Below are 112,159 nucleotides of genomic sequence, written 5' to 3' on the forward strand. Positions count from 1 at the left end.
CGGCACCAACGCCAGCGCCCTCATCTGGGAGGCTATCGAGCGCCAGCGCGCCTGACGCTCAGGTCGCCGCGACCAGCCGATAGGACAATGCCTCGGCGACATGCGGACGCCGTACCTCCTCGCTCGCATCAAGGTCGGCGATGGTGCGTGCGACCTTGAGGATGCGGTGGTAGCCGCGCGCCGACAGGCCGAACCGCTCCACCGCGCGCATCAGGATATCGCGCCCTTCGGCATCGGGCGTGGCGATTTCCATCAGGTGATCTCCGGCCACATCGGCGTTGACCGTGACGTCCGGGCGCGCGGCGTAGCGCCGCGCCTGCACGTCCCGCGCCGCGGCGACGCGGGCGGCGACCGTCTCGGAGGTCTCGCCCGTGGGCGCGCGCGAGAGGTCGGAGACTTCGACGGCCGGCACCTCGAGACGCAGGTCGAAGCGGTCCATCAGCGGCCCCGAGATCTTGCCCATGTAGTCCGCGCCGCAGCCCGGCGCGCGGGTGCAGGCCTTCTCGGGATCGAAGAGCATCCCGCAGCGGCAGGGGTTGGCGGCTGCCACCAAGAGGAACCGGCAGGGGTAGCGGACATGCGCGTTGGCGCGGGCAATCGTGACCTCCCCGGTCTCGATCGGCTGGCGCAGGGTTTCGAGCACCGCGCGGGGAAATTCCGGGAATTCGTCCATGAAAAGCACGCCGTGGTGGGCGAGACTGATCTGCCCCGGCCCGGCACGCTTGCCGCCCCCGGCGATGGCGGCGACGGAGGCCGTGTGATGCGGCTCCTGAAAGGGGCGGCGATGGAGGATCCCGCTCGTGTCGAGCGTGCCGGCGAGCGAATGGATCATCGAGGTTTCGAGCGACTCGTGCGGGGTGAGCGGCGGCAGCAGACCCGGGAGTCGCGCGGCCAGCATGGATTTGCCCGCGCCGGGTGGGCCGACCATGAAAACGTGATGGCGCCCGGCGGCCGCGATCTCGAGCGCCCGCTTGGCGCGCGCCTGGCCCCGCACGTCGCGCAGGCAGAGGCCGCTGCCCTCCGCCGCGATCCGCCCCGCGCGGGCGGGGGCGAGCGGGGCCGCGCCGGTCAGATGGTCCATCAGCGCCTTGAGCGAGGTCGCGCCGGTGACGGTCGCGTCGCCGACCCAGGCCGCCTCGGGGCCGCACCCCTCTGGGCAGAGCAGTTCCGCGTCGAGTTGCGCGGCAGTGACTGCCGCGGGCAGCGCCCCCGTCACGGGGACGAGCGCGCCGTCGAGCGACATCTCCCCGATGCCGAGCGCGCCGGCCACGCGTTCGGGCGGCACGATTTCGAGCGCGGCGAGAAGCGAGAGCGCGATGGGTAGGTCGAAATGCGCGCCCTCCTTCGGCAGATCGGCGGGCGAGAGGTTCACCGTCAGCTTCTTCGACGGCAGCGCGATGCCGAGCTCGGCCAGCGCCGTGCGTATGCGATCCTTCGCCTCGGAGACGGCCTTGTCGGGCAGGCCGACGACGGCGAAGCCGGGCAGGCCGGGCGTGACCGCGCATTGCACGTCGACCGGGCGGGCGTCGAGGCCTTCGAAGGCGACGGTCGTGGTGCGTGCGAGCATGGGTATCTCCCTGACCCGTGTTGGTTAACCGGCCGGGAGTTGCGGAAGGGTTAACGCGTCAGGACATCGGGAAGGGGGCCGTCGGCAGGCCCATGTCGTAGACTTCGAGCGTCCGGTCGCGGGCTTCGCCCTCCGCCCGCCATGCACGCAGCGGCGCGTGGGCCAGATGGGCCTCGACGTAGCGTTGTGCCCCGGCTCCGACGGATAGGCCATAGCCCGCGATGCGCATGGCGACGGGCGCGTAGAAGGCGTCGGCGACCGTGTAGGCCCCGAAGAGCCACGGCCCGTCACCGGCCAAGCGTCGGGCTGCAGCCCAGAGCGTCTCGATCCGGGCGAGGTCGGCGAGGACAGCGTCGTCGGGGGCAAACCCCTCCCATTTGACGCGGAGGTTCATCGGGCAGGCGCTGCGCAGGGCCGTGTGGCCCGAGTGCATTTCGGCCGTGATTGAGCGGGCCAGGGCGCGGGCCGCCGGATCTTTCGGCCAGAAGGCGATGTCCGGGTGGCGCTCGGCCAGGCCTTCGGCGATGGCGAGGCTGTCGGACCAGAGCGCGCCGTCCCCGGCGCGGGCGACGGGGACGGTCCGGGCGGGGGCCCAGTCGTCGAGCGTCGCGCGAAAGCTGTCGCGGTACATCTCGTTCACTACGACCCGGACGGGAAGGTCGAAGGCCGCGAAGAGGAGCCAGCCACGCAGGCTCCAGGAGGAATAGGATCGGTCGCCGATCAGAAGCTCGTAACTCATGGCGTAGCCGTAGCAGCGTCGATGTCCCGCGCCCAACGACGAATGCTGATCCGCCACATCACGGGACGCGATTGGCGAAGATTGCCGTCGGGCCGTTTGCCGTCAGGTCGATTCGCGTCAGGCTCAGGTTGTCGATCTTCTGCGCGAGCGCGTCGAAGGGCGGAAGGCCCGTCGCCCTTGCCCAAAGGGTCAGGATCACGCCCATATGTGCCACGACGATCAGGTCCGGCCCCCGCGCAAGCCGGGCGATGGCGGCCTGAACCCGGGCGTCGACGTCGTCCCAGCTTTCGCCGTTCGGGGCGCGCTGCGCCCCCGGTGCGTCGAAGTAGAAGCGCAGCGCCGGACTGTCGATGGAGTCGAAGGCCTGATCCTCCCAGTCGCCGTAGTGGAACTCCCGCAGGTCGCGTCTGTGTGGCAGGCGCCGGCGGGTGCTCTGGACCGCATCGGCCGTTGCGACGGCCCGGCGCAGGTCGCTGCTGACGATCGGCGCGTTTGGCAGCGTCGCGTCGAGCCGCGCCAGCGCCGCCCGATCCGAGAGATCGGCGGGCAGATCCGTCCAGCCGACCATCCGCTTCGCATGGGTCGGCCCGTGCCGGATGAGCCAGAGCCGCGTCACTTCAGCCTGAGCGGCAATCCGGCCGTCACGAGGAAGACACGGTCGGCCGCGGCCGCAAGGCGTTGGTTGAGCGCACCCTGCATCCGCTGGAAGCGCCGGGCCATGGTATTGTCGGGCGTAACGCCGCCGCCCACATCGTTGGAGACGACCACGAAGCGCGCCGTAGAGGCGTGCATGGCCGCGAGCCATGCCTCGGCCCGCGGCTCCCAATCGACGTCGTCCATCATCAGGTTCGTGAGCCACATGGTCGCGCAGTCCACGAGCACGGCGTCGCCGGTGCCGAAAGTGGCGCAGACCGCGGCGAGGTCCACGGACTCCTCGTGCACCCGCCAGTCGTCACCGCGCCGCGCGGCATGGAGCGCCGCTTTCTTGTGCATCTCGCTGTCGAGTAGGCGTGACGTTGCCACATATTTTTTCCGGCCGCGCATGAGGGCGATTTCTTCCTCGGCCCACAACGACTTACCGGATGCGGTATGTCCCAGAACAAGGGTGATGTCTGAGATTTCTGACATATTAGGGAACTCTCGGTGATCCGGCCGGGTAGTATCCCCGTAGTTGTATTCAGAAGGCCGACGAAACGGCCCCTTGGACTGCAGCCTAGGGAGACTGAAATGGCACTGGATTTCAACAGCGATACGTCCTTGTCCCGTCGCGCCATGAAGGCCGAGCTTCTCGATGCCGAAACCGAACTGAAACTGGCCTACGCATGGCGCGACGAGCGCTGCGAGGCCAGCCTGCACCGCCTCATCAACGCGTACATGCGGCTCGCCATCTCCATGGCGTCGAAATTCCGCCGCTACGGTGCGCCGATGAACGACCTGATCCAGGAGGCTGGGCTTGGGCTCATGAAGGCCGCCGAGAAATTCGACCCCGATCGCGGCGTCCGCTTCTCGACCTACGCTGTCTGGTGGATCAAGGCTTCGATCCAGGACTACGTGATGCGCAACTGGTCGATGGTGCGCACCGGCTCGACCAGCAGCCAGAAGTCGCTCTTCTTCAACCTGCGTCGTGTCCAGGCCCGTCTCGAGCGGGAGGCCGCCTCCGCCGGCGTCGTCCTTGACCGGCAGGAGATGCGCGAGAAGATCGCGACCGAGGTCGGCGTGCCCCTGCGCGACGTGGAGATGATGGAGGGCCGCCTCGGCGGCTCGGATTTCAGCCTGAACGCCACGCAATCTTCCGAAGACGAGGGGCGCGAGTGGATCGACGCCCTTGAGGATGAGAGCGCGCAGGCCGAGGAGACCGTCGAACTCAAGCACGACAACGCCATGCTGCGCGAGTGGCTCCTGATGGCGCTGTCGGCTCTCAACGAGCGGGAGCGGTTCATCGTGCGCGAGCGCAAGCTTCGGGAAGACCCCCGCACGCTCGAGTCGCTCGGAAACGAGTTGAAGCTGTCCAAGGAACGCGTTCGTCAGCTGGAGGCCGCGGCCTTCGCCAAGATGCGGAAATCGCTTGAAGCCGAGAGCAAGGAGGTTCTTGGCTTCCTCGCGTGAAGATTTCGATTCGAGTTTTGGCGGCCGCGTGCTGCCTGTCCTTCCCGGCCGGAGCGCAGACGCTGCCTCCGGCCGACATCTACGTACTTGGCGAAATCCACGACAATCCGGCGCACCATGCGACGCAGACGCGACTGGTCGCGGAACTCGATCCGACCGCCGTGGTCTTCGAGCAGCTGACCGACGAGCAGGCCGACCGCATCACCCCCGAAACACCACGCGATGCGCATGTACTTGGACGGATCCTCGATTGGGAGGAGAGCGGCTGGCCCGATATCGCGTTCTACGCGCCGATCATGGCGGCGAGCGATGCGGTCATCCTCGGCGCGGCGGGCGCACCGGGCGATCTATCGGCCTATGGCCTCGAAGAGCCGCTCCCGGCGGAGGAACAGACCGCCCGAGAAGCGTTGCAGGCGGAGGCACATTGCGGGGCCCTGCCCGAACGGATGCTGCCTGATTTCGTTGTCCGGCAGAGGGCGGCAGACGCGCTCTTTGCGTCCCGCACGATCGCGGCCTTCGATGCCCACGGCGGCCCCGTCGTCCTCATCACCGGGAACGGACATGCGCGCACCGACTGGAGTGTGCCCGCCTCCATCGCCCGGGTCCGGCCCGAGCTGCGTGTCTTCTCCCTGATCCAGGGGGAGGGCGGCGCGACGCTGCCGGGCGATGCGGTGGTGCAGGCGGAGGCCCCCGAGCGGCCGGATCCCTGCGCGGCCTTCCGCTAGGCCCGGGCCTGCCCTAGGAGTGAGGGACGGAGGGCCCATGCTGACGGACAAGACCATCCTTCTCATCATCGGCGGCGGTATCGCGGCGTTCCGGTCGCTCGAGCTGATGCGCCGCCTGCGCGAACGGGGGGCCCGGGTCACGCCCGTCCTGACACCGGCCGCGGAGCAGTTCGTTACCCCGCTCTCAGTCTCCGCCCTCGCGGCGAGCAAGGTCTACCGCGATCTGTTCGACCTGACGGACGAGGCCGAGATGGGACATATCGAGCTCAGTCGCGCGTCGGACCTCGTGCTCGTCTGTCCGGCGACGGCGAACCTCATGGCCCGTATGGCACAGGGACAAGCCGACGATCTCGCCACCACGCTCCTGCTGGCGACGGACACTCCGGTGATGATCGTCCCGGCGATGAACGTCCGCATGTGGGAGCATCCGGCCACGCAGCGCAACCTCGCCACCCTGCGCGGCGACGGCATCAAGGTCGTCGGGCCTGTCGACGGGGCCATGGCCTGCGGCGAATTCGGGCCCGGCCGCCTGTCGGAGGTGCCCGATATCCTTGCCGCGGTGGAGGCGCATTTCGCCGATGGGCCGCTCAAGGGGCGGCATATCCTCGTCACGTCCGGCCCCACCCATGAGCCGATCGACCCCGTCCGCTACATCGCGAACCGGTCTTCCGGGGCGCAGGGCACCGCGGTCGCCGCAGCGCTCCGCGATCTCGGCGCGCGCGTGACCTTCGTGACCGGGCCGGCCGAGGTGCCCCCGCCCGAGGGCGTGGAGGTCGTCGCGGTCGAGACGGCCGGGCAGATGCGCGATGCGGTCGAGGCCGCGCTTCCGGCGGATGCGGCGGTGATGGCCGCCGCCGTCGCCGACTGGCGGGTCGCGAATGCGAGCGGCTCGAAGATGAAGAAGGACGGAAGCGGAAACGCCCCGGCGCTCGAGTTCGCCGAGAATCCGGACATCCTCGCCATGGTTTCGCAGGGCGACCGGCGACCGCATCTCGTCGTGGGCTTCGCTGCCGAGACCGACGACGTGACCGCCCATGCGACGGCCAAGCGCGCGCGCAAGGGGTGCGACTGGATCGTCGCGAACGATGTCTCCCCGGACACCGGCATCATGGGAGGGCAGGAGAACGCCGTGACGCTCATCACTGCCGAGGGGGCCGAGGACTGGCCCCGTCTGTCGAAGGCCGAGACCGCGCGCAGACTGGCCGAGCGGATCGCGGAGGCACTGGCATGAGCGTCGAGATCGAGGTCGTCCGGCTGGAAGGTGCGGACCCCGACCTGCCGCTCCCGTCCTACGAGACGCTGGGCGCGGCGGGGGCCGACCTCTACGCCGACACCGGCGGCGAGGTCGTGACGCTCGCCCCCGGGGCGCGGGTGCTGGTCGGCACCGGACTCTCGGTGGCGATCCCGAAGGGGTACGAGATGCAGATCCGCCCGCGCTCGGGCCTCGCCCTGAAGCACGGGATCACGCTCGCCAACGCGCCCGGCACCATCGACAGCGACTATCGCGGGCCGCTCGGCGTGATCCTCCTGAACCTCGGGCAGGAACCCTTCGAGATCACCCACGGGATGCGCATCGCCCAGGCCGTGGTCGCGCCCGTGGTTCAGGCCCGCTACCGCATCGTCGAGGCGCTTGCGCACAGCGAGCGCGGGGCCGGCGGCTTCGGCTCCACCGGCGTCGGGAGCCGGCGGCCATGATGATCGTCCTGATCCTGGCTGCCGCGATCTGGGGGCTGGGTGTGGTGATGAAGACCCCGACGCAGGCGCGATTCCTGATGCTCGCGCTGCTCTACGTCGCCGTGCTCTTCGTGCAGTTCGCCCTGCCGGACGGCCACCCGCTGCGCGAGAGCCTCGGCGGCTCGCCCGGGCAATGGCTCGTCTTCGGGGGCATGGTGGCTGCGATCCTCGCCTATCGTCAGGTGCTCGGAAAGGTGCGGGCCCGGGCGCAGGCCGTCGAGGCCGCGCGCGCGGCGGAGACGCCTGCCACGCCGGAGGGCCCTTTCTCGGACGTGGAGCTGGAACGTTACGCGCGCCACATCGTCCTGCGCGAGGTCGGCGGGCCCGGGCAGAAGCGGCTGAAGGATGCCCGCGTTCTGGTCGTGGGGGCAGGCGGGCTCGGCGCGCCGGTGCTGCTCTATCTCGGGGCGGCCGGGGTTGGCACGATCGGCGTGATCGACGACGATACGGTCAGCCTGTCGAACCTTCAGCGCCAGATCGTCCATACCGACGCCCGCAGCGGTCAGCCCAAGGTCTTCTCGGCCGAAGCCGGGGTGCGTGCGATCAATCCACATGTCACCCTGCGCCCCTACCATCGCCGCCTGACGGAGGCGATCGCGCCAGAGCTCTTCGCGGACTATGATCTTATCGTCGACGGCTCCGACAGTTTCGAGACGCGACAGATCGTGAATGCCGCCGCGGTGGCCACGGGCACCCCCCTGATCGCCGGGGCGATCACCCAATGGGAGGGGCAGGTTACGCTCTATGATCCGGCGCGCGGTGCCCCTTGCCTGACCTGCCTCTTCCCCGAGGCTCCGGCGGCGGGCCTTGCCCCCTCCTGCGCCGAGGCGGGGGTGATCGGGGCCTTGCCCGGCGTCGTGGGTGCGATCATGGCGCTGGAAACGATCAAGGAGATCACCGGTGCGGGCACGGGATTGCGCGGCACGATGCTCCTCTGGGACGGCCTCGACGCCGATGCGCGGCGCATTCGGATCGCGCGCCGCCCGGACTGCCCGACCTGCGGTCTCGCCTGAACCCTTGCGCGGGGCGGCGGGGCCTGCATCATGGCCCGGTCCCAACCCCGGAGGATCGCCCCGATGAAAGCCCTTGCCGTTCTCGCAGCCCTCGTTCTCGTCACCCCCGCCCTTGCCGACGGCCACCTGCCGGATCTCGGCGGTCAGACCGTCAGCATCGCCACCGAAGACGCCTATCCCCCGCTCCAGTTCAAGGATCCGGCGAGCGGCGAGGCCATCGGCTGGGAATACGATGCGATGGCCGAGATCGCCGATCGCATCAATATCACGCCCGACTACGTCAAGATCAGCTGGGACGCGATGATCCCGGCCGTCTCCGAAGGCCAGATGGACATGGGCATGACCGGCATCACCATTCGCGACGACCGGAAGGAGGCGGTGGATTTCTCCGACCCCTACATGCGCTCGGAGATGGTGATGATGGTGCGCGGCGACGAGGACCGGTTCTCGGATGCTGCCGGCTTCGCCGCCGCCGAAGATCTGTTGATGGCCGCGCAGCCGGGCACGACGCCGTTCTACGTGGGCGTCTACGATGTGCTCGACGGGAACGAGGCGAACCCGCGCATCAAGCTCTTCGAGACCTTCGGCGCGGGCGTCCAGGCCCTGCGCGCCGGCGACGTGGATCTCGTGCTGACCGACGGGACGGCGGGCAACGGCTACGTCGAGGCCTCCGACGGGGCGCTCAAGATCGTGGGCGAGACGCTCGGCACGGAGGATTTCGGCTTCATCTTCCCGAAAGGGTCGGATGAACTGGTGGCGGCGATGAACGCGGCCATTGCCGACATGAAGGACGACGGCACCATCGACGCGCTGAACAAGAAGTGGTTCCTCGACTACAAGCTGGGCGGCTAAGGGTTTTGGGACAAAACCCTTCGGAAAAGCCTTCCTAGAAGGCTTTTGTCCGCGCCGTCCAAACCCGACCGCGAGTTTCCGTGGTGGCTGCTGGCCCTGGCCGTCCTCCTGGGGACGGCCTACGCGGTCATCCTGCTCGATGACGGCGCGCGTCAGGTTCTGGTCACGCTGAGACGCGGGGTCTGGATCACGATCCTCGTGACGGTGACCGGCTTCGCCGCGGCCTCCCTCGTGGGGCTCGGGCTCGCCCTGATGTCGCTATCGCGCTCCGTTCTCGCCCGTCAGATCGCGCGGTTCTACATCGAGATCATCCGCGGCATACCGATCCTCGTTCTGCTGCTCTACGTTGCTTTCGTCCTGGCTCCGGCGCTCATCGCGCTCTGGAACTGGGTGGGCCTGCCGGAGGCACGGACCCGCGATTTCCCGCTTTTGTGGCGGGCCGTGCTGGCGCTCGTCATCGCCTATTCGTCCTTCATCGCAGAAGTGTTCCGCGCCGGCCTGCAATCGGTCGACACGGGGCAGATCGAGGCGGCCAAGGCGCTGGGCTTGAAGCGGAGGCACGTATTCCGCTTCATCGTCCTGCCACAGGCGATCCGGACGATCCTGCCGCCGCTCGGCAACGATTTCATCGCCATGGTGAAAGACAGCTCCCTGGTGTCGGTCGTGGGTGTGCTCGACATCGCGCAACTCGGCAAGCTGACGGCTGCGGGCAACTTCCGCTATTTCGAGACCTACAACGTCGTCGCGCTCCTCTACCTGACGATGACCGTCCTGCTGTCGCTCGGGCTGCGCCGGATGGAACGGGCACTCGAACGTCGGCGCGACCGGGGATAATTGTCGCACCCCCTTTCTTGCCGTATCTCATGTGATACATCGATTTCAGAAATTTCTGAAATGATAGATATGACACTGACACCCTTGCAGCAGGACTTCATCCTGCATTTTGGAGAAATGGGCAGCCGGTGGGGCATGAACCGCACCGTGGGGCAGATCTATGCCCTTCTGTTCCTGTCCGAGGATCCGCTCAACGCCGAGACCATCACCGACAAGCTGCGCGTCAGCCGGTCGAATACGTCGATGGGATTGAAGGAGCTTCAGGCCTGGAACCTTGTGCGCTTGCGCCATATTCCGGGCGATCGGCGCGACTATTTCACGACGCCGGACGATCTCTGGGAGATCGTGCGCACCCTCGTCGCCGAGCGGCGCAAGCGGGAAGTGGACCCGACGCTGACCAAGCTGCGCGAGCTGGAGCTCGCCGGGCCGCAGGGCGACGCCTATGCCGAGGCCCGCATCGCCGAACTGCGCGAAATGATCGAGATGATGACCCAGTTTCATGACGAGATGAACCGGCTGGAGACTGAACGGTTGGTTCAACTGATGACCATGGGTCGCAAACTTGGCGGGATGCTGGAGAAAGCGCCCCGCCTCAACCCGTTTCGGAGAGCAGCCAAATGATGGACACCCTTATCCTGAGCCGCATCCAGTTCGCGGCCAACATTTCCTTCCACATCCTCTTTCCGACGATCACGATCGCGCTCGGGTGGTTCCTTCTGTTCTTCAAGCTGCGCTTTCAGTGGACGGGCGACCTCAAGTGGATGGAGGCCTATCGCTTCTGGGTGAAGGTCTTCGCGCTGTCGTTCGCGATGGGCGTCGTTTCGGGCATCACCATGTCGTTCCAATTCGGCACCAACTGGCCGGGCTTCATGGAGACGGTGGGCAACATCGCCGGTCCGCTCCTCGCCTATGAGGTGATGACGGCTTTCTTCCTCGAAGCGGTCTTCATCGGCATCATGCTCTTCGGCTTCAGCCGCGTGCCGTCGTGGCTGCATACGCTTGCGACCTTCCTCGTGGCCTTCGGAACGACGATGTCGACCTTCTGGATCATAGTGCTGAACTCCTGGATGCACACGCCGCAGGGGTTCGAGATGATCGACGGCGTGGCCCATGCGACGAGCTGGTGGGAGATCGTCTTCAACCCGTCGATGCCCTACCGTCTCGTGCACATGCTTCTGGCCTCGGGGCTCACGGTTGCCTTCCTGATCGCAGGGATCGCGGCCTTCCGCTACATCCTCGGCGACCGCAAGGAGACGGTGCGCAGCCAGATCCGCGTCGGTCTGACGTTCGCGGCTCTGCTCATCCCCGTGCAGATCTTCGCGGGCGACATGCATGGTCTCAACACGCTCGAGCATCAGCCGGCGAAGGTCGCGGCGATGGAAGGCAACTGGGAGACGCGGTCCAACGTGCCGCTCGTCCTCTTCGGGATGCCGAACGAGGAGACGCGGACGAACGACTACGCGATCGAGGTGCCGAACATGGCCTCGATCATCCTGAAGCATTCGCCCGATGGTGTCGTGCCTGGGCTCAACGACTTCGTGGCCGAGGACGGCACGATCGAACACCCGCCGGTAGCCAAAGTCTTCTGGTCGTTCCGCGTGATGGTCGCGACGGGCATGGCGATGCTCCTCTTGAGCTGGGGGTCGCTCGTCTTCCTGTGGAGACGCGCGGACGACGGGCGCCGGTTTGCGATCCGGCGGTTGCCGAAACCGCTTCTCTGGGCGCTGGTGCCTATGGCCCTCTCGGGCTGGGTGGCGACGCTCGCCGGCTGGTACACGACCGAGATCGGGCGGCAGCCCTGGCTCGTGCAGGGCGTGATGACGACCGAGATGGCCGTGGCCGATGTGCCCGCGCCGATGGTTCTCTCGACGCTCCTTGGCTATCTCGCGATCTATGCGGCGCTGCTCTTGGCCTACTGTGGCGTGATCGTCTACCTGGCCGTGAAGGCGCGGCATGACGATGCACTCGAAAGCCTGACGCCCGCGTCCGGTGAAGCGGTCGTGGACGTTATCGCACGGGAGGACCGCGGCGGCGCGGTCCCGGCGGAGTAGGGCGCATGGAACTCTTCGGATACGCCGATACCATCTGGCTGCCATTCGTCTTCGCCGCGCTCATGGGCGTGTCGATCCTGCTCTACGTCGTTCTCGACGGATACGACCTTGGGGTCGGTATCCTGACACCCTTCGCGAGCGATGCGGAGAAGGACATGATGGTCGCCTCCATCGGGCCTTTCTGGGATGCCAACGAGACCTGGCTCGTGCTTGCCATCGGCCTCCTTCTCGTGGCCTTCCCCGCGGCCCACGGGCTGATCCTCTCGACGCTCTATCTGCCGGTGTTCTTCCTGCTGATCGGGCTCATCCTGCGAGGGGTCAGCTTCGAATTCCGCGTCAAGGCGCGGGCGAAGTACAAAGAGTTCTGGAATTGGATGTTCTTTGCCGGCTCGCTCCTTGCGACGCTGAGCCAGGGCTTCATGCTTGGGCTCTATGTGATGGGCCTGCAGTTCACGGCCGGCACCTTCCTCTTCGCGGCGCTCTGTGCGCTGGCCCTGACGGTGGGCTATGCCTTCATCGGGGCGACGTGGCTCATCCTCAAGTCGGAGGGCGATCTTCAACTTCGCGCGATCCGCTGGGCGAAGGAATGTATCTGGGGCCTCGTGATCGGGATCGGGGCGATCTCGCTTGCCACGCCACTCGTCAGCCCGCGGATCTGGGACAAGTGGTTTTCCTTTCCGTCGATGCTCTACCTTTCGCCGCTGCCGATCCTGTCGCTCCTCGGGCTCTGGCTGCTCTGGCGGTCCTTCCGGCATCTGCCGGGCGATGGCGACCGCTGGGCCTGGGTGCCCTTCGTAACGGCTCTAGGGCTCTTCACGCTGGCGTTCCTCGGGCTGGCCTACAGCTTCTACCCCTTCGTGGTGCCCGAGCAGCTCACGATCTACGAGGCGGCCTCCGCGCCCGAGAGCCTGTTCATCATTCTGATCGGGGCCTGTTTCGTCGTGCCCACGATCCTTGGCTATACGGCGCTGGCGTATTGGGTCTTTCGCGGCAAGACGAAGGCGTTGCGCTACGATTGAACGAAAAGGCCCGGTCGCATGACCGGGCCTTTTGCCTTCTGGTGCGATGCTCAGGCGGCAGAGGCCGCGCGGCGGGCCGGGTCGGCCGCTTCGACGGGCACGAGGGCCTTCACCAGATCGCGCATGTGCAGAAGACCGATCTGCTTGCCGTCCTCCATGACGCGGTAGTGCAAGTTCGTGTCGCCGCCCGAAATCGCGATGACCGACTCGAGGTTCTGGTTCGGGCTCACCTCGCCCACCACGCCTTCACCGGCGTGGTCGGTCTTCTCCATGATCGAGCGGACCCGCAGCACGCGCGCCCGATTGATGTCGGAGATGAAGTCGATGATGTAGTCGTCGTTCGGATGCAGCAGGATCTCCTGCGGCTCCCCCTGCTGCACGACGGCACCGTCCTTCAGGATGACGAGGTGGTCGGCCAGTTTCAGCGCCTCGTCGAGGTCGTGGGTGATGAAGACGATCGTCTTGTGCAGCTCCCGCTGCAGTTCCAGCAGCAGGTCCTGCATGTCGGTCCGGATGAGCGGATCGAGGGCTGAGAAGGCCTCGTCCATCAGCATGATTTCCGAGTCGGAGGCAAGCGCACGGGCGATGCCCACCCGCTGCTGCATCCCGCCCGAGAGCTGACCCGGATAATGACCGCCGTAGCCGGAGAGACCCACGCGATCGAGCCATTTCTGCCCCTCGGTGTCGGCGATGTCGCCGGACTCGCCGCGCACCCGGCGGGACATGCCCGCGTTCGACAGCACCGTCTGATGCGGGAAGAGCGCGAACTTCTGGAACACCATCGACATAGTGTTCTGACGCAGCTTGGCGAGCTTCGCTTGCCCGTAGGCCAGCACATCCTCGCCGTTGACGATCACCTCGCCGGCCGTCGGGTCGATCAGACGGTTCAGGTGCCGGATCAACGTCGACTTCCCTGAGCCGGACAGACCCATGATGACCGTGATCTCGCCTTGCCGGATGTCGACGTTGATGTCCTGCAGGCCGAGCACATGGTTGTACTGCTCCAGAAGCTCCGGCTTGCCCATCCCGTCGCGGACATGCTGCATCATCGCCTTCGGGTTCGGACCGAAGATCTTGTAGAGGTTGCGGATCGAAACTTTGACCTCGTTACTCATCAGCGCGCACTCGTGTCGATACGGCCAAGGGCGGCCTTGGTGGAGCGGTCGAGCAGGACCGCGAGAAGGACGATGCAGAACCCCGCGACCAGGCCCACGCCCAGTTCGAGGTTCCGGATGCCGGCGAGCACCTTCACGCCGAGCCCCGGTGCCGAGACCAGCGAGGCGATCACGACCATGGCGAGCGACATCATGATGGTCTGGTTGATGCCGGCCATGATGTTCGGAAGCGCGAGCGGCACCTGGACACCCCAGAGCTTCTGGCGCGAGGACATGCCGAAGGCGTCGGCCGCCTCGATCACGTCCTTGTCGACGAGCCGGATACCGAGGTCCGTGAGGCGGATCACCGGCACGATGGCGTAGAGGATAATCGCGATCCCATAAAGCTTCGACTCGGTCACCGAGAACAGGAAGATCAGCGGGACGAGGTAAACGAAGGTCGGCAGCGTCTGAAGCATGTCGAGGATGGGGATGATCATCCGCTGCAACACGTTCGAGCGCGACATGGCGATCCCGATCGGGACGCCGAGAAGAACGGCGATCACGGTGCAGACGAAGATGATCGAGAGCGTCTTGATGGCGTCGTCGTAGTAGTCGATGAACGCCATGAAGATGAAGGAGAAGGCCACGAGGGCGGTGACGCCGAGCTTCTTGGTGGCGAACCACGTGATCGCGATCAGGGCCGGGATCATGATGAACCACGGCACCGCCTGAAAGCCCACGAGGGCCCAGTCGAGCATCCACGACAGCGGCTGCGTGACCGGGTCGAGGACGACCTTGAGCGGATCCTTGATGTTGAGGAAACCCTGCTCCACCGCCTCGGTCATGTCGCGCGACCGCGGGATCGCGGCGCAGGACTTGTTGAGCGCGTCGAGCGAGGGGAAGGGCGTCTGCATCAGCGGTGTGCTGGGGCCCGATGCCCCCTCGGCAGCCGCGGCACCGCCGCCGTTGTTGGCGCGGGCCATCAGCTCCGCCATGGTCATGGGGCCGTCCGTCTTGCCCCCGCCGCACCAGTCCCCGAGGCCCAGAGCCTCGATCAATCCATCGTATGTCGCCATGGAACTCCCCGTCGTTCTTTTTCTTGGGGGCGTCAGGTTGGCCTGCTTCTCGACCCCCGGATGCGAAGGCGGGCCCCGGAGGGCCCGCCTTGCGTATTCTGGTTACTGAAGAAGTGCGGCGAGCTTCTCGCGCGCTTCGTCGCTGACCCACTCCTGCCAGACGTCCTGATAGTTCGTCAGGAAGTAGACCGCGGCCTCGTCACCGGAGGCGTTGTTCTCCTCCTGCCAGGCCAGCACCTCGCCCATCTGCGCGTTGGTGAAGCTGACGTTGGTCATCAGCTCGGCGATGGCGGGCTGACGCTCTTGGAAGTCGGCGGTCACGACCGTCTTGACGGGGCCGACCGGGTAGGACGACACGCCCACTTCCTCGCAATCCGGGTCGGCGTTGCAGAGGTGGATTTCCTCGTTGTACTCGCCGAGGTCGACCGAAACCATCTCGTACTTGCCGAGAACGCTCGTCGGGGCCCAGTAGTAGCCGAGCCACGGCTCTTCCGCCTCGAAGGCGGCCGCGATGGAGGTGGCCATCGTCTCGCCGGAGCCGTGCTGGAACACCTCGAAGCCGTTGCCCTCAAGGTCGACCGCATCGGCCAGCGCCCGGTTCACGTTCTTGCAGCCCCAACCCTCTGGGCACTGGTGGAAGCGGCCGCCGACGAGGTCGGGATTCGCCAGCAGGCCTTCGAGCGTTGCCAGCTCGGGATGCTCGTCGACAACGTACTTCGGGATCCACCAACCTTCGATGCCGCCGTCGGACAGGACGTCGGTCAGGGTGACGATCTTCCCCTCTTCCGAGAGCTTCTGGTAGGCGGGCGTGCCGTTGATCCAGAGCTCGGTCACGATGTCGGGCTTGCCGGTCTCGGAGACCGACGCGAGCGACGGCGTGGTCGAGGACGGCACCACCGTCACGTCGCAGCCATACCCTTGCGTCATCAGGAACTGCGACACCTTGGTCACGACCGCGGCCGACGCCCAGTTCATCTCGGTGATCGACACCTCGCCGCAGGCGGCATGGCCATCGGCCATCGCGGCCCCTGCGAACCCGGTCGCGGCGGTCGCGGCAAATGCCGTCGAAATAAGAAGTTTTTTCATGTTCCACGTCTCCCTGTGTGGACCTTTGATTGACGCCGACCTCCCGATCGGCGCGGCCGCCTGTTCTGGCGGCACAATGCAAACCCGAGTTTTCGTTGATCGGGTTTGGATCAAAGGTTGCAATACAGCGGACGGAGGTCAACCGGATAGTCCGAAGGCGACACGACCCTGTCGCAAAGGGGCCATGCGGCCCTGCGGACGCCTAGATCGCGACCTCGATCGACGGAAGGTTGAGCGACCGGATAAGGTCGCGCACTTCCTGTCGTGCGGCGATGTTCGACAGGTTGAGGTTGGCGATGCCGATGTCCTTCAGGTCGAGGAGGGTCATCCCGCGGGGGAAGAGTTCCCGGAAGATGACGCGCTCGGTAAAGCCGGGGGCCACGCGGAAGCCGATCCGCTTCGACAGATCCTCCAGCGCCTGACCCATCTTACGTTTGTTGTGCATCTCCTGCGCGCCGAGGCGGTTGCGCAGCACGATCCAGTCGATCGGCTTCAGCCCCGCCTTGGCCCGCAACTGCCGCGCATGCCAGACCATCTCGGAATAGACCGAAGGCCCGAGGATCTTGCCCGAATCCGGGTCGATGCGGGCCAGCAGGTCGAAATCGACGAAACTGTCGTTCAAGGGCGTGACCAGCGTGTCGGCCAGGCTGTGCGCCACCTGGCTCAGCCGCGTGTGGCTGCCGGGGCAGTCGATGACGATGAAGTCGACCTTCTCCTCGAGCGCGGCGACGGCGCGCGAGAGCGACTTGTCGAAGGGGTTCTCGCCCTCGGCCAACTCGCTGCGGTCGACCTTCGGCAGACCCATGACCTCGGGCGTGGGCAACTCGACTCCGTGGCGGTTGCCATAGTCGATCCGGTTCTCGAGGTAGCGGGTGAAGGTCCGCTGTCGCAGGTCCAGATCCAACACGCCGACCCGCTGCCCGCTGCGTACGAGCGCAGTCGCGGTGTGCATGCAGGTCGTCGACTTGCCGGAGCCGCCCTTCTCGTTCCCGAAGACGATGATATGCGCCATCTGCCCCGATACCCCCTATATCTGGGGTGGGACCATAGGGACTGCCGCCGGCGATGGGAAGCGGATTAGCGTCGGTCGCGAAAGACGTCGGGCCAGCTTTCTTCGAGCTCGGCAAGGTCGGAAAGCACCTTGCGGAAGGCGAGGCCGAAAGGCGTGAAGGCGTACTCCACGCGCGGCGGCACCTCCGGGTAGCTGTGCCGTTCGATGATACCGAATTCGACGTTGCGCCGTAGACAGTCGTTCAGAACCTTGGTCGAGAGACCCTCCACCGCGCGGACCATCGCCCCCGGCCGCGTGATCCCGTCGTCGAGCAGGCGATAGACGGTGAGCGACCATTTGCAGCCGCAGATCTCCTGCACCAACCGTTCCGCCGCGGGGCGGGCGACGCGGGCGCGCGGCAAAGATCTCCGTGTTGTCATCAAGATGTACCTTCCGGTGCGTGGGGAACCGATTTATACCCGCTTTTCATAAGCTTGCGCCATTTTCATATGTCCTCCACCTCAATTGCAAGGATGGATGACATGACCCGGAATACTCTCATCATCGGCGGCAGCACCGGCATTGGCCGCGCCACCGCGGCGCAGCTCGTCAAGGACGGTGGCGCGGTCACGGTCGTCGGGCGCTCGGAGGAGAAGCTTGCCGAGGCGGCTGCCGACATCAAGGGTTTGCACACGCTGGCCGCCGATATCACGACCGAAGCTGGTCGCACACGCGTGGAAGCGGAGATCGCATCGGGCTCCTTCGACGGGCTCGTGAATGCCGCCGGGCATTTCGCGCCGAAGCCGTTCCTCGACCACGATGCCGCGGACTTCGACCTTTACCACGATCTGAACCGGGGACTTTTCCTGCTGACACAGGCCGTGGCTGCGCGCATGGCCGAAACGGGCGGCGGGGCGATCGTCAACGTGGGCTCGATGTGGGCGCATCAGGCGATCAAGGCGACGCCGTCCTCCGCCTATTCCATGGCCAAGGCGGGGCTGCACGCGCTGACGCAGCACCTCGCCATGGAACTGGCCGAGGCGGGCATCCGCGTGAACGCCGTGGCCCCGGCGGTGGTCGAGACACCGATCTACGAGATCTTCCTGCCGAAGGGCGAGGTGGCGGAGACGCTGCGGGGCTTCGACTCCTTCCACCCGATCGGTCGCATCGGGCAGCCGGCGGATGTCGCCGAGGCGATCGTGTTCCTCCTGTCAGAGAGGGCGGAATGGGTGACCGGCGCGATCTGGGATGTCGATGGCGGTGTCATGGCCGGGCGCAACGCCTGAGGCGTCGATCCAACGGAAAAGGGCCGCCCGATGGGGCGGCCCGTTGCGTTCATGCCAGGCGGGATCAGAAGCCCAGGCCGGCGTATTTGTTCTTGAACTTAGACACGCGGCCGCCGGTGTCCATCAGGCGCGAGGTGCCGCCCGTCCAGGCCGGGTGCACGGAGGGGTCGATGTCGAGCGACAGCTGATCGCCCTCGGCCCCCCAGGTGGAGCGCATCTGCACGACGGTGCCATCAACCAGCTTGACGTCGATGGCGTGGTAGTCGGGGTGAATGTCCTTCTTCATCACGTCTCTCCTTAGCTGGCCTTCGGGGCGCGGTAGTTGGTCTGTTCGACGATGCGCGCCGACTTCCCGCGACGCGAGCGCAGGTAGTAGAGCTTCGAGCGGCGAACGCGGCCGCGGCGCACGACGGTGATGCTGTCGATGTTGGTCGAGTGCAGCGGGAAGACACGCTCCACGCCCTCGCCGAAGGAGATCTTGCGCACGGTGAACGACCCGGCGATGCCGGCCCCGTTCTTGCGGCTGATGCAGACGCCTTCGTAGTTCTGCACGCGGGTGCGCGTGCCTTCGGTGACCTTGAAGCCGACGCGGATCGTGTCGCCGGCCTTGAAGTCCGGAATGTCCTGGCCGAGCGCGGAAACCTGTTCCGCCTCCAGCTGAGCGATGAGGTCCATCGGACCCTCCTATGATACGGCGCGGTTTGCCCGCGGATGATGTCCTGCACCTTTGCGGCGCGGCTTTTCTTTGTTGCAACGCAGAGCGCCCCGGCAGGCCGGGGCGATACATCTGGCGCGGCTCTACATCGGTCGACGGCGGCGCGCAAGGGTGGCGAGGGTCGGGATTTGCGTATTTCGGGACAGGGGAACGTTCAGTCGCCCTGCCTGCGATACCGCTCCCAGAGGTCGGGGCGGCGGGCACGGGTCAGCGCCTCGGCCTCGGCCCTGCGCCAGGCGGCGACGCGGCCATGATCGCCGGAGGTCAAGACCTCTGGGATGGTGCGGCCCTGCCACTCCGCGGGTCGGGTGTATTGCGGATGCTCGAGCAGCCCGTCGGAAAAGCTCTCCTCCTCGGTGGACGCCATGTTGCCGATGACGCCGGGGATGAGCCGCACCGTCGCATCGAGCAGCGCCTGCGCCGCGATCTCGCCGCCCGTGAGGACGAAGTCGCCGAGCGAGACCTCCTGCATGTCGAAGTGGTCGAGCACCCGCTGATCGACGCCTTCGAACCGCCCGCAGAGCAGCGTGACGCCCGGCCCGGCGGCCAGGTCGCGTGCCATCGCCTGATCGAAGGGGCGACCGCGGGGACTGAGGTAGAGCATCGGGCCCGGACCGCGTGCCGCCTCAAGCGCGGCCCCGACAACGTCGGGCCGCAGGACGAGACCCGCGCCGCCACCGGCCGGCGTATCGTCGACCTTGCGGTGCTTCCCCTCGCCGAATTGCCGCAGGTCCACCGTCTCGAGCGCCCAGAGCCCCTCTTTGAGAGCGGTGCCCGTGAGGCTGTGGCCGAGCACGCCGGGGAAGGTCTCCGGAAAGAGCGTGACGACGCGCGCCCACCAGGCGCGCGCGCGGACGGGTGTCTCCGCCATCAGATCGCGCGGCTGTAGGGTCGCGCGGATGGATTTCTGTCCGTGAGATCTGTTGGGTGGGGCCATGCTCGCCCCTCTAGCGGAGCGGCGGGCAGGGGGGAAGCCGTCAGGCACTCGCGGCGAAGACCCCGAGCAGCGATAGGAGCGCGAGGGCGAGCGCCAGCACCACGAGGATCTTCGCGCCGGAGAGCGCGGCCCCAGAGAGACGGCCGAGACCGAGGAAGGCGGCGATCGCGGCGACGACGATGAGGATGATGATCCATTCGAGCATGGGGATGGTCCTTGCAGGTTGCTGTGGCGGGGAAACGACTGTCCGCCGAGATTGGTTCCCCGGCGTCAGGCATGGATGACAGTGCGACGTCGGCGTGGCAGGTCGGAGGTGTGGCGGATGCGGTGCAAGAGACGGAAGCGGCGGCACGAGCGGCCTGGCCCGATCTGGCGCGGGCAGCCGGCTTGCCCGAGTGCGACTATCGGCTGGACGTCCTGCGGACGCGGGTGCAGCGCGGCGAGGTGCGCACCCTCCTGACGGTCGAAGCCGAGGGGCGCGCGCCGCTCGTTCTCAAGCTCGCGCGCGGCGAGGCGGAGGGCTGGTTCGAGAGCCAGGTGACGGCCCATCGCCGCGCGGAGGAGATCCTTGCCGGGGCTGACGGTCTCGGAGTGCCGCGCCTGCTGGCCAGCGATGCGGCGCGACGGGCGATGCTGATGACGCGGGTGCCGGGGGTGCAGGCTCACGATGCGATGGTGATGGCCCGGGACGAGACTACGCGGCTCGACCTGCTGCGCGCCTGCGCGCGGTGGGCCGGGCACCTCCATCGGGGCGGCACGGTCCAGTTCGGTCGCGTGAGGCCCGACCCGCTTCTGCGGCAGCTCGCGGCCTGGCGGACGGGCGTGGAAAACGGCTCTCTCGCCCTTCCGCAGCCGGTGGCGTTCCTGGAGGCGCTGACAGAGGTGGGCGCACGTCTCGAGACGGCGCGCGGGCGCAAGACGACGCGGGTGGTCGTGCACGGCGACCTGAGCCTGCGAAACCTGCTGATCGACGGGGCCGACGTCCATGGCATCGACTTCGGAACGGTCGCGCTGCGCAGCCCTTCGGTCGATCTCGCGCGGCTCCTTGTGATGTACGGCACCTTCTTCGCCGCCGAAGGAGACGCGCGTGCCATTCTGACAAACGCGCGGGAGGCTGCTTTGGAGGCACACGCCGGCCGCTGGCGCGACGGCGTCGAACTCGACCCGTTGCTCGGAGTGGAGCTGCTGCGTCTCTGGCAGACGATCCCGAAAGGGCGTTGGTCGCGGGGCGCGATGAAGACCCATCGCTGGCGGGGCATCCGACGGATGATGGCGGCAGTACTGGCCTAGGGCGCGTCGTCTTCGCCGTCACCGGGCATCAGGCCGTGGGGTGGGTCGACGATCAGCCGACCAGCCGAGAGGTCGACGGTCGGCACCACGGCGCGGGTGAACGGCACGAGCACGGGCTTGCCCTTAACGCGCACCTCCAGCAGATCGCCGGCCCCGTGGTCATGGACGGCGTGCACCCGGCCCAACGTGGCACCGCCGGTGTCGATGGCGGTGAGGCCGATCAGGTCGGAATGGTAGAATTCGTCGTCGGGCAGGGCGGGCAAGGCATCGCGATGCGCCCAGATCCGCTGCCCGCGCAGGGCGTCGGCGGCTTCCTTGTGGGGCACGCCGGCGAGGCGGACGGCATAGCCGCCCTTCACCGGGCGCACGACAGTCAGTTTTGCGCGGGTTCCGTCGTCGAGCGTGACAGAGCCGTAGTCGCCGATGGCGCTCGGCTCGGCACAGAAGCTCTTCACGCGCAGCTCGCCCCGCACGCCATAGCTGCCCATGACGGCCCCGAGGCAGACGTGATCTTTCACAGCGGCACTCCGAACAAGACGACGGTCAGGCCCATGACCAGGGAACTGATCAGGATGCCCGCCCCGAGGAACCGCAACCAGCGCAGACGCGGCTGCAAAACGGCGACCACCGCGAAGGTCAGCACGAGGCTGCCGGCGGCCAGAAGCGGAATGGCGACGTGGGCGGACATCGAGCGAGATCGGGAGGAGCGGGCCGCGAGGGCCCGCCCCATCCGCATCGTTACTCGGCGCTCTCTTCGGCAGCGGCTTCCTCGGCGGGGGCCTCGTCCGCCGGGGCGGCGGCGGCTTCCGCGGCAGCGGCCTTGGCGGCTTCGGCCTTCTCGGCCTTCTCCTTGGCGCGCTCCTGCGCGGCCTTGCCGGGCTCGCCCTTCTTCAGGTTGGCGCGCTCCTTCTTGGGCAGCACGTCGGCGGCCTCGAGGAAGCGGGAGACGCGGTCGGTGGGCTGCGCGCCCTCGCCGAGCCAGTACTGCACGCGCTCCATGTTCATCTTCACGCGCTCTTCCGAGTCCTTCGGCAGGAGCGGGTTGTAGGTGCCCAGCTTCTCGATGAAGCGGCCATCGCGGGCCATGCGGCTGTCGGCGGCGACGATGGAGTAGTGGGGACGCTTCTTGGAGCCGCCGCGGGCGAGGCGAATTTTCATAGCCATGGGTATAGTCCTTCGGTTTGAGTATCTTACGACTGATGTTGCTTATGGTGGTGGATGACTTCCTCGATGATGAAGGCGAGGAATTTCTTGGCGAAGACGGGATCGAGCCCGGCTTCTTCGGCGAGCTTTTCAAGCCGCGCGATCTGAATGGCCTCCCGGTTCGGGTCGGAGGGCGGAAGGTCGTGGTCTGCCTTGAGCGCGCCCACCGCCTGGGTGTGCGAGAACCGTTCGGCCAGCGTGTAGACGAGGATGGCGTCGAGCCGGTCGATGCTGGCGCGATGGCCGGCGAGCACCTCGGCGGCGCGGGTCACGGCGTCGGTCACAGGCCCAGCTCCTCTGCGGTGGCACCCTCGAGCAGGGGGCGGGTGAACGACCGGTCGTAGCGGCGGATGCAGTGCGACCTTCTGGCGAAGTCGTAGGCGCGCAAGCACTCGGCATCCTCCCACATCGCCGCGCGATAGGCCTCGTAGGCGGCGAGCGACGGGAAGGAGAAGTGGCAATAGGCCACGTCGTTCGGCCCCTCGTGCGGCAGGTGGTAGCCGTGATGGGTGCCACCCATGGCAGGCACCTTGGCAAGCCAGAAGCGCGCGTAGGTCTCGAACTCCGCGAGCTTGTCGGGCTCTATCTCGTAACGGACGGTGCAGGTAATCATGCGGTGACCTCGTGAACCCAGATGGTGCAGTCGGGGTCGTGCGCGGCGGCCTCGCCGCTGTCGACGGCCCCCAGACGCCGGGCCACCCCGATCGAGCCGGTGTTCCTCCGGTCGATATAGCTGACGATGCGCTGCCAATGGCCGGCGTGCCCTTCGGCGACAGCCCAGTCGAGCGCGGCGCGGGCGGCTTCGGTCGCGTAACCCTTGCCTGTGGCAGAAAACAGCGACCAGCCCAGCTCTACGTCGTTACGTCCGCCGGGCAGGTGAAACCCGCAGGACCCGACGCAGCCGGTCCCGTCGTCGATCGTCCACCAGCCGAAACCGCGCAGGGGCCAATGCCCCCTGTCGTTGGCCAGCACCTGCCATGCGGCAGTCGCGTCGAGCGGGCCGCCGATGATGTGACTGCGCTCGGAGGCGTAGAAAGCGGCATAGGCAGCATGGTCCTCTGCACAGGGCGCGCGGAGGATCAGGCGCTCAGTCGTGAGCGTGGGGATATGGGCGAGTTTGTCGGTCATGCGCCCGCCCGATGCAGCCAGGCGATGGCATCCGCATTGTGGGTTGGCGCGCGACCGGGCGTGGCCCCAAGCCGCCGTGCCACCGCCTCGGAGGCAGTATTACCGTACAGAATGTTCGAAGTCAGCCGGTCATTGTCCGAAAGCCACCAGTCGCGGGCACAGCGCGCCGCCTCCGTCGCAAATCCTTGTCCGCGCCCGCGGGCGAAGAGCAGCCAACCGAGTTCCGGTTCTTCGTGGGAGGGAGGCGCATGTATCCCGCATGTTCCGACCGGGCCGGTCCTGTCGTCGATCGTCCACCAGCCAAAGCCGCGCAAGGCCCAGTGACCCAGATCGGCACAGAACCGTTGCCACGCATCCCGCATCGACAATGGACCACCGACCGGGACGGACCCATCTCCGGCGTAGAATTCGGCATAGGCCTGGAAATCCTCGATGAGCGGCGCGCGGAGGATCAGGCGCTCGGTCGTGAGCGTGGGGATATGGGCGAGGCTGTCGGTCATGCCGCCGCGCTCCTGTAGCGCCAGACGTGGACCGGTTCGGCCAGGGCGGCCTCTGCCGCCGCGTCGCGCGTGGCTCCGAGGCGGGCCGCGAGGGCGTTCGAGGCGACGTTCGCCGGATCGACGTAGCTGACGAGCGTGCCGAGGAGCTGCATTCCGTGGTCGCGTGCGGCGGCGGCGGCCTCGGTCGCATAGCCCTGTCCGCGCGCTTCGGGGCGGAACATGTAACCCAGTTCCGGCTCGGCGTCGCCCCATTCGAGACCGACCATGACGAAACCCAGCACCTCGCCCGCGCGGGTCGTCACCGTCCAGAGGCCGTGGCCGTGCAGGAGCCAGGCGGCGGTGTAGACGGCGAAGTCCGCCCATGCGTCCTCGGGCGAGACGGGGCCGTCGGGCCAGTCCGCCAGGATCGCCGTCCAGACCGGAAGGTCCCCCATTTCGGGCGCGCGCAGCCGCAGGCGCGGCGTCTCCAGCACCGGCAGCGCGGCGGCATGGCGCGCTGCGACGCGGGCGGCCTGCCCGGTCGGGGGTTGGGTGCAGCGCATTGTCACTTCTTGCCGCCGAAGCCCTTGGGCAGTGTCATGCCGCCGGGAATGCCGCCCATGCCGGGCATCCCTTTCATCGAGCCGAGCTGCTTGGAGGCCGCTTCCAGAGCCGCAGGGTCCATCTGCGATGGGTCGGGCATACCCTTGCCGCCCATCATGGCCATGGCCTTCTTTAGCATCCCGCCCTTGCCCATCTTCTTCATCATGTCGGCCATCTGCCGGTGCATCTTGAGAAGCTGGTTCAGTTCCTGCACCTGAAGGCCTGCGCCGGCGGCGATGCGCTTCTTGCGGCTGGCCTGCAGGATCGCGGGCTGGGCGCGCTCGCGCTTCGTCATGGAGTCGATCAGGGCGATCTGGCGGCGCAGGATACTGTCATCGAGACCGGCCTTGTCCATCTGCTTGGCCATCTTCCCCATGCCGGGCATCATGCCCATCATCCCTTCCATGCCGCCCATCTTCTGCATCTGCAGAAGCTGCCCCTTGAGGTCGTTCATGTTGAAGAGCCCCTTCTGGAAGCGCTTCATCATGCGCTCCTGGGCCTCGACCTCCATGACCTCTTGGGCCTTCTCGACCAGGGCAACGATATCGCCCATGCCGAGGATGCGGCCGGCGATGCGCTCGGGCTCGAAGGTTTCGAGCGCGTCCATCTTCTCGCCGAGGCCCACGTAGCGGATCGGCTTGCCGGTGACGGCGCGCATCGACAGCGCGGCACCGCCGCGGCCATCGCCGTCCATCCGGGTGAGAACCACGCCTGTGACGCCGACCTTGGCGTCGAACTCCTCAGCCACCTCGACGGCGACCTGACCGGTGAGCCCGTCGACCACCAGAAGCGTCTCGCGCGGCTCGACGGCGGCGTGGACCTGCTGGACTTCGTCCATCAGGACCTGGTCGATCTGGAGGCGTCCGGCGGTGTCGAGCATGTAGACGTCGTAGCCGCCCAGGGACGCCTGCTGCTTGGCGCGCTTGGCGATGTCGACGGGGGCCTGGCCGGGCACGATGGGCAGGGTGTCGACGCCGATCTGGCCACCCAGGATCGCCAGCTGCTCCATGGCGGCCGGGCGGTTCACGTCGAGCGACGCCATCAGCACGCGTTTGCCGTCCTTTTCCTTCAGGCGCTTGGCCAGCTTGCCGGTCGTGGTCGTCTTGCCCGAGCCCTGCAGGCCGACCATCAGGATCGGCGCGGGCGGATTGTCGATCTTGAGGGGCGCGATGCCGTCCTCGCCGGCGAGGACCAGCTTCAGCTCGTCATGGACGATCTTGATGACCTGCTGGCCCGGGGTGATCGACTTGGTGACGGCGGCCCCGGTGGCCTTCTGCGTGACGCGCTTGACGAAGTCGCGCGCCACCGGGAGCGAGACATCGGCCTCCAGCAGGGCCACGCGGACCTCGCGCATGGCGGTGCGGACGTCGTCCTCGGACAGCGCGCCCTGCTTGGTCAGGCGGTCGAAAACGCCGCCCAGGCGGTCTGACAGGCTCTCGAACATCCCAACTCTCCTTCTCTGGCGGACCCCCGATGTGGGCACCCGCGGCGAAATGCACAAACGCCCCCGCGGGCGTATAACGCTGGCGGAGGGCGATCCCGACACGATTGCCGGGACCGGAAGTCTGTCGCTTCCGGATCGTTGGGGCGGCGATACGGCGCGGGCCCCGCGGAGTCAACCCACGGTGCGTTGCGGCCGCGATGCCTGCGGAGTAGCCGGACACAAAAGGAGCGCGCCATGGAAACGATCTACGACAACCTGCAGCAGCTCGGGGGCAAGACCGAACTGCCCGAGAGCCCGGAGGCGGCCGTTCTGGAGCGGGTGCAGAACCCTCAGGCGGAGGTCGACTACTGCGTGCGCTTCACCGCGCCCGAGTTCACCTCGCTTTGCCCGATGACGGGCCAGCCCGACTTCGCCCATCTGGTCATCGACTACGTGCCCGGCGACTGGCTCGTGGAGTCGAAATCGCTCAAGCTGTTCCTCGGGGCCTTCCGCAATCACGGGGCCTTCCACGAGGATTGCACCGTCTCGATCGCGCGACGGCTCGTCGCGGAGCTCGACCCCCGATGGCTGCGCATCGGGGGCTATTGGTATCCGCGCGGAGGCATCCCGATCGACGTCTTCTGGCAGACCGGCGCGGTGCCCGAGGGCGTCTGGATCCCCGACCAGGGCGTTCCGCCCTATCGCGGTCGGGGCTAGGATCAGGCGGCGAGGCGGGCGATCTCGGCCCGCGCCTCGGCCACGGCGGCCTCGCCCTTCTGGGCCTGCGCGTCCGCGGCGACGAAGGTGACGTCGTCGATCCCGATGAAGCCCAGCACATGGCGCAGGTAGCCGGTCGCGAAGTCGATGTCCGAGCCCATGGGCGTGCCGCCGGACGCCACGGCCACGATGGCGCGCTTGCCGGAGAGAAGACCGACCGGTCCGGTATCGGTGTATTTGAACGTCAGCCCGGCGCGGGCGACGAGGTCGATCCAGGCCTTGAGCGCGCCGGGGACGGAGAAGTTGTAGATCGGGAGGCCGATCAGAAGCGTGTCGGCGGCCGTCACCTCGCCGACGAGCGCGTCGGAGAGCGCAAGGGTCTGCTTCTGTTCGTCGCTGCGGGCGTCGGCCGGCGTGAAATTCGCTGCGACCCAATCTCCGTCGATCAGCGGCAGCGGGTCGCGGGCGAGATCGCGGCGTGTCGTCTCGCCGCCGAGGTGGGCCTCGATCTCGTCGAGCAGGCCGCGGGTCACGGAGCCCTCGGTGCGTGCGGAGGCGTCGATGCGGAGGATGCGGGGCATGGGCTGTCCTTTCGGTTGCATTCGACCGAGACGATAAGCATCGGATCCGCGTGCGACATTCCGCGAAATCACAACAGGCCTGTGCGTTAGGGAACGATCGGCGGCCGGTCGCCGACACCGCCCGGAAAGCCGAGCCAGTGGCGGGTTTTAGACCGGTTTGCGCTCCGAAGGCTTGATACTGGCGGGAGGTCTGTGCGGATGATAACCAGTGCGCACAGAAAGCGTGGAGAGGTGCACAGATGGCCTTCAACGATTGGGACGAGGTCCGCACGGCGTTCCAGGTCGCGCGGCTGGGCACGGTCTCAGGTGCGGCGCAGGCGCTCGGCGTCCACCATGCGACCGTCATCCGTCACATCGACAGCCTCGAGGGAAAGCTCGGCACGAAGCTCTTCCAGCGCCACGCGCGGGGCTATACGCCGACCGAGGCCGGACAGGACCTGCTGAAGGTGGCGCAATCGACCGACGACCAACTCGCGCAGCTCGCCAATCGCATCAAGGGCCGCGGCAACGAGGTGACGGGCGACCTCATCATCACCTCCATCGCCGTGCTTGCCCCCCTACTGTCGCCGGCGCTCGCCGCCTTCCGGGAAGAGCATCCGGAGCTGACGATCAAGTTCCTGACCGACGAGCGGCTCTTCCGGCTGGAATACGGCGAGGCCCATGTGGCCGTGCGCGCCGGCAACCCGCCGGATCAGCCCGACAACGTGGTGCAGAAGTTCTATCATCAGGACTTCGCGCTCTTCGCGTCCAAGGCTTACATCGCCAAGCACGGCCGGCCCGAGAACCTCGAGGACGTGGGCGACCATGTTTTCATCGGCTCCGCCGACGACGTGCCGCGCGCGCCCTTCTTCGCCTGGATGAAGAAGCACATTCCGGCCGAGAACATCGGCTATCAGGTCAACCAGATCACCGCGGCCCGCCCGGCGATGCTGGCCGGGCTCGGCATCGGGTTCTCCACCACCTGGGCGGAGAAGGATTGCGACGAGACCGAGATGATCTTCGGTCCGCGCCCGGAGTGGAACAGCCAGCTCTGGCTCGTCACCCATGTCGACCTGCACCGGACGGCCAAGGTTCAGACGTTCCTGTCCTTCCTCAAGGAGTGGTCGAGCCGCTGGCCCGAGCCCGAGAGCTGACGCAGTGACACCGGCGACGCAGGGGCATCTGGCGATGCTCCTGTTTTCGGCATTGGTGGCGGGATCGTTCCCGCTCGGCGCGGCTGCGGCGAACGACATCTCGCCGCTCGCGCTCAACGCCGTGCGCTTCGTGCTGGCGGCGGCGATCATCGGGGCGGCGGTGGCCGTGACCGGTGGCGTGTCTCGCGATGCCTGGCGGGCCCCGTGGCGCTACGGCGTCCTCGGCGGGGTCTTCGCGGTCTACTTCGTCCTGATGTTCGAAGGGTTGAAGACGGCGGTGCCGGTGTCCGCCGCAGCGGTCTTCACGCTGACGCCGGTCATGGCTGCGGGCTTCGGGTGGCTCCTGCTGCGGCAGGTCACGACCCCACGTATCGCCCTGGCCCTCGCGCTCGGGGCTTTCGGGGCGCTCTGGGTGATCTTTCGCGGCGACCTTGCGGCGCTCCGGGCCTTCGACGTGGGCCGGGGCGAATGGATCTATCTGCTCGGCTGCGCGGCCCACGCCGTCTATACGCCGCTCGTACGCCGGCTGAATCGGGGCGAGAGCGCACTCGTCTTCACGTTCGGCACGCTTTGCGCCGGGGCGTTTGCCCTCGTCGCCGTGGGGCTGCCGGCACTGCTGGCCACCGACTGGACGGCGCTGCCGGCGCGGGTCTGGGTCGCGATCGGCTACACCGCTGTGTTCGCCTCGGCGGCGACGTTCACTCTCTTGCAGTTCGCCTCACTGCGCCTGCCAGCATCGAAGGTAATGGCCTATACATACCTCGTCCCGGCCTGGGTCGCGCTCTGGTCGGTGGCGCTCGGTGGCGCGCTTCCCCCGGCGGGTATCGCCCTCGGTGTCCTGGTGACGGTGCTCGCGCTCCTCCTGTTGCTCCGGGACGACGACGCGCGCAATTCGATCTGATTTCGCCATTCCCGCGCCCAATTGCGCGACGAAGGTCCACATCCGTCAATCGCACCGGAGATGGACCTATGAGTGGATGCATGAAGCTGCCCTTCCTCGGGCAATACTGCTTGGGCGACCTGACCGTGAGGATCGGGGGGTACTCGCTGGACCTGCTGCATCCGGGCGTGATCGTCACGCTGCTGCTGGGCTCAACGCTCTACGTCTATGTCTTCAAGTGAAAAGACACTGGAAAATCTTGTTCGTCGTTTTCCGCAGCCCTGAGGTTGCCCCTGTTTCAGGGGCAGGTTTCGGGTTTTTGTCCTGTCCGCCGAGATAGGTTTGGTTTGATGGGCGGCGTCGAACCCGGCGCGCGATAGCTCCTCGAGCGTGCGCCCGCGCGAACGAGGGCGGCCATCTTGCACCAGAACTCCTGTGGAGAAGCAGGGCGGGAGCGGAGCATCGCGGAGGTCTCCGGCTGAACTCTCGGGGTGTCCGGGAAAGCGGGGGAAACCCAAATCCACTACTGCGAGGCGACTTCCGTTTCGCAACTCGGGACGCCGGCAGTGAAGAAGTCTTCGGGTACGTGTCGTGCTTCGGTGACGATCAGGTTGCTTTCGGCATCCCAGACCATGTCGTGCGTCCAGATCACCTCTCCGGCGGGCGAGACCTCCAGCAGTCGGCCGTGCTCCGCCTCCGTCAGGAGCATGTTCCCGTTGGGAAGGGTTTGATGCTTGCCGCGACGCCAGGTGTAGAAGGGCTCCTCTGCGGACCCCGTGAAATCCATCGTCACGCTGTCGTCTTGCGGATCGGTTCTCAGGATCCGGGATCGCTTCGGTCCGGTGGCATGGTCGAACACCGTGGCATTGTCGAACACCGTGATCGTGCCATCGGGCTCGAAGTCCGGGTCATGCTGCTTGAACCACGGCCCGTGACGCCACCACTTCAGCACGCCCGTCTCCGGATCGACCACCGCGACGAGGTTGGGTTCGCGCAGGCTGAACATGAGGTCGCCCGCCTCGAACATCGGAAAGGCGTCGGCCATAGAGGGGCGCAACATCTCCACGTCGTTCGGATGGAACGGGTCGTTGAGGTAGCTGATGTTGCCGTCCGCTTCGTCCGGCATACGCACGCGAATATCGAAGATCGCGCGTTGGTCGCCATCATCGGCGGCGATGACGTCCTCACGCAGGTTCATTCCGAAGGTCTGCTCGCCCGTGGCGGCGTCGAGACGCACCATGTCCTCGCCAAGCCAGGTCCAGATGCCACCGGCTCCGTCGCGACTGATGGAATGGTGAAAGCCGCCACGGACGCTCCACATGGTTTCGCCGCATTGGTCGACCCGGGCGATCGCGTTGCCCACGTCGAAGGTGACGACCAGCGAGCCGTCCTCGAACACCTCCATCCCGTGCAGCATCACGTTCTGCGGCGGGGTGTCGGGGTCGAAGTTCTCGTAATTTATCGGCCAGCGGTGGACTTCGTTGCCCTCGGCGTCCATCAGGCGCACGGCGAAGACGGACGTGTCCTGATCGTCGCTCAGCCCGGCGATCAGGATGTATCCCGGGGCCCGTTCCGTTCCCGTCCGGCGCTCGTAACCGCGATCGGGGTTGCCCGCGCTCGGACCGTTCGGCGGGACCAGATGGCGCGTCGGCTCGAGACCGATGTCGTTTCGCCAGTTTTGCCGCAGGTCGACGAAGGTGCGGTGTGCCTCGCCGATCTGGGGGGCCGGGAACCATCCCCACCAGGATGAGACGACGCCATAGACCGAGGCGATGACGACGAGCGAGGCGATGAAGGCACCACGGGCGAGACGGTCCAGGGTTTGCGATTTCATTTCAGTGATTTTCCGGTAGCGGCCAGAGCACGGCCAATGGCTTGGTTGCAAAGTTCGTTGTGCAGATCATCGGCCTGTTGCATGAGGCTGGCCGAAGCCCCGGCGAGATCCGGCGCGGGCGTCGGAGCGCGCAGGATTCCGGCCACGGGTGTCAAATCCCCGGGGTGTTCCAGTCCCATCGCCGCCCCGAGATCGGGCAGGACGTCCCCCGGCTCGGAGCAGAGCGCGTCGTAGTCGACGAGGACCGTCTGCGGACCCGCGGTCGAGAGAACGTGCCGATAGGCGGCGATCCAGTAGCGCAGCCAGAAATCCACATTGTCGGACCCATTCGCATCCTCGGGCGCGTCCTCGAAGGCGATCGGCCGCAGGGCTGCTCCGAATTCATAGTGCCCGAGCCCTTCCATGTAGCGACGGGCAAAGGGTTCGCGCGCGTGAAGCTCGGCGAAGTGGAGGTTCTGCCGCAGCAGGGACCGCACCTGCGCGCGCGGGTTGCGGACAGGTACGATGATCGACGCGTCGGGGAACATCCGCTGCAGAAGGCCGAGGCGGGCGATATTGGCGTTGTTCTTCGAAATGTAGCGGCCGGCATCCGGTTTGGTGGCGACGATCTTGGCCATGTGCGTGCGGAAGAACGCTTCGAACTCGGGGTTGCGGTCCTCGGCCGTCCAGGGCGCGATATGGTCGGTCTTGTAATGGTTGGGCCAGAACGCCATCCAGAGCATTTCCTCGAACGCCTCCGGGCTTTCCAGACCGACCTCGATCCCGTCCCCGTGTGCTCGCTCCGCCTTGTCGGTTTCCTTGCGGAAGGCGCGGGAGAATCCGCCCCAGAGCAGAGGGGACAGGGTGAACGGCATGTGCCGGTAGGTTGCCGACGCGAAGAACGGCAGGTCGGCGAGCCCCTCGAGCATGATCGTCGTGCCGGCACGCGGCAGCGACGTGATGAACACCGGCCGTGCCGCAGCGTCCGCGTTGATCCGGCGTCGGTAGAGCCTGGTCTCCAGATTTCCCAGCCGGATCTGCCTGTCCGGGGCGGCGAAGGCGAAGTCGTGCAGCGCCTTGTCGACGGGACTGTAGGGCACCTCGGCCCGTGCATCGTCTCCGGTCGTCTCGTCGCGCAATCTGTCGAGCCCGATCCAGATCGCGACCATGACCGCCGTGGAGCCAAGGATGAAGGGCCAGCCGAGGGCCACCGCCATCGCCTGATCCACCGAATAGAAGCCCAGGGCAGAGCCACCCCACACGATCAGGGCCGGAGCCGCGAAGGCCGCGACGCCAATCGTCGCGATCCGGAAGAATCCCCCGAGTAGCTTGATGGAGGCGCGCCGGACCTCGACTTCCTTGTCGTCGTCGGGAAGGTCGCTGTTGGCCATCACCGAGAGGGCCTGCTGGGTGGTGCCGATGATTCCGCCCGCCACCCTCTGCGCGTCCAGAACCCGTAGAACGGCAACGAAGGCGACGATGCCGAGCAGAAGAGCTGCGACGCTCAACTCTTGGTCTCGTGGGACGCTTGAACGGTCATCTTTTCCTTACGGGCCCGCCGCATCCGCTTGATCGGGTACCAGACGAAACCCACCAGCGCGAGCACCAGCGCCGCAAGGAGCGCGATCATCGTGCCGATCGCCGTCAGCCCGGCCCCGGGCCCGACGTAGGCGTGCGCCGCCACGGGCATCAGGACGACTGCGAGGGCGGGCAGGACGACAGCCCCGGGCCCACCGATACCCCACTTTCCACTTTTCATGACGAGATCCTCGACTCAGACGATGAAGACAACTTTTGCGCTCAGGCGCACTGAAAATGGTCACCACACTTATCAGCAAGGAAGTCGGGGGTTACGGATGCCGCAGCAAGGGCTGACGCCCAAAGCGGCGAATGCCTGCCAGATCGCACGATTGGAACGGAAGATTTTTGCCCGTCGGGCGTCTGGTGCCCTTGGAACGGCAGGAAATCGTTCAACTCTGGCGGGTGGTGTCGGCGCGCGCGATCAAACGCCGGACAAAAGAGAATCGTCCTGTAGGGTTGTCAGTCGCCCGACGGCTCGAGTGCGACCGGCTCGGCCTCCGCACGATCCGCGGCAAGGGCCTGCACCCTGCCCTTCATCAGAAAGACATTATAGACCGGCTTCCAGCGCGACATCGTGAAATAGATGGCGTCGTCGGCCGCCGATGTCGGAACGATATAGGGCGCATAGAGGCCGGGGTAGCTGTCGGCATGTGCGACAACCTGGGGGTCGCTCCAGGGGCCGGTCAGAGATGCGGCGCTCCGCAGGACGATGGCCCGCTTGACCGGGTCGAGGTACATCATCAACCAGGCGCGATGCTGTGCGTTCCACGCAACCGACAGCTCGCCGGCGGGGGCCGCGACCACGTCCCGCGCCGCACGAATGTCGGTCGACCAGCGCTGGCCGTCCCAGTAAGTATAGGCCCCAGGGTCGAAGACGTCCTGCGGCACCACACGGCCCAGCCGGACCCCGCCGAAGCGCCCCTGAGGGATGCCGAAGATGTAAATCATATCGTCGTGTTTGACATAGGCGACCTGCTCGAAGCCGGAACCTGCGGGCCAGACCGCCGTGTCCGACCTCGTCCAGTTCTGTCCGTCGTCATCGGAATAGGCGAGGCCGGAGCGCCGGACGTACCACTTGTCGTCGGCACCCCACATGCGAACGGACATGTAGTGGAGGACCATCCGCTCGCCCAGCGATACGCCATTCGTCGGGATCACCGTCCACTCGACGCCCGGTATCTTCGCCGAGCGGATGACTTCCTTTGCGGTGCCGTCCGCGCCTTCGATCATGTTGGCGATCGCGAAACCGCCGGCCGGATCCGGATCGGCCATGCGGGCGATCGTGTTGCTGCGCCAGTCGCCGCCATCCGGCCCGTAGGTGTCGCCGAACACCATGTAGAGATCGTCCTTGTGGCGGAACATGTGACCCAGATCCGTGCCGTGGACATTCCAGCGTCTGTCCGTCGCATTGGGCGAGGCGGCACCCGTGAGCTGACGGACGGTGTCGAGGTCGACGATGGTCAAGGGAGCCGCTTCGGGGGCGTCCACCTGTTGGTCTGCGGACAAGGCCACCACGTCGATCATATCCGTGTCCTCCACTTCCGCGATGGCCGTCGGCGGACTGCCGCAGCCTGTGACGATCAGCGCCGAGAGCAACGCGGCGGATACAGCGGAAGATAGACGCACGGCACGCACCCATTTTTCAAGCGGAAGACCCGTGGATGCGGCCATCCCCGAGCGCTGTCATTGGTCGGCAAGACAAGCCACAGAAGATGGTTTGGGCCGCTCTCGCGTCCGGATCAAGCGGATTTTCGCCGATATGACGTGCTGTAAGAAAAGTTGAAGGCCGCGCTCGTAAAGCGGGCGTTCCGCGATTCGAAACCGATCGGCTCAGTCGGTCGTCGGCCCGCTCGGAGTGTCTGTCGTGTCGCAGACGAAGCCGTAGGCGGGCCATATAATCGGCTCGGGCTGTGCGATCGGAATCGTTCGGCAGAGAAGGCCCGGATCGCGGTGCTGGATCCAGCGCAGCATCTGCTCTCCGTCGGTCGGAATGACGACGCCTCCGACGCTGTCCTGTTCCGCGATCGCCTCCAGCGTGCGCCAGGTCACGCGATAGGTTGCGGGCCCGGGCGCTTCGCCCAGGAGCTCATGATAGAGCGTCGCCATCCTCACTCCGTAGGACATGGAGACGACGGGGTTTTCGACAGGCGCGGCGGCGACCACGACGTCCAGCGTATCGATCAGATCGGCAAAGTCCGGCTCGCGGGCGCTCAGGAAGAGAGCCGTTTCGCCGGCCCGGAACAGCGCGACCGTCAGGATCAGGGCACCCACCCAGGGCCTCGGTCCCGGCCAGCGGATCAGCCACCAGCCGATGGCCGCCGTCGCGCCCACCAGAAGAGGGCCGAGAACCGGGAGATGGAACGCCTGGATGTCGTAGGCACCGTACCAGATCATGAAGGGCAGAAACGCCAGTGCGGTCCCGAAGACGAGGGCTAGACCCGTCCAGGCGCGGTCGCGGCGGCGCCAACCCGTAACGAAGGCCAGCAGGCCGAGCCCGATGATCGGCAGCGACACCATAGGATGCGCCTGACTGAGCGTTCCGAGCAGGACCGAGGCCGTCTGGAGGGATTGCAGTCCCGAGCCGTAGAGATCGCCGAAATACGTCCCTGCGATGTAGTCGATCAGCTCCGATGCCGTCGGGGGCAGCGGCATGTACTCGGAATAGGCCGTCGACGGCGCATGCGTCACCCACGCGAGATAGAGATACTGGCTCGCGCCGAGGGCCAGCAGGCCCAGGACGGCAAGCAGGATGCCGGGACGCAGCAGAAGCCGGTGATGCGTCGCCATCACCAGAAGGCCGACCGGCGCCAGCATAACCATCATGAGGTGGTTTCCGAACGACAGCGCATAGATCCCGCAAGCGATGAGGAAATACAGGGGACGCTTGGTCTCCACGAAGACGATCAGTGCGAAAACGACGGAAAGGATGAAGGCGAGGGCGAGCGGATAGACCTCGGCTTCGGTCGCCTGCACGGCCATCAGGCTGGCGCTGCCGAGAAGCATGGCCGCCGCCACGCCGAAGAGCACGCTGTGCGTCAGTCGCCCGACGATGAGGAACGCCATGGTGTTCGCGATCGCACCCGGCACCGAGGCGAGGGCGATGGTCATCACGCGCCAGGGTTCGAACGGCAGGTCGAGCGCGCGCACGATCGCCCCGATCATCAGGACGAACGGATACCCGGGCCCGTGAACGAGGATCGAGGTATGGCCGAGCGTCTGGAACTTGGCCGAGTCGCCTGCATTCAGAACACCGCCGATGCCAGGGAAAACAAGGCTGGCGTAGTAGGTCAGCCAGACGAGAAAGATCGCTGCGGCCAACCAGGGATTGCGGTGAGCGGGTCGATCGTGTGTCAGGGCGTCGCTGCGCATCGTGTCTCGGTTCGCGCGCCTTGTCCGGCGGCCCGGTCCACGGGCCAACGCCATCGCGTTTCGGGCGCTTGACCTATCTCCCGGTAGTGTCTGTCGGTGCGATGGCGGACGGCGCGGTATCGGTCAGCGCCGCCTCGATCTGCGGGACGCCCGCCGCGATCATGGGCGCAAAGAGCGTGCCTCCGATCCCGAAAGGCAAATCGACATGCCGGGCGACCTGGTCCTGCTCCGCCTCCCGTGCCGCGAACAACTGGGCATTTCCGACGACGGACAGGATCCCGTTCTTCAGGCCGACCTCGCCCAGCATGTCGATCTCGAGGCGGTCGCCGGCGATGCTGAGCGTCGAGATGCGCGCGATCCCTTCCTCGATGCCGACGAGGCCGCTGATACGCTCGAAGCGCGTTCGCCCGGCTGCGGGGATGAGCGGGCCTTTCTCCTGGGTCATGAACTGGCGGCCGTTGGCGAGCGTTTCCAGTGTCGCCGTCACATCCGCCCCCGTCAGGCTGCCGTCCTGCACGGACGCCGTGATCGAACCGGCGATAGTTTGGGACAGCTCGCCCAGCGTCCGGCCCTGACCGGCGAGATCGAGCTCGGCATCGAGTGTTCCTTCGGGGAGTTGCGGGGTGCCGATCGCGTGCTTGCGCATCCGGCGGGAGATCGGATGCATCAGCCCGTCGACCGAGATGTCGGATGCCCGGGCGGACACCTCGACCACGCCCGTGCGGTCGAGGGCCGTTCTGGCCTCGACTTTGCCGAGTGTGCGGCTCTCCGCCGCGATGTCGAGCGTCAGCCCTCCATCATGCGACGCCATGGACAGCGTGGCCGTCTCCAAGACCGCGCCGCCCAGGGCGAGATCCTCGCCCTCAAGCGCGAGGCTCATGTCGATGCCCTCGAGCCATTCCGTCGTTATCGGCACGGCCGACCATTCGCTCGCGCCAATCTCGCGCGCCATGTCCGAGATGGCGCTGTCCGCCGAAACCTGGAGGGTCTGCAATGTCGGAAGGATCGGCATCTCGGTCGTCGTGTTCAGGTCGAGATGTCCGTCGAAGGTGTACCCGCCTTTCGTAAAGGTCGCGTTCGACAGTTTGATTGCCCGGGGTGTCACCGAAAACTGCCCCTCGATCACCAGCGGTCCGGTCGCGAAGAGACCGAAGGAGCCGACGATCTGCCGCAGGTCGGGGAGCAAGCCGTCGTCTGCCGTCGCGCCCGATGGATCGGAGTCATCCTCGAAGACCGGCATGTCGAACCTTACCGCAAGCCTGCCCGCGCTGCCGGTTTCGGTGAAAAGCCTCTCTGGATCGTCGACCCGGAAGTCGAAAAAGGCGCGCCGGCCATCCGAGACGAAATCGCCGTCGAGCGATACCGCGTCGGAGGCCGCCTGACGCTCGACGGTCAGGTTCAGGTCGGAGAGCCTGCTTTCGCCAACAAAGTCCACCGTCCCCTCGGTCAGCACGACTTGCGCGGGTGCGTCGCCCTGATCGTCTGCTGCTTTCCCACGCATCTCGGACCAGCCGAGCAGCGGGAGGCCGTCATCGGCCACGGTGATCTGCGGCCGGTGCAGATAGAGGCGTGCGACCTCCAGGCCGCCCGGAGCAGATGGGGCGATACGCAGGGCCGCTTCGATCCGTTGCGCCGTGAGGGCGGGGGCGGCTTCGCCGTCTCCGGGGGCCGAGAAGATCGGCTCTGGGATATCGACACGGAGAGACGGGCGCATTGCGATCGAGGATCGCTGGTCCAGGGTGAGCCCGTTGCCCGAGAGGCGCGCGAGCTCCGCGTTGACGCTGTCGCGGATGTCGTCCTCCAGATCAAGCTGGGTGAAGAGGAACAGCGACGCGGCACAGAGCGAGAGAGCGGCAAGAGCCGCCACGCCCCATCGGCCCGAAGGCATGGGCCATTGCCGGATGCTGTTTCTCATCACGCTCCTCTCGACCGTCGACAAAGCTCGGGCGGCACGTCCCGTTCTCAACCCGGTGGCGCGTGAGCCCGTAAAGGATAGACGGACCTCATCCGTCCGACACACGCTCCGGCACCGTCAACAAGCCCCACGGGCTTCGGGCAACGATTCCGGCATACACACGGCTCTAGATAGGTTTCGGGATGCGGTTGAGGCAATCCGTTCGATCCGGCTCGGCGGTTCTTCGACCGGTTTCCCGGCCTTCTCTCGCCGATGCTCTCTCGAATTGGGCGCATCCCTGCCGAAGGCGAAGATGCCCCCGGGACGGATTTGCAACCTCCGGAAATTTGCAACCACGTTAACTGCGCATCTGCTCTGCTCTCGGTTGTGACCGGATCCCGCAAAATGATCCGGGCCTGCGACCCAAGGCCGGGCGGAGCGTCAGTGTGGCACCGTCGTATCGGGTGCCGAGGTATGAGTGTTTCGGTTGCACCCGCAACAACCAGAGGGATGGCGTATGTCCTTCAAGTCCCATGCCGATGGCGTCTCGGGCCCCGATCTGCCGACCTCGAAAGAGGATCAGGGGGGCACCGTGCGTCAGGATCTGCACGAGCCGACCGCCCGTGCCGCCTTGCCCGTCCTCGAAAACGCGGACGACCTGCCGCTGGTGGTCGATCTCGACGGCACCTTGCTGCGCTCCGATCTGCTGCTCGAGACGACCTTTCGGCGGCTCGGCCGCAATCCGGGTGCCCTCGTCGGACTGCTGCGGTCACTGCGGCAGGGCAAGGCGGCGCTCAAGGAATTCCTCTGCGCCGGTGCGGACTGCGCACCCGAAACGCTGCCTTACGATACGTCGATCCTGTCGATGATCCGCATGGCGCATCTGTCCGGGCGATCGGTCTATCTGGCCTCTGGGTCCCACGAGGACGTGGTCAAGGCCGTCGCCGACCATCTGGGGATCTTCAAGGGATACTTCGCCACGACATCCTCGACCAACCTGTCGGGGGTCGCCAAGGCGGAGCGTCTCGTCGAGGAATTCGGCAGCAAGGGATTCGACTATATCGGCAACGCTTCGGCGGATCTGCCCGTCTGGGAGCACGCCCGCCAGCCCATCGCCGTCCGGACGAGCCGTCAGGTGGCTTCGAAACTGCGAAAGATCGCGCCGCATGCGCATTTCATCGAGCATACGCGCACGACACCGCGGGACTGGGCGCGCCAGTTGCGGGTTCACCAATACGCCAAGAACGCGCTCGTCTTCGTCCCGATGGTCGCGGCCCACGCACTGAGTTTCGAGAACCTCCTGCTCACCACGATGGCGGCCCTTACGTTCTGTCTCGCGGCGTCGGCATCCTACATTCTCAACGACCTCGTCGATCTGCAGGAAGATCGCGCGCACCGGACCAAGAAGAACCGTCCGCTGGCGCGCGGGGACATCCCCCTTGCCCATGCCGTCCTGGCGGTGCCGGCGCTTCTGACATTGGCCGCGATACTGGCGGTTTCGCTATCTCCGGTCTTCGCGGTCGTGGTGGCCACCTATTTCGCCATATCGACCGCATATTCCTTCTTCCTCAAGGAAATCCTGCTCGTCGATGTGCTGACGCTCGCGGGCCTCTACACGATCCGGCTCCTCGGCGGCAGCATCGCCATCAACGTCACGCTGTCGTCCTGGCTGGTCGTCTTCGCGCTCTCCATCTTCGTGTCGCTGGCGCTCATGAAGCGGTTCGTCGAGCTGACCGCGTGCGAGGATGCGGACCGCGACGCCCCGAAGAACCGCGACTACGAACACATAGACCGCAGCATGATCGCCGCGCTCTCCGCCGCGGCCGGGTTCAATGCCGTGACCGTCCTCGCCCTTTATGTCTCCGGCAACTCGGTGACCCGGCTCTACAGCAACCCGGAGTTTCTGCTCTTTGCCTGTCCCGTCCTGACCTACTGGATTGGCCGGGCGCTCATTCTGGCGCAGCGCCGGCAGATGCAGGACGACCCGGTGGTCTTCGCGATCAAGGATCCGATGAGCCGTCTGAGCGGTCTGGCGATGCTTGCTGTCTTCGTCGCGGCGATCTGACGGGACTGACATGTTGAAAGCCCTGTCAGAGAGCCATCCTATCGTGCGCTATGCCGTGAGCGCGATCGTCTCGGTGATCGCGAACCTTCTCGCTCAGGAAGCGACGGTGACCGCCGCGCCGGATGCGCATCTGATGGTCTCGATCGTCGTCGGTACGATCATCGGGTTCCTCATCAAATACGTCGTCGACAAGATCTGGACGTTTCGCGAGCGCTACACGACGGCCTACGGCGAGGCGCAACGGATCACGATGTCGGGTCTCTTCAGCGTTCTGACGACCCTCATCTTCTGGGCCTTCGAGCTCGGCTTCCACGCCGTCTGGCAGACCGATTTCGCGAAGTATCTCGGGGCCGTCATCGGCCTGAGCATCGGCTACGTCCTGAAGTTCTGGCTCGATCGGCGACATGTCTTCAGGGAGAGCACGGTTTGAAGGATCTGAGCGGTTGGGGCCGATATCCCCGTCTGTCGGGGCCGCTCGGGGCGGCGTTCGACACAGACGCTGCCGCCGAGGCGACGGCGCGGCTGCCGGGGTTGGTCGCCCGGGGGTTCGGCCGCGCCTATGGCGACGCGGCGGTCGGGCGCGACAATACGCTCGATGCCACGGCACTCGATCGGATGCTCGCCTTCGATCCCGAAACCGGGATCCTGACGGCGGAGGCGGGGGTCTCCCTCGCCGACATCATCTCGGTCTTCCTGCCCCGCGGCTTTTTCCCCCGTGCGGTGCCGGGCACGCGGTTCGTCAGTGTCGGCGGCATGATCGCGTCGGATGTGCACGGCAAGAACCAGCATGTCGACGGCACTTTCGGAGACCATGTCGAATGGCTGATGCTGGCGCTCCCGGACGAGCGGGTGGTGCGGTGCAGCCGGGACGAGAACGCCGATCTGTTTGCCGCGACGATCGGTGGGATGGGCCTGACCGGCACGATCCTCTCGGCGGCCTTCCGGCTGAAGCGGGTCGAGACGGGGTGGATCCGCCAGACGACCCGGGTCGCCGGCAACCTGAGCGAGGCTGTGCGTCTTCTGAACCGGACCGATACGGCATCCTACACGGTGGCATGGATCGACGTTCTGGCCCGCGGGCCGTCGCTGGGCCGGTCCCTCATCCTCGAGGGAGAACATGCGACGCCGGAGCAGGTCGAGAGCGATGCCCTCTTTCCGACGCCCCGGACCGGCCGGATCGGCGTGCCGACGGACATGCCCGGCTGGATGCTGAACGCGTGGAGCGTGCGGGCCTTCAACGAGGTCTACTACCGGACGGGAGCCCGCAAGGCCGATTGCGTGACGATCGTTCCATGGGACAGTTTCTTCTTCCCTCTGGACGGGGTCGCCCACTGGAACAGGATCTACGGGCGACGCGGGTTCGTGCAGCACCAATGCGTGATCCCCCCCGCCAAGGCGGAAGCTGTCCTGGCCGAAGTCCTCGACCGGATCTCCGAAAAGGGCGTTGGGTCGTTCCTGGCCGTGCTCAAACGGCTGGCCCCTGCCTCCGGGCTGATGTCTTTTCCGATGGAAGGTCTGACGCTCGCGCTCGACATGCCGTTCAGCGAAAAGCTGCTCCCGCTCCTGAGCGAGATCGACGCCCTCGTCGTGGAGGCGGGCGGCCGAATGTATCTGGCCAAGGATGCCACCCAGTCGGCGGAGACATTCGCCGCCGGCTACCCGCACCTCGATCGGTTCCGGCGGCTGCGCGGCGACCTCGGGGTTACCGGCCGGATGGCCTCGAAACTCTCGGAGAGGCTGGGACTATGACGGAAACGACGCCACGAACCAACAACGCCAGGAGCCTTCTGGTGATCGGCGGTACCTCTGACATGGGGCGGGCGGTGGCGGCTGCCTACGCGGAGATGGGCTGGACCATCGCGCTCGCCGCGCGCGACATCGAAGCGGCCGGGCGCGATGCGGCCGATATCCGGACGCGGGTCGAGGCGGCCCGTGTCGCGGTGCATCATCTCGACATTCTGGAGACCGATACCTTCGGTGCCTTTCTCGACGGGCTCGACACCTTGCCGGACACCGTCGTCTGCGTCGTCGGGATGCTGGGCGATCAGGAGCGCGCGCAGGACGATCCCCACTATGCGGCGCGGGTGATGCGGACCAATTTCGAGGGGCCCGCCCTTCTGTTGGAGATGCTGGCCCGGCGCTTCGCCGATCGGGGGAGGGGCCTGATCGTCGGCGTGAGTTCGGTCGCCGGCGACCGCGGGCGGGCCTCCAACTACGTCTACGGGTCCGGGAAGGCCGGGCTGACCGCCTATCTCTCGGGTCTGCGGAACCGGCTGTCGGCAACGGATGTCAGGGTGGTTACGGTCAAGCCGGGCTTCGTTCGCACGAAGATGACCGCGGGGATGGATCTGGTCGGCCCCCTGACCGCCACGCCGCAGGCCGTCGCCGCGCGGATCGCGGCGCTTCAGTCACGGCGCGCGGACGTCATCTACGTCCTCCGGGCCTGGTGGCCGATCATGTCCATCATCCGGGCTATCCCGGAAACCGTCTTCAAGAAGCTCAAGCTCTGAGGTGCCCGGTGTGAGCAGAGTAATCGACCATCTCTCGCCCGTCGCATGGGCCACCCTCGGAACGACGGTAGTCTGCGCCGCCCTGCTGGTTCTGCCGGGCGTGACCGCGACCTCGATGTATTTCAACGATCTGCTGATCTTCCTCGACGGAGCCTATCGGGTGGTTCAGGGCCAGATCCCGAACCAGGATTTCCACACCGCGCTCGGCCCCTTGAACTTCTACCTCCCCGGTTTGGGATACGTCCTGACCGGAGACCTCGGCATGGCGATGCCGGTCGGCATGGCCGCTCTGATGCTGCTGACCGCGCCGATCATGATCCACGTCTTGCAATCGAGGCTGCGGCCGGTGATCGGCGTGCCGCTCGCCGTCTTCCTGATGCTGCTGCTGGCCACTCCGATGAACACCGGCGAGATCCCGTCGAAGATCTCCTTCGCGATGTTCTACAACCGGATCGGCTGGGTTCTTCTGGGCATCCTGCTGGTCATGCACCTTCGGCCCCTGCACCCTGGTCGCCGGCAGGGCTGGTTCGATGCGGTGTCGGCCGCGGTGCTGACGATGCTGCTCGCCTATACCAAGATGACCTACGGCGTGGTGGCGGTCGGGTTTCTGATCCTCGTCCTGCTTCAACCGGAGCAGCGCCGTTGGGCGTTCGGTGCGATCGTCCTCTGCGGCGTCATCGGGCTCTTGGTGGAGATCTTCTGGGGGGGATCGCGGGCATATGTCGGCGATCTGGTCGAGGCGACGAAGGTCAGCGGCGTGATCGAATCCTACATCTACGTCAGGTCCTTCCTTCGGGTCTCCGGCGAATATGTCGCCTTCGCTCTGATCGCGGGAATGGCGCTGTGGTACAGGCCGCGCATCACCGATTTCCTGTTCTACGGGTTCTGCGGGGCCGCCGGTTTCGCGCTCCTCAACCAGAATTTCCAGATCATCGGAATTGTCAGCATGTTGACCGGGGCCGCGGTGGCGGCCGAGATCCTCGCGCGCCCGCGCGAGACCGGGTCTTCCGCCGCGATGCAAACCGTGCGGCGCGGCGCGCCCTTCGCGGTCATGGTCCTGCTGTCGCCGATCGCCCTGTCGTCGGCGGCCGCGATCGGCGTTCATGCCGGCGTGTCTCTCGCCCGGACGGGCATGGCCCTCGACACGCCGAACGGCGGGGGGATACGGGTCGTCAACATTCTCGACAAGGGTCAGTTCGAGTTCTACCGCAACTACGGGCGCAGTCTGGAAAAGGGTGCGGCCCTGCTCGACGGGCTCGACCGGCCCGACTCGCGCGTTCTGGTCATGGACTTCGTCAGCCCCTTCGCGTCGCTCGCAGGCTTGCCGCCACAGGAGGGCGGGAATGCCTGGATGCACGACAACCGGAACTTCGACATGGAGGTTCATCCGCCGGCCGAAGAGATGCTGGGCGGCGTCGATGTCGTCATGGTCCCCCGACACCCCGTCGCCAAGGGCACCACGGACAAGATGAAAGAGCTCTATGGCCCTTACCTCCGGCAGCACTTCGTTCTGACGAAAACGAGTGACTTCTGGTCCGTCTTCGAGCGCGACCCCTCGAAGGCACCGAACGGGCCGCCGTCCGGGCCGCAAAGCAGTTAGCCCTGGCAGGATAGCGCGAGACCGGGTGCCGGGGGCGGGCGTTCTAGCCGTGTTCCCGGCCGACCCAGGCATCCGTCAGCCAGGTTTCGGTCAGGGCCCGATCCCGAAGCTTGAGATAAGCCCGCAAGCTGACCGGCCCCGAACCGGTCGGCGCGAAATCGAAGGTGAGCCGCCAAAGGTCTGTCCCGACGACGGGATACGCGTCGATGGGTTCCAGAATTTCGCCGTTCACCGCGTCCACGACCGGGAGAACCCCGCTGTCGCGGTCGAGGCCCGTCAGAGAGGGGCCCTCGAAGTCGATGACCATCTTGCCGACACCGTCGGGCAGCGGATCGCCGGGAACGCCGCCCTGACCCTGCCGTGTCGCCACGACCCAGGCGACGTTTTCCGGCAGCGGATCCCGCGCTCGCCACTCGATATCGTAGTCGAAGCGAAGGGCGTCGCCCTTCTTTGTCGGGCTGTCCGGCACCCAATAGGCGACCACGTTGTCGAAGGTTTCGTCCTCCGTCGGGATCAGCACGAGTTGCACGCGCCCGGAACCCCAGTCGCCGTTCGGCTTGACCCAGGCCGATGGCCGGCGATTGTAGAAGACGCCGTCGTCCTGATAGTTCGCGAAGTCTCGGTCCCGCTGGATCAATCCGAACCCCACCGGGTCCGTGTCCAGAAAGCTCGAGGTCGTGACGCTGTCGGGGTTGCTCAGCGGCCGCCACAGCCGCTCACCGCTCCCCGCGGCCAGGGCCAGCCCGTCGCTGTCATGGATCTCCGGCCGCCAGTCCGCGCCACCGGCGCGGTCGCGTTCGGAGTACCAGTACATGCTCGTGAGCGGTGCGACGCCGAGGCGCTCCACATCCTCGCGCAGGAAGAGATGCGCCGAAACGCGCGTGAGATGACCGCCATGGGCCGCGTTGCGGGCCACCCCGAAGCGATAGGCTCCGGTGATCGACGGGCCGTCGAGTTCGGCCCAGATCGACAGCTCTTCGTCCTGCGTCTCCGGCGGCCCAAGCCAGAACGCGGTGAAGCGGGGGAATTCCTCCGGCAGGTTGAGCCCGGTATTGATCGCGATGCCGCGTGTTGACAGCCCGTACTGGGCTTCGGGCCCGTCCGTCCGGAAATAGGAGGCCCCCAGAAACGAGATCCAGTCCGGTTCGAGGCCAGGCCGCATCACGCGGAAGCCGGCAAAACCGAACCCCTCCGGCAGATCGAGCGCCGGGTTGTCCTGCGGGATCGAGAAGAAATCGCGGCTGAACGCCACCTCATGCGCGGAATTGGTTTCGTCGCGCACGTGGATCCGGACCGGTTCGGGGAAATAGCGCCCCGGGTGAAAGAACTGTACCGGAGATTTATTCGGGCCGACATAGATCGTGGCATCTTCCCGAAACTGGATCTGCCAATGCGCGCTGTAGTCCACGTTCTCGATCATTCGGGGCGCGGGGATGGTGATCGGTTGAAAGGGCCTCGTGGCCGCGAGGCGCGCCTTTTCGATCAGGTCTTCGAAAGTGACGGCTTCATCCGCATGTGCCGTGCGGGGGGCCGCTCCCCACGCGCCCAATGCCAGAAATGCGGCCGATCTCAGAAGAACATCCCGGCGCGACGGCTGCGGGTGCCCCGCCCGTCCTTCCGGATCGTGGCCCGGAGACCTTTTGCGGAACGGTTGGTCGTTCGACAGCATATCGGGTCCCCCAGGCTTCGTCAGATCGAGTATTTTGCCTGTGTATAGGTGTCCGCAGGGGAGCCAGCAATTTGCCGCGCCGCAACAGGCACGACTTCGCCGAACGCGTCGGCGCGCGACCTGCGCACCGGGAGCCGGGCGGCCCCCAGCTTCGATTTGCTTTGTATTCGGGAGCTGGAGCAGCCCCGATGTCGCGGGTTCGGCGGCTCAGGGCAGGGCCGGTCGTCGAGCCATTTTGCCGATGACCGAACGATTGCGGGGGAAAGAAACTCAGTGTCGAACGGGCGAATATCTGATGCACATTTGGCAATGATGATCTTATGTAAAAGATCTCCAGCGCAGATTCTAATTTACTCGAATATTTTCCGTTCATCTCGAGAAATGGGGCGAGTGAAAGGGCTGAAGACCGAAAGGGTGCGGGGCAGAACCGGAAATTTGTCCGGGTGTCTCACAGTATCTTTCGAAGTCTGCGTTTCCGACCTTTCGCGGAATTTTCTTCATCGAAGGGCTCGCCGAAACCGGTCTGCAAATCCCGATCGTTTGCCTCTCCGTGCCATCTCGACTTCAGGACTGGAGCAGCAACTCCATTTCCCGGTCGCTGTCACGGCCGGACGAGCACGACGACGCGGGATGCGAGGAACCCGAGGCTCAGAACGCAGACGATCGACGGACCGGCAGGCACGTCGAGCACGTAGGACGACCAGAGACCGACGGCCGACCCGAGGCCGCCGAGACCCGCCGCGAGCGCGCCGAGGCGTTCCGGCGTCCGACAGAAGGGACGCATCGTCGAGACCGGGATCAGCAGAAGCGCGCCCACGAGGAGGGCCCCTACGACTTTGATCCCGCAGGCCACGACGATCGCGAGCGTCACGGTCAGGACCAGTTGCTCCCGGTCGGGAGAGACGCCGGACGCGCGGGCGAGGTCCGGCGACAGCGTCGCCAGCAGGAGCGCCGACCATCGCCATGCAAGAAGCGCGAGCACGAGCACGGCACCGCCCCAGACCAAAGCCACGTCCGTCCGCGTGACCGCGAGGATGTCCCCGAAGAGATAGCCCATCAGGTCGATACGGACGGTCGGCAGGAGCGACACCGCGACCAGCCCGAAGGCCAGGGCCGAATGGGCCACGACGCCGAGGATCGTGTCGCTCGAGGCACCGCGGTCGCTCAGCGCGGAGACGGCGAAGGCCGCGCCGAGGGCGATGAGCAAGGCACCGGCAAAGATCGGAACGTCGAAGGCCAGTGCCATCGCCACGCCGAGAATCGAGGCATGGGCCGTCGCATCGGAGAAGTAAGCCATCCGCCGCCAGACCACGAAGCAGCCGAGTGGCCCCGCCGCAAGGGCAACACCGATGCCCGCCAGACCCGCGCGCAGCAGGAACCCGTCAAAAAACACTACTCGGCGGCCTCATGGTCGTGATCGTGGTGATGGTGCGCGTGCTCGTGCCGGTAGAGAGCCAGCGCTCCGCCGGTGCCGGTTCCGAAGAGAGCGCGATATTCCGGGGCCGAGGCGACCTGTTCGGGATGCCCCTCGCAGCAGACGTGGCCGTTCAGGCAGATCACGCGATCCGAGGCCGACATGACGACGTGCAACTCGTGACTGACCATCAGGACGGCGCAGCCCGTTTCGCCCCGGATTGCCTCGATCTGGCGGTAGAAGGCGGCGGAGCCGGGCTGGTCGAGGCCCTGCGTCGGCTCGTCGAGGATCAGGATCTCGGGATCGGAGAGCAGCGCCCGGGCCAGCAGCACTCGCTGGCGTTGCCCGCCCGAAAGGGTGCCCAGCTGCGACTGCGCGTGCGGGGCCATGCCGGCGCGGGTGAGCGCGGCGTCGGCGCGGGCCGCGTCGACGCGATGTGGCAAATTCAGGAAGCGCGCCACCGTCATCGGCAGATGCGGGTCCACCACCAGCGTCTGCGGGACATAGCCGATGCGCAGGCCCGGTGCGCGCTCGATCCTGCCGCCAGCCGGGGGCAGGGCCCCGACGAGGGCGCGCAGAAGGGTCGACTTGCCCGACCCGTTGGGACCGACGATGGTCACGATCTCTCCGCTGCGGATCGCAAGGCTTACGTCCGAGAGGACCGGCGTGGCCCCGTGGCGCATGTCGAGGCGGTCGGCCTGCAAAAGGATGCGGCTCATGCGGCCGGATCCTGGCAATGGGGGCAAAGGCCTTCCGCCTCCAGAACGGAGCGTTCCACGGCGAAGCCGGCGTCGGCTGCGGCGCGGCCCAGGGCGGCGGAAGTGTCGGCGCGGCTCTCCGCGACGGCGGCGCATCCGCGACAGATCAGCAGAACCGGCGCATGGGCCTCGCCCGGGGCCGTGCAGGCGACGAAGGCGTTGAGCCGCTCCACCCGATGCGCGAAGCCGGCCCTGACGAGGAAGTCGAGCGCGCGGTAGGCCATGGGCGGCTGTGCTTTCAGACCCTGCGCCCGCAGCACGTCGAGGATCTCGTAGGCCCCCATCGCGCGATGCTGCTCCAGCAGGATCGACAGGACGCGCTTGCGGATCGGCGTGAGCTGCAGCCCCGCCTTGGCGCATTGTTCCTCGATCGCGGCCAGAGCCGTGTCGATGCAATCCGCATGGTCGTGTTTTTCAAATCCGACGGGGTTCATGGAGGGTTGATATGTTATAACATAGCTCATATCAAGCCGGGGCCCAACCGGAGTGCCCCCCATGATCCGCCGTCTCGTTCCCTTCCTGTCCGTTCTTGCCGTGCCTGCGGCGGCGGAGGTTCCGAACGTGGTGGCCGACATCGGGCCGGTCCATTCGATGGTCGCGCGGGTCATGGAAGGTGTCGCGGAGCCGAGCCTTCTGCTGCCGACGAACGTGACGCCCCACGGCCATTCCATGCGTCCCTCCGAGGCGCGAATGCTGGCCGATGCCGAGATCATCTTCTGGGTTAGCGGGGATCTGACGCCCTGGCTCGAGCGCGGCATCGGCTCTCTCGCGGAAGACGCCGTGTCGGTCGAATTGCTGGAGGATGCGGGGGTGGCCCTTTCGCCGGAGGGTGCCAAGGATCACGACGACCATAATGAAGAGCATGCGCACGGGGCGGATACCCACGACGACGACCACGGGGATGCGCATGATGAGCATCACGGGGACGAGCCGCATCACGACGAGGAGCACGAGGACGCCGCCGATGGGCACGACCACCATGGCCACGATCACGGCGACGTCGACCCGCACGCGTGGCTCGACCCGCAGACCGGGAAGATCTGGCTGACGCATATCGCGGAGGTTCTGTCGCGTCACGACCCCGACAATGCGGTCATCTACAGAGCCAATGCGGAAGCGGGACACGCGGAGCTCGATCGGATCCAGGCGGACGTGCAGACGCGGCTCGCACCCGTGCGGGATGTCGGTTTCGTTACTCTCCACGATGCCTATTCCGCCTTCGAGCGACGCTTCGACGTCTCCGTGCTTGGTTCGATCACCGTCAGCGAGGCCGCACCGGCGACAGCGGCCCAGATTTCCGAACTCCGGGAGGAGGTGGTCGCCTCGCGCGCCATATGCGTCTTTTCGGAGCCGCAGTTTCCCGATGACCTCGTCCAGACGCTGACCGAAGGCACGGAGGCGCGATCCGGCGTTCTCGATCCGCTCGGAGCGGCGCTGACGCCGGGGGCAACGCTCTACCCGCTGTTGCTCGACCGGATCTCCCTGTCGCTGGAGGAGTGTCTCGGCGGCTGAACCGCGACGGCACGACTCGACAAAACCCGTAACGGATAGGAACATAAAAAGAACAAAGTGATTCGATTGCAGCCGGTTTCGTGGGGGCAACAGGATATGGTGTGCCCGACGAAGACCCGCTGGGTCGGTTCGATCTGGTTTCCGCGCCTCGGCATTCCTGCCGGGCAGACACCGCATTGCGTCCTCGTGAGGCTCGCGCGCCGGATGCGGCAGTGGGGCGTCTCGGCCGCGGTCGATGGTCTCGACGGCCTCATCTTCGTCATCCGGACGGCTGACGCATCCCGCGATGAGATGGCAAAGACGCTTCGGCGGATCGTCACGGGGCTGAGTATGCTTGGCCAAACCGTCCGCGCGGCTGCCGCGCCGAACCCTGAGGCGGCGCGGGCGCTCGCCCGCCATGGCGAACCATGCGAGGTCTGCGGCCCCTCGGCGCTGCGGGTGCGCGTGGCGATGCTGCCGCTCGCGGTGCTCCGGTTGGAGGCGGCGGCGACCGACGGCCTGCACGGGCTCGGTCTCCGATGCATCGGAGATCTGATGCTGCTGCAACGGCACGAGGTGCCTGCCCGCGTCGGATCGGTGGGTCAGGCGTTGGGCATCGCGTTTCATCGCATCGACGCCATGATCGGTGGCGTGCCGGAGCGGCCGAAGTCCGGCGGGCCGGGCCTTCACCACGCGAAGCGCGATGCGGGCCGTCCTCTGTCTCTCCGAGCCCCGGGCGGTCCGGGCGGGGGCGGCCTCGTCTCTATGCCACGCGCCAGGCTGTTCGGCGCTCTGCAGCGGTCCGGTGACAGGGCCGCGCTGCGACCGTTGCCGTGCGGTCTGCCGGTCGAATTCTCGTGGTGTGACCGGCCCGCCCGATACGCGACCCCGGTCGGCGTCATAAGCTGACCCGATCGGGCGAAATCAAGGCAGATCCCGGCATAGGTTCGCCGGTCGCTCCGGTCGATCCGTGCGTATTGTCTCCGCGGACCGGACAAGCTGCGTCGCAGCCGCAGGATCAGTGCCGGATCGGGCAGTAATCGCGCCGCAATTTCGCCGCTTAGAAAGGTCAAATATGGCGAAAGTTTGTAAGAGGTTTGAAATGACTGTTCTCGAGTCGCTCGTCCTCGCCGGATCCCTCGGCGTGTTGACCGCCATCCTTCGTTTCGTCGTCCTGGCCTGGATGCCCGACACGACAATTGCCCGTCTTTTCCGTCGCACGGTCGGCTGACGCGAGATCGGACCCGCGATCAGAAGTCGAGATTTTCCACCGACAGGGCGTTGTCCTGGATGAACTCCCGCCGCGGCTCCACCACATCGCCCATCAGCTTGGTGAAAACGTCGTCGGCTTCCGCAATGTCCTCCACCTTGACCTGCAGGAGCGTGCGCGCCTCCGGGTCCAGCGTCGTCTCCCAGAGCTGATCGGGGTTCATCTCGCCGAGGCCCTTGTAGCGCTGGAGCGTCAGACCCTTCTCGCCTTCCGCCAGCACCGCCTCCAGCAGGTCGGTCGGACCATGGACGATGTTCTCCCGATCCTTGCGCATGAGTTTCGCAGGGTCGCGATAGACGTCGCGCGTCTCAGCCGACACCTGCGCCAGCTTGCGCGCCTCGCCTGAGCGCAGCACCGCGCCGTCGAGCGTCCGCACTTCCTCGACCCCGCGCAACACACGCGCAAGCCGGATGCCATGGTCCTGCGTGATCCGGCCCTGCCAGCCGCGCTCGTATTCGACGGCGACCTGATCCAGCCGCGCGGCCACCGCATCGGCCACGCCCTGCAGGTTGCTGTCCGCCTGACCGGCCTCGAAGGCGCCGGCCAGCGCGGCCTGTTCCAGGATGTGGCGCGGATAGTGCGTCGGGAAGGCATCGAGGATGCGCTTGAAGTTGCGCGCGCCCTGGATCACCCGGTCGAGGTCGCGTCCCGCGATCTCCTCGCCCGTGGGCAGGAGCAGTGTCGCACCCTCCGTCCCCTGCTGGATGAGGTAGTCCTCCAGCGCCGTCTGGTCCTTCAGATAGACCTCCGACCGTCCGCGCCCCACTTTGAAGAGCGGCGGCTGGGCGATGTAGAGATGCCCCTGCTCGATGATCTCGGGCATCTGGCGATAGAAGAACGTCAGGAGCAGCGTGCGGATATGCGCGCCGTCCACGTCCGCATCGGTCATGATGACGATCTTGTGGTAGCGCAGCTTGTCGATATTGAATTCGTCGCGCCCGATGCCGGTGCCCATCGCCGTGATGAGCGTGCCGATCTCCTGGCTCGACAGCATCCGGTCGAATCGCGCCCGTTCCACGTTCAGGATCTTGCCCCGCAGCGGCAACACCGCCTGATTACCCCGCGCGCGCCCCTGCTTGGCCGAGCCGCCGGCCGAGTCTCCCTCCACGAGGAAGAGCTCCGCCTTCGACGGGTCCTTCTCCTGACAGTCGGCCAGCTTGCCGGGCAGGGAGGCCACGTCCATCGCCGTCTTGCGCCGCGTCAGCTCACGGGCCTTGCGCGCCGCCTCGCGGGCGAGGGCGGCCTCGATGATCTTGCCCACGATCTGCTTAGCCTCGTTCGGGTTTTCCTCGAACCACTCCGCCAGCTTTTCGTTCACGAGGTTCTCGACTGCCGGGCGGACTTCCGACGAGACGAGCTTATCCTTCGTCTGGCTGGAAAACTTCGGATCCGGCACCTTGACCGACAGCACGCAGGTCAGGCCCTCGCGCGCATCGTCACCCGAGAAGTTGACCTTTTCCTTGCGCGCGATCCCCGAGGATTGCGCGTAGAGATTGATCGTCCGCGTCAGCGCGCCGCGCAGGCCGGCGAGGTGTGTGCCCCCGTCGCGCTGTGGGATGTTGTTCGTGAAGGGCAGCACCATTTCGTTGTAGCTGTCGTTCCACCACATCGCGACCTCGACGCCGATGCCGTCGCGCTCCCCTTCCATGAAGATGGGCTCCTCCATCACGGCCGTCTTGGAGCGGTCGAGGTACTTCACGAACTCCCGCACGCCGCCTTCGTAGAAGAGCTCCGAGCGCAGGGACTCCGCCGGGCGCTCGTCTTCGACGAGTATGCGCACGCCGGAGTTCAGGAAAGCCAGCTCCCGCAGGCGCGTCTCCAGCGTCTTGAAGCTGTATTCGAGGTTCGAGAACGTGTCGGTGGACGCCATGAAGCGCACCTCCGTCCCAGTTTCCTGAGTGTCGCCAACCACCTCGAGGTGCTTCACGGTATCGCCGCGCTCGAAGCGGGCGATATGCTCTTTCCCGTCGCGCCAGATGCGCAACTCCAGCCAGTCCGACAGCGCGTTCACGACGGAGACGCCGACGCCGTGCAGGCCGCCGGACACCTTGTAGGAATTCTGGTCGAACTTCCCGCCCGCGTGCAGCTGGGTCATGATGACCTCGGCCGCCGAGACGCCCTCTTCCTCGTGGATGCCGACCGGGATGCCGCGCCCGTTGTCCCTGACCGACACGCTCGAATCCGCGTGGATCCTGACCGTCACCTGCGTTGCGTGACCGGCCAGCGCCTCGTCGATGCCGTTGTCCACGACTTCGTAGACCATGTGGTGCAGTCCCGAGCCGTCGTCGGTGTCGCCGATGTACATTCCGGGCCGCTTGCGGACAGCCTCCAGGCCTTTGAGAACCTTGATAGAATCCGCACCATAGTCCTGCGAGGGCTGCTCTTGGTCTGCCATGTGGTTTTCATCCCGTTTCGTTGCCCAAGATATATCCATCCGGGCCGGGATTGTCACGGTCGAGACACAAGATTTGGTGGGTCCATACGCCATGAAAGAGAACCCGTGCCGGACCCCGAAGACGCGTCTCGAAAAACGGGATTTCGGCGCTGCGATCCCGTCAGGTCGAGACCTCTGCGACAGTACTTTCGCCGCCCGTCTCCGTGACGGAAAGGTGATGCGCGTCAGGCCCGAACTCGGCGAAGAGTTCCGGCCCCGTCCCGGTCAGGAACGCCTGACCGCCGAGCGTGAGCAATTCCTCGTAGAGTGCCGCGCGGCGATCCGCGTCGAGATGCGCCGCCACTTCGTCGAGCAGCAGGATCGGAGCCTGCCCCGTCTCCGCGCGCAGGGCCCGCGCATTCGCGAGGATGAGCGAGATCAAAAGCGCCTTCTGCTCCCCGGTGGAGCAGAGCCGTGCCTCGATATCCTTCGCCGCGTAACGCCCGGCCAGATCGGCGCGATGAGGCCCGACCAGCGTGCGCCCGGCGGCCATGTCGCGGGGGCGCGAGCGACCGAAGGCCTCGAGAAGCGCGGCCTCGGTCTCGGGCACCTCCTCCTCCGGTCCGATCAAGGCGAGGTCAGCCGCCGGGAAGGGGCCATCCTTCGTCTGCGCCGCCGTCAGCCGCTCAAGCGCGTCGCGTCGACGGGCCTCGATGCCCGCCCCGTGGCGCGCCATCTGCACTTCCAGGGCGTCGTACCACCGCCCGTCCCGCACCCCGTCCTTCAGGAGGCGGTTCCGGTCGCGCATCGCCTTTTCGTAGGCCAGGACCCCCTCGGCGTGATCGGGCAGAAAGCTCAGCGTCATCCGGTCGAGAAAGCGCCGCCGCCCCTCCGCCCCTTCCAGCCACAGCCGGTCCATCGCCGGCACGAGCCAGAGCACCCGCGCGAGCCGGGCCAGCCCGACCTGCGGCGCGGCCTTGCCGTCGATGCGTGTGGTGCGGGGCTGCCCTGGCTCGGCACGCAGTTCGACCTCCCGCCCCGCGACCTCGGCGGCGATGCGCCACCCGATCGCCTCGGGCCGGCGGATGATCTCCTCCGCCTGCGCCCGGCGCATCCCGCGCCCGGGCGACAGCAGCGATACGGCCTCCAGCAGGTTGGTCTTGCCCGCCCCGTTCGGGCCGTGCACGGCAACTGGCCGGCCATCGAAGGTGAGCCGCGTTCGGCGGTGCGAGCGGAAGTGCGACAGGGCCAGCGTCGCGACGCGGCCCCCGGTCATGTCAGACACGCATCGGCATGACGACATAGATCGCCGATTGATCGTCGCCCTCGCGCATCAGCGCGGGGTCGCCGGCGTTGTTGAAGAGGAACGTCGCCATCTCCAGGTCGACCTGTGCGGCGATCTCCTGCAGGTACTTGGCGTTGAAACCGATCTCCAGCTTGTCGTCGCCGTAGGCCACGGCGATCTCTTCCTCGGCGTTCCCCGAATCCGGCGCATTCACCGCAAGCGTCAGTCGATCCTCGTCGAGCGTCAGCTTCACGGCGCGCGAGCGTTCGGACGACACGGTCGCCACACGGTCGACGGCCTTGGCGAAATCCTTGGCGTCGACCTTCAATTCCCGCGTGTTGCCGGTCGGGATGACGCGGGCGTAGTCGGGGAATGTGCCGTCGATCACCTTCGACGTCAGCGTGATCTGCGGGGTGGCAAAGCGGATCTTCGTTTCCGACACCGAGACAGCAATCTCGGCGTCGTCGTCCGACAGCAGCTTGCGCACCTGGTCGACCGTCTTGCGCGGCACGATCACGCCCGGCATCTCCTCGGCCCCGCCGGGCAGCTCCGCATCGACGCGCGCCAACCGGTGCCCGTCGGTCGCGACCGCACGGAACATCCGTCCGCCCTCGGCCTCTGCAACGTGCATGTAGACGCCGTTGAGGTAATAGCGCGTCTCCTCGGTCGAGATCGCGAAGCGCGTCTTGTCGAAGAGCCGGCGCAGCACACCCGCGTTGCAGCTGAAGTTGGCGTCGTAGTCCGAGGACGCCATGACCGGGAAGTCTTCCTTGGCGAGCGTGGCGAGAGAGAAATGAGACCGCCCCGCCGTCACCTCGAGCCGACCCGCGGCCTGATCCTCGGAAACCTGGACGAGCGCGCCGTCGGGCAGCTTGCGCACGATCTCGTGGAAGAGAACAGCCGAGACGGTCGTGCCGCCGGGGCGCTCTACCTGTGCCGTGGTCTTGTCGATGACCTCGATATCGAGATCCGTGGCCTTGAAGCTCACCCCGTCCTCGCCGGCCTCCATCAGCACGTTCGCCAGGATCGGAATGGTGTTCCGGCGTTCGACGACGGCCTGCGCCTGGCTCACGGCGTCGAGAAGGGCGGCGCGCTCGATGGAGAATTTCATGGGCTCGGACCTCGTTTGTCGGAGCGGCAGAATAGCGCCGCCCGGCGCAGGTGCAACGGGGCACGCGTGCCGGGCGGCAGGTGTGGCACCTCAGCCCTCGAGCTTGCGCTGGAGAAGCTGCGCGTCCTCTGCCAGCTGATCGTCCGAGGCCATCAGCTCCTCGATCTTGCGGACCGCATAGAGCACCGTGGTGTGATCGCGGCCGCCGAACTTGCGCCCGATCTCCGGGTAGGAACGCGGCGTCAGCTTCTTGGCGAGGTACATCGCCATCTGCCGCGGGCGGGCCACCGTGCGCGATCGGCGCGCGGAGGTCATGTCGGACATGCGCAGCGCGTAGTGCTCGCAGGTGGCCTTCATGATGTCGTCGATCGTCAGTTTGCGCTCCGACGCGCGGAGCAGGTCGCCCAGCACATCCTGCGCCTGTTCGAGCGTCACGCTCTGTTTGACGAGATCGGCATAGGCGAAAAGCCGCATGACGGCCCCCTCCAGCACGCGGATCGAGGCGGTGATCCGGCTCGCCAGAAACTCGAGCACACCGTCCTCGATCTCGAAGGAGGGATGCTGCGCGGCGAAGCTGTCGACCCGGTGCTGCAAGACGCCGAGGCGCAACTCGTAGTCGGCGGGGTGCAGATCCACCACGAGGCCCTGCTGCAGGCGCGAGGTGATCCGCTCTTCCAGGTCGGAGATCTCGGCCGGGCTGCGATCGGCGGAGATGACGACCTGCTTGCCCTGATCCACGAGCGCGTTGAACGTGTGGAAGAACTCCTCCTGCGTGCTCTCCTTGCCGGCAATGAACTGCACATCATCAACCAGGAGCACGTCGACGGTGCGGAAGAGCTGCTTGAAATCCATCGTGTTCTTCTCGCGCAGCGCCTGCACGAAGCGGTACATGAACTGCTCGGCCGAGAGGTACATCACCCGCTTCTCGGGCTGGCTCTCCTGCAATTCCCAGGCGATCGCCTGCATCAGGTGCGTCTTGCCGAGGCCTACACGCCCGTGAAGGAACAGCGGGTTGAAGCTGACGGGCCCCCCGGTCGCGACGCGGCGCGCGGCGGCATGGGCCAGCTCGTTCGACTTGCCGACGATGAAGCCGTCGAAGGTGAACCGCTTGTCGAGCGCGTTCTCCTGACGGGCGCGGCTACGCGGCGCAGCCTCGTCGGGCGTCCTCCGGCTCGGGGCGACGCGAACCGCTCCGGCCCCGGTTCCGCAGGTCAGCCGCGTGACCTCGTGGCCACCGCGGGCCACGTTGCGCAGGATCGCGTCCTCGAAGTTCTGCATCACCCACTTGCCGATGAAGTCGGTCGGCGACTCCAGCGACAGCGTCCCGTTGTCGAGACTGCGAAACGACAGCGGCTCGATCCACGTCGTATAGTTATGCGCCCCAATATCGTTGCGGATCCCGCCCTTCGCGGAAGTCCAAGCATCGTTCGTCATTTTTGGCCCCACTCGCCCTTTTCTCGTTACGTTCAGGACTGACGCCACGCCAACCCCCGGGCCTTCCAACCGTTGAGGCCCCCCCTGTGCGAGTTTTCATCCAGATCGCCTTCGAACCCTTCGGCCACATTGATGCACGGAACCTCGACCCCCCTGACAGAGAGGGCCTCGGCCACGGCCTGCGCCGCGTGCATCGACCGCGCGCCGGAGCGACACATGAACAGGATACGGGACGGCAGTTCCCCGATCTCGTCCAGCAATGCTCCGGCGAACGCCGGGTTCGGAGACATGTCGGGCCAGGATTTCCATTCGTGCTGAACGGTCTCCTTCCCCAAGGCCGACAGGTCCGACCAGCCCACGAATGTCCATTCGGCACTGGTGCGGACGTCCACGAGGACGGATCCCTTATCATCTGACAATATATCCCACGCGTCCCGAGGCCCCACCTCGGGAATATGCGGAGTGTGATCCGTCGCCATCGATGTCCCCATGTTAGCGATCTGACTCGCTAACCCGTGGATACCCGCCCCGTGCCCGAGGCTTCAATGACTCTTCTTCCTTGACTCCCGCCGGGGGTGACAAGAATCTGTCACGTCATCATCAAGGGGCTGTAACATATACGAAAAAAGCCCGCCGATCGGCGGGCTTTCGAATCTCTTGACCTGTGGCCGGCAAATTTTGCAGTCGCGGATTCTCGCTCCCGTGTGGCGCGGCCGGTGGTGCCGTCTCAGGCCTGCATCGCCTTAACGCGGGCGGTCAGGCGCGACATCTTCCGCGCGGCGGTGTTCTTGTGGAAGACACCCTTCGACACACCGCGCATCAACTCCGGCTGGGCCTCCTTCACGGCGGCGGCGGCGGCGGTCTGGTCGCCCGAGGCGATGGCCTCCTCGACTTTGCGCAGGAACGTGCGGATGCGGGAGCGGCGGGCTTTGTTGACGGCGAAACGGCGCTCGTTCTGGCGGGCGCGCTTCTTGGCTTGGGGCGAATTGGCCATGTTTTCGGTCCTATCGGTTCACAACGTGTCAGGGCTGCGTCCGAGGACCGCGCCGACGTCGATTCGTCGGGGCTCAACTCCGGCCAAGCGGGCCTCACACGCATGATTGCGCCGCCTTACGCGGGCGAGGCGGGCGCGTCAAGCACGCGCCCCTTGCCTCACTTGTCGCGGAACTGCGGCTCGCGCTTCTCGACGAAGGCCTTCATTCCCTCGCTCTGATCCTCGGTCGCGAAGAGCGCGTTGAAGAGGCGGCGCTCGAAGAGCAGCCCTTCGCTCAGCCCCACTTCCTGGCTTCGGTTCACCGCCTCCTTCACCGCCGTGGCCGTCACCATCGACTTCTCGGCGATCTTGCCCGCGGCCGAGAGCGCCTCCTCCATCAGCTTCTTGGCGGGCACGACACGGCTGACCAGACCCGACCTCTCGGCCTCGGCCGCGTCCATGAACCGCCCCGTCAGGTGCATGTCCATCGACTTCGCCTTGCCCACCGCACGCGTAAGCCGCTGAGTCCCGCCGATTCCCGCGACCACGCCGAGGTTGATCTCGGGCTGGCCGAACTTCGCGGTGTCGGCGGCGATGATGAAATCGCACATCATCGCCAATTCGCAGCCCCCGCCGAGCGCGTAGCCCGAGACGGCGGCGATGATCGGCTTGCGGATGCGCAGGAAGGCGTCGATCTCCGGCCCGAAGAGATCGCCCATGAAGACGTCGATGAAACTCTTCTCGCTCATCTCGGAGATGTCGGCCCCGGCCGCGAAGGCCTTCTCCGATCCGGTCAGGACGATGCACCGCACCTTCTCGTTGTCCTGCGCCGCTTTCAGCGCCTTGGCCAGATCGCCGAGCAGCGTGGAGTTCAGCGCGTTGAGCGCCTCCGGCCGGTCCAGCTTGATGACCGCCACGTGATTGCTGACGTCGACGTTGAGTGTCTCATAGCCCATTGGCTCGCTCCGCAGGTTTACCGACCCTCAGGCCTGCCTCCTGCGAGCATGCGTTGCAAGTCACCTCTGGCAATAGGGGCAATGGAAAGTTGATCGCCCAGATTGCACGATCCTCCGGATTTCGCCCGCGCAGCCCTCGGTGGGGCAGGGCGCGCCGGCGCGATCGTAGACCCGGAAGCTGTGTTGAAAATAGCCCAGATTGCCGTCCGCCTGCCGGTGGTCGCGCAGGCTCGAGCCGCCCGCGTCGATCGCCTCCTGCAGCACGTCGCGGATGATCGGGACGAGTCGCGCGATCCGCGGTGCGGCGATTCGACCCGCCTGCCGTGTCGGTGCGATGCCCGCGCGGTGCAGCGCCTCGTTGACGTAGATGTTTCCGAGCCCCGCCACGATCCGCTGATCGAGGAGCGCGGCCTTCACCGGCGTTCGCCGTCCCCGGAACGCAGCCGTCAGATGCGCCGCGTGGAAGTGGTTGCCGAGCGGCTCGGGCCCCAGCTTCGCGATCAGCGGATGCGCCTCCAGCGCGGCGGTCTGCACGAGATCCATCGCACCGAAGCGGCGGGCGTCGTTGAAGGTGACACGATGCGTCGCCGTGTGCAGGACGACGTGGTCGTGCTGCGGCAGCCAGCCGGCGCTGCGATGGAACGTCCCGAGTTGCAGATCGTCCACCACCATCCGGCCCGACATGCCCAGATGCACGATCAGCGTCTCGCCCGTATCGAGCCGCAGAAGCACGTACTTCGACCGCCGGCCGAGCGCCTCGATCCGCGCACCCGTCAGCCGCTCGGCCATCCGCGCCGGGAAGGGCCAGCGCAGATCGGGGCGGCGCACCTCCACGCGCGTCAGCCGCGCGCCCTCGAGCGCGGGGGCAAGGCCGCGACGAACGGTCTCGACTTCGGGGAGTTCGGGCATCTTCGACCTTCATTGCAGGCAGGCGCGCACGCCCTATACATCAGGTCCGACAGATGAGGACCCGAAGGCCATGACGCAAGACACCGGACGCACCACCCATTTCGGTTTCGAGACCATCGCCGAGGACGAGAAGGCCGGCCGCGTCCACGGCGTCTTCACCAACGTCGCCTCCAAGTACGACGTGATGAACGACGCCATGTCGCTCGGTATCCACCGCCTCTGGAAGGACGCGATGCTCGACTGGCTTGCCCCCCGGCCAGGTCAGCGCCTCCTCGATGTCGCGGGCGGGACCGGCGACATCGCCTTTCGCTTCCTCGCCCGCGCACCCGAGGCCCACGCGACCGTCTGCGACATGACCGAGGGGATGCTCGTCGCCGGGCGGCAACGCGCCGAGGCCGAGAACCTCTCGGATCGCCTCGACTGGGTCGTGGGGGACGCAATGGCCCTTCCGTTCGAGGACGGCAGTTTCGACACCTACACCATCAGCTTCGGCATCCGGAACGTCACCCGCATCCCCGATGCCCTGGCCGAGGCGCACCGCGTCCTCCGCCCCGGCGGACGCCTCATGGTGCTTGAGTTCAGCCAGCTGCCCAATCCGCTGATGCAGAAGGCCTACGATCTCTATTCCTTCAACGTCATCCCGCCGATGGGACAGGCCATCGCGGGGGACCGCGACAGCTACCAGTATCTCGTCGAATCGATCCGGCAGTTCCCCGATCAGGACCGGTTCGCCGGCATGATCGTCGACGCGGGGTTCGCCAACGTGAAGTACCGCAACCTCTCCTTCGGCATCGCCGCGCTGCACTCGGGCTGGAAGATCTGAGGTGAGGGGGCCTCACAATATCTGGCGTCTGATCCGCACGGGGGCGACCTTCGAGCGGACGGGGGCGATGGCCGTCGTCCTGGAGCAGATGGACGCGCCGCGTCCGCTGCGCGTGGCCGCCCGCGTTCTCGGCCGGCCCTTCAAATGGCTCGGCTACGACGGCGATCCCGCCTTGCCGCCCGTCACCCGCGCGCTGACGGCGCTTGGCCCGAGCTACATCAAGCTCGGCCAGATCCTCTCCACCCGACCGGATTTCGTCGGCTCCGACCTCGCGCAGCAGCTGCGCGTCCTGCAGGACAAGCTGCCGCCCTTCCCGACCGAAGCGGCACGGGAGATGGTCGAGCGCGACCTCGAGATGCCGATCGACCGCATCTTCTCGGAGTTCTCGGAGCCCGTCGCCGCCGCTTCCATCGCGCAGGTCCATCAGGCCCGTCTCGTGGGCGACGCGCGCAAGGTTGCCGTCAAGGTGCTGCGCCCGGGGATCGCCCGCGCCTTCGCCCGCGATATCGACGCCTTCTACCTCGCCGCTCGCCTGATCGAATGGCTCTCCCCCGCATCGCGTCGCCTCCGGCCGATGGACGTGATCGCCCATTTCGACGCCACCGTGCAGCAGGAGCTCGATCTGCGCACCGAGGCCGCGGCGGCCAGCGAGTTCGCGGCCAACATCACGCGGGACGACGGTTTTTCCGTGCCCGGGGTGGAATGGGGGCTCTCGGGGCGCGCCGTGCTCACGCTCGACTGGGTCGAGGGCCTGCGCATGTCCGATGTCGATGCGATCGACGCCGCCGGCCACGACCGCGCGGCGCTTGCCGACCGGGTGATGCAGATGTTCCTGCGCCACGCGCTGCGCGACGGCTACTTCCACGCCGATATGCATCAGGGCAATCTCAAGGTCGCGCCCAATGGCGACATCGTCGCGCTCGATTTCGGGATCATGGGGCGGCTCGACGAGTACACCCGCCGGGTCTACGCCGAGATCCTGATGGGGTTCATCCGGCGCGACTACCGCCGCGTCGCCGAGGTCCACTTCGAAGCGGGCTACGTGCCTGCCGACCGCGACATCGACCAGTTCGCCCAGGCCCTGCGCGCCGTGGGCGAGCCGATCTTCGGCATGGACGCCTCGCGCATCTCGATGGGTCGGCTTCTGGCGTATCTCTTCGAGGTGACCGAGCGGTTCGGGATGGAAACGCGGACCGAACTCATCCTGCTGCAGCGCACGATGGTCGTCGTCGAGGGCGTCGCCCGCACGCTCAATCCGCATATGAACATCTGGAACGCGGCCGGTCCCGAGGTCGAGCGCTACATCCGCGAGAACCTCGGCCCCCGGGCCATCGCGGGCGATCTGGTCAAGACACTTCGGGTTCTGGCCCGGTTCGGTCCCCATCTGCCTCAGGCGGTCGAGAACGCCCTGCGCGGCAGCGAGGCCAGCCGCCATCCGCCGCCCCGCCATGGTGGCGCGGCGCTTTGGGTGCTCGCCGGAGCCGGCGCAACTGCGGCACTCTGGGCCCTGACAGCCCTTCTCTGAGCCTCGCCGGCGCTTTGCGTCACCGTTCGTATCGCTGCGTGGCGTGGCACATTCGGACGAACGTCCGGACGAGAGCCGGCGGAACCGGACGTTCCATGGCTGCACGTATAGCGGCAGTCCGATCCCGATGAGCTGTCGAGGTACGCCTCTCCTGCGCGGGGGTTCGGTGGATCACGTCCCGCCCGGACGGATCGACTGCAACCCGTAGGCCGGCAACCGCACGCGCCCGTCGAGCAGGAGTTCCGTCCCCGCATCGCCCAGCAGCACTTCGGTGACCTGCGCATAATGGTCCACACGCGTGGGTGTCAGCGCGAGGTCGCCGGCCCAGCTCTCGACCGACAGCTGGTAGAGCCCGTCGGGCCGCGTCACCCCGTCGGCGGGCCAGGTGACGACTTCGCTCCGCGGGTCGATCGCGACCCGATCGACCTCCACCCCGGCGGCGTCCTGCACGACGAGTTCCGCGCGGTCGGCGGTCGCGGCAAGGTGCGTATAGAGCTCCGTCGGCGTGCCGTCATGGGCCAACGGACCGTTGTGGCGGACGTCCATCCCGATCCAGTCGGCGGCCCCGTTGATCTGCTGCGCGTCGAGCCGGGCGATCATCGCGGCGAGGAGGTCGTTCGTCTTGACCGACTGCTCGACGTTCGAGAATGTGGCGAGCTGCGCGGTATAGGCGGTGGAATCGGTCGGATCGAGCGGATCCTGGTTGCGGATCTGCGCCGTGAGGAGCCGCAGGAACGTGTCGAAGTCGGACGGCGTGTCGACCTGCGAGGCGGTGGAGGACGCAGCGGGCGCGGTCGGGCCGAGGGGAAGAATGTCCATGGGGCGTTCCTAGAGGCTGAGGTCGAGACGGCCGGGCAGGGGCATCGGCCGGCGTCGCGGCGGCGGCGGGGCTTCGTCGACCGAGGGGGCACCGGCCTCTGACTCCGGTGCGGCATCTTGCGATTGCCGATGGCCCTCCTGCGCCGGCTGGCGCTGGCGGGCCTCGGTTCCGATATCGAAACCATCGAGGGCAAGACCTTCCGCCATGAGGGCGCGGTGCAGCCCATCGAGGTGACGTCGCACGACCTCGACCATGTCCGGCCGTTCGACGGCGACCGAAAGCGTGAGGCCCCGGTCGGTCGTCTGAAGCAGCAGGCGAAGGCGGCCGAGGTCCGCAGGTGCAAGCTCGATCTCGGCCACGCGGGGCGATCGGGAAGTGGCGTCGGCATCGCCGTGCCGGTCGACGGTCAGCTCGGGCAGGAGTCTCTGCAGAACGTCCGGCAACCGGTCGGGCGGGACGGCGCGCGCCGTAACGGGGTGAAGCGCCCCCTCGGACGGAGGCGCACCGGGGAGGACGGGTGCCGTCGTCGAAGGCGGCTGGATCGGGCCCGGAATGTCCGCCGGGGCCGCGATCCGTTCCGTCGCAGGTGCGTCCTGTGCGGCAGGCCTCCCGAGGCTCCTGTTCCCATCGGCTGCAGCGACGTGGGGCGGAGGACCGGACGATGGCGCGGGGCGAGTGCCTGACGTATGCGGAGGCACGGGCTGTGCATAGGAAACGAGCGGAGGCGCGGGCGTCTTCGGCGTGGACGGATCAGGTGACGGGAGCGGGTGTGTCGAGCTCATGCCGGTCGAGCGGGAGGATCGGCGGACGGCAACGTGCGCGACCGTCGTGGCGTTCATGTCGCGAGGCATGTTCTCGGGCACCGATCGACCCGCCGGGAGGACCATCTCCGCGTGAGCTTGCATCGGAATATTTGACTGCGGGGCGCTTTCGGCGAAAGAGGAGGCGGTCGAGGAGATCGGACCCGAAGCGGGGCGCGCGCCGGAAACTGACGGCAGCGGGGGGCGATCGACCGGCCCGCGCGGAACGGGAGCGACGCCCTCCGGGTCGATGGCAATGCGGTCGTGGCGCGAAGGGCGGACGGGAAGCGGGCTTTCCGATACTGACGGCCCCGGTTTTTCTCCTGCTTCGGACGGCTGAGACCCGGTGTCGACTGTGCCGCCCGTGCTTGCACCGCGGTGTCCCGGCGATGCCGCGAGTTCCGAAACCGGTCGCGGAGCCGACGGCTGCCGCGGGTGGCCCGCTTCCGACATCCGAGGGACGGGCCGGTCGCCCAACGCCGGTGTCGGCGGACCGACCGGTGCCGGAGTGCTCCGCCCGGCCGAAGCCATGCGTTCTTCCGGTACGGCGGCCGTCGTCGATGCGTCGACGCGCCGCGCGACGTCCGTTTCGGGTGGGAGCGGGACGGTCCGGATACCAGCCGCAGCCTCGGGCCGTGCCACGGCTTCGTCCGGGGCATCGCGGAAGACGAAGCTATCCGCCGCAGGCGTTCCATCGGGCATCATCTCGAACGGCAACGCGGCGAGATCGGCCGTGGCGGTCGCATCCACGCCGTCCTGCGGTGGTGCCCCCGCCGCCGGTGGCGCGTCCGTCGGAGGATCGGCACCGGCATCCGGCTCGACATCGCCATCCTGCCCCGCGGGCGTGGCCGCGATCCGCGCGGTCGAAGCGGTGTGGGGCACCAAGGCGGCGTAGAGCGCCTGTGCCCAGGCCGCAGTGTCGCCACGGATGGCCGGGGTGACCTCGACACGATCGAAGCCTCCGGCGGGCGTCGGGGTCGGATGCGGGGCGGGCACGACGGGCAGGGTGGACGGCATCACATCTCCGGCGGGAATCATTCGGCTTCCCGGGGTCTACGCCTCGTCCGTTACGAAACCCTTTACTTCTCCGTGCTCTATGCTTCGCCGACCCGAGACCGGAGGTGAGGATGGAAATCCCGACCGCGACAGCTGCAGCCGCCCCAATGCCCGCGGAGGAGGCGACCCTGCGCAAACAGGCGGAGGCGCTCGAGGCGTTTCTCTTCGCCGAGCTTCTGCGCGTGGCGGACACCGGCCCGCCGTCTCCGCTCGGCGGGCGGGCCTCGCAATTCGACAGTTTCCTGCGCCGGACCCAGGCCGAGGCCGTCGCCGCGAGCGGCCAGACGGGCCTCGCCGAGGCTATCTACCGCTCGATGCAAAGGGCGCTCGGCCCCGGGGTCAGCGACAGCTGACGAGTTGCTGCTGATACATCGCCGCGCGCGCCTCGATCTCGCCCGAGATCCGCACCAGCCAGGGCTTCGCGCGGTAGCTCCCGCGACGATAGCCCGTCCGGCCGTCGTGGTAGGCGAGATACTGATTGCGTGCGTCCGCGAGGGAGATGCCGAGCGACCGGTTCGTCTCGGCCATGTACCAGCCCATGAAATCCGTCGCGTCGCGGATGTTGTCGCGGCGCGTGCGGCGACCGCCCTCCTGCTGCTGGTATTCCTTCCAGGTCGCGTCGAGCGCCTGCGAATAACCGAAGGCGCTGCTCTGCCGGCCGATCGGGATCACGCCGAGCGAGAAGCGCAGGGGCGTGCGCGCGTCCGAGATGAACTTCGACTCCTGGTAGATCGTCGCCATCTGGACGTGCACAGGTACGCCCCATTTGCGCTCGGCTGCGCGGAAGGCGCGCAAATAGCCCGGTCTCTGATCGAGGATCGAACAGGCGTTGTCGAGGTTGTCGGGCGCACGCCCCGACCCACCACCGCCCCCGCCACATGCGGCAAGGATCAGCAGACAGCCAATCTGCAGGAGTTTCTTCATCTTTTCACTGCCCGGTTTGTTTTTACCGATTTTCGGCGACCCTAGCAGATTCGATACGCTGCGCCAATCACATCAGACGAAGGCGGCGAGGATCAGGGGCAGATTTGCCACCGACATCAGCGTCGAGACGACGACGAGGCCTGCGACCGGCGGTGCCTCGGCCCCGTATTTCACCGCAAGCAGGTAGGAGGTCACCGCGACGGGGGTCGACAGCTGCACCACGAGGACGGCGAGCGCGATCGGGCTGAGGTCGAAGGCGAGGCCGACGCCGAGCGCGAGCGCGCCGCAGACCGCGAGTTTCAGCGCCGAGAGGCCGGCGACGGGCAGAAGCCCCGCCGGCCGCAGACGGGCGACCGCGACGCCGAGCGTGATGAGCATCAGCGGGATGCCCATCTGCCCGATCAGGTCGAGCGTGTTGAAGAGCGCGACCGGCACCGTCCACCCCTGCCAGAGGAAGAGCCCGCCGAGCAATGTCGCCGCCACCATCGGTTCGCGCAGGGCCCGCAGCGGGTTGACCGTGCCCGCCACGATCATGATGCCGAGCGTGAATTGCACCATCGCCCCGACCGAGAAGACGACGACGGCGTAGCCGAGCCCCGTCTCCCCGAAGGCGAAGAGCGCGAGCGGCAGGCCGAGGTTGCCGGTGTTGCCGAAGGCGAGCGGGGCCCAATAGGTCCGAAGGTCGAGCCGCATCGTCCGGCAGAGCAGGCCGATGGCGCAGAGGACGGAGAGATAGGCCGCGAGTGCCGCGAGCGCGAGACGTCCGGCGGCTCCGGGGTCGATGTCCCCACGGGCGAGCGCGACGAAGATCAGAGCCGGCACGGCGAGTGTCATGGCGAGGCGGGTGACGAATTCGGTATCGTAGGCGAGCCCCCGCCGGACCCAGACGAACCCGATCGCGGCAAGCCCGAATACGGGCGTCACGATCTGCAGGACTGTCAGGGCGAGGGTCACACTCTGTTTCCACCGATTCGCGTCCGGCCCGATTTACAAGCCCTCTGTCCGAGCGTTAGGAATGGGGCACGAAAAGGGCAAGTTTCCATGCTGAAGAAAGAAAGCAAATACGCCTTGGGCGAGGTCGTGCGGCACCGGAAGCATCCCTTCCGTGGCGTCATCTTCGACGTGGATGCCGTCTTTTCGAACTCGGAAGAATGGTACGATGCCATCCCGAAAGACAGCCGCCCGCGCCGGGATCAGCCGTTCTACCACCTCCTCGCCGAGAATGAGGAGAGCTACTACGTGGCCTACGTGTCCGAGCAGAACCTCGTGCTCGATCGCTCGGGCGAACCTGTGGGTCATCCCGACATCGGCGATCTCTTCGGGGCCTTCGACGGCCGCCAGTACCCGCTCCATTTCGATCTGAACTGAGCGCCGCGTCGGGGCTGTGCCACCGGGCGGTTAACCCGATCTTCATGCGCGCCTGCGAAACCGGCCCGGGGCCCCGCCGGGGTCGGACGACGCGGGGATCGCACGGATGGACGGAGCCGTCCCGGACACACTCTATCTCGACGAGCGGCGGCGGCGTCTCGCGGCGGAGCGGCGGCTCGACCACACGCGTCGGGAGCTTGCCCGCGCCCATTCCGCGCTCGTCAGCAGCGCCGACCGGCTTTCGCGCGACTACCTCGCCCAGCGGGAGCAGACGCTGCGCCTCTCGGCGCGGCAGCAGGCGGTGCTCGCGCAACGCAAGGAGGCGGCCGAACGGGCAGACCGGGCGCGCCGGCGCCTCTGGCATGCGCTCGAGGCGATGCGCGACGGCTTCGCGCTCTTCGATGCGACCGGCACGCTCGTCGCCGCCAATCATGTCTACCTCGATCTCTTCGACGCCGCCTCCGACATCGCGCCCGGGGCCCACGCGACCGAGATCTTCGAACGCGCCGCCGAGGAGGGGGCCTTCGACATCGGCGATCTCGCCCCCGAAGACTGGGCGGCGGCGCAGGTCGCCCGCTGGGAGGCGGAGACGATCGAGCCGCTGACGCTTCAGCACTACGACGGCCGCGTCCTGCGGATCACCGACCGGCGCGCGCCCGATGGCGACGTGGTTTCGCTTGCGCTCGACGTCACCGAACATCGGGAGCGGGAGGCCGCGCTCGCCGCCGCCCGCGACGCCGCCGAGAGCGCGGCGACTGCCCGGTCCGAGTTCCTCGCCCGGATGAGCCACGAGATCCGGACGCCGATGAACGGCGTCATCGGCCTTTCGGGAATGCTCGCCGAGCAGGCGGAGGACGAGGAGCTGAAGCTCTACGCCACGACGATCCGCGATTCCGCCGAAGCGCTCCTCGTGATCGTCAACGACACGCTCGACGTCTCCCGTCTCGAGGCCGGGAAGGTGGAGTTGCGCCTCGCGCCCCTCGACCTGGAGATGCTCCTGATCGACTGCATCCGCCTCGTCGCCGTCACCGCCGGCGAGGGCGTCGAGGTCGGGCTGGCCTATCCCCTCGACGCGCCGACGCGGCTCGTGGGCGACGCCGGCCGGATCCGGCAGATCGTGATGAACCTCCTCGGGAACGCATTGAAGTTCACGCCGAAGGGTCATGTCGCCACCCATGTCGCGCTCTCGGAAGGGGACGACGGCCTCTGGCATATGCGGCTGACGGTCCGCGACACCGGGCCCGGCGTGCCCCCAGCGATGGCCGAGACGATCTTCGAAGCCTTCGGGCAGATCGACGATCCGGCGCGCCCGCTGCGCGAAGGCACCGGCCTCGGCCTCACCATCTCGCGCGGGCTGGCGGAGCGCATGGGCGGCACCCTCGTCCTCGATCCGCCCTCCGCGGAAGGCGGAGCCGGTTTCACGCTTTCGCTTCCGCTGGAGCCTGTCGGTCCACCGCCCGCGTCCCCGGGCTTGCCCGCCTCGGTGACGCTGCCTGCCGATATGGGCCTGCGTTGCGATCTGGCCGCCGCGCGGCTGCACGATGCGGGCTGCCACGTGCATCGCGCCGGTGGAGAGGGGGCGCGGGTGGTCGTCGCCTCGCTGGCCGCCAGCCATGCGCGACAGCGCGCGCTGCTCGCGGCGCTGGACGATGGCGTCCATCTCGTCCTGCTGGGTCAGCGGGCAGAGGCCGCGCCGGAATTGCTGGCGCGCGCGGCCCATGTGCTGGCCGTCCCGGTGCGGGCCGCCGATCTCGTCGCCGCGCTCCATCCCCGGGCGGACGCCACGCCCGGCAGCGGAGGCGATGCACGACAGGCGTCGCGACCGCGCATCCTCGTTGCCGACGACAACGCGACGAACCGTTTCCTCTTGGAAAAGATGCTCGCGCCGGAGCCCTACGCGCTCGAGGTCGTCACCGACGGTCAGGCCGCCGTCGACGCCTATGCCACGGCCCGGCCCGACGCCGTCGTCCTCGACATCTCGATGCCGGGTCTCGACGGGTTCGCCGCCGCCGCGCGGATCAGGGCCATCGAAGCCGAGCGCGGCGGGACGGCCGCGCCGCTCATCGCGCTCACCGCCCATGCCGGCACGGACATGGCCGAGCGGATCGCGGCGGCGGGCTTCGACGCCTACCTGACGAAGCCCCTGCGCAAGGAGGCGCTGCTGACCGAGCTGACCCGTCTGACCGGGGAAAGCTAGCCGAGCCGCACCTGCATGCGGCCGGTCTCGATGCCGCGGCGGTTCACGATCGGTCCGTGCATAAGCCGCCGCGCCACCGGAGCCTCGGCCGACAACGCGCCGAGCCGCACGAGAAGCGCCGCGATGACGGCTTCCGATGCCCGCGTGGCCCCGTCGACGATCTTGAGCGCGACGCCCCGATCCAACTCCGGCAGGATCGCCACGAAGACGGCCTCCGCCCCGGTCTTGACCGCGACCCGGCCGTCCATCGCGTCCATGAGGTCGGTGCAGGCCCGGCCCGTGCCCGCGACGAGCATAGGCTCTGTCGCCATCGCGCGGGTCAGTCGCGCCATGGCCGAGGCGCGCGCGTCGCCATCGGGCCGTGCCGCGGCGAAGGCCCCCATCGCACGCCCGAGCGCGTCGAGGCGCGTGGCGAAGTTCGGGGCCGAGCAGCCGTCGATGCCATATCCCGGGCTCTCCATGCCCGTCACCTCCTCGAAGGTGCGGCGCACGGCAAGCTGCACCGGATGATCGGGCTCCACGTATTCCGGCCCGGCCCCGAGATGCCGCGACAGCATCAGGAACCCGGCGTGCTTGCCCGAGCAGTTGTTGTGCAGCTGGCAGGGCGTTTCGTCCGCGCGGATCAGTTCGGCCGCAGCCGTCTCGGCGTAGGGCATATGCGCGCCGCACCGCAGGTCGGCCTCGCCCAGCGACAGATCGGAAAGCCAGGCGCGCACGCGCTCCACATGCGCCGCCTCGCCCTGGTGCGAGGCGCAGGCCAGCGCAAGCCGCGCATCGCTCAGGTCGCGGCCCGCGCCCGACTCCAGAAGGGGCAGCGCCTGGATCATCTTGCACGACGACCGGGGGTAGATCACCGCGCCCGGATCGCCCCAGGCCTCGATCACCTCGCCCCGTCCGTCGCAGATAACGGCGTGGCCACGATGCACCGACTCGATCCGGTCGCCCCGGATCACCTCGACCAGATCGACGGCCCCGTGGCTTACCTCGGTCATGCCCCTGCTCCCATGCGCAAAAAATTGCCACCCGGGGTTTTCCCAGGGCCGATTGCCGGGCTATCATTCCGCCGCAGTTAAGGGAACCGGGCGTGCCCCGACGACGAGCCGGACGAAACCGGTCGGGCGGGCCGCCGACGAGAGGCAGAGACACATGAAGCTCACGAATATCGCGTCCGTCCTGACGTCGGCCCTTGCGGCCGCCATTCTGGCCCTGCCGGCCGCCGCGCAGGACAGCTCGAACCGCGTCAACACCGAGACGGACTGGTCCGTCTTCGTGGAGGACAACCCGACGCAGTGCTGGATCGTCAGCGCGCCCAAGTCGATCCGAAACACCCGCGACGGACAGGAGGTGGCCGCGCGCCGCGGCGATATCCGCCTCTTCGTCAGTTACTGGCCAGGCAGCGACAAGAAGGGCGAGGTCTCGGCCACCGGCGGCTACCCCTATGCCGACGGTTCCACCGTCACCATCCAGATCGGCTCGGACGCCTTCGAGATGTTCACCGACGGGGAACTCGCCTGGGCCGCGTCGCCCACCGACGACGAACGTATCATCACGGCCATGAAGCGCGGCGCGCAGGCCGTGGTCGTTGGCCGTTCGGGCCGGGGAACGCGCACGGAAGACACCTTCAGCCTGCTCGGCTTCACCGCCGCCGTCGCCGACGCCGAGAACCGCTGCGGCTCCTGAGCCGGGCCGCCCCGGCGGCATTTGTGATTTTGGCCGGGCGTCCCTATATGGGGCGCTCGTTTCGTTTCTCGCCGGCCCGGAGGCCCCGCCATGCATGCGCCCGTCACGCAGGACGTCCACACGATCCCGCGCAAGCTGCCCGAGAGCGGCAGGACGAACCTGATCGGCCTGACCCGCCCGGCCCTGCGCGCCGCGCTCGTCGAGATCGGTATCCCCGAGAAGCAGGCGAAGATGCGCACCGGCCAGCTCTGGCAGTGGATCTACCACTGGGGCGTGCGCGACTTCGCGGCGATGACGAACCTGTCTAAGGACATCCGCGCGCGCCTTGCCGAGAGTTTCACGCTCGACCTGCCCGAACTCGTCACCCGTCAGGTGTCGGAGGACGGGACGCGCAAGTACCTCGTCCGCATCGCCGGCGGGCACGAGGTCGAGGTCGTCTACATCCCTGAGGAGGGGCGCGGCACGCTCTGCGTGTCGAGCCAGGTCGGCTGCACGCTGACCTGTTCCTTCTGCCACACCGGCACGCAGAAGCTGGTGCGCAACCTGACAGCAGGCGAGATCGTGGGCCAGGTCATGCTGGCGCGCGACGACCTCGGCGAATGGCCCGAGCCGGGGGTCGGCACGGGTGAGGCGGGGCCGCGCCTTCTGTCGAACATCGTGCTCATGGGCATGGGCGAGCCGCTCTACAACTTCGAGAACGTGCGCGACGCCATGAAGATCGCCATGGACGGGGAGGGCATCGCGCTCGGCCGCCGGCGCATCACGCTCTCGACCTCGGGCGTCGTCCCCGAGATCGCCCGCACGGCGCAGGAGATCGGTTGTCTGCTGGCCGTCAGTTTCCACGCGACGACGGATGCGACCCGCGACATCCTCGTGCCGATCAACAAGCGCTGGAACATCGAGACGCTCCTCGCCGCGCTCCGGGAGTACCCGAAGGCGACCAACTCCGAGCGGATCACCTTCGAATACGTCATGCTCGACGGCGTGAACGACAGCGACGCGGATGCGCATCGCCTCGTGGAGCTGCTCGAAGGCATCCCGGCGAAGGTGAACCTCATCCCCTTCAACGAATGGCCCGGTGCGCCCTACAAGCGGTCGTCGAACAACCGAATCCGCGCCTTCGCCACGATCCTGATGCAGGCCGGCTACGCCTCGCCGATCCGCACGCCGCGGGGCGAGGATATCATGGCCGCCTGCGGGCAACTCAAGTCGGCGACCGAGCGCCAGCGCAAATCGCGCGCGCAGATCGCGGCCGAGACGGGCCTCTAGGGGGCGTCACCGTTTCTTGCGGCGGGGCAGGATCACGTCGAGGACGAAGCGGAACGCGTCAATCTCGGCCATGGGATCACTCCGGGTCAGGCAGGATTCGCGATGCACATACCGCGATGCCGTGACGGTGCCGTGACACCGTCAGACCCACTCCCACATCAGCCGCAGCGCCATCGCCGTCGTCACCACCACGAGAAGCGGCTTGATGAGCCGCGCGCCTCGGCCCACCGCCAGCCGCGTGCCCATCTGGGCCCCCGCGACCTGCGCCGCGCCCATGGCGAGGCCGACGACCCACCAGGGCTCGGCGATCACGGCGAAGGTCAGGAGGCCGCCGAGGTTCGACGCCGCGTTGAGCAGCTTCGATTCCGCCGTCGCCCGGAGCACGCCGCGCCCGGCCAGAAGGACGAAGCCGAGCATGTAGAAGCTGCCCGCCCCCGGCCCGAGCAACCCGTCGTAGAACCCGACGACCGGCACGAGCGTCGCGGCAAAGAGGAGCGGCGTGACCCGTTGTGCCCGATCCAGATCGTCGAGGCCGGGCTTCAGCGCCACGAAGAGCGCCACCGCGATCAGCAGGATCGGCAGGCCGAGGCGCAGGGTGTCGACCGGCAGCAGCGTCACGCAGAGCGCGCCCGCGATGGAGGCGACGAAGGCCGCGAGCGCCATCGGCCATTGCGCGCGCAGGTCCACCAGCCCGGCGCGTGCATAGGCTATGGCGGCCGAGGCGGGGGCGAAGATGCCCTGCACCTTGTTCGTCGCGATCGCCGTCACCGGGTCGGCCCCGGCCAGCACCAGCGCGGGTACGGTCACGAGGCCCCCGCCGCCGGCGATGCTGTCGATGAAACCCGCGATCAGCGCGGCCAGGACGAGGAGGAGAACGATCTCCGCCGCGATGTCAGCCACGGAAATCGTCCCGGTGATAGCCCTGCAGGTACAGAAGCGACGTCAGGTCGCCGTGGTTCACCCGCAGGCCCGCCTCGGCCTGCACCGCCGGTTTCGCGTGCAGCGCCACGCCCATGCCGGCGCGCGTGAGCATCCCGAGGTCGTTCGCCCCGTCGCCAACGGCCAGCACATCGGCGTCCGAAATCCCCATCTCGGCGGTGAACGCCTCCAGCGCGTCGACCTTCGCCTGCTTCCCGAGGATCGGCGTGCCTGGCTCCCCGGTCAGCTTGCCGTCGGCCACCAGAAGCGTGTTGGCCCGGTTCCAGTCGAAACCGAGCCGCGCGGCGATGGCAGAGGTGAAGGCCGTGAACCCGCCCGACACGAGTGCCGCCTTGGCACCGTTCGCCTTCATCGTCGCCAGCAGGGCCGGCCCGCCGGGCATCAGCGTAATCCGCTCGGCCAGCACCCGGTCGATCACGCCTGCGTCCAGCCCGCGCAGAAGACCCACGCGCTCCCGCAGCGCCCCTTCGAAGTCGATCTCGCCATTCATGGCCCGCGCGGTGATCGCGGCCACACGCGCGCCGACCCCGGCCTCGGCCGCCAACTCGTCGATGCATTCCTGCTCGATCATGGTCGAATCCATGTCCGCCAGCAGGAGCCGCTTCCTGCGCCCCTCGGCCGGCACGACGTTCAGGTCGATGCCCATCGCGTCCATCTCGGCCCGCGTCGCCTCCAGCGTATCGGGCAGCCGGGGCAGGTCGAACTCCGCGGCGACGCCCCGGTCGAGCCAGCGCGCCTCTCCGCCACCCCAGCCGTTGCGGAGCGCCTCGACCAACGGCAGCTCGATCGACGGTGCTTTGGGCGCAGAGGTCAGGACGGTGACGTACATGGGTTTCCTTTCGGGAACGGCGCCGAGACGCGCGCGACGGTTTCGCGCGCCTTAGCCCGATAATCGGCCTTGCGCGACCCCCCGGATCCCAATACCGACGTCGATGGGACACCCTTCCCCAACGAAGGGCGCATATCTGCAAGGATAGACATGACAGATCTACCGACCCCGGCCGCGCGGCCGGCAAATCCGCGTTTTTCGTCCGGCCCCTGCGCCAAGCACCCGGGCTTTTCCCTCGACAAACTCGCTGACGCGCCGCTGGGCCGCTCGCACCGCGCGGCACCCGGCAAGGCTAAGCTGAAGGCCGCGATAGACCGCACCCGCGCCGTCCTGGGCGTGCCCGACGACTACCGCATCGGCATCGTGCCCGCCTCCGACACCGGCGCCTACGAGATGGCGATGTGGACGATGCTGGGCGCGCGCCCCGTCACCATGCTGGCCTGGGAAAGCTTCGGCGCAGGCTGGGTGACCGACGTCGTCAAGCAGCTCAAGCTCGACGCCGACGTGCGCACCGCCGACTATGGCGCGCTGCCCGACCTGAACATCCCCGCCGATCGCGACATCTGCTTCACTTGGAACGGCACGACCTCGGGCGTGCGCGTGCCGAACGCCGACTGGATCGCCGACGACCGCACCGGCCTCACCCTCTGCGACGCGACCTCCGCCGCATTCGCGATGGACCTGCCGTGGCAGAAGCTCGATGTGACGACCTTCTCCTGGCAGAAGGTTCTGGGCGGGGAGGGAGCGCATGGCGTCCTGATCCTGTCGCCCCGCGCCGTCGAACGGCTCGAAAGCTACACGCCGCCCTGGCCCCTGCCCAAGATCTTCCGCCTCACCAAGGGCGGCAAGCTGATCGAGGGGATCTTCGAGGGCGCGACGATCAACACGCCGTCGATGATGGCGGTGGAGGACTACCTCGTCGCCCTCGACTGGGCCGAAGGGCTCGGCCTGCCGGGCTTGATCGCCCGCGCCGACGAGAGCGCGCGCCACGTCTGGGACTTCTGCGACAACCGCGACTGGATCGCCAACCTCGCGGAAGACGACGCGACACGCTCGACCACGTCGGTCTGCCTGAAGTTCACCGACCCGGACCTGCCCGCCGACTTCGCCAAGCGCGTGGTGAAGCGGCTCGAGGCCGAGGGCGTCGCCCTCGACATCGGCAGCTATCGCGACGCCCCGGCCGGCCTGCGCATCTGGTGCGGCTCCACGGTGGAGCCCTCGGACGTCGCGGCGCTCCTGCCGTGGATCGAGTGGGCCTATCAGACCGAGCGCGATTGATAGTCGCGGCCGATTTCAGGCCGCACTGAAATTCCGTACAAAATGCCAAATCCGGTCCCGGAGTTGGTACGAAACGTTCAAAACACAGGACCAGACACCATGGCCCCCAAAGTTCTCATCTCCGACAAACTCTCCGACGCCGCCGTCCAGATCTTCCGCGACCGGGGCATCGACGTGACCTTCGAGCCCGGCCTCGGCAAGGACAAGGACGCGCTCCTCGCCGCCATCAAGGACTACGACGGCCTCGCCATCCGCTCCGCCACCAAGGTGACCGAGAAGCTCCTGGCCGAGGCACCGAACCTCAAGGTCATCGGCCGCGCCGGCATTGGCACCGACAACGTCGACAAGGACGCCGCCTCCAAGAAGGGCGTGATCGTGATGAACACGCCCTACGGCAATATGATCACGACGGCCGAGCACGCTATCGCCATGATGTTCGCCGTCGCCCGCCAGATCCCCGAGGCGAATGCCTCGACCCATTCTGGAAAATGGGAAAAATCGCGCTTCATGGGGGTGGAGCTCTCGGGCAAGACCCTGGGCGTCATCGGGGCCGGCAACATCGGCGGCATCGTCTGTGACCGCGCGCGCGGCCTCAAGATGAAGGTCGCCGCCTATGACCCCTTCCTGTCCGAGGAACGCGCGACCAAGCTGGGCGTGGAGAAGGTCGAACTCGATGACCTGCTGACCCGCGCCGATTTCATCACCCTGCACGTCCCCTTCACCGAGCAGACGAAGAACATCCTCTCGCGCGAGAACATCGCCAAGCTGAAGAAGGGTGTGCGCATCGTGAACTGCGCGCGCGGCGGCCTCGTCGACGAGGAAGCCCTGGCCGAGGCACTGAAGTCCGGCCACGTCGCCGGTGCCGCCTTCGACGTCTTCGCCGTCGAGCCCGCCACCAACTCGCCGCTTTTCAATCTCCCGAACGTCGTCGTCACCCCGCACCTCGGCGCGGCCACGACCGAAGCGCAGGAGAATGTCGCCCTGCAAGTGGCCGAGCAGATGTCGGATTACCTGCTGACGGGTGCCGTGACGAACGCGCTCAACATGCCCTCGGTCACCGCCGAGGAGGCCAAGGTCATGGGCCCCTGGGTCAAGGTGGCCGAGCATCTCGGGGCCTTCGTCGGGCAGATGACCGACGAGCCGATCAAGGCCATCGAGATCATCTACAACGGCTCCGTCGCAACGATGAACCTCGATGCGCTCAACTGCTCGGCCATCGCGGGCGTGATGAAGGCGACGAACCCCGATGTGAACATGGTCTCGGCCCCCGTGGTCGCCCGGGAGCGCGGTGTCGAGATTTCGACCACCCGGCAGGACAAGACCGGGGCCTTCGACGGCTATATCAAGCTGATCGTGAAGACCGACACGCGCGAGCGATCCATCGCCGGCACGGCCTTCTCCGACGGCAAGCCGCGGTTCATCCAGATCAAGGGCATCAACATCGACGCCGAGGTCGGCGCGCACATGCTCTATACGACGAACGAGGACGTGCCGGGCATCATCGGCACGCTCGGACAGACGATGGGTGAAAACAGCGTGAACATCGCCAACTTCACCCTCGGCCGGTCGGACCGGGGGCAGGATGCCATCGCGCTCCTTTACCTCGACGATCAGCCGCCCGCCCATGTGATCGAGAAGCTCTGCGCGACGGGGATGTTCCAGAACGTCTCGCCGCTGCAGTTCAACGTCTGAGCGGCGATGCCCTACGCCGTCGGCGATCTGCACGGGTATTCCGGTCAACTCGACCGGGTGCTGGCGCTGATCGAGGCCGACGGCGGGGCTGACGCGCCCGTCGTCTTCCTAGGCGACTACGTCGACCGGGGGCCGGACGCGCGCGGCGTGCTAGAGCGGCTGATCGCCGGTCGGGCGGCCGGGCGCGACTGGACCTGCCTGCTGGGCAATCACGATCATCTCTTCCTGCGGTTCCTGCAAGACGGGACGACGACGGAACTCGCCGTCGGGCCGGACGTCAACTGGCTGCATCCCCGGGGCGGCGGCGCGACGACGCTGGCGTCCTACGGCCTCGACGTGCCGTTCGAGGCGCAGAAGACGGGCGCGCGCGGCGCGACGGCCCGTGCCGTGCTGCACGATCTCGCCCTTGCCGCCGTGCCCGCCGCGCATCGCGCCTTTCTCGAGAGCTGCCCGCGCTTGCACCGCACCGCGGATCACGTCTTCGTCCACGCCGGTCTGCGCCCCGGCGTCCCGGTTGGGGCGCAGGATCCGCACGACCTGATCTGGATCCGGGAGCCGTTCCTGTCGGACCCGCGCGACCACGGGGCGCTGGTCGTTCACGGGCACACGCCGCTTGACGCCGCGCGTCACCATGGCAACCGCGTGAACCTCGACAGCGGGGCCGGCTTCGGCAAACCCGCAACCGTCGCCTGGATCGAGGGCCGCCGCGCGTGGTCGCTCACCGAGACGGGGCGGGTGGAACTCACGCCGTAACGTCGGCCTTTCGCACGGCCCCGTCTTTGTTCCAGAATTCTCCCGGGGGTCGGAGGCTGGCCCACGAGAAAGGGAGCCGTTCCATGTCCGACATCGTCATTCTCTCCGGTACGCGCACCGCGATCGGCACCTTCGGCGGCAGCCTCGCCGCCACGCCGCCGATCGAGCTTGCCGCCACGGTTTCGCGCGCCGCCATCGAAGGGGCCGGTCTCGACCCCACGCAGATCGGGCAGAGCGTCTTCGGCCACGTCATCAACACCGAGCCGCGCGACATGTACCTGAGCCGCGTCGCCGCGATGGGCGCCGGCGTGCCGGAGACGACGCCGGCGATGAACGTCAACCGTCTCTGCGGGTCGGGCGTGCAGGCCATCGTCTCGGGCGCGCAGGCGCTGATGCTGGGCGATGCGGACTTCGCGCTCGTCGGCGGGGCGGAGTGCATGTCACGCTCGCCCTATATCCTGCCAGACGCCCGCTGGGGCGCGAAGATGGGGGACGTGAGGGGCCTCGACATGATGCTGGGCGCACTGAACTGCCCCTTCGGAACGGGTCACATGGGCGTCACCGCCGAGAATGTCGCCGCCGAACACGGGATCACCCGCGACGATCAGGACGCTTTCGCCGTCACCTCGCAGGAGCGGGCGGCAGCGGCGATCGCGGACGGACGTTTCGCCGATCAGATCACGCAGGTCATGGTGCAGCGCAAGCGCGAGATGGTCGCCTTCGACACCGACGAGCACCCGAAGCCGAGCGACATGGAGAGCCTCGGCCGGCTGCGCCCGGTCTTCCAGAAGGACGGGACGGTCACCGCGGGCAACGCCTCGGGCATCAATGACGGGGCCGCGGCGCTCGTGCTCGCCCGCGCCGAGGCGGCGGAGGCTGCCGGGCTCAAGCCCCGCGCGCGCATTCTGGGCTACGCGCACGCCGGCGTGCGACCGGAGGTCATGGGCATCGGGCCGGTGCCGGCCGTCCAGGCGCTGCTGAAGCGGACGGGTCTTGCCGCTGCGGACTTCGACGTCATCGAGTCGAACGAGGCCTTCGCCTCGCAGGCGCTGGCGGTGGCGCGGGACCTCGAGCTCGACCCGGCACGGGTGAACCCGAACGGCGGGGCCATCGCGCTCGGCCATCCGGTCGGCGCGACCGGGGCGATCATCGCGGTCAAGGCGCTTCACGAACTCGAGCGGACAGGCGGCCGCCGCGCGCTGGTGACGATGTGCATCGGCGGCGGTCAGGGCATCGCGCTCGCGCTGGAGCGGATCTGAAAGGGACGAGGGGCCAGCCCCTCGCGCCGCGACCCCTTGCGAGGGGCCAGCCCCTCGAGCTCCCCGGAGTATTTCCGGCAGGAAGAAAGGGCTCAGTAGCCCAGGGCGCAGCCGTCCTTGCGGGGGTCGGAGGCGCCTTCGAGGTAGCCGCTCGCGTCGATGCGGATCGCCTGTGCGCCCCCAATCGGCGTGTCGGGGATCCGGACGTCATGGCCCATCGCGTAGAGCTCGGCACGCACGCTGTCGGAATAGCCGCGCTCGACCTTCAGAACGCCGCCATCGGCAAAGCTGCGCGGCGCGTCGATTGCGGTTTGTGCATCCATGCCGAAATCCACCATGTTCGACAGGAAGCGGTGGTGGCCGTTCGGCTGATAGGCCCCGCCCATCACGCCGAAGGGCATCGTGACCCGGCCTGCCTCGCGCAGAATTCCGGGAATGATCGTGTGCATGGGCCGCTTGCCCGGGCCCATCTCGTTCGGGTGCCACCGCTCCAGCGTGAAGCCCGCGCCGCGGTTCTGCATCAGGATGCCGAACCTGTCGGAGGCGATGCCCGATCCGAAGCTATGGAAGATCGAGTAGATGAGCGAGACCGCGAGGCGGTCGCGGTCGACCACGGTGATATAGATCGTATCCTTGTGGACGGCCTCGGTCAGCGGGGCCGCGGCGGCCATGGCCCGCTTCGGGTTGATGAGATCGGCAAGCCGCGCGGCCGTTTCGGGGGCCAGCATGTGGTCGAGACGGGCGGTGTGATCTGGGTCCGCCAGAAGGCGGTTGCGCGCATCGTAGGCGAGTTTCGCGGCCTCCGCCTCGATATGCGCGCGACGGGCCCCGACCGGATCCATCGCCGGAATGTCGAACCGGGCGAGGATGTTGTTCATCAGGATCGCCGTCGCGCCCTGGCCGTTCGGGGGATGCTCGACGAGCTCGATGCCCTTGTAGGGACTGGCGATCGGATCGGTCCAGTCGCTGCGCACGGCCGCGAAATCCTCCGCGGTGTGAACACCGCCCATGGCGCGAAGGCTCCTGACCATGTCCTCGGCCACCTCGCCGTCGTAGAAGCCGGCACGGCCCTCGGCCGCGATCCGGCGCAGCACATCGGCCTGGCCGGGCAGGGCGAAGCGGTGACCCGGCGCGGGTGCGCTGCCGTCCACGAGGTAGAGGTCGCGCGCGCCGCCTTGCAGGGTGTCTACGGCCTCGGTCCAGTCGAAGGCGACGCGCGGGGCGACCGGTACGCCGGTCTCGAAATAGGGAACGAGCGGTCCCAGCGTGTCTTCGAGGCCGAGCGCGCCGTAGCTTTCGGACAGGGTGCAGAAGGCGTCGACGGCACCCGGCACGGTGACGGCATCGGCGGACGTCAGCGGGACGGCTGCAAGGCCCTGGGCCCGGAGCCTTTGGGCCGAGGACGCGGCGGGCGCGCGGCCGGAGCCGTTGAGCGCGCGCACGTCGTCGCTGCCCGCGGGTGAGATGAGCGCGAAGGCGTCGCCGCCGAGACCGGTCATCTGAGGTTCGCAGAGGCCAAGGATGACGGCTCCGGCAATGGCTGCGTCGACGGCATTGCCGCCGCGGGCAAGGGTGTCGAGGGCGATCTTGGCCCCGAGAGGATGCGAGGTGGCGCACATCCCCTCCGTCGCGAGGACGGGAGAGCGGCCGGGGCGGTGGAAGTCGCGCATCGAAGCTCCTTGGCTGATGCGGTCGAGCCTAAGCCGCGGTGGCGTAAAGTCACCCCCCCGACCGGCATCTCGGACGGACAACTTCGGTCGGGCGCCGGGGCATCGCGGTCGGCGCGGACTGCCAGTGGCTCGCGGCGCGGGACGGGACGTCGAAGCTGTCGGCCGGGATGGCTGCGGCGGTATCGGAACGAACGGTCCGGTCCGGGTTGTCATCCTGGCCCGGCGCGCGGCCTCGACGTCGAAGGACGTAAGCTTGGGGGCTGTCGCGCCGACGCCGAGGGCGGCCATATGCAGCCACGGTTCCAGTTTGCTTCGGGTCCCCGGCGGTTCGATGCGGATTTCGGGACAGCCGAATGGCGCTTCGTCGAGGTGTTGGAAACAACGATAGGGGATCGGGCGGGCATGTCGCGATTGGCCTTAGCTCTGCCCGGTGCGATCCTCGGGCGGTTCCGTGTCAGGCGGCGCAGACCGAGAAGCTGAGCCGGTTCCGGCCCCGCTCGCGTTCGTAGATCATGTCGTCCACGAGAGCATGGATGATGAACCAACCGAACCCGCCCTCGGGCAGGTCGTCGATGGTGGTACCCATCTCAGGCAGATCCGCGGATGTGAGAAGCCAGGGTGGCAGGGCACGGCCCGAATCGACCGTTTCCACGTGCAACCCGTCCGGCCTCGGGCAGATTACCAAGTCGACATCGCCCCGTCCGTCGGGGACGGCGTGTTCCGCAATGTTGTTGAGCACCTCACCCAGAACGACCGTGACCTTCTCGCGCAGATCCGGAGCGATGCCGCAGGCAGCGAAGAAGCGGCTGAGATCGGCGAGTTGCCGGCTGATCGCTTCCGGCGTGGCCGGGAAACGATGGCGGATTTCGCCCTCCGGCTGACCCGGGAGAGACGACAGGCGATCCCCGCTCATGCCGCGGTCTGGTCCGGGCCGCCGGCGGCGCAGTTCGGCAACGCGTCATGCAGGACGAAAATCTGATCCATACGGGTCAGGGCGAGAACCTTGCGGACGGCGTCGCCGCAACGCGCCAGTTCCAGCCGGCGCCCCCCGCCGAGGGCCTTCATGATCGCCACGAGGGCGCCGAGACCGCTGCTGTCGAGGAATTCGACCCGGTGCATGTCGAGCATGACACGCCCCGTGCCGGCCTGCGCGTGCTGGCGGACCTGTTCCTTGAAGGCCATGGAGGCCGCGGCGTCGAGGCGCGGAAGCTCGACCGTGACGAGAAGGAGGGCGGGGTCGCCGGTGTCGATGGTGATCAAGGCGCGCTCCGATCGGTGATCCGCCGTGCCAGGCACTGGCGCAGCTTGTGTTCAGGTGCCAGATTGCCACCCGGAAGATTACCAGAGCGTGAATCGAGCCAGGGAGATTGCCTAAAATGAAAGACGTGGTGATTGCCGGTGCGAAGCGGACGCCGATGGGCGGTTTTCAGGGCGTGCTTGCGGGCGCGACGGCGGCCGAACTCGGGGGTGCGGCCATCGCGGCCGCGCTCGACGATGCGGGGCTTGCGCCCGAGCGGGTGGAAGAACTCCTGATGGGATGCGTCCTGCCGGCCGGTCAGGGCCAGGCCCCGGCGCGGCAGGCGGGGTTCCATGCCGGTCTGCCCAAGGAGGTGCCGGCGACCACGCTCAACAAGATGTGCGGCTCGGGGATGAAGGCGGCGATGATGGCGCACGACCAGATCGCGCTCGGCCAGACCGGCGTGATGGTGGCGGGCGGCATGGAGTCGATGACGAATGCGCCCTACCTCATGCCGGCGATGCGCGGCGGCGCGCGGATCGGGCACCAGCGCGCCGTCGACCACATGTTCCTCGATGGGCTCGAGGATGCCTACGACAAGGGCCGCCTGATGGGCACCTTCGCCGAGGATTGCGCCGAAGCATATCAGTTCACCCGCACCGCGCAGGACGACTATGCGCTCCGCTCGCTCAGCCGCGCGCAGGCGGCCATCGCTGACGGCGGTTTCGCGGCGGAAGTGGTACCTTACACGGTCACCGGCCGGAAGGGCGAGACGACGATCGCGGAGGACGAGCAACCGGGGAGCGCGCGGCCCGACAAGATCCCGCATCTGAAACCGGCGTTCCGCAAGGACGGGACGGTGACGGCGGCCAATTCCTCCTCGATCTCGGACGGCGCGGCGGCGCTTCTCCTCATGTCGCGGGAGGCGGCCGAGGCCGAAGGCGCAAGGGTGCGGGCGCGGATCATGGGCCATGCCTCGCACGCGCAGGAGCCCGGGCTCTTCACGACCGCCCCCGTGCCGGCCGCGCGCAAGCTGATGGAGCGGCTGGGCTGGTCGGTCGGGGATGTGGACATCTGGGAAGTGAACGAGGCCTTCGCGGTCGTCCCCATGGCCTTCATGAAGGAGATGGGGCTGTCGCCCGATATCGTGAACGTCAATGGCGGGGCCTGCGCGCTCGGCCATCCGATCGGGGCGTCCGGCGCGAGGATCATCGTGACGCTCTTGCACGCGATGGAAGCGCGTGACGTCAAACGCGGGATCGCGGCGATCTGCATCGGCGGCGGCGAGGGCACGGCCATCGCGCTGGAGCGCCCGTGAGGCCGGGCCCCGCGGCATCTCCGTTCGAACGGAGATGCACCTGCGTCCGAACGCAGGTGTTCCAGGCATGACGGTCGACTATCCCGCGCTGCACCGCACGATCGCGAGCCTGACCGAGGGCGAGGACGACACCGTCGCGCTCATGGCCACGGTCGCCTGCGAGGTGCATCACGCCGACGACCGCTTCGACTGGACGGGGTTCTATCGCGTGACAGGCCCCGAGATGCTCAAGATTGGCCCCTACCAGGGCGGGCACGGCTGCCTGCAGATCCCGTTCGCGCGCGGCGTCTGCGGGGCCTGCGCGACGAGCGGCGAAGCGCAGCTCGTGCCGGACGTGGATGCCTTCCCGGGCCACATCGCCTGCGCCTCCTCGACCCGCTCGGAACTGGTGCTGCCGGTCTTCGGGGCGGACGGCGCGCTGATCGCCGTCTTCGACATCGACAGCGATCGTCCCGCCGCCTTCACGCCGGAAGACGAACGCGAACTCTCCGCGATGCTGCGCGCGGTCTTCGCATGAGGCCGCTTGCCGAGCTCATGGCGACGCACGCCCGCGCCGGGCGCATCGACTGGATCGGGGTGCGGGCGGCGCGCCGGGCCGCGATGGTGCCGCTCCGGCTGGCGCAGGTGACGCAGGCCGGCCTCGCTGGCGATCATGCGCGCGCCGGCAAACGGGCGGTGACACTGATCCAGGGGGAACACCTGCCGGTGATCGCGGATCTCTGCGACGGGGCGGCGACGCCCGAGGCCCTTCGGCGCAATCTCGTCGTCTCGGGGATCAACCTCGCCGCTCTGAAGGGGCGCGCGGTGCGCCTCGGGATGTCAGTGATCGAGATAACCGGCCCCTGTGCGCCCTGCTCCCGGATGGAGGAGACGCTGGGGGTGGGCGGCTACTTCGCGGTGCGCCACCACGGCGGCTGGTGCGCCCGGGTGGTCGACGGGGGCGAGGTCAAACTCGGGGACGCGGTGGAGCCGGAAGGCGACGTTTTGCGTCCTGGTACGCCCGAATGATCCTGCGTGCCGCGACCGAAGCCGACCGGGCCGCGATCGTCGCGCTGCACCTCGCCTCCTGGCAGGACAGCTACGGCATCGAACTGCCCGAGGCCGTGCTGCGCGACGTCCTGCCGGGATACCTGGCCGAGAAATGGGCCCCGCGTGTCTTCGCGCCGCCGATGCTGACGCTCGTCGCGGAGGGGGACGCGGGGCTTGCCGGGTTCGTCTGTGTCCTGACTGCCGAGGCCCCGCCGCTCATCGACAACCTGCACGTCCATCCGGGGCTGCGCGGCCGCGGGCTCGGCGCACGGCTTCTGGCGGCGGCGCGTGCGGGCGTGGCCGATGCGGGCTTCGACGAGGTGGAACTGACCGTGCTGGAGCGCAACACGCGCGCCCATGCGTTCTACCTCGCGCAGGGCGGGCGCGACCTAGGGGCGAAGCCGGATCTGCTGGTCGGCCACCCGGTCACCGTGCGACGCATCCGCTTCGCGTCCGGGCAGGGTTCAAACCCCGCAGAATAGAGGGTATGCGGGCGCAAACATCCGATAGGCGCGCGACATGAAATTCACCCTCTCCTGGCTGAAACATCACCTCGACACTTCCGCCTCCGTGGCCGAGATCGCCGAGACGCTGACGGACCTCGGCCTCGAGGTCGAGGGCGTGGAGGACCGGGGCGCGGCGCTCGACGCCTTCACCATCGGCAAGGTGGTGAGCGCGGAGAAGCACCCGGATGCCGACCGCCTGCGCGTCTGTCAGGTAGAGACGGACGAGGGCGTGCAGCAGATCATCTGCGGGGCTCCGAACGCGCGGGAGGGGATCACGGTCGTCGTCGCCAAGCCCGGAGTCTACGTGCCGGGCATCGACACGACGATCGGGGTCGGCAAGATACGCGGGATCGAGAGCTTCGGCATGATGGCCTCCGAGCGGGAGCTGGAGCTGTCGGAGGAGCATGACGGCATCATCGAGCTGCCCTCGGGCGAGGTGGGTCAGCGCTTCACCGACTGGCTGGCCCAGAACGACCCGGCCAAGGTGGACCCGGTGATCGAGATCGCAATCACGCCGAACCGGCCCGACGCGCTTGGCGTGCGGGGCGTCGCGCGCGACCTGGCGGCGCGGGGGCTCGGCGTGCTGAAGGATGTGCCGACGCCGGTGATCGAGGGCAGCTACGAGAGCCCCGTCGCGGTCTCCATCGACGACGACACGGCCGATGGCTGCCCCGTCTTCTGCCTGCGGATGATCCGGGGCGTGAAGAATGGGCCGAGCCCAGACTGGCTGCAGGATCAGCTGCGTGCGATCGGGCTCCGGCCGATCAACTTCTTCGTGGATGTGACGAACTGGTTCACCTATGATCTGAACCGGCCGCTTCACGTCTTCGATGCCGACAAGGTAACGGGCGACCTGCGGGTGCATCGCGCCAAGGGCGGCGAGGAGATCGTCGCGCTGGACGACAAGACCTACATCCTGCCCGAAGGCGCGATGGTCATCTCGGACGATAGCGAGGTCGAGAGCATCGCCGGCATCATGGGCGGAGCCGCGACCGGCGTGAGCGAGGAGACGGTGAACGTTCTCGTGGAGAGCGCCTTCTGGGATCATGTGCAGATCGCGATGGCCGGGCGGGCGATGAAGATCCACTCGGATGCCCGCTACCGCTTCGAGCGCGGCGTCGACCCTGCCTTCACGCCCGAGGGGCTGGACCATGCCTGCCGGATGATCCTCGATCACGCGGGCGGCGAGGTGTCGGAGATGGTCGTCGCGGGCGCGGTCCCGGACGTGAGCCGGGCCTACAAGCTGGACACCAAGCGCATCGAGAGCCTCGTCGGCATGGAGATCCCGGCCGAGACGCAGCGCGCGTCGCTGACGGCGCTCGGGTTCGTGCTCGAGGGCGACATGGCGCATGTCCCGTCGTGGCGCCCCGACGTGCAGGGAGAGGCCGATCTGGTGGAGGAAGTCGCGCGCATCGCGTCGCTGACGAAGCTGGAGGGCAAGCCGATGGTGCGGGCTCCCGGTATCCTGCGCCCCGTCCTGACGCAGGCGCAGCAGAGGGAGCGCATGGCGCGGCGCACGGCGGCGGCGCTCGGGTACAACGAATGCGTGACCTACTCCTTCATCGACGAGGCCGCTGCCGCGCTCTTTGGCGGCGGCACCGAGGCGACCCGGCTCGAAAACCCGATTTCCTCGGACATGAGCCACATGCGGCCCGCGCTCCTGCCCGGTCTTCTGCAGGCGGCGGCCCGCAACCAGGCGCGGGGGCAGGCCGACATGGCGCTCTTCGAACTGGGCGCGGCCTTCCCCGGCGGCGAGCCGGGCGAGCAGCATCAGGAGGTCGCGGGGCTTCTAATCGGGCACACGGGGCCGAAATCCGTCCATGGCGACCGGCGTGCGGTCGACGTCTTCGACGCGAAGGCCGATGCGGAGGCCGTTCTGGCGGCGCTTGGCGCGCCCGCTAAGTCGCAGGTGATGCGCGGGGCGGCGGAGTGGTGGCATCCGGGCCGGTCGGGCCGGATCTGCCTCGGTCCGAAGAAGGCGCTGGCCGTTTTCGGTGAGATCCACCCGAAAGTGCTCAAGGCGATGGACGTGAAGGGGCCGGCGGTCGGCTTCACGATCTGGCCGGCCGAGGTGCCCGTCCCGAAGGCGCAGGGGACGTCGCGCGGGGCGCTGGCCCTCTCGGACCTTCAGGCGGTCGAGCGTGACTTCGCCTTCGTGGTCGACGCCAGGGTCGAGGTGCAGAAGCTCGTGCAAGCGGCGCAGGGCGCGGACAAGGCGCTCATCACCGAGGTGCGGGTCTTCGACGAGTTCATCGGCGGGTCGCTTGGCGAGGGCCGGAAATCACTGGCGCTGACCGTGCGGTTGCAACCCACCGAGAAGACGCTGACCGACAAGGAGATCGAGGCCGTCTCGGCGAAGATCGTCGAGAAGGTCACGAAGGCGACCGGCGGCGAATTGCGCGGCTGAGAGGGTTCAGGCGTCCCGTCATCGTGGGGCTCGACCCGACGATCTCGGGCCCTTGCAAGAGATGGCCGGATCAAGTCCGACCATGACCCCAAGAAAGAGCGGCGCGCCCTACTCGTACACCCGCTGATCGTCGATCACCTTGCCGTCGTTCGGGAGGCTGTCGACCCGTTCGACCCGCCCCTTGAGCTTCAGGACCTGCGCCACCGAGGCGGACCACGCACCCTCGTCGCCGCCGTCGGCCTCCACCTGGACGGCCATCGCGTCCATCTCGCCCTCGCGCGTGACGGTGACGCGGGCGGCGCGGATCTCGGGATGGCGCGCGACGAGGTCGGCCACCTGCTCGGGGCGCACGAACATCCCCTTGATCTTCGCCGTCTGGTCGGCGCGCCCCATCCAGCCCTTGATGCGCATGTTGGTGCGGCCGCAGGGCGATTGCCCTTCCATCCGCGCGGAGAGGTCGCCGGTGGCGAAACGGACGAGCGGATAGTCAGGGTTGAGCGCGGTAACGACGACTTCGCCCACCTCGCCGGGTGCCACCGGATCGCCCGTCCCCGGGCGGACGATTTCGAGGATCACGCCCTCGTCGACGATCATCCCCTCCATCGCCGCGCTCTCGTAGGCGATGTTGCCGAGGTCGGCCGTCGCGTAGCACTGCAGCGTCGCGATGCCTCGATCCGCATACTCCTGCCGCAGCGAGGGGAAGAGTGCGCCGCCGCCCACGGCCGCACGGGTGAAGGCCAGTGTCTCGCCCATCTCCTCCGCCCGGTCGAGGATCACCTTCAGGTAGTCGGGCGTGCCCGCGTAGGCGGTGCAGCCGATGTCTTTCGCCGCGCGCACCTGCAGGTCGGTCTGCCCGGTCCCGGCGGGCAACACGCGGGCCCCAACGGCGCGTGCGCCGCTCTCGAAGATCATGCCGGCGGGCGTCAGGTGGTAGCCGAAGCAGTTCTGGACCGTGTCGCCCGCGCCGATGCCGCAGGCGTGCAGGAAGCGGCCCATGCGCCACCAGTCATGGGTCGTCCCGCCGGGTTCATAGATCGGGCCGGGGGATTGGAACACATGGGCCACTTCGCCCACCGGCATCCCGCCGAAAGGCGGGGTCGCCGCCTGCCATTCCGAGAGTTTCGATTTACGCAGGACGGGGAGCTTCGCGAGGTCCGAGAGGTCGGTCAGAGGGTCGTCGCTCCGCGCCGCCAGCAGTTCGTTCAGCGTCGACAGCTGCGCGGCGGCGCGGTCGTCGGCGGAGCGGGTCTCGAGGGCGTCGTAGTGGGTCATCGTGTCCTCGTCAGGCGGCGCGCAGCGGATAGGTGGAAAGGGGCTCGTAGAGCGGACCGTCGGGTGTGAGCACCGACGACCAGAGCGTCACCCCGGTCGCCCGCGCCTCGGGCAGGTCGGGGCGGCCGAGCCGGGCGAGATGACCGGGCAGGCGCTCCATGTCGGGGCGGGCCGTCGCGCCGAAGCGCGTCAGGGTGATGTGCGGTCGAAAGCGATCGCGCGGTAGGTCGATGCCCGCGGCGCGCGCGGCGGTGCGGACCCTGTCCCGCAGGGCGGTGAGGCCCGCTTCCGGCGCGATGTCGAGGACGATGGCGCGGGCCTTCGTCGTGCCCAGCATCTCGAAGGTCTTTGCGCGCAGGCTGGCGACGGGCAGGGGGCGCGCGTCGAGCGTCTCGTGCAGGGCTTCGAGCCGGACCTCGGGCTGATCGTCGAGGAAGGCGAGCGTGAGGTGCAGATCCTCCGGCGCGACCCGCCGCCCGCCGGTCAACCGTGCCTGCGCCCGCACCAGCGACGCGATCCAGCCTTCGGGGCAGGGGAGGCCGACGAAGGCTCTCACGGTGCGCTCGCAGTCGTGGGAGCGTCATCCTCGGGCTCGCCCCGAGGATCTCTTGCCGCCAGAGATCCCCGGATCAAGTCCGGGGATGACGCGGCCCCAAGAGAAGCGTCACGCGTCACGACAGCCACCGCTTGCGGCGGCGGTAGCTGCGCACGTCGCGGAAGCTCTTGCGGCCGTCGTCGGACATGCCGAGGTAGAACTCCTTCACGTCCGGGTTCTCGCGCAGCTCCTTCGCGGGGCCGTCCATCACGATGCGGCCCGACTCGAGGATGTAGCCGTAGTGCGCGAAGCGCAGGGCGACATTGGTGTTCTGCTCGGCCAGAAGGAAGGTCACGCCCTGTTCCTCGTTGAGGCGCTTCACGATGCCGAAGATCTGCTCCACGAGTTGCGGGGCGAGACCCATCGAGGGTTCGTCGAGGAGGATCATCTCGGGCCGCGCCATCATCGCGCGGCCGATCGCGCACATCTGCTGCTCTCCGCCCGAGGTATAGCCCGCCTGGCTCGTGCGGCGTTCGCGCAGGCGGGGGAAGTATTCATAGACCATTTCGAGGTCGTCCTTCGTCGCCTTCGCCCCGTCCCGGCGGGTATAGGCCCCCGTGAGGAGGTTCTCCTCGACGGTCAGATGCTCGAAGCAATGGTGCCCCTCCATCACCTGCACGACGCCCCGGTTCACGAGGTCGGCAGGCGTGAGGCTCTGGATCCGCTCGCCCTGGTAGGTGATCGACCCCTTGGTCACGTCGCCGCGCTCGGAGCGCAGGAGGTTCGAGATCGCCTTGAGCGTCGTCGTCTTGCCCGCGCCGTTGCCGCCCAGAAGCGCGGTGATCCCGCCCTTCGGCACGCTGAGGCTGACGCCCTTCAGGACGAGGATCACGTGGTTGTAGATCACCTCGATATTGTTGACCTCGAGCAGCTTCTCCTGCCCGTCGTTGGCGGCGTCGGCCTGCGGCTTGGTATCCAGCATGTCGCGTCTCCCTCGCATTGGCGCGGCCGTCCCTCGGGGCGGCGGGGCAAAGGCGATGGGGCCCCGGCCCGCGCATGGCGGGCCGGGGCCGTGTCACATCACTCGGCGCAGCCGGGCGTGATGTTGTTCTCGGCGGCGTAGGCCAGGCTGTCTTCCTCCACGAGCGGGTCGATGACCGACGTGTCCGGCGTGATGAAGTCGGTCAGCGGCTCGAAGGCCCCGGCCGAGGCATTCCAGCGCTGGACGAGCGCTTCGCCCGAGCCGCCGTGGTTCTGACAGGAGACGGCAAAGACCGGGCCGATGTTCGGCGCGCCCAGTTCCTCCATCCGGGCCTCGGTCATTTCGAGGGCGGCCATGCCGTCGCGCATCTGCTCGGGCGTGATGTCGGAGGTGCCGTGGATTTCCTGCGCCTTGGCGATCGCCTCGGCGGCCAGCATCGCCGCGTACATACCGCGGGTGTAGAGCACCTTGCCCACGTTGTCGCCCGCGCCGGCCCCGAGGCCCGGTTCGATGACGGTCGTGCGGATCTCCTCGAAGATGGGCGCATCCGGGTTGATCGTGTTCATGTTGAGCGACAGGTAGCCGTCGGCGGCGGCCCCGGCAGGGGTCACGTCATGCTCGGCCCCGGCCCACCAGTTGCCGATGAACTGCTCCATCGGGTAGCGGACGTTGGCGGCCTCCTGGATGGCGACCTGGTTCATCACGCCCCAGCCCCACATCAGGACGTAGTCGGGACGCTCGCGCCGGATCTGCAGCCATTGCGACTTCTGCTCCTGACCCGGGTGATCGACCGCGATCTCGGTCAGGGAAAAGCCGTGCTTCTCGCCCAGGGCCTGAAGCGTGCGGATCGGCTCCTTGCCGTAGGCGGAGTTGTGGTAGACGAGCGCGATAGTCTTGCCGTCGAGCGAGCCCTCGTTCTGGTCCAGAAGATAGTTCACCGCCACCGAGGCCGCGTCCCAGTAGTTCGCGGGGTAGTTGAAGACGTTGTTGAAGACCTCGCCGTTGCGCGCGCTCGTCCGGCCATAGCCCATCGTGTGCAGCGGGATGCCGTCGGCCTGCGCTTTCGGGATCAGCTGATAGGTGATGCCGGTCGAGAGCGGCTGATAGACGAGCGCACCCTCGCCCTTTGTGCTCTCGTAGCACTCGACACCCTTCTCGGTGTTGTAGCCCGTCTCGCATTCGATCAGCCGGATCGGTTCCCCGCCGATGCCGCCGTCGCGCTCGTTCAGGAGGGTGAAGTAATCCTGATAGCCGTCGGAGAAGGGGATGCCGCCGGCGGCATAGGGGCCGGTGCGGTAGCTGAGGTCCGGGATGACCAGATCGGCCATCGCGGGGGCGGCGGCGATGATCGCGCCGACCGTCAGTGTGCCTAGTTTCTTCATCGGTTGTTCCTCCCTTGGTTTATCCGATGCGGGCCTTTCCGGCCCCGTGGGGTGGGCACCTCCAACGTGTCGGGAGATGCCCACCGATCCTTCAATGCGGGAACGGCCAGAGCCGCAGCTTCTCCTTCGTCAGTCGCCAGAGCTGCGCGAGTCCATGCGGCTCCACGATGAGGAAGAAGACGATCAGCCCGCCCACGATGACGAGGTTCAGATGCGCCACGATGTCCGTGGGCCAGCCGAAGAGGTCGACGCCCACCAGCTTGAGCACCACCGGCAGCAGGACGAGGAACGCCGCGCCCGCGAAACTGCCGAAGATGGAACCGAGGCCGCCGATGATGACCATGAAGAGCACGAGGAACGATTTCTGGATGCCGAAGGCCTCGCCCACCTCGACCGCACCGAGGTAGACCGTGAAGAAGAGCGAGCCCGAGACCCCGATGAAGAAGCTGGAGATCGCGAAGGCCGAGAGCTTGGCGCGCAGCGGGTTCACCCCGATGATTTCCGCCGCGATATCCATGTCGCGGATCGCCATCCACTTGCGGCCCACCGTGCCGCGCGTGAGGTTCCGTGCGACCCAGGCGAGGGCCACGACGAAGATCAGGCAGAAGGTGTATTGCGCCCAGGCCTGCGTGTTCGGTCCGGTGACAACGATGCCGAAGACCGACCGCTCCGGCGCGCTGATCTGGCCCGAGGCGGAGTAGTTGTAGAACCACGAAACCTTGTTGAACATCCAGACGAGGAAGAACTGCGCCGCAAGCGTCGCCACGGCGAGGTAGAAGCCCTTGATGCGCAAGCTCGGCAGACCGAAGGCCGCGCCCACGGCTGCGGTGATGAAGCCCGACAGGATGGTGATGGTGAACATGTCCATCCACGGGAAGGCCGTCATCAGCTTGTAGGCCGAATAGGCCCCGACCGCCATGAACCCGCCCGTGCCGAGCGACACTTGCCCGCAATAGCCGGTCAGGATGTTGAGGCCCAGGGCGGCGATCGCGTAGATCAGGAACGGTACGAGAAGGGCGGACGCCCAGTAGTCTGTGATGACGAAAGGCACGAGAAAAGCGGCCGCGATCAGGATCACCCAATAGCCCGTCCGGTCGAAACGGATCGGGAAGGTCTGGTTGTCGGCGGTGTAGGAGGTTTTGAAGTCTCCGGCTTCACGGTAGATCATCAGATTGCCTCCTTCTTTAGATGGAAGACGGTTGCAGGGATAAGCATCGAGCCAATCACCAGAAGAGGCAGGCCGAACCAGAGAAAGTCTCCTGGATCAACGGTCCAACTGAAGAGGCCCAAGCCCAAGTAGAGCAATGCGATCACGCACATGCCTATCCAGTAGGCTTTCCCGGCAGCGTTCAGCGCTCGGTCTTGAAACCAAGCTCGAAGCAAAATGATGGCAGGTGCAGAGCCGACCGCAAAAACAAGTGCTGTAACGGCGAGATCTAAAGCGCCGAAGCCATTCCCGTAGTGGTTTGAAATACTAATCGTGAGGATGCAAAACATGACCGCGAAAATGACCGACATAGTCGCGCTTAGATACAGCATCCAAACAGAAATCCTCCTAAACCCGCTCAATGATCTTCTCCCCGAAGAGGCCCTGCGGGCGGAACACCAGAAACAGGAGCGCCAGTACGTAGGCGAACCAGTTCTCGGTCGCGCCGCCGAGGTAGGGCTGGCCGATCAGGAACTCGAAGAGCTTCTCGCCCACGCCGATGATGAGCCCGCCGACGATGGCCCCCGGGATCGAGGTGAAGCCGCCCAGCATCAGCACCGGCAGCGCCTTGAGCGCGATGAGCGAGAGCGAGAACTGAACCCCCGACTTCGCGCCCCACATGATGCCCGCGACGAGGGCGACGAAACCCGCGATCGACCAGACGAGCACCCAGATGAAGTTGAGCGAGATGCCGACCGAGAGCGCGGCCTGATGGTCGTCGGCCACCGCGCGCAGCGCCCGGCCCTGCTTGGTGTACTGCGAGAAGAGCACGAGCCCGACGACGAGGAGGGCCGCGATGATCGTGGCCACGATGTCGAGGTTGTCGATGAAGAAGCCGTAGCCGAAGGCGTTGAGCGTCGTCTCGTCGATCCAGGTGTTGATGCCCTGCGGCAGGCCGACGTCTAGTGTCTTGATCTCCGAGCCCCACATCAGGTCCGCGACTCCCTCCAGAAAGAAGGCGAGGCCGATCGTGGCCATGAAGAGGATGATCGGCTCCTGGTTGACGAGCTTCGAGAAGACGAAGCGGTTCACCGCCCAGGCGAAGACGGCCATCACGAGAACCGTCAGCAGGATCGCCAGAAGCGCGGGCACCTGCCAGCCGAAGTGGTGGATCTTGGTGCCGAAGATCGCGTTGATGAGATGGGCGAAGGGCACCTGCCCGTTCTGGATACCCACGAGCGTCATCGCCGCGAAGAGCGCCATGACCCCCTGCGCGTAGTTGAAGATGCCGCTCGCCTTGAAGATCAGCACGAAGCCGAGCGCGACGAGCGCATACATCACCCCCGCCATCAGGCCGTTCAGGGCGACTTCCATCGAGAAGAGCAATGTGTCGGGCATGTCGTCTCCTAGCTTTCGAGGTCCGTGTCCGACACGGAGAGCATGGCCATCTTGCGGCCCGTTTCGGGGTCTCGTCCCGTCATCACGCCGACGCGCAGCTTCGGCTCGCGCCAGGTGGTCGAGTGGTAGAATTGGCCGAGGAGGCTCTCGGTCTCGCGCAGCCTCTCCGCCGCGACTTCCGCATCGCGCCAGGCGGTGAAGGCCGCGACCGTCGCCTCGACCTCTGCCGTCTCGTCGAGGAGGGCGCAGCCGAGGAACTGCCCGTCGCCCTCGGGGACGACCTGCAGGATGAGGTTCTCGCCCGCGACATAGGTGGTGCCGGGCAGGTCGCCGTCGTCCATCACCTCCGCGAAACGCGCCGCGCCGCCCTCGGTCAGACCTTCCGTCACGGGCCTCTCGACCTCGGACATCGGGGTCAGGCAGCGGTCGACGAAAAGCGTCCAGCCCTCCGTCTCGGCCATCCCCGCGCCGGTCGAGGCCAGCGCGACCGCGCCCGCCCGCATCAGGAGTCCCGCGTCAATCATGCGCGACCCCGAGATAGGCGTCGATCACGGCCTGGTTGCCGCGCACCTCGTCGGGAGTGCCGTCGCCGATCTTGCGGCCGTAGTCCATGACGACCACGCGATCCGAGAGGTCCATGACGACGCCCATGTCGTGCTCGATGAGGGCGATGGTCGTGCCGAACTCGTCGTTCACGTCGAGGATGAAGCGGCTCATGTCCTCCTTCTCCTCGACGTTCATGCCGGCCATCGGCTCGTCGAGCAGCAGGAGCGACGGTTCGGCCGCGAGCGCACGGGCCAGCTCCACGCGCTTCTTGAGGCCGTAGGGCAGGCGGCCCACCGGCGTCTTGCGGATCGCCTGGATCTCGAGGAAGTCGATGATCCGCTCGACGGCGGCGCGGTTCTCGACCTCCTCGGCCTGGGCCTTGCCCCACCAAAGGGCCTGCGCGAAGAGCCCTGTCTTCATGTGCCCGAGCCGCCCGCACATCACGTTGTCGAGCACCGACATGCCCTCGAAGAGCGCGATGTTCTGGAACGTGCGCGCGACACCCTGCTGCGCGACCGCATAGGGCTTCATCGGCGGACGCTTCTCGCCCCGGAACCAGACCTCGCCCTCCTGCGGCACGTAGAAGCCCGAGATGACGTTGAGCATCGAGGACTTGCCCGCCCCGTTCGGCCCGATGATCGCCCGGATCTCCCCTTCGCGGATGTCGAAGGAGATATCCTTGATCGCCTCCACGCCCCCGAACCGCAGCGTGATGTTCCGCAGGTCGAGGACCGTGCCGCCGATCGTGCGGCCGTCGGGGGTGGTGAAGTTGTCAGTGTCGAGCATCGCGACCTCCATCAAACTTTCGGCGAAGACCGCCACCGATCCCGATCAAAACGACTCCTAGGGCGATTGCGATGATCCCCATGGAACCCGTGCCGGACGTGAATAGCCCCCATCCGGCGGACAGACCTCCTAACGCGATGACTAAATACGGGAGGTATCTCACTCCGCCGCCTCCAGCGTCTTCGTCTCCACCGCCACCACCTCGGCGTCGCACATCTTCACCGTCGCGCGGATCTTGCCCTTGCGGCCGTCTTCGTAGGTCACGTCGGTTTCGGTGTAGACCTCCTCGGCATCGCCGTAGAGCCCGTCGATCAGGTCGGCGTATTTCTCCTCGATGATGCGGCGGCGCACCTTCTGGGTGCGGGTCATCTCGTCGTCGTCGGCGTCGAGCTGCTTGTGCAGCACGAGGAAGCGGTGGATCTGGCAGCCCGAGAGCATCTCGTCCTCGGCGACGGACCGGTTCACCGTGTTGACGTGATCGGTGATCGTCTCGATCACGCGGGGGTGCTGGGCCAGTTCCTGATACGACGCATAGGCGATGTTGTTGCGCTCGGCCCAGTTGCCCACGGCGGTCAGGTCGATGTTGACGAAGGCCACGCACCGGTCGCGGGTGTTGCCGAAGACCACGGCCTCGTAGATGTCGGGGAAGAACTTGAGCTTGTTCTCCACGAACTTCGGGGCGAACAGGGCACCGCTCGCCATTTTGCCCACATCCTTGGCCCGGTCGATGATGCGCAGGTGGCCGGTTGCGTCTTCGATGAAGCCCGCGTCGCCGGTCGCGACCCAGCCCTCCGGGTCCTTGGTGGAAGCGGTCGATTCGGGGTTGTTGTAGTATTCGACGAAGGTGCCCGGCGAGCGGTAGAAGACCTCCCCGCTCTCGTCGATCCGCAGCTCCACCCCGGGCGTCGGGGTGCCCACCGTGTCGGAGCGGACCTCGTTGTCCTTCTGCTGGGTGATGAAGACCGAGGCTTCGGTCTGGCCGTAGAGTTGTTTCAGGTTGATGCCGATGGAGCGGTAGAAATCGAAGAGCTCCGGCCCGATCGCCTCGCCCGCGGTATAGCCCACGCGCACGCGGCTGAGGCCGAGCGTATTCTTGAGCGGGCCGAAGACCAGAAGCTCGCCCAGCCGGTACTTGAGCCGGTCCATCGCGCCCACCGGCTCCCCGTCGAGGAGCTTCGGGCCGATGGTCTTCGCATGGGCCATGAAGTGGTCGAACATCCGCTTCTTCAGGCGGCTCGCGTCCTCCATGCGGATCATCACGTTGGTCAGCTGCCCCTCGAAGACGCGGGGCGGGGCGAAGTAATAGGTCGGCCCGATCTCGCGCAGGTCGTGCATGATCGTGTCCGCGCTCTCGGGGCAATTGACGGTGAAGCCCGTGACCATGGCCTGCCCGATCGAGAAGATGAAATCCCCGACCCAGGCCATCGGCAGATAGGCCAGCACCTCGTCCGTCTGTCGCAGCCCGTCGAAGTTGGAGGACGCGATGGAGGTGGCGACGATGTTGTCGTGGCTCAGCACCACGCCCTTCGGCTTGCCGGTGGTGCCCGAGGTATAGAGCATCACGCAGGTCGTCGCCCCGGTCTGCTGCGCGCGGCGGCGGTCCATCTCGGCGCGGTCGCTCTCGGCCTCCGTCGTGCGCAGGTCGGCCATGGAGGACATTTCCGAATGGTCGTATTTCCGCAGGCCCCGCCCGTCGAGGTAGACGACATGGCGCAGACCCTCGATCCGGTCGCGGACCTCGATCACCTTGTCGACCTGCTCCTGGTCGCCCGCGATCACGAATTTCGCGGCGCAATTGCCGAGGACATAGGCGATCTCCTCGCCGACCGCGTCCTGGTAGAGCGGCACCGGGATGCCACCGGCGCATTGGACGGCGACCATCGACATATAGAGTTGCGGGCGGTTGCGGCCGATGATGGCCACGTGCTCCCCGATTTCGAGCCCCAGCAGGATGAGGCCGCGCGCCATCTCCTCGATCTCGGCCTTCGCCTCGGCCCAGGTCCACTGCTGCCAGATGCCGAATTCCTTCTCGCGGTAAGCGGCAGACGCACCGAACTCGGCCGCGTTGCGGTCCAGGAAAGCCGGAATCGTGGCAAGCTCGGTCATGGCATGGTCCTCCCCCGCGCTCCTCCCCGAGCGCGGCCCTGCCGGCAGACTGCGCGCCGATTCCTTCACGGCTATTGCCGAATTCTAACGAATTGTAACGGCTTGCCGCGGCCCGCCGCCGTGGTAGCCTTCGCCCCCGTGACCAGTACGCGCTCCACCACCGCCCGCCTGACGCAGGCCGGGCTCAACCTGATCGGTCAGGCGCTCTCGATCTATGACGCGGACCTGCGCCTCGCCGTCTGCAACCGGCCCTTCGCCACGATGTTCGACCTGCCCGACCGGCTAACCCGGCCGGGCACCTCCTTTGCCGAAACGATCCGCTACCTGCTGGAGCGCGGGGAATACGGCGAGGTGGAGGACATCGACGCGATGCTCGACGAGCGCGTCGCGCAGGCCCGCGCCTTCGAGCCGCACTACCTCGAACGCACCCGTCCCTCGGGGCAGATCATCGCGGTCGAGGGGTCGCCCCTGCCGCAGGGCGGGTGGGTCACCGTCTATACCGACATCACGGCAAGCCGGGCGCAGGAGCGTCTCTTGCGCGCGCGCTCGGAGGTGCTCTCCGAGCAGCTTCTCGAACGGCACGAGGCGCTGGAGCTCGCCAACCGCAAGCTCGCGGCCAGCAACGCGGCGCTGCGCGAGGCGCAGGCCGAGGCGACCGAGATGGCCGCGCGCATCCAGCTGACGACCGAGATGCTGCCCGCGCATATCGCCCGGCTCGACCGCGACCGGCGCTACACCTTCTCGAACCGCCGCCTCGGCGCGGTGATGCCCGGCGCGCAGTCCGACATTCTGGGCCTCACGATGGAGGAGGCGCTCGGGCCGCGCACCTATGTCGATATCAAGCCCCGCCTGACCGCCGCCCTCGAGGGCGCGCCCTCCGTGTTCGAGATCACGCACGAACCCTCGGCGCGGCGCATCCGCATCAGCTTCACGCCCGACACCTCCGAGGGGGAGGTCACCGGCGTCTACGCGCTCTCGGTCGACATCACCGAGGAGGCGCAGGCCCGCGCGGCGGTCGCCCAATCGGCGGGGCGGCAGGTGGCCGCGCAACTGACGAGCGGCATGGCCCACGACTTCGCCAACCTGCTGACGGTGATCCTGGGCCTCAAGGACAGGCTCGCCGGGCTCGACCTGCCGTCCGACGCGGTGCCAGCGGTGGAAGCGATCGGGGTGGCCGCGACCCGGGGCGGGGCCCTCATCGACCGGATCGCGCGTCTGTCCGGCCCGCGCGATCTGGTGCCCCGTGCGACGGATCTGGCCGCGTTCCTGGCCGAAGCCGTCCTGCTCGCCGAGGCGTCGCTGCCCGGGGGGATCACGCTTTCGACGCGGGTGGAGGGCCTCGATACACCCGTCCTCCTCGACCCGGAGGCGCTGCGGGACGCGGTGCTGAACCTCGTCCTGAACGCGCGCGACGCCATCGGGCCGGAGGCGGGCCGGATCGAGATCGCCGCCGTCAACATCCGCGATACCTGGGTCGAACTCTCCGTCACCGACAGCGGCCCTGGCTTCAGCGCGCAGGCATTGGAAAAAGGGGTGGAGCCGTTCTTCACCGAGAAGGGGGAGGATGGCACGGGCCTCGGCCTCTCGATGGTCTACGACCTCGTGAAACTTGCCGGCGGCCGCACGCGCCTGTCGAATGCAGACGGCGGCGGTGCCCGCGTGAGCCTGCGCCTGCCGCTGCGCCAGCCGCCACCCGGCCCTGCCCCCACGCTCGTCCTGCTGGTCGAGGATGCGGCGCACATCCGCGAGGCGGTGCGCGACCGGCTCGTCGCGGCCGGTCATTCCGTCGTCGAGGCGGCAAGTGTGGCCGAGGCCAAGGACGTCATGGCGATCGACGGCATCGGCATGGTCCTCTCCGACATCATGCTGAAATCCTCCGAGACGGGTCTCGATCTCGCCCGCCTCGCCGCCGAACGCGACCTGCCGGTGGCACTGATGACGTCGCTGCCGCTCGACGCGCCGCTCTACCGGGAGGCCGCGACCGACTGGCCCGTGATCCGCAAGCCCTTCACGCTCGAGAAACTGGCGGCGGCGCTGGCATGAGGCCCCGATGACACCGCGTGTTGCCCTCCTCGACGACGACCCGGAGATCCGGGATCTGCTGGGCACGGCGCTCGAAGCAGCGGGGATGCAGGTCGCCACCTATGCCCGGGCCGAGGCCTTCGAGGCCGCGCTGCGGCAGGCCATGCCCGACGTCTGCCTCGTCGATCTCGGGTTGCCCGATCGCGACGGGCTCGCCGTCGTCTCCCGGCTTGCGCTCGAAGGCGGCGCGGCGATCATCATCATCTCCGGGCGCGGCCAGTTGCAGGACAGGATCACCGGCCTCGAACTCGGGGCCGACGACTACGTGGTCAAGCCTTTCGAGCCGGCCGAGATCGTCGCGCGCGTGCGGGCGCGCCTGCGGAAGGAACGGGCCGCCCCCGCCCGCAACATTGCCCGCTTCGGGCCTTTCGTCGCCGACTTCGATCGCTTCGTCCTGACCGGGCCCGCCGAGCAGGTGAAGGGCGGCGAAGTGACCTTCAGCCAGGCCGAGGCCGCGATCCTGCGGCTCTTCCTCGAACGGCCGCGGCGGCTTCTGTCGCGGGCGGAGATGCAGGAGGCGCTCGGCGGCGCGGCGGGCGAGAGCTTCGACCGCGCGATGGACGTCCGCATCTCGCGCCTGCGCGCGAAACTCGGCGAAGACCCGAAGGCTCCGGCGCTCATCAAGACGATCTACGGCGCGGGCTACATCTTCCTCGGCGACGTGATCTGGTCGGGCGTCTAGCCACGCCCGTCATGGTCGGGCTCGACCCGACCATCCCGCGCCACTTCGGGTTACGCCGCCACCTCTGATCCGAGCATCCGCGTCCGGTCGAGCCGGCCCCGATGGATGCCGCCTGCACCCAGGATCACGAGGCCGTCTTCCTCAACCGCCTCCCAGTTCCCCGCGACACCGTCGAGCGGCTCCGAGACGAGCGCATGTCCACCGCTGACGAGCGGCGCTTTCGAGAGGTAGAGCGACGGGGCGCGCCGGTCGCCCGAGTGGCGGAAGCCGATGATCCGTGCGCCATCGGACAGAAGGCAGGTCAGCCGGTTTGGCGCGCCGGCCGGCTGCAGCGCGGCAAGTGCGGCGACGGTTCGCTCGATCGCCGCAACCGGATCGGCGTCGAGCCCGTTCGCCAGAAGCGTCAGGAACAGGATCTCGCTGTCCGTCGATCCCTGCCGCCGCGCATAGAAGGCATTGGGAAGCGCGGCCTCGAGCCGGCGTCGAAGCCCCTCGAACCCGGCGACCTGCCCGTTGTGGGCGAAGGCCCAGCGGCCAACGGCGAACGGGTGGCAGTTTGTCCGGCTCGTCCCGCCCGTCGTGCCGGCACGCACATGGGCGAGGAACAGCGGCGCGCGGATCACGCGGCAGAGGCTCGTCAGGTTGCCGTCGGACCAGGCCGGCATCACGTCGCGGTAGAGGCCCGGCTCCGCGTCATGGCCGGTGTACCAGACCATTCCGAAGCCATCACCGTTAACGGCGAGCTTGGCCTCGTTCGCGTGCTGCGCCTGTTCGAGGAGCGAGTGGCGGGGCCGCGTGATGATCCGCTCTAGCGGGATCGCGGGGCCGGCATAGCCCAGAAGACGGCACATCTTCAGTGGCGGTCGGCGATCTTGGCGTGCAGCGCCTTGATGCGCGCGCTGGCCGTCGTCTCGAAGAGTGGCGGAATCAGCGCATGGATGAGCGCCGCGCCGCCGGCCAGAAAGAGCGCACCGGCAAAGCCGAGTGCGAACCGCATATGGCCGAAATAGCTTTCGTTCACCGAGGCGGGATGATCGTGAAAGCCACGGATGAATTGGGCGATCTGGGTCATGGGTTCTCCTGTTGTCTTTCCTGTAAATATGGCGAGGAGCTGCGCGAAATCGTCCCAAACATATTGATGATAGATTATAGATTGGGATATCGTCCCAATCATGGATCTAGTCGTGGACGAAATGGACTTGCGGATCCTGCGCGTGCTGCAGGCCGATGCGACGCAGAGCCTCGATACGCTCTCCGAGCAGGTCGCCCTGTCGCGCAATGCCTGCTGGCGGCGGATCCGTCGGATGGAGGAGGGCGGGATCATCCGCGAACGCGTGGCCCACCTCGATGCCGCGCGACTTGGCCTCGGCCTCTCGGTCCTCGTGATGATCCGCGTCGGCACGCATGATCCGGCGTGGCTGACCCGGTTTCAATCGGTGGTCGCCGCCATGCCCGAGATCCAGGGCGCGCACCGGATGACGGGCGATCTCGACTATGTGCTCCGCGTGCGGGTCGCGGACGTGGCCGACTACGACCGGTTCTACAAGGCGCTGATCGGGCGCGTGGACATGGCCGACATCTCGGCGAGCTTCGTGATGGAGGACATCAAGGACACGACCGCGCTGCCGATCTGACGGCACTCTCCGAGGCGGGCGGCCTAGGCAAGGCGCGCGGCGGCCCCGGCGAGGATACGCAGGCAGGTCACGAGGTCGGCCTCGGCCGTATCCTCCTCGAAGGCGTGGCTGATCCCGCCGATCGAAGGGGCGAAGAGCATGCCCACCGGCATCAGCCGGCTCACGTTCGTCGCGTCGTGCAGCGCTCCCGAGGGCATCCTGCGCCAGGCCCCCGGGGCCTCGACCTCGGCTGCTGCTGCTGCAAGTGCGTCCTGAAGGTCCGGGTCCATCGCGACGGGCGGCAGGCCGCTCGTCTCGGACACCTCGAGCGCGAGCCTGGCCGACGCGGCGACGGCGTCGAGCGCATCCCGGATCGCGGCTTCCATCCGGTCGAGCCGCCCGGCCTCCGCGTCGCGCCACTGCACGGTGAACCGCACGCGGCCCGGCACCGCGGAGGGTGCATTCGGATGTAGTTGCACGTGCCCGATCGTCCAAACGGACTGCGGCGTGGCGATGTTGCGCAGGGCGTCGCGGATGGCGTGATCGGCGTCCGAAAGCCCGCGCAGCGCATCGACGCGCAGGTGCATCGGCGTGGTGCCCGCGTGGTTCTGCCGTCCCGTCAGCGTCACGTCGATCTGCCGCAGGCCGACGATGGCCGTCACCACGCCCGCGCGCTCCCCCGCGGTGTCGAGCACCGGTCCCTGCTCGATATGCGCCTCGAGGTAGGCCGCGAAGCGGGCCGGGTCGGGGAAGTCGCCCGTGGCGGGCAGGGCACGGCGGGCGGTGCCGAAACTGACACCATCGAGATCCGTGAGCGCGTCGGCCTCTGCAAGCGGCAGCGCGCCCGACCAGATTTCGGAGCCGGTCGTCGCGCCGAAGCGGCCCTCCTCGTCCTGGAAGCTGACGACGGAGACGCCGGGATTGGCCCGTGCGACCGCCAGCCCCGCGATCACGCCGAGCGCGCCGTCGAGCCAGCCGCCTTCGGGCTGCGTGTCGGTGTGGCTTCCGATCAGGAGCGGCCCGCCGAGGCCCCAGACGTTGCCCGCCGGGTCGATCACCGGTTCGAGGCCGGCCTCGGCAAATTGTTCCGCGAGCCAGAGCCGCGCCGCCACGTCCTCGGGTGAGAAGGCGCGGCGGACGACGCCCTTGTGCGCGTCGCTCACGCCGCCGATGGCGCGCAGGGCGTGCAGCTCGGCTAGGAAGCGGTCGGGGTCGAGATCAGCCATAGTCCTTCTCCCTGTGCCAGCGCAGATAGTCCGGATGCGGCCAGTGCCGGCGGTCGACCTCGTCGAGGAGGAGGCGGTGCTCCGGGTTCACCAACCGCTCGACCGTCGGCAGGTCCACCTTGTTGTGCGAGATCAGAAGGGAGTGATCGTCGGCCACGCGGATGAGCCCGCGGTCGAACATCCAGTGCAGCGTGCCCGAAAGGGCGATGCCATTGCGCACGACATCGGGTCCGCCATCCTTGACCGACCGGATATGACAGGCCTGCACCTCGGCCCGGCCTCCGCCGTTCCGGAGCCGCAGCGCCGAGATCGCGCAGCGCCCGCCGTAGGCGCGGCGCACCATCCGGGCAAAGGCTGCGTCTCGGGCGGGACGGGAGGTGAGGACGTGGCGGCGATCGTGTTCGAAGGTCGCGGCGTCTTCGGCCACCTGCCAGAGCGGCCCGTCGCGCGGGTGCGCGTCGATGTCCGGCACCTCCTGCAGCCCGGCATTAATGATGGCGGCGAAGTCGGCCGGCGAGACGCGGCGCACGGCGAGGGTGTTATTGCCACCCTTGAGCGCGAGACGGCTCTCGAAACGGGTACCGTCGAGTCGTGTCCGCGGCACCACCTTCTCGAAATCAAGGGCCGATTTCGGATCGAGATCGGCGTAGAAGTGATCGCGGTCCATAGGATCGGGCCGGATCGCTAGGACCTTCTGAACATGTGTGTATCCATAGGCACCCTTCCGACTTTCGTAGAAGACCACCCAGTCGCCGACACACTCTTCAAGGATGCCGAGATACATTCTGGGAAAGTGATAGTGCAGCCCATGGGCGTCGTCGTAGATGGAGGCGGGGTTCTGGATCAGGACGGCGTGACTCACACCTCCTCCACCATGGCGACGCCGGGGAGGGAGCGGAGCGCGCCCTTCACCTTCGGGTTCACCGGGTAGAGATCGGGCAGGCGCAGCTCCACCTCGCCCGGAAGGTCGTCGCCCAGCAGGCAGAGGTGCATCGGTCCCCGCCCGCGCGCGCCGCTTTCCTTCGACAGCCGGTCGAGCAGTCCCTGGAGCGGGCCAACGGCCTCCGGCTCGTCGACGAAGACGCGCAGGCCGACCTGCGGTGCCTGATCCACGGCGTCGTCCATCGGGGTGACGGCACGGGCGAGGAGCTTGAGTTGATCGGCCTCCTGCGTGGCCTCGACCTGAAGGATCACGCGGCAGCCGGCCTCCAGATGCTCCCGGTGGGCGTCGAGCGTGTCGGAGAAGACCATGGCCTCGTAGGCCCCGGTCGGGTCGCTCGCCTGCAGGAAGGCGAACCTATTGCCGCGGGCCGACTTACGCTCTTGCCGGGCCGAGACGATGCCGGCGATCTTGGCCACCATCGGACCGTTCCGGCTCTGCGTCTGCACGTCGGCGAGCGTCATCACCTTCTGCCGCTTGAGCGCGATCATGTAATCGTCGAGCGGATGGCCCGAGAGATAGAAGCCGATCGCCTTGAATTCCTCGCCCAGACGCTCGGCCGGGAGCCAGTCATCGCGGAAGGGCAGGCGGGGTTCGGGCAAGTCGTCGCCCGCTTCGCCGAAGAGCGAGACCTGATTGGAGGCGCGCTGCTCGAAGATCGCGCCGGAATAGGCCACGAGCCCATCGAGCGCTTCCAGGACGCGGGCCCGGTTGTCGTCGATCTGGTCGAAGGCTCCGGCGCGGGCCAGCATCTCCAGCGGACGCTTGCCCACGCGCTTGAGGTCGACCCGGCGGGCGAAATCGTAGAGCGTGGAGAAGGGCGTCTCGCCGCGCCCTTCGATCACCAGTCCCATGGCCTCCACGCCCACGTTCTTGAGCGCGCCCAGCCCGTAGACCAGCTTGCCGTCCGCCACCGTGAACCGCGCCCGCGAACGGTTGACGCAGGGCGGCACGATCTCGAGCCCGAGGCCCCCGCGGTCCTCGGCCTTGCGCACCTCCTCGGCATAGACGGCGAGCTTGTCGGTCAGGTGGATGTCGCTGTTCATGATCCCGGCCATGAACTCGACCGGGTGGTTCGCCTTGAGCCAGGCCGTCTGATAGCTGACGACGGCATAGGCGGCGGCGTGGGACTTGTTGAAGCCATAGTTGGCGAACTTGTCGAGGAGCTTCCAGACCTCGTCGGCCTTCTTCGCGTCGACCCCGTTCTTCGCCGCGCCCTCGAGGAAGATCGGTTTCTGCGCGTCCATCTCGGCCTGAATCTTCTTGCCCATGGCGCGGCGCAGCAGGTCGGCACCGCCAAGCGAATAGCCCGCCATCTCCTGCGCGATCTGCATCACCTGTTCCTGGTAGACGATGATGCCCTGCGTCTCGTCGAGGATGTGGTCGATGGAGGGGTGCAGCTTGTCGCGGGCCGACAGCCCGTTCTTGACCTCGCAATACTTCGGAATGTTCTCCATCGGACCGGGCCGATAGAGCGCGACAAGGGCCACGATGTCCTCGATACAGGTGGGTTTCATGCGCCGCAGCGCGTCCATCATGCCCGTCGATTCCACCTGGAACACGGCGACAGTGCGCGCGGCCGAGTAGAGGTCATAGCTCGCCTTGTCGTCGAGCGGGATGGCGTTGATGTCGTTTTCGGTCCCCGGTGCCGGCTCGTAGAGGTGCCGCCCATCAGCGGCGACGTGGATGTCGCGTCCCTGTGCACGAATCAGCTCTACGGCGTTCTGCACCTGTGTCAGCGTCTTGAGGCCCAGGAAGTCGAACTTCACGAGGCCGGCCTTCTCCACCCATTTCATGTTGAACTGGGTCGCCGGCATGTCCGAGCGCGGGTCCTTGTAGAGCGGCACCAGTCGGTCGAGCGGGCGGTCCCCGATCACCACACCCGCGGCGTGGGTCGAGGCGTTGCGGAGAAGGCCCTCCAGCTTCTCGGCGTAGTCGAGGAGCCGCTTGACGGGATTCGTGCGCCCCTCCCGCCGGTCCTGCTCGCTCTCGCGGGCGGCTTCGCGCAGGCGCGGCTCCTCGGCCAGGGCCTTGGTGATGGAGACCGGCTTCACCCCCTCGACCGGGATCATCTTCGACAGCTGGTCGCACTGGAAGTACGACATGCCCAGCACCCGCCCCACGTCGCGCACCGCGGCCTTCGACAGGAGCGCGCCGAAGGTGATGATCTGGCCCACCTTGTCGCGGCCATACTTGTCTTGGACGTACTGGATGACCTCCTCGCGGCGGTCCATGCAGAAGTCGATGTCGAAGTCTGGCATCGAGACCCGCTCGGGGTTCAGGAACCGCTCGAAGAGAAGCGCATAGCGCAGCGGGTCGAGGTCGGTGATCGTGAGCGCATAGGCCACCAGCGACCCCGCGCCCGAGCCGCGTCCCGGTCCGACCGGAATGTCGTGCTCTTTGGCCCATTTGATGAAGTCGGCGACGATCAGGAAGTAGCCGGGGAAGCCCATCCCCTCGATGATGCCGAGCTCGTAGTCGAGCCGCTTCTCGTATTCCTCCACGGGCGCGGCATGGGGGATGACGGCCAGACGCGCGCGCAGGCCCTCCTCCGACTGGCGACGCAGCTCCTGCACCTCGTCATCGGCGAACTTCGGCAGGATGGGGTCGCGCCCGTAGGCCTTGAAGGCGCAGCGCCGCGCGATCTCGACGGTGTTCTCCACCGCCTCGGGCAAGTCGGCGAAAAGCGCCGCCATCTCCGAGGCGCTGGCGAAGTGGTGGCGCGGCGTGACCTGCCGGCGCGGGGCCTGCTGATCGACATAGGCTCCTTCGCCGATACAGAGGAAGGCGTCGTGGGCCTCGTGCATCCTGGCCTCGGGAAAATACACGTCGTTCGTCGCCACGAGCGGGAGGCCACGGGCATAGGCCTGCTCGACGTGGAAGCGCTCGGTCGGTTCCGGGGCGCGCTGGCGTTGCAGCTCTACATAGAGGCGGTCGCCGAAGATGCCGTGGAGCCGGCCGAGCAGATTCTCCGCCTTCGCCTCCTGCCCCTCAGATACGAGCCGCCCGATCGCCCCGTCCGGCCCGCCGGTCAGGCAGATGACGCCCGCGGAGAACTCCTCCAGCTCCTCCACTGTCACCTGCGGCACCATCTCGGGCCGGTTGAGATAGAGGCAGGAATTGAGCCGCATCAGGCATTCGTATCCCGTTTCGTTCTGCGCCAGCAGGACGACGGGCGCGGGCTTGCGCGGCTTCTCCCCCGGCGCGGCCGGGTCGTGCATCAGGTCGATCTGGCACCCCATGATCGGCTGGATGCCCTTGCCGGCGAGTCCTGTCGCCGCCTCGAGCCCCGCGAACATGTTGTTGGTATCCGTCACCGCGACCGCGGGCATCCCGTTGCGCGCGACGAGGTCGGGCAGCGCCTTGAGCCGCAGCGCCCCCTCGAGCAGCGAATACTCGGTATGGACGCGCAGGTGTATGAATCGAGGATCGGACATGCCCTATATCTAGCGATCCGGATGTCCTGTCGAAAGCCCGTTCTATGGTTGACGCCGGGCCGCGCGCGGCGAAGTCTGCACCGATGATCCCCTGGCTTCTCCTCCTTGTCGCGGGCCTTCTGGAAGTGGTCTGGGCGGCCGCGCTCAAGGCTAGCGATGGCTTCGCCCACCCCGGGTATGCCGCCCTCACGGCCGTGTCCGCCGCCGCGAGCTTCTGGCTCCTCGGTCTCGCCATGCGGGATCTGCCGCTCGGCACCGCCTATTCCGTCTGGGTCGGCATCGGGGCGGCGGGCGCGGTGATCTTCGGGATCGTCTGGTTCGGCGACCCGGCCACGCCCCTGCGGCTCCTGGCGCTCGGCATGATCCTCGGGGGCGTCGCGCTCCTCAAGGTGGCGGGCTAGCCCACGAGCGCGATGTGCACCGCGTTTGCCGCAGGCCGACCGCCGTCGAAGCGACCACCTGGACGAAGGCCGTGCCCACGAACGCGATCAAAGGGCCGACACCGCGGATCGCAAGGGCGACGAGTTTCCGTTCGCCCCGTCCGCCGGGGCGTCGCGCGACACCGGCCCCGATCGAGGCCCCGCCCTTGCAAATCGGCCCCCGGGCGGGTTTCATCATCTGCGCTCCTTCTACGCCGCATCGAAGGAGCGGTTCCCGGCATCTGGTATCGCGGCGAAAGACGACATGGACATTCCCTTCCGTCTCAACGGCGAGGACACCCGAGCCACGACCGATGACCCGACGACGACGCTCCTCGACTGGCTGCGTGAGAGCCGGGGCCTGACGGGCACGAAGGAGGGCTGCAACGAGGGCGACTGCGGGGCCTGTTCCGTCATCGTGACCGGGCCGGACGGGGTGCCGAAGGCGCTCAACGCCTGCATCCTCTTCCTGCCCCAGCTTGCCGGCAAGGCGGTGCGCACGGTCGAGGGGCTCGCCGGGCCGGACGGCACGCTCCATCCGGTGCAGCAGGCCATGGTCGACGAACATGGCTCCCAATGCGGCTTCTGCACGCCCGGCTTCGTCACCACGATGGCCGCCGCCCACGCGCGCGGCGCGACCGATCACGCCGACCAGATCGCCGGCAACCTCTGCCGCTGCACGGGCTATGCGCCGATCCTGCGCGCCGCCGAGGAGGCGGCCAGGGCCCCGGTGCCGGATCAGATGAGCGAGGCCCCCGTCTGCGCTTCACACATCCTCGGGTCCGATCACCGTCACCCGCAAACCGCCGACGATCTGGCGGATTGGTATATCGACAACCCCGACGCCACGCTCGTTGCGGGGGCGACCGACGTGGGCCTCTGGGTGACGAAGCAGTTCCGCCCGTTGGGCAAGCTCGCCTTCCTCGCCGGCTGCGACGACCTGAAGGGGATCGAGATCACGGAGGACGAGATTTCCATCGGCGCGATGTGCGACATGGAGACCCTGCGCCACGCCATCGCGCCCCATTTCGCCAGCTTCGCGGAGCTTCTTCGGCGCTATGGCTCGGTCCAGGTGCGCAACGCGGCCACCCTCGGGGGCAACATCGCCAACGGCTCGCCCATCGGTGACAGCCCGCCGCCGCTCATCGCACTCGGGGCGACGCTGCACCTGCGACGGGGGGACGACCGGCGGTCGATGCCGCTCGAAGACTACTTCCTCGACTACGGCAAGCAGGACCGGCAGCCGGGCGAGTTCGTCGAGCGCGTGACGATCCCGCGGCAATCCGACGCGCTCGTCTGCCACAAGCTGTCGAAGCGGTTCGATCAGGACATCTCCGCCGTCTGCGGGGCGTTCAATCTAACGGTCGAGGACAAGACGGTCACGGCCGCCCGCGTGGCCTTCGGCGGCATGGCCGGTACGCCGAAACGGGCACCCGCGACCGAGGCCGCGCTCGTCGATCAGCCCTTCACCCTGGAAACGCTGGAGCGGGCGGCAAAATCCTTGGCGAAGGATTTTACCCCGCTGAGCGACATGCGGGCCTCCGCCGACTACCGTCTGCGCGCCGCGGAGGGGATGCTGCGCCGTCTTGCGAGCAACGCGCCGTCGGTGCTGGAGGTGCGCCCGTGACCGTCGCGAAGCCCTTGCCGCACGAAAGCGCCCGCCTGCACGTCACCGGCACCGCGCGCTATACCGACGACGTTCCCGCGCCCACGGGCTGCCTGCATCTCGCCTTCGGGGTTGCCGAGGTGGCGCGCGGCAGGCTCGACGCGCTCGACGTTTCGGCCGTTCGGGCCGCATCCGGTGTCGTGGCGGTCTTCACGGCCGATGACCTCGACCCGATGCCCGATTGCTCTCCCTCGCTCCACGACGAGCCGCTCCTCTGCACCGGGGAAATCCACTACGCGGGCCAGCCGCTCTACCTTGTGGTGGCGGAGAGCCACCTCGACGCGCGCAGGGCGGCCCGGCTGCACCGGGCGGAGGTGACCGAAGGAGCGCCGCTCCTGACGATCGAGGATGCGCTTGCCGCCGAGAGCTGGTTCGACGGCGGGCCGCGCGTCTGGACGGACGGCGATGTCGAGGCCGCGCTCGCCGCCGCGCCCCATGTCGTGACCGGGCAGATCGAGATGGGCGGGCAGGAGCATTTCTACCTCGAGGGGCAGGCGGCGCTCGCGCTACCCTCGGAGGCGGGCGAGATGCACGTGCTGACCTCCACGCAGCACCCGACGGAGATCCAGCACAAGGTCGCGGACGCATTGGGCGTGCCGATGCACGCGGTCCGCTCCGAAGTGCGGCGCATGGGCGGCGGCTTCGGCGGCAAGGAGAGCCAGGGCAACGCGCTCGCCGTGGCCTGCGCCGTCGCGGCGCGGGCGACGGGGCGTGCCTGCCGGATGCGCTACGACCGCGACGACGATTTCGTCGTCACCGGCAAGCGCCACGACTTCCGCATCGCCTACGAGGTGGGTCACGACGACGCGGGCCGGGTGCTGGGCGTGAAGTTCCGCCACTGGACGCGCTGCGGCTGGGCGCAGGATCTGTCGCTTCCCGTCGCCGACCGCGCGATGCTGCACGCCGACAACGCCTACGACATCCCCGCGATGTCGATCGAGAGCTGGCGGCTGCGCACCAACACCCAGTCGGCCACGGCCTTCCGCGGCTTCGGCGGGCCGCAGGGGATGCTCGGGATCGAGCGGGTGATGGATCACGTGGCCTACGTCGTCGGGCGCGATCCGCTGGAGGTACGGCGGCTCAACTTCTACGCCGATGCAGAGGATGACCGCACGGGAAACGGCCGCACGCATTATGGCCAGGATGTCTCCGACTTCTGTCTGAACGCGCTCGTCGACCGACTGGCCGACACGAGCGACTACGCCGCCCGACGCGCCCGGGTGGCCGAATGGAATGCCGACAACCCGGTTCTCAAGCGCGGGATCGCGCTGACGCCGGTGAAGTTCGGCATCTCCTTCACCCTGACGCACCTCAATCAGGCCGGCGCGCTGGTCCACGTCTATGCCGACGGCTCGGTCCACCTGAACCACGGCGGCACGGAGATGGGTCAGGGGCTGCACTCCAAGGTGGCGCAGGTCGCCGCCGGCCGCTTCGGCTGCGACCCGGCCCGGATCAAGGTGACGGCCACCGACACGGGCAAGGTGCCCAACACTTCGGCCACCGCGGCCTCCTCGGGGGCGGATCTGAACGGGATGGCCGTCAAGGCCGCCTGCGACACGATCCGCGACCGCATCGCCACCTTCCTGGCCGAGACGCATCAGGCCGATCCTGCGTCCGTCGTTTTCGCGGGGGACGCGGTGCGCGTCGGCGGGGAGAGCTACCCCTTCGAGAAAGCGGCGACGATGGCCTATGCCGGTCGCGTCCCGCTCTCCTCGACGGGGTTCTACGCGACGCCCGAGATCAGCTGGGACAGGGAGGCAGGCCGGGGCCGGCCGTTCTACTACTTCGCCTACGGCGCGGCCTGTTCGGAGGTGGTGATCGACACGCTGACGGGCGAGAACCGCATCCTGCGCGCCGACATCCTGCATGACGCGGGGGCGTCCCTGAACCCCGCGCTCGACCTGGGGCAGGTGGAGGGCGGCTTCGTACAGGGCGCGGGCTGGCTCACGACGGAGGAGTTGGTTTGGGACGAGAGGGGCCGTCTGCGCACCCATGCGCCCTCGACCTACAAGATCCCCTGTGCCTCGGACGTGCCCGAGGTCTTCAATGTCGACCTCTGGGCGGGCGCGAACCGGGAGGAGACGATCTATCGCTCCAAGGCCGTGGGCGAGCCGCCCTTCATGCACGGGATCAGCGTGCTGATGGCCCTGTCCGACGCCATCGCCGCCTGCGGCGACGGCTACCCCGCACTTGACGCGCCGGCCACGGCGGAGCGGGTGCTCGGCGCGGTGCGGGCGATTTCGTGACGCTCGACGTCGAACGGCTGGCGGCGCTTCTGGCGGCGCATGGCCCGCTTGCCCGCGTCGTGGTGGCCGAGGCGCGGGGGTCCGTGCCCCGCGGAGCGGGCACGGCGATGCATGTGTGGGAGAGCGGCTTCGACGGCACGATCGGCGGCGGGGCGCTGGAATGGCAGGCGCTCGCCGCCGCGCGTGAGGTATTGCTGCGGGGCGGGTCTCGGGTGCTGCGCCTGCCGCTCGGACCCGCGCTCGGGCAGTGCTGCGGCGGGGCGGTGACGCTGGTGATCGAGCGGCTGGACGCGGTGCCCGAAACCCCGTGGCTGCGCCGGGTCGAGGGCACGGCGGCGGCCCCGTCGCTCGACGGGTTCGCCTTTGCCGACGGCTGGCTGCGAGAGGAAGCGCGCGCGCCCGCGCGGCCCGTCTGGATCTGGGGTGCGGGCCACGTCGGCGCGGCGCTCGCCGCCGTCCTCGCCCCGTTGCCCGATGTCGCCCTCACCTGGATCGACGAGAGCGCGGCCCGCTTCGACGCCCTCGGCCTCGGGCCGCAGGAGCCACCGGGCGTGACGCGCCTCGTCGCCACCGA

At 67.5% G+C, this 112,159-nt stretch carries 114 protein-coding genes (2 of these 114 running past the window's edge); 48 read left to right on the forward strand and 66 right to left on the reverse strand.

All coding sequences use genetic code 11. The features are described 5' to 3' along the window. Nucleotides 1–55 carry the final stretch of a glutathione synthase gene (gene gshB, locus HSX43_RS01425; RefSeq protein ID WP_179378297.1) on the forward strand. It extends 899 nt beyond the left edge of the window, so 55 of the gene's 954 nt are visible here — the last part of the coding sequence; its start codon lies beyond the left edge, outside the window; the stop codon is at nt 53–55. A gap of 3 nt (nt 56–58) precedes the next feature. Here gshB and HSX43_RS01430 read toward each other — a convergent pair whose 3' ends face one another. The 4 genes from HSX43_RS01430 to cobU are packed head-to-tail and all read right to left on the reverse strand — an operon-like array spanning nt 59 to nt 3,434. Beyond that, a complete protein-coding gene (locus HSX43_RS01430) occupies nt 59–1,567 on the reverse strand; it encodes a YifB family Mg chelatase-like AAA ATPase (RefSeq protein WP_179378298.1) in 1,509 nt (502 codons plus the stop codon). A gap of 58 nt (nt 1,568–1,625) precedes the next feature. Further along, nucleotides 1,626–2,306, reverse strand: a complete 681-nt coding sequence (locus HSX43_RS01435; protein WP_179378299.1) for a glutathione S-transferase — start codon at nt 2,304–2,306, stop codon at nt 1,626–1,628. Between the two features lie 58 nt (nt 2,307–2,364). After that, nucleotides 2,365–2,922 (reverse strand): histidine phosphatase family protein, encoded by a 558-nt coding sequence (locus HSX43_RS01440; RefSeq protein WP_179378300.1) that lies wholly within the window; start codon nt 2,920–2,922, stop codon nt 2,365–2,367. Then, complete coding sequence (cobU, locus tag HSX43_RS01445; protein WP_235962441.1) at nt 2,919–3,434, reverse strand: bifunctional adenosylcobinamide kinase/adenosylcobinamide-phosphate guanylyltransferase; 516 nt, start codon at nt 3,432–3,434, stop codon at nt 2,919–2,921. Before cobU ends, HSX43_RS01440 begins: the two co-directional genes overlap by 4 nt. 99 nt (nt 3,435–3,533) lie before the next feature. Between cobU and HSX43_RS01450 the strand changes: the two genes are divergently transcribed. From HSX43_RS01450 to HSX43_RS01495, 10 genes are all read left to right on the forward strand, one after another. Next, nucleotides 3,534–4,412, forward strand: a complete 879-nt coding sequence (locus HSX43_RS01450; protein WP_179378302.1) for an RNA polymerase factor sigma-32 — start codon at nt 3,534–3,536, stop codon at nt 4,410–4,412. Beyond that, the gene (locus tag HSX43_RS01455; RefSeq protein WP_328794928.1) at nt 4,409–5,137 is read left to right on the forward strand and encodes a ChaN family lipoprotein; all 729 of its coding nucleotides are present in this window, start codon (nt 4,409–4,411) and stop codon (nt 5,135–5,137) included. Before HSX43_RS01450 ends, HSX43_RS01455 begins: the two co-directional genes overlap by 4 nt. Before the next feature lie 37 nt (nt 5,138–5,174). Then, entirely contained in the window at nt 5,175–6,368 is a 1,194-nt protein-coding gene (gene coaBC, locus HSX43_RS01460) for a bifunctional phosphopantothenoylcysteine decarboxylase/phosphopantothenate--cysteine ligase CoaBC (RefSeq protein ID WP_179378303.1), read from the forward strand. After that, entirely contained in the window at nt 6,365–6,832 is a 468-nt protein-coding gene (gene dut / locus HSX43_RS01465; protein WP_179378304.1) for a dUTP diphosphatase, read from the forward strand. The genes coaBC and dut overlap by 4 nt, the downstream gene beginning before the upstream one ends. Further along, nucleotides 6,829–7,884 carry a HesA/MoeB/ThiF family protein gene (locus HSX43_RS01470; protein ID WP_179378305.1) on the forward strand — a complete coding sequence of 352 codons (1,056 nt, stop codon included), beginning with the start codon at nt 6,829–6,831 and terminating at the stop codon, nt 7,882–7,884. The genes dut and HSX43_RS01470 overlap by 4 nt, the downstream gene beginning before the upstream one ends. Nucleotides 7,885–7,947: 63 nt before the next feature. Further along, nucleotides 7,948–8,736, forward strand: coding sequence for a transporter substrate-binding domain-containing protein (locus tag HSX43_RS01475; RefSeq protein ID WP_179378306.1), 789 nt, complete (start codon nt 7,948–7,950; stop codon nt 8,734–8,736). Nucleotides 8,737–8,781: 45 nt separating this feature from the next. Further along, on the forward strand, nt 8,782–9,570 hold the full coding sequence (locus tag HSX43_RS01480) for an amino acid ABC transporter permease (RefSeq protein ID WP_179378307.1): 789 nt from the start codon (nt 8,782–8,784) through the stop codon (nt 9,568–9,570). A gap of 84 nt (nt 9,571–9,654) precedes the next feature. Continuing rightward, nucleotides 9,655–10,191 (forward strand): GbsR/MarR family transcriptional regulator, encoded by a 537-nt coding sequence (locus HSX43_RS01485; RefSeq protein WP_235962442.1) that lies wholly within the window; start codon nt 9,655–9,657, stop codon nt 10,189–10,191. Further along, nucleotides 10,188–11,621, forward strand: a complete 1,434-nt coding sequence (locus HSX43_RS01490) for a cytochrome ubiquinol oxidase subunit I (protein WP_235962443.1) — start codon at nt 10,188–10,190, stop codon at nt 11,619–11,621. The genes HSX43_RS01485 and HSX43_RS01490 overlap by 4 nt, the downstream gene beginning before the upstream one ends. 5 nt (nt 11,622–11,626) lie before the next feature. Next, nucleotides 11,627–12,640, forward strand: a complete 1,014-nt coding sequence (locus HSX43_RS01495) for a cytochrome d ubiquinol oxidase subunit II (protein ID WP_179378309.1) — start codon at nt 11,627–11,629, stop codon at nt 12,638–12,640. A 50-nt stretch (nt 12,641–12,690) separates the two neighbouring features. Here the strand turns inward: HSX43_RS01495 and HSX43_RS01500 are convergent, their stop codons facing one another. From HSX43_RS01500 to HSX43_RS01520, 5 genes are all read right to left on the reverse strand, one after another. Beyond that, entirely contained in the window at nt 12,691–13,755 is a 1,065-nt protein-coding gene (locus HSX43_RS01500) for a quaternary amine ABC transporter ATP-binding protein (protein WP_179378310.1), read from the reverse strand. Then, complete coding sequence (locus HSX43_RS01505) at nt 13,755–14,813, reverse strand: ABC transporter permease (protein ID WP_179378311.1); 1,059 nt, start codon at nt 14,811–14,813, stop codon at nt 13,755–13,757. Before HSX43_RS01505 ends, HSX43_RS01500 begins: the two co-directional genes overlap by 1 nt. Nucleotides 14,814–14,915: 102 nt before the next feature. Then, the gene (locus HSX43_RS01510; RefSeq protein WP_179378312.1) at nt 14,916–15,899 is read right to left on the reverse strand and encodes an ABC transporter substrate-binding protein; all 984 of its coding nucleotides are present in this window, start codon (nt 15,897–15,899) and stop codon (nt 14,916–14,918) included. Nucleotides 15,900–16,101: 202 nt separating this feature from the next. Continuing rightward, the gene (locus HSX43_RS01515) at nt 16,102–16,911 is read right to left on the reverse strand and encodes a division plane positioning ATPase MipZ (protein WP_179378313.1); all 810 of its coding nucleotides are present in this window, start codon (nt 16,909–16,911) and stop codon (nt 16,102–16,104) included. 65 nt (nt 16,912–16,976) lie between these two features. Next, nucleotides 16,977–17,330, reverse strand: a complete 354-nt coding sequence (locus HSX43_RS01520) for a winged helix-turn-helix transcriptional regulator (RefSeq protein ID WP_179378314.1) — start codon at nt 17,328–17,330, stop codon at nt 16,977–16,979. Nucleotides 17,331–17,432: 102 nt separating this feature from the next. Between HSX43_RS01520 and HSX43_RS01525 the strand changes: the two genes are divergently transcribed. Beyond that, nucleotides 17,433–18,176 (forward strand): SDR family NAD(P)-dependent oxidoreductase, encoded by a 744-nt coding sequence (locus HSX43_RS01525; protein ID WP_208454438.1) that lies wholly within the window; start codon nt 17,433–17,435, stop codon nt 18,174–18,176. Nucleotides 18,177–18,240: 64 nt separating this feature from the next. Here HSX43_RS01525 and rpmE read toward each other — a convergent pair whose 3' ends face one another. The 4 genes from rpmE to HSX43_RS01545 all read right to left on the reverse strand — a co-directional run bounded on the left by rpmE (nt 18,241) and on the right by HSX43_RS01545 (nt 20,033). Further along, nucleotides 18,241–18,462 carry a 50S ribosomal protein L31 gene (gene rpmE, locus HSX43_RS01530; protein ID WP_179378316.1) on the reverse strand — a complete coding sequence of 74 codons (222 nt, stop codon included), beginning with the start codon at nt 18,460–18,462 and terminating at the stop codon, nt 18,241–18,243. 11 nt (nt 18,463–18,473) lie between these two features. Further along, nucleotides 18,474–18,851, reverse strand: coding sequence for a 50S ribosomal protein L19 (gene rplS / locus HSX43_RS01535; protein ID WP_179378317.1), 378 nt, complete (start codon nt 18,849–18,851; stop codon nt 18,474–18,476). A 194-nt stretch (nt 18,852–19,045) separates the two neighbouring features. Next, nucleotides 19,046–19,828: a tRNA (guanosine(37)-N1)-methyltransferase TrmD gene (trmD, locus tag HSX43_RS01540; RefSeq protein ID WP_179378318.1), complete on the reverse strand. Its 783-nt coding sequence runs from the start codon at nt 19,826–19,828 to the stop codon at nt 19,046–19,048. Between the two features lie 40 nt (nt 19,829–19,868). Continuing rightward, nucleotides 19,869–20,033, reverse strand: coding sequence for a DUF1328 family protein (locus HSX43_RS01545; protein WP_179378319.1), 165 nt, complete (start codon nt 20,031–20,033; stop codon nt 19,869–19,871). A 71-nt stretch (nt 20,034–20,104) separates the two neighbouring features. On the opposite strand from HSX43_RS01545, the gene HSX43_RS01550 reads away from it, so the two are divergent. Continuing rightward, nucleotides 20,105–21,118: a phosphotransferase family protein gene (locus HSX43_RS01550; protein WP_179378320.1), complete on the forward strand. Its 1,014-nt coding sequence runs from the start codon at nt 20,105–20,107 to the stop codon at nt 21,116–21,118. On the opposite strand, the gene rimM is transcribed toward HSX43_RS01550, so the two are convergent. The 9 genes from rimM to ffh are packed head-to-tail and all read right to left on the reverse strand — an operon-like array spanning nt 21,115 to nt 25,975. Beyond that, nucleotides 21,115–21,636 (reverse strand): ribosome maturation factor RimM, encoded by a 522-nt coding sequence (gene rimM / locus HSX43_RS01555; RefSeq protein ID WP_179378321.1) that lies wholly within the window; start codon nt 21,634–21,636, stop codon nt 21,115–21,117. The two genes, HSX43_RS01550 and rimM, sit on opposite strands and share 4 nt — an antisense overlap. Then, entirely contained in the window at nt 21,633–21,806 is a 174-nt protein-coding gene (locus tag HSX43_RS01560; RefSeq protein ID WP_179378322.1) for a hypothetical protein, read from the reverse strand. Before HSX43_RS01560 ends, rimM begins: the two co-directional genes overlap by 4 nt. Before the next feature lie 50 nt (nt 21,807–21,856). After that, nucleotides 21,857–22,282 (reverse strand): 30S ribosomal protein S16, encoded by a 426-nt coding sequence (gene rpsP / locus HSX43_RS01565; protein WP_179378323.1) that lies wholly within the window; start codon nt 22,280–22,282, stop codon nt 21,857–21,859. 26 nt (nt 22,283–22,308) lie between these two features. Next, nucleotides 22,309–22,605, reverse strand: coding sequence for a chorismate mutase (locus HSX43_RS01570; RefSeq protein ID WP_179378324.1), 297 nt, complete (start codon nt 22,603–22,605; stop codon nt 22,309–22,311). Then, nucleotides 22,602–22,934, reverse strand: a complete 333-nt coding sequence (locus tag HSX43_RS01575; protein WP_179378325.1) for an NIPSNAP family protein — start codon at nt 22,932–22,934, stop codon at nt 22,602–22,604. The genes HSX43_RS01570 and HSX43_RS01575 overlap by 4 nt, the downstream gene beginning before the upstream one ends. Next, complete coding sequence (locus HSX43_RS01580; RefSeq protein WP_179378326.1) at nt 22,931–23,449, reverse strand: GNAT family N-acetyltransferase; 519 nt, start codon at nt 23,447–23,449, stop codon at nt 22,931–22,933. Before HSX43_RS01580 ends, HSX43_RS01575 begins: the two co-directional genes overlap by 4 nt. Further along, nucleotides 23,446–23,949, reverse strand: coding sequence for a GNAT family N-acetyltransferase (locus HSX43_RS01585; RefSeq protein ID WP_179378327.1), 504 nt, complete (start codon nt 23,947–23,949; stop codon nt 23,446–23,448). Before HSX43_RS01585 ends, HSX43_RS01580 begins: the two co-directional genes overlap by 4 nt. Beyond that, nucleotides 23,946–24,491 carry a GNAT family N-acetyltransferase gene (locus HSX43_RS01590; protein WP_179378328.1) on the reverse strand — a complete coding sequence of 182 codons (546 nt, stop codon included), beginning with the start codon at nt 24,489–24,491 and terminating at the stop codon, nt 23,946–23,948. Before HSX43_RS01590 ends, HSX43_RS01585 begins: the two co-directional genes overlap by 4 nt. A gap of 2 nt (nt 24,492–24,493) precedes the next feature. Continuing rightward, nucleotides 24,494–25,975 (reverse strand): signal recognition particle protein, encoded by a 1,482-nt coding sequence (gene ffh / locus HSX43_RS01595; protein WP_179378329.1) that lies wholly within the window; start codon nt 25,973–25,975, stop codon nt 24,494–24,496. A 234-nt stretch (nt 25,976–26,209) separates the two neighbouring features. On the opposite strand from ffh, the gene queF reads away from it, so the two are divergent. Next, nucleotides 26,210–26,671: a preQ(1) synthase gene (gene queF, locus HSX43_RS01600; protein WP_179378330.1), complete on the forward strand. Its 462-nt coding sequence runs from the start codon at nt 26,210–26,212 to the stop codon at nt 26,669–26,671. 2 nt (nt 26,672–26,673) lie between these two features. Here the strand turns inward: queF and HSX43_RS01605 are convergent, their stop codons facing one another. Beyond that, nucleotides 26,674–27,252, reverse strand: coding sequence for an FMN-dependent NADH-azoreductase (locus HSX43_RS01605; protein WP_179378331.1), 579 nt, complete (start codon nt 27,250–27,252; stop codon nt 26,674–26,676). 239 nt (nt 27,253–27,491) lie between these two features. Here HSX43_RS01605 and HSX43_RS01610 point away from each other — a divergent pair, with 239 nt between their 5' ends. From HSX43_RS01610 to HSX43_RS01620, 3 genes are all read left to right on the forward strand, one after another. Further along, entirely contained in the window at nt 27,492–28,385 is an 894-nt protein-coding gene (locus HSX43_RS01610) for a LysR family transcriptional regulator (protein ID WP_179378332.1), read from the forward strand. A 4-nt stretch (nt 28,386–28,389) separates the two neighbouring features. Continuing rightward, on the forward strand, nt 28,390–29,286 hold the full coding sequence (locus HSX43_RS01615) for a DMT family transporter (RefSeq protein WP_328794936.1): 897 nt from the start codon (nt 28,390–28,392) through the stop codon (nt 29,284–29,286). Nucleotides 29,287–29,366: 80 nt separating this feature from the next. Further along, entirely contained in the window at nt 29,367–29,507 is a 141-nt protein-coding gene (locus HSX43_RS01620) for a hypothetical protein (protein ID WP_179378334.1), read from the forward strand. Nucleotides 29,508–29,788: 281 nt separating this feature from the next. On the opposite strand, the gene HSX43_RS01625 is transcribed toward HSX43_RS01620, so the two are convergent. From HSX43_RS01625 to HSX43_RS01650, 6 genes are all read right to left on the reverse strand, one after another. Then, complete coding sequence (locus HSX43_RS01625) at nt 29,789–31,099, reverse strand: arylsulfotransferase family protein (RefSeq protein ID WP_179378335.1); 1,311 nt, start codon at nt 31,097–31,099, stop codon at nt 29,789–29,791. Then, complete coding sequence (locus HSX43_RS01630; RefSeq protein ID WP_179378336.1) at nt 31,096–32,586, reverse strand: sulfotransferase; 1,491 nt, start codon at nt 32,584–32,586, stop codon at nt 31,096–31,098. The genes HSX43_RS01625 and HSX43_RS01630 overlap by 4 nt, the downstream gene beginning before the upstream one ends. Continuing rightward, entirely contained in the window at nt 32,583–32,837 is a 255-nt protein-coding gene (locus tag HSX43_RS01635) for a hypothetical protein (RefSeq protein WP_208454439.1), read from the reverse strand. The genes HSX43_RS01630 and HSX43_RS01635 overlap by 4 nt, the downstream gene beginning before the upstream one ends. Nucleotides 32,838–33,118: 281 nt before the next feature. Next, entirely contained in the window at nt 33,119–34,330 is a 1,212-nt protein-coding gene (locus HSX43_RS01640) for a DUF4185 domain-containing protein (RefSeq protein ID WP_179378337.1), read from the reverse strand. A gap of 159 nt (nt 34,331–34,489) precedes the next feature. Beyond that, nucleotides 34,490–35,977, reverse strand: a complete 1,488-nt coding sequence (locus HSX43_RS01645) for a protein O-mannosyl-transferase family (RefSeq protein ID WP_179378338.1) — start codon at nt 35,975–35,977, stop codon at nt 34,490–34,492. Nucleotides 35,978–36,101: 124 nt separating this feature from the next. Next, nucleotides 36,102–37,943: an AsmA family protein gene (locus HSX43_RS01650; protein ID WP_179378339.1), complete on the reverse strand. Its 1,842-nt coding sequence runs from the start codon at nt 37,941–37,943 to the stop codon at nt 36,102–36,104. A gap of 496 nt (nt 37,944–38,439) precedes the next feature. Between HSX43_RS01650 and HSX43_RS01655 the strand changes: the two genes are divergently transcribed. From HSX43_RS01655 to HSX43_RS01675, 5 genes are read left to right on the forward strand one after another with little or no spacing between them, the layout of a single operon-like run. Then, on the forward strand, nt 38,440–39,987 hold the full coding sequence (locus HSX43_RS01655; RefSeq protein ID WP_179378340.1) for a UbiA family prenyltransferase: 1,548 nt from the start codon (nt 38,440–38,442) through the stop codon (nt 39,985–39,987). A gap of 10 nt (nt 39,988–39,997) precedes the next feature. Further along, nucleotides 39,998–40,417, forward strand: a complete 420-nt coding sequence (locus tag HSX43_RS01660) for a GtrA family protein (protein WP_179378341.1) — start codon at nt 39,998–40,000, stop codon at nt 40,415–40,417. Next, complete coding sequence (locus HSX43_RS01665) at nt 40,414–41,736, forward strand: FAD-binding oxidoreductase (protein WP_179378342.1); 1,323 nt, start codon at nt 40,414–40,416, stop codon at nt 41,734–41,736. The genes HSX43_RS01660 and HSX43_RS01665 overlap by 4 nt, the downstream gene beginning before the upstream one ends. After that, entirely contained in the window at nt 41,733–42,497 is a 765-nt protein-coding gene (locus HSX43_RS01670; RefSeq protein ID WP_179378343.1) for an SDR family oxidoreductase, read from the forward strand. The genes HSX43_RS01665 and HSX43_RS01670 overlap by 4 nt, the downstream gene beginning before the upstream one ends. A gap of 10 nt (nt 42,498–42,507) precedes the next feature. Further along, nucleotides 42,508–44,097 carry a hypothetical protein gene (locus tag HSX43_RS01675; protein WP_179378344.1) on the forward strand — a complete coding sequence of 530 codons (1,590 nt, stop codon included), beginning with the start codon at nt 42,508–42,510 and terminating at the stop codon, nt 44,095–44,097. Nucleotides 44,098–44,140: 43 nt separating this feature from the next. On the opposite strand, the gene HSX43_RS01680 is transcribed toward HSX43_RS01675, so the two are convergent. The 4 genes from HSX43_RS01680 to HSX43_RS01695 form a co-directional block, all read right to left on the reverse strand. After that, nucleotides 44,141–45,646: a glucan biosynthesis protein gene (locus HSX43_RS01680; protein WP_235962444.1), complete on the reverse strand. Its 1,506-nt coding sequence runs from the start codon at nt 45,644–45,646 to the stop codon at nt 44,141–44,143. A 721-nt stretch (nt 45,647–46,367) separates the two neighbouring features. Next, nucleotides 46,368–47,159 (reverse strand): metal ABC transporter permease, encoded by a 792-nt coding sequence (locus HSX43_RS01685; protein WP_179378346.1) that lies wholly within the window; start codon nt 47,157–47,159, stop codon nt 46,368–46,370. After that, a complete protein-coding gene (locus tag HSX43_RS01690) occupies nt 47,159–47,899 on the reverse strand; it encodes a metal ABC transporter ATP-binding protein (protein WP_179378347.1) in 741 nt (246 codons plus the stop codon). The genes HSX43_RS01685 and HSX43_RS01690 overlap by 1 nt, the downstream gene beginning before the upstream one ends. Beyond that, the gene (locus HSX43_RS01695; RefSeq protein WP_179378348.1) at nt 47,896–48,372 is read right to left on the reverse strand and encodes a helix-turn-helix domain-containing protein; all 477 of its coding nucleotides are present in this window, start codon (nt 48,370–48,372) and stop codon (nt 47,896–47,898) included. The genes HSX43_RS01690 and HSX43_RS01695 overlap by 4 nt, the downstream gene beginning before the upstream one ends. 61 nt (nt 48,373–48,433) lie before the next feature. On the opposite strand from HSX43_RS01695, the gene HSX43_RS01700 reads away from it, so the two are divergent. The 3 genes from HSX43_RS01700 (at nt 48,434) to HSX43_RS19765 (ending at nt 50,660) form a co-directional block, all read left to right on the forward strand. Further along, complete coding sequence (locus HSX43_RS01700; RefSeq protein ID WP_179378349.1) at nt 48,434–49,450, forward strand: zinc ABC transporter substrate-binding protein; 1,017 nt, start codon at nt 48,434–48,436, stop codon at nt 49,448–49,450. 57 nt (nt 49,451–49,507) lie between these two features. Further along, a complete protein-coding gene (locus tag HSX43_RS01705) occupies nt 49,508–50,338 on the forward strand; it encodes a DNA polymerase Y subunit UmuC family protein (RefSeq protein ID WP_179378350.1) in 831 nt (276 codons plus the stop codon). A 193-nt stretch (nt 50,339–50,531) separates the two neighbouring features. Further along, entirely contained in the window at nt 50,532–50,660 is a 129-nt protein-coding gene (locus HSX43_RS19765) for a hypothetical protein (protein WP_268884013.1), read from the forward strand. 19 nt (nt 50,661–50,679) lie between these two features. Here HSX43_RS19765 and gyrB read toward each other — a convergent pair whose 3' ends face one another. From gyrB to mutM, 8 genes are all read right to left on the reverse strand, one after another. Continuing rightward, nucleotides 50,680–53,094, reverse strand: coding sequence for a DNA topoisomerase (ATP-hydrolyzing) subunit B (gyrB, locus tag HSX43_RS01710; protein ID WP_179378351.1), 2,415 nt, complete (start codon nt 53,092–53,094; stop codon nt 50,680–50,682). A gap of 160 nt (nt 53,095–53,254) precedes the next feature. Then, nucleotides 53,255–54,349, reverse strand: a complete 1,095-nt coding sequence (gene recF / locus HSX43_RS01715; RefSeq protein ID WP_179378352.1) for a DNA replication/repair protein RecF — start codon at nt 54,347–54,349, stop codon at nt 53,255–53,257. A gap of 1 nt (nt 54,350) precedes the next feature. Further along, on the reverse strand, nt 54,351–55,469 hold the full coding sequence (gene dnaN / locus HSX43_RS01720; protein ID WP_179378353.1) for a DNA polymerase III subunit beta: 1,119 nt from the start codon (nt 55,467–55,469) through the stop codon (nt 54,351–54,353). Nucleotides 55,470–55,559: 90 nt separating this feature from the next. Beyond that, nucleotides 55,560–56,903, reverse strand: a complete 1,344-nt coding sequence (dnaA, locus tag HSX43_RS01725; protein WP_179378354.1) for a chromosomal replication initiator protein DnaA — start codon at nt 56,901–56,903, stop codon at nt 55,560–55,562. 32 nt (nt 56,904–56,935) lie between these two features. Continuing rightward, nucleotides 56,936–57,295 carry a rhodanese-like domain-containing protein gene (locus HSX43_RS01730; protein WP_328794939.1) on the reverse strand — a complete coding sequence of 120 codons (360 nt, stop codon included), beginning with the start codon at nt 57,293–57,295 and terminating at the stop codon, nt 56,936–56,938. Nucleotides 57,296–57,630: 335 nt separating this feature from the next. After that, nucleotides 57,631–57,897, reverse strand: coding sequence for a 30S ribosomal protein S20 (gene rpsT / locus HSX43_RS01735; RefSeq protein ID WP_179378356.1), 267 nt, complete (start codon nt 57,895–57,897; stop codon nt 57,631–57,633). 158 nt (nt 57,898–58,055) lie between these two features. Further along, nucleotides 58,056–58,832 (reverse strand): enoyl-CoA hydratase, encoded by a 777-nt coding sequence (locus tag HSX43_RS01740; RefSeq protein ID WP_179378357.1) that lies wholly within the window; start codon nt 58,830–58,832, stop codon nt 58,056–58,058. A gap of 60 nt (nt 58,833–58,892) precedes the next feature. After that, nucleotides 58,893–59,741 carry a bifunctional DNA-formamidopyrimidine glycosylase/DNA-(apurinic or apyrimidinic site) lyase gene (gene mutM, locus HSX43_RS01745; RefSeq protein WP_179378358.1) on the reverse strand — a complete coding sequence of 283 codons (849 nt, stop codon included), beginning with the start codon at nt 59,739–59,741 and terminating at the stop codon, nt 58,893–58,895. Nucleotides 59,742–59,811: 70 nt separating this feature from the next. Here mutM and ubiE point away from each other — a divergent pair, with 70 nt between their 5' ends. Continuing rightward, nucleotides 59,812–60,564 (forward strand): bifunctional demethylmenaquinone methyltransferase/2-methoxy-6-polyprenyl-1,4-benzoquinol methylase UbiE, encoded by a 753-nt coding sequence (gene ubiE, locus HSX43_RS01750; protein ID WP_179378359.1) that lies wholly within the window; start codon nt 59,812–59,814, stop codon nt 60,562–60,564. A gap of 1 nt (nt 60,565) precedes the next feature. Then, on the forward strand, nt 60,566–62,089 hold the full coding sequence (gene ubiB, locus HSX43_RS01755; RefSeq protein ID WP_179378360.1) for a 2-polyprenylphenol 6-hydroxylase: 1,524 nt from the start codon (nt 60,566–60,568) through the stop codon (nt 62,087–62,089). A 171-nt stretch (nt 62,090–62,260) separates the two neighbouring features. Here the strand turns inward: ubiB and HSX43_RS01760 are convergent, their stop codons facing one another. Beyond that, the gene (locus HSX43_RS01760; protein ID WP_179378361.1) at nt 62,261–62,908 is read right to left on the reverse strand and encodes a flagellar hook capping FlgD N-terminal domain-containing protein; all 648 of its coding nucleotides are present in this window, start codon (nt 62,906–62,908) and stop codon (nt 62,261–62,263) included. A 9-nt stretch (nt 62,909–62,917) separates the two neighbouring features. Next, a complete protein-coding gene (locus tag HSX43_RS01765) occupies nt 62,918–63,352 on the reverse strand; it encodes a flagellar hook-length control protein FliK (protein WP_179378362.1) in 435 nt (144 codons plus the stop codon). Nucleotides 63,353–64,836: 1,484 nt separating this feature from the next. Here HSX43_RS01765 and HSX43_RS01770 point away from each other — a divergent pair. Beyond that, complete coding sequence (locus HSX43_RS01770) at nt 64,837–65,118, forward strand: hypothetical protein (protein WP_179378363.1); 282 nt, start codon at nt 64,837–64,839, stop codon at nt 65,116–65,118. On the opposite strand, the gene HSX43_RS01775 is transcribed toward HSX43_RS01770, so the two are convergent. Together HSX43_RS01775 and HSX43_RS01780 are read right to left on the reverse strand one after the other, a co-directional pair. Further along, nucleotides 65,105–65,689 carry a transglycosylase SLT domain-containing protein gene (locus HSX43_RS01775; RefSeq protein WP_179378364.1) on the reverse strand — a complete coding sequence of 195 codons (585 nt, stop codon included), beginning with the start codon at nt 65,687–65,689 and terminating at the stop codon, nt 65,105–65,107. The genes HSX43_RS01770 and HSX43_RS01775 overlap by 14 nt on opposite strands. A 72-nt stretch (nt 65,690–65,761) precedes the next feature. Further along, complete coding sequence (locus tag HSX43_RS01780; RefSeq protein ID WP_179378365.1) at nt 65,762–66,643, reverse strand: AEC family transporter; 882 nt, start codon at nt 66,641–66,643, stop codon at nt 65,762–65,764. Nucleotides 66,644–66,730: 87 nt separating this feature from the next. Here HSX43_RS01780 and hspQ point away from each other — a divergent pair, with 87 nt between their 5' ends. Then, nucleotides 66,731–67,057: a heat shock protein HspQ gene (hspQ, locus tag HSX43_RS01785; protein ID WP_179378366.1), complete on the forward strand. Its 327-nt coding sequence runs from the start codon at nt 66,731–66,733 to the stop codon at nt 67,055–67,057. Nucleotides 67,058–67,163: 106 nt separating this feature from the next. Continuing rightward, the gene (locus HSX43_RS01790) at nt 67,164–69,254 is read left to right on the forward strand and encodes an ATP-binding protein (RefSeq protein WP_179378367.1); all 2,091 of its coding nucleotides are present in this window, start codon (nt 67,164–67,166) and stop codon (nt 69,252–69,254) included. On the opposite strand, the gene HSX43_RS01795 is transcribed toward HSX43_RS01790, so the two are convergent. Further along, nucleotides 69,251–70,246, reverse strand: coding sequence for an asparaginase (locus HSX43_RS01795; RefSeq protein WP_179378368.1), 996 nt, complete (start codon nt 70,244–70,246; stop codon nt 69,251–69,253). The two genes, HSX43_RS01790 and HSX43_RS01795, sit on opposite strands and share 4 nt — an antisense overlap. 154 nt (nt 70,247–70,400) lie before the next feature. Between HSX43_RS01795 and HSX43_RS01800 the strand changes: the two genes are divergently transcribed. Further along, a complete protein-coding gene (locus HSX43_RS01800) occupies nt 70,401–70,934 on the forward strand; it encodes an invasion associated locus B family protein (RefSeq protein WP_179378369.1) in 534 nt (177 codons plus the stop codon). A 90-nt stretch (nt 70,935–71,024) separates the two neighbouring features. Further along, nucleotides 71,025–72,203, forward strand: a complete 1,179-nt coding sequence (gene rlmN / locus HSX43_RS01805; protein WP_179378370.1) for a 23S rRNA (adenine(2503)-C(2))-methyltransferase RlmN — start codon at nt 71,025–71,027, stop codon at nt 72,201–72,203. Nucleotides 72,204–72,344: 141 nt separating this feature from the next. Here the strand turns inward: rlmN and HSX43_RS01810 are convergent, their stop codons facing one another. Next, complete coding sequence (locus HSX43_RS01810; protein ID WP_179378371.1) at nt 72,345–73,103, reverse strand: TSUP family transporter; 759 nt, start codon at nt 73,101–73,103, stop codon at nt 72,345–72,347. After that, complete coding sequence (gene serB / locus HSX43_RS01815; protein WP_179378372.1) at nt 73,096–73,971, reverse strand: phosphoserine phosphatase SerB; 876 nt, start codon at nt 73,969–73,971, stop codon at nt 73,096–73,098. The genes HSX43_RS01810 and serB overlap by 8 nt, the downstream gene beginning before the upstream one ends. A 150-nt stretch (nt 73,972–74,121) precedes the next feature. Between serB and HSX43_RS01820 the strand changes: the two genes are divergently transcribed. The 4 genes from HSX43_RS01820 (at nt 74,122) to HSX43_RS01835 (ending at nt 78,953) form a co-directional block, all read left to right on the forward strand. Beyond that, nucleotides 74,122–75,249: a phosphoserine transaminase gene (locus HSX43_RS01820; RefSeq protein ID WP_179378373.1), complete on the forward strand. Its 1,128-nt coding sequence runs from the start codon at nt 74,122–74,124 to the stop codon at nt 75,247–75,249. Between the two features lie 99 nt (nt 75,250–75,348). After that, the gene (serA, locus tag HSX43_RS01825) at nt 75,349–76,941 is read left to right on the forward strand and encodes a phosphoglycerate dehydrogenase (RefSeq protein WP_179378374.1); all 1,593 of its coding nucleotides are present in this window, start codon (nt 75,349–75,351) and stop codon (nt 76,939–76,941) included. Nucleotides 76,942–76,947: 6 nt separating this feature from the next. Beyond that, entirely contained in the window at nt 76,948–77,694 is a 747-nt protein-coding gene (locus HSX43_RS01830; RefSeq protein WP_179378375.1) for a metallophosphoesterase, read from the forward strand. A gap of 83 nt (nt 77,695–77,777) precedes the next feature. After that, nucleotides 77,778–78,953, forward strand: coding sequence for an acetyl-CoA C-acyltransferase family protein (locus tag HSX43_RS01835; protein ID WP_179378376.1), 1,176 nt, complete (start codon nt 77,778–77,780; stop codon nt 78,951–78,953). Nucleotides 78,954–79,045: 92 nt separating this feature from the next. On the opposite strand, the gene HSX43_RS01840 is transcribed toward HSX43_RS01835, so the two are convergent. The 3 genes from HSX43_RS01840 to HSX43_RS01850 form a co-directional block, all read right to left on the reverse strand. After that, nucleotides 79,046–80,623 (reverse strand): gamma-glutamyltransferase family protein, encoded by a 1,578-nt coding sequence (locus HSX43_RS01840; RefSeq protein ID WP_179378377.1) that lies wholly within the window; start codon nt 80,621–80,623, stop codon nt 79,046–79,048. A 454-nt stretch (nt 80,624–81,077) separates the two neighbouring features. Beyond that, a complete protein-coding gene (locus HSX43_RS01845) occupies nt 81,078–81,536 on the reverse strand; it encodes an ATP-binding protein (protein WP_179378378.1) in 459 nt (152 codons plus the stop codon). Continuing rightward, complete coding sequence (locus tag HSX43_RS01850; RefSeq protein WP_235962445.1) at nt 81,533–81,883, reverse strand: STAS domain-containing protein; 351 nt, start codon at nt 81,881–81,883, stop codon at nt 81,533–81,535. The genes HSX43_RS01845 and HSX43_RS01850 overlap by 4 nt, the downstream gene beginning before the upstream one ends. Before the next feature lie 116 nt (nt 81,884–81,999). Here HSX43_RS01850 and HSX43_RS01855 point away from each other — a divergent pair, with 116 nt between their 5' ends. The 5 genes from HSX43_RS01855 (at nt 82,000) to pheT (ending at nt 87,120) form a co-directional block, all read left to right on the forward strand. Then, a complete protein-coding gene (locus HSX43_RS01855; RefSeq protein ID WP_179378379.1) occupies nt 82,000–83,178 on the forward strand; it encodes a thiolase family protein in 1,179 nt (392 codons plus the stop codon). 67 nt (nt 83,179–83,245) lie between these two features. Further along, nucleotides 83,246–83,695: a GAF domain-containing protein gene (locus HSX43_RS01860; protein WP_179378380.1), complete on the forward strand. Its 450-nt coding sequence runs from the start codon at nt 83,246–83,248 to the stop codon at nt 83,693–83,695. Then, on the forward strand, nt 83,692–84,186 hold the full coding sequence (locus HSX43_RS01865; protein WP_179378381.1) for an MOSC domain-containing protein: 495 nt from the start codon (nt 83,692–83,694) through the stop codon (nt 84,184–84,186). The genes HSX43_RS01860 and HSX43_RS01865 overlap by 4 nt, the downstream gene beginning before the upstream one ends. Further along, nucleotides 84,183–84,689 carry a GNAT family N-acetyltransferase gene (locus HSX43_RS01870; protein ID WP_179378382.1) on the forward strand — a complete coding sequence of 169 codons (507 nt, stop codon included), beginning with the start codon at nt 84,183–84,185 and terminating at the stop codon, nt 84,687–84,689. Before HSX43_RS01865 ends, HSX43_RS01870 begins: the two co-directional genes overlap by 4 nt. 37 nt (nt 84,690–84,726) lie before the next feature. Further along, nucleotides 84,727–87,120 (forward strand): phenylalanine--tRNA ligase subunit beta, encoded by a 2,394-nt coding sequence (gene pheT, locus HSX43_RS01875; RefSeq protein ID WP_179378383.1) that lies wholly within the window; start codon nt 84,727–84,729, stop codon nt 87,118–87,120. A 108-nt stretch (nt 87,121–87,228) separates the two neighbouring features. Here pheT and HSX43_RS01880 read toward each other — a convergent pair whose 3' ends face one another. The 10 genes from HSX43_RS01880 to HSX43_RS01925 all read right to left on the reverse strand — a co-directional run bounded on the left by HSX43_RS01880 (nt 87,229) and on the right by HSX43_RS01925 (nt 97,274). After that, nucleotides 87,229–88,392: a phenylacetate--CoA ligase family protein gene (locus HSX43_RS01880; RefSeq protein ID WP_179378384.1), complete on the reverse strand. Its 1,164-nt coding sequence runs from the start codon at nt 88,390–88,392 to the stop codon at nt 87,229–87,231. A 10-nt stretch (nt 88,393–88,402) separates the two neighbouring features. Continuing rightward, nucleotides 88,403–88,948: an RNA 2',3'-cyclic phosphodiesterase gene (gene thpR / locus HSX43_RS01885; RefSeq protein WP_179378385.1), complete on the reverse strand. Its 546-nt coding sequence runs from the start codon at nt 88,946–88,948 to the stop codon at nt 88,403–88,405. A gap of 115 nt (nt 88,949–89,063) precedes the next feature. Beyond that, entirely contained in the window at nt 89,064–89,909 is an 846-nt protein-coding gene (locus HSX43_RS01890) for an ABC transporter ATP-binding protein (protein ID WP_179378386.1), read from the reverse strand. A gap of 98 nt (nt 89,910–90,007) precedes the next feature. Next, nucleotides 90,008–91,291, reverse strand: coding sequence for an ABC transporter substrate-binding protein (locus HSX43_RS01895; protein ID WP_179378387.1), 1,284 nt, complete (start codon nt 91,289–91,291; stop codon nt 90,008–90,010). A gap of 91 nt (nt 91,292–91,382) precedes the next feature. Further along, complete coding sequence (locus tag HSX43_RS01900; RefSeq protein ID WP_179378388.1) at nt 91,383–92,459, reverse strand: branched-chain amino acid ABC transporter permease; 1,077 nt, start codon at nt 92,457–92,459, stop codon at nt 91,383–91,385. Next, nucleotides 92,459–92,809, reverse strand: coding sequence for a hypothetical protein (locus tag HSX43_RS01905; protein WP_179378389.1), 351 nt, complete (start codon nt 92,807–92,809; stop codon nt 92,459–92,461). Before HSX43_RS01905 ends, HSX43_RS01900 begins: the two co-directional genes overlap by 1 nt. 37 nt (nt 92,810–92,846) lie before the next feature. After that, nucleotides 92,847–93,836, reverse strand: a complete 990-nt coding sequence (locus HSX43_RS01910; protein WP_179378390.1) for a branched-chain amino acid ABC transporter permease — start codon at nt 93,834–93,836, stop codon at nt 92,847–92,849. An 8-nt stretch (nt 93,837–93,844) separates the two neighbouring features. Further along, nucleotides 93,845–94,360: a hypothetical protein gene (locus tag HSX43_RS01915; RefSeq protein ID WP_179378391.1), complete on the reverse strand. Its 516-nt coding sequence runs from the start codon at nt 94,358–94,360 to the stop codon at nt 93,845–93,847. After that, nucleotides 94,353–95,168, reverse strand: a complete 816-nt coding sequence (locus HSX43_RS01920) for an ABC transporter ATP-binding protein (RefSeq protein ID WP_179378392.1) — start codon at nt 95,166–95,168, stop codon at nt 94,353–94,355. Before HSX43_RS01920 ends, HSX43_RS01915 begins: the two co-directional genes overlap by 8 nt. Nucleotides 95,169–95,327: 159 nt before the next feature. After that, entirely contained in the window at nt 95,328–97,274 is a 1,947-nt protein-coding gene (locus HSX43_RS01925; RefSeq protein ID WP_179378393.1) for an AMP-binding protein, read from the reverse strand. A gap of 138 nt (nt 97,275–97,412) precedes the next feature. On the opposite strand from HSX43_RS01925, the gene HSX43_RS01930 reads away from it, so the two are divergent. Together HSX43_RS01930 and HSX43_RS01935 are read left to right on the forward strand one after the other, a co-directional pair. After that, nucleotides 97,413–99,317 carry a PAS-domain containing protein gene (locus HSX43_RS01930; RefSeq protein WP_328794946.1) on the forward strand — a complete coding sequence of 635 codons (1,905 nt, stop codon included), beginning with the start codon at nt 97,413–97,415 and terminating at the stop codon, nt 99,315–99,317. A gap of 7 nt (nt 99,318–99,324) precedes the next feature. Continuing rightward, nucleotides 99,325–100,038 carry a response regulator transcription factor gene (locus HSX43_RS01935; protein WP_179378395.1) on the forward strand — a complete coding sequence of 238 codons (714 nt, stop codon included), beginning with the start codon at nt 99,325–99,327 and terminating at the stop codon, nt 100,036–100,038. Between the two features lie 50 nt (nt 100,039–100,088). Here HSX43_RS01935 and HSX43_RS01940 read toward each other — a convergent pair whose 3' ends face one another. Continuing rightward, a complete protein-coding gene (locus HSX43_RS01940; protein ID WP_179378396.1) occupies nt 100,089–100,889 on the reverse strand; it encodes a class II glutamine amidotransferase in 801 nt (266 codons plus the stop codon). A gap of 2 nt (nt 100,890–100,891) precedes the next feature. Beyond that, complete coding sequence (locus HSX43_RS01945; RefSeq protein ID WP_179378397.1) at nt 100,892–101,110, reverse strand: DUF6356 family protein; 219 nt, start codon at nt 101,108–101,110, stop codon at nt 100,892–100,894. A 100-nt stretch (nt 101,111–101,210) separates the two neighbouring features. Between HSX43_RS01945 and HSX43_RS01950 the strand changes: the two genes are divergently transcribed. Continuing rightward, nucleotides 101,211–101,672: an Lrp/AsnC family transcriptional regulator gene (locus tag HSX43_RS01950; protein ID WP_179378398.1), complete on the forward strand. Its 462-nt coding sequence runs from the start codon at nt 101,211–101,213 to the stop codon at nt 101,670–101,672. A gap of 23 nt (nt 101,673–101,695) precedes the next feature. Here the strand turns inward: HSX43_RS01950 and HSX43_RS01955 are convergent, their stop codons facing one another. The 3 genes from HSX43_RS01955 to dnaE are packed head-to-tail and all read right to left on the reverse strand — an operon-like array spanning nt 101,696 to nt 107,254. Next, nucleotides 101,696–102,877 (reverse strand): hydantoinase/carbamoylase family amidase, encoded by a 1,182-nt coding sequence (locus HSX43_RS01955; protein ID WP_179378399.1) that lies wholly within the window; start codon nt 102,875–102,877, stop codon nt 101,696–101,698. Then, nucleotides 102,870–103,739, reverse strand: a complete 870-nt coding sequence (locus tag HSX43_RS01960; RefSeq protein ID WP_179378400.1) for an HNH endonuclease — start codon at nt 103,737–103,739, stop codon at nt 102,870–102,872. Before HSX43_RS01960 ends, HSX43_RS01955 begins: the two co-directional genes overlap by 8 nt. Beyond that, nucleotides 103,736–107,254 (reverse strand): DNA polymerase III subunit alpha, encoded by a 3,519-nt coding sequence (gene dnaE, locus HSX43_RS01965; RefSeq protein ID WP_179378401.1) that lies wholly within the window; start codon nt 107,252–107,254, stop codon nt 103,736–103,738. The genes HSX43_RS01960 and dnaE overlap by 4 nt, the downstream gene beginning before the upstream one ends. A gap of 83 nt (nt 107,255–107,337) precedes the next feature. On the opposite strand from dnaE, the gene HSX43_RS01970 reads away from it, so the two are divergent. From HSX43_RS01970 to xdhC, 4 genes are all read left to right on the forward strand, one after another. Continuing rightward, entirely contained in the window at nt 107,338–107,655 is a 318-nt protein-coding gene (locus tag HSX43_RS01970; RefSeq protein WP_208454440.1) for a DMT family transporter, read from the forward strand. Between the two features lie 283 nt (nt 107,656–107,938). Further along, nucleotides 107,939–109,300: a xanthine dehydrogenase small subunit gene (xdhA, locus tag HSX43_RS01975; protein WP_179378402.1), complete on the forward strand. Its 1,362-nt coding sequence runs from the start codon at nt 107,939–107,941 to the stop codon at nt 109,298–109,300. Then, entirely contained in the window at nt 109,297–111,585 is a 2,289-nt protein-coding gene (xdhB, locus tag HSX43_RS01980) for a xanthine dehydrogenase molybdopterin binding subunit (RefSeq protein WP_179378403.1), read from the forward strand. Before xdhA ends, xdhB begins: the two co-directional genes overlap by 4 nt. After that, nucleotides 111,582–112,159: the 5' portion of a xanthine dehydrogenase accessory protein XdhC gene (gene xdhC / locus HSX43_RS01985; protein ID WP_179378404.1), read on the forward strand. It continues 325 nt past the right edge of the window; 578 of the gene's 903 nt are visible here — the first part of the coding sequence; its start codon is at nt 111,582–111,584; its stop codon lies beyond the right edge, outside the window. Before xdhB ends, xdhC begins: the two co-directional genes overlap by 4 nt.

The sequence above is a fragment of the Jannaschia marina genome, from assembly GCF_013404595.1.
Lineage (GTDB): Bacteria > Pseudomonadota > Alphaproteobacteria > Rhodobacterales > Rhodobacteraceae > Jannaschia > Jannaschia marina.

Coding starts and splice junctions, on each gene's coding strand:
- rpsP (WP_179378323.1), bottom strand. CDS start 22,282: ATGGCTATGAAAATTCGCCTCGCCCGCGGCGGCTCCAAGAAGCGTCCC.
- HSX43_RS01520 (WP_179378314.1), bottom strand. CDS start 17,330: ATGACAACACGGAGATCTTTGCCGCGCGCCCGCGTCGCCCGCCCCGCG.
- HSX43_RS01575 (WP_179378325.1), bottom strand. CDS start 22,934: ATGATTACCTGCACCGTCCGTTACGAGATAGAGCCCGACAAGCTCGCG.
- HSX43_RS01690 (WP_179378347.1), bottom strand. CDS start 47,899: ATGAGCCGCATCCTTTTGCAGGCCGACCGCCTCGACATGCGCCACGGG.
- HSX43_RS01840 (WP_179378377.1), bottom strand. CDS start 80,623: ATGCGCGACTTCCACCGCCCCGGCCGCTCTCCCGTCCTCGCGACGGAG.
- HSX43_RS01650 (WP_179378339.1), bottom strand. CDS start 37,943: ATGAGAAACAGCATCCGGCAATGGCCCATGCCTTCGGGCCGATGGGGC.
- HSX43_RS01770 (WP_179378363.1), top strand. CDS start 64,837: ATGGAAATCCCGACCGCGACAGCTGCAGCCGCCCCAATGCCCGCGGAG.
- dnaN (WP_179378353.1), bottom strand. CDS start 55,469: ATGAAATTCTCCATCGAGCGCGCCGCCCTTCTCGACGCCGTGAGCCAG.
- HSX43_RS01895 (WP_179378387.1), bottom strand. CDS start 91,291: ATGAAGAAACTAGGCACACTGACGGTCGGCGCGATCATCGCCGCCGCC.
- HSX43_RS01500 (WP_179378310.1), bottom strand. CDS start 13,755: ATGAGTAACGAGGTCAAAGTTTCGATCCGCAACCTCTACAAGATCTTC.
- HSX43_RS01490 (WP_235962443.1), top strand. CDS start 10,188: ATGATGGACACCCTTATCCTGAGCCGCATCCAGTTCGCGGCCAACATT.
- HSX43_RS01925 (WP_179378393.1), bottom strand. CDS start 97,274: ATGACCGAGCTTGCCACGATTCCGGCTTTCCTGGACCGCAACGCGGCC.
- HSX43_RS01610 (WP_179378332.1), top strand. CDS start 27,492: ATGGCCTTCAACGATTGGGACGAGGTCCGCACGGCGTTCCAGGTCGCG.
- HSX43_RS01525 (WP_208454438.1), top strand. CDS start 17,433: ATGACCCGGAATACTCTCATCATCGGCGGCAGCACCGGCATTGGCCGC.
- HSX43_RS01695 (WP_179378348.1), bottom strand. CDS start 48,372: ATGAACCCCGTCGGATTTGAAAAACACGACCATGCGGATTGCATCGAC.
- HSX43_RS01865 (WP_179378381.1), top strand. CDS start 83,692: ATGAGGCCGCTTGCCGAGCTCATGGCGACGCACGCCCGCGCCGGGCGC.
- HSX43_RS01585 (WP_179378327.1), bottom strand. CDS start 23,949: ATGACCGACAGCCTCGCCCATATCCCCACGCTCACGACCGAGCGCCTG.
- rpsT (WP_179378356.1), bottom strand. CDS start 57,897: ATGGCCAATTCGCCCCAAGCCAAGAAGCGCGCCCGCCAGAACGAGCGC.
- HSX43_RS01820 (WP_179378373.1), top strand. CDS start 74,122: ATGACAGATCTACCGACCCCGGCCGCGCGGCCGGCAAATCCGCGTTTT.
- HSX43_RS01435 (WP_179378299.1), bottom strand. CDS start 2,306: ATGAGTTACGAGCTTCTGATCGGCGACCGATCCTATTCCTCCTGGAGC.
- HSX43_RS01655 (WP_179378340.1), top strand. CDS start 38,440: ATGTCCTTCAAGTCCCATGCCGATGGCGTCTCGGGCCCCGATCTGCCG.
- HSX43_RS01775 (WP_179378364.1), bottom strand. CDS start 65,689: ATGAAGAAACTCCTGCAGATTGGCTGTCTGCTGATCCTTGCCGCATGT.
- HSX43_RS01870 (WP_179378382.1), top strand. CDS start 84,183: ATGATCCTGCGTGCCGCGACCGAAGCCGACCGGGCCGCGATCGTCGCG.
- rplS (WP_179378317.1), bottom strand. CDS start 18,851: ATGGACCTCATCGCTCAGCTGGAGGCGGAACAGGTTTCCGCGCTCGGC.
- HSX43_RS01845 (WP_179378378.1), bottom strand. CDS start 81,536: ATGAGCGGGGATCGCCTGTCGTCTCTCCCGGGTCAGCCGGAGGGCGAA.
- HSX43_RS01915 (WP_179378391.1), bottom strand. CDS start 94,360: ATGATTGACGCGGGACTCCTGATGCGGGCGGGCGCGGTCGCGCTGGCC.
- HSX43_RS01795 (WP_179378368.1), bottom strand. CDS start 70,246: ATGACCGAGGTAAGCCACGGGGCCGTCGATCTGGTCGAGGTGATCCGG.
- HSX43_RS01935 (WP_179378395.1), top strand. CDS start 99,325: ATGACACCGCGTGTTGCCCTCCTCGACGACGACCCGGAGATCCGGGAT.
- HSX43_RS01800 (WP_179378369.1), top strand. CDS start 70,401: ATGAAGCTCACGAATATCGCGTCCGTCCTGACGTCGGCCCTTGCGGCC.
- HSX43_RS01945 (WP_179378397.1), bottom strand. CDS start 101,110: ATGACCCAGATCGCCCAATTCATCCGTGGCTTTCACGATCATCCCGCC.
- HSX43_RS01760 (WP_179378361.1), bottom strand. CDS start 62,908: ATGGACATTCTTCCCCTCGGCCCGACCGCGCCCGCTGCGTCCTCCACC.
- HSX43_RS01545 (WP_179378319.1), bottom strand. CDS start 20,033: ATGCTCGAATGGATCATCATCCTCATCGTCGTCGCCGCGATCGCCGCC.
- HSX43_RS01550 (WP_179378320.1), top strand. CDS start 20,105: ATGGATGACAGTGCGACGTCGGCGTGGCAGGTCGGAGGTGTGGCGGAT.
- dnaA (WP_179378354.1), bottom strand. CDS start 56,903: ATGACGAACGATGCTTGGACTTCCGCGAAGGGCGGGATCCGCAACGAT.
- HSX43_RS01940 (WP_179378396.1), bottom strand. CDS start 100,889: ATGTGCCGTCTTCTGGGCTATGCCGGCCCCGCGATCCCGCTAGAGCGG.
- HSX43_RS19765 (WP_268884013.1), top strand. CDS start 50,532: ATGACTGTTCTCGAGTCGCTCGTCCTCGCCGGATCCCTCGGCGTGTTG.
- HSX43_RS01790 (WP_179378367.1), top strand. CDS start 67,164: ATGGACGGAGCCGTCCCGGACACACTCTATCTCGACGAGCGGCGGCGG.
- HSX43_RS01860 (WP_179378380.1), top strand. CDS start 83,246: ATGACGGTCGACTATCCCGCGCTGCACCGCACGATCGCGAGCCTGACC.
- pheT (WP_179378383.1), top strand. CDS start 84,727: ATGAAATTCACCCTCTCCTGGCTGAAACATCACCTCGACACTTCCGCC.
- coaBC (WP_179378303.1), top strand. CDS start 5,175: ATGCTGACGGACAAGACCATCCTTCTCATCATCGGCGGCGGTATCGCG.
- xdhA (WP_179378402.1), top strand. CDS start 107,939: ATGGACATTCCCTTCCGTCTCAACGGCGAGGACACCCGAGCCACGACC.
- rlmN (WP_179378370.1), top strand. CDS start 71,025: ATGCATGCGCCCGTCACGCAGGACGTCCACACGATCCCGCGCAAGCTG.
- cobU (WP_235962441.1), bottom strand. CDS start 3,434: ATGTCAGAAATCTCAGACATCACCCTTGTTCTGGGACATACCGCATCC.
- HSX43_RS01660 (WP_179378341.1), top strand. CDS start 39,998: ATGTTGAAAGCCCTGTCAGAGAGCCATCCTATCGTGCGCTATGCCGTG.
- HSX43_RS01905 (WP_179378389.1), bottom strand. CDS start 92,809: ATGTCGGTCATTTTCGCGGTCATGTTTTGCATCCTCACGATTAGTATT.
- HSX43_RS01835 (WP_179378376.1), top strand. CDS start 77,778: ATGTCCGACATCGTCATTCTCTCCGGTACGCGCACCGCGATCGGCACC.
- HSX43_RS01900 (WP_179378388.1), bottom strand. CDS start 92,459: ATGATCTACCGTGAAGCCGGAGACTTCAAAACCTCCTACACCGCCGAC.
- queF (WP_179378330.1), top strand. CDS start 26,210: ATGGAAACGATCTACGACAACCTGCAGCAGCTCGGGGGCAAGACCGAA.
- dut (WP_179378304.1), top strand. CDS start 6,365: ATGAGCGTCGAGATCGAGGTCGTCCGGCTGGAAGGTGCGGACCCCGAC.
- HSX43_RS01430 (WP_179378298.1), bottom strand. CDS start 1,567: ATGCTCGCACGCACCACGACCGTCGCCTTCGAAGGCCTCGACGCCCGC.
- ffh (WP_179378329.1), bottom strand. CDS start 25,975: ATGTTCGAGAGCCTGTCAGACCGCCTGGGCGGCGTTTTCGACCGCCTG.
- HSX43_RS01740 (WP_179378357.1), bottom strand. CDS start 58,832: ATGGGCTATGAGACACTCAACGTCGACGTCAGCAATCACGTGGCGGTC.
- HSX43_RS01920 (WP_179378392.1), bottom strand. CDS start 95,168: ATGCTCGACACTGACAACTTCACCACCCCCGACGGCCGCACGATCGGC.
- HSX43_RS01955 (WP_179378399.1), bottom strand. CDS start 102,877: ATGGCTGATCTCGACCCCGACCGCTTCCTAGCCGAGCTGCACGCCCTG.
- trmD (WP_179378318.1), bottom strand. CDS start 19,828: ATGGCCCCACCCAACAGATCTCACGGACAGAAATCCATCCGCGCGACC.
- HSX43_RS01635 (WP_208454439.1), bottom strand. CDS start 32,837: ATGAAAAGTGGAAAGTGGGGTATCGGTGGGCCCGGGGCTGTCGTCCTG.
- gyrB (WP_179378351.1), bottom strand. CDS start 53,094: ATGGCAGACCAAGAGCAGCCCTCGCAGGACTATGGTGCGGATTCTATC.
- HSX43_RS01515 (WP_179378313.1), bottom strand. CDS start 16,911: ATGGCGCATATCATCGTCTTCGGGAACGAGAAGGGCGGCTCCGGCAAG.
- hspQ (WP_179378366.1), top strand. CDS start 66,731: ATGCTGAAGAAAGAAAGCAAATACGCCTTGGGCGAGGTCGTGCGGCAC.
- HSX43_RS01590 (WP_179378328.1), bottom strand. CDS start 24,491: ATGCGCTGCACCCAACCCCCGACCGGGCAGGCCGCCCGCGTCGCAGCG.
- HSX43_RS01580 (WP_179378326.1), bottom strand. CDS start 23,449: ATGACCGACAAACTCGCCCATATCCCCACGCTCACGACTGAGCGCCTG.
- recF (WP_179378352.1), bottom strand. CDS start 54,349: ATGACCGGGGGCCGCGTCGCGACGCTGGCCCTGTCGCACTTCCGCTCG.
- HSX43_RS01910 (WP_179378390.1), bottom strand. CDS start 93,836: ATGCCCGACACATTGCTCTTCTCGATGGAAGTCGCCCTGAACGGCCTG.
- HSX43_RS01670 (WP_179378343.1), top strand. CDS start 41,733: ATGACGGAAACGACGCCACGAACCAACAACGCCAGGAGCCTTCTGGTG.
- rpmE (WP_179378316.1), bottom strand. CDS start 18,462: ATGAAGAAGGACATTCACCCCGACTACCACGCCATCGACGTCAAGCTG.
- HSX43_RS01880 (WP_179378384.1), bottom strand. CDS start 88,392: ATGACCCACTACGACGCCCTCGAGACCCGCTCCGCCGACGACCGCGCC.
- HSX43_RS01970 (WP_208454440.1), top strand. CDS start 107,338: ATGATCCCCTGGCTTCTCCTCCTTGTCGCGGGCCTTCTGGAAGTGGTC.
- HSX43_RS01620 (WP_179378334.1), top strand. CDS start 29,367: ATGAAGCTGCCCTTCCTCGGGCAATACTGCTTGGGCGACCTGACCGTG.
- HSX43_RS01505 (WP_179378311.1), bottom strand. CDS start 14,813: ATGGCGACATACGATGGATTGATCGAGGCTCTGGGCCTCGGGGACTGG.
- HSX43_RS01560 (WP_179378322.1), bottom strand. CDS start 21,806: ATGTCCGCCCACGTCGCCATTCCGCTTCTGGCCGCCGGCAGCCTCGTG.
- HSX43_RS01700 (WP_179378349.1), top strand. CDS start 48,434: ATGATCCGCCGTCTCGTTCCCTTCCTGTCCGTTCTTGCCGTGCCTGCG.
- mutM (WP_179378358.1), bottom strand. CDS start 59,741: ATGCCCGAACTCCCCGAAGTCGAGACCGTTCGTCGCGGCCTTGCCCCC.
- dnaE (WP_179378401.1), bottom strand. CDS start 107,254: ATGTCCGATCCTCGATTCATACACCTGCGCGTCCATACCGAGTATTCG.
- ubiE (WP_179378359.1), top strand. CDS start 59,812: ATGACGCAAGACACCGGACGCACCACCCATTTCGGTTTCGAGACCATC.
- HSX43_RS01830 (WP_179378375.1), top strand. CDS start 76,948: ATGCCCTACGCCGTCGGCGATCTGCACGGGTATTCCGGTCAACTCGAC.
- HSX43_RS01950 (WP_179378398.1), top strand. CDS start 101,211: ATGGATCTAGTCGTGGACGAAATGGACTTGCGGATCCTGCGCGTGCTG.
- HSX43_RS01625 (WP_179378335.1), bottom strand. CDS start 31,099: ATGAAATCGCAAACCCTGGACCGTCTCGCCCGTGGTGCCTTCATCGCC.
- HSX43_RS01510 (WP_179378312.1), bottom strand. CDS start 15,899: ATGAAAAAACTTCTTATTTCGACGGCATTTGCCGCGACCGCCGCGACC.
- serB (WP_179378372.1), bottom strand. CDS start 73,971: ATGTACGTCACCGTCCTGACCTCTGCGCCCAAAGCACCGTCGATCGAG.
- HSX43_RS01605 (WP_179378331.1), bottom strand. CDS start 27,252: ATGCCCCGCATCCTCCGCATCGACGCCTCCGCACGCACCGAGGGCTCC.
- HSX43_RS01890 (WP_179378386.1), bottom strand. CDS start 89,909: ATGCTGGATACCAAGCCGCAGGCCGACGCCGCCAACGACGGGCAGGAG.
- HSX43_RS01450 (WP_179378302.1), top strand. CDS start 3,534: ATGGCACTGGATTTCAACAGCGATACGTCCTTGTCCCGTCGCGCCATG.
- serA (WP_179378374.1), top strand. CDS start 75,349: ATGGCCCCCAAAGTTCTCATCTCCGACAAACTCTCCGACGCCGCCGTC.
- HSX43_RS01640 (WP_179378337.1), bottom strand. CDS start 34,330: ATGGCCGCATCCACGGGTCTTCCGCTTGAAAAATGGGTGCGTGCCGTG.
- HSX43_RS01475 (WP_179378306.1), top strand. CDS start 7,948: ATGAAAGCCCTTGCCGTTCTCGCAGCCCTCGTTCTCGTCACCCCCGCC.
- HSX43_RS01855 (WP_179378379.1), top strand. CDS start 82,000: ATGAAAGACGTGGTGATTGCCGGTGCGAAGCGGACGCCGATGGGCGGT.
- HSX43_RS01495 (WP_179378309.1), top strand. CDS start 11,627: ATGGAACTCTTCGGATACGCCGATACCATCTGGCTGCCATTCGTCTTC.
- HSX43_RS01470 (WP_179378305.1), top strand. CDS start 6,829: ATGATGATCGTCCTGATCCTGGCTGCCGCGATCTGGGGGCTGGGTGTG.